Genomic DNA, 115,343 nt, shown 5'->3' with positions numbered 1-115,343 from the left:
CGCGGATCTCGGTGGTGATGGCGCCGAGCCCGGCCTTGTCCAGCTCGGCCTGGAAGCGCGCCTGACTGGCGCGGGCGGCGGCCAGTTGCGCCGCGTCCTGGCAATAGATGGCCGAGCGATACTGGCTGCCGCGGTCATTGCCCTGGCGCATGCCTTGGGTGGGATCGTGCGCCTCCCAGAACACCTTGAGCAGGGCCTCGAAGCTGGTCTGCCGCGGGTCGAACACCACCAGCACCGCCTCGGTATGCCCGGTCAGCCCGGAGCAGGTTTCCTCGTAGGTCGGGTTCGGCGTATGGCCGCCGGCGTAACCCACTGCCGTGCTGTACACCCCGGGTTGTTGCCAGAAGCGCCGCTCGGCGCCCCAGAAGCAGCCGAGGCCGAATACCGCCTGCTGCAGGCCGGCGGGGAAGGGCGGCTGCAGCGGATGGCCGTTGACATGGTGCGCCGCCGGCACCGGCAGGGCTTCGCTGCGGCCGGGCAGGGCCTGCTCGGCGCTGGGCAGCTCGAGTTTGTGGGCGAGTATCTGGGAACGCAGAACCATGGCGATCTCCTGAGAAGTGGGCAAGCAGTGGACCAGGCGCGGCGTGGCGCGTTACGTCCGTTGGTCGGATGTGGGCGCCGGGCGGCAGGGGTAGCGGCGCAGGCTGTCGATCAGCTCGCGGCCGGGAATCGGCTTGTCGAACAGGTAGCCCTGGCCGACGTCGCACTGCTGGCGGCGGAGGAAGCCGAGTTGGGCGGCGGTCTCGATGCCTTCGGCGACCACCTTGAGCTTGAGGTTATGGGCCATGGCGATCACCGCCGAGGTGATCTCCATGTCGTCCTGGTTGTCGGGAATGTCCTTGATAAAGCTGCGATCGATCTTGATCACGTCGATGGGGAATTTCTTCAGGTAACTGAGCGAGGAGTAGCCGGTGCCGAAGTCGTCCATCGCCAGGGTCAGGCCCAGGCTCTTGAGGCGGCCGAGCTGGTGGCGGGTGTCGTCGGTGGCCTCCAGCAGCAGGCTTTCGGTCAGTTCCAGCTCCAGCCGCCGGGGTTCGAGCTGCTCCTCGTGGAGGATGGCGGCGATGGAGCCGACCAGGTCCGGGTCGGAGAACTGCTTGGGCGACAGGTTGATCGCCACCTGCAGCTCGCCCAGGCCGATGGCGCTGAGCTGCTTGCTCATGCGGCAGGCCTGGCGCACCACCCACTTGCCGATGGGGATGATTAGCCCGGTCTCCTCGGCCACGCTGATGAACTGGTCGGGGCGGATCATGCCCTTTTCCGGATGGTGCCAGCGCAGCAGCGCTTCCATGCCCAGCAGTTGGCCGCTCTTGAGGCACAGCTTGGGCTGGTAGAACACCTCCAGCTCGCTCTGGGTCAGGGCGCGGCGCAGGTTGTTCTCGACGAACAGCTTGTAGTTGGCCTCGGCGTTGAGTGCCTCGGTGAACAGCTGCACCTGGTGCTTGCCGTTGGCCTTGGCCTTGTGCAGGGCGAGGCCGGCGTGCTTCATCAGGGTCTGCGGGTCCTCGCCGTGCTGCGGCGCCAGGGCCAGGCCGACCGAGCCGGTGATGCTGATCAGCTGGTTGTCGACGAACAGCGGCTTGTCCAGGGTCTGCAGCACCTGCTGGGCGACGCGCTGGGCGGCCTCCTGGTCGCCGCCGTCGAGGAGGATGGCGAACTCGTTGCTGGCGAAGCGCGCCAGGCTGCCCTTGGCGCCGAGGCTGTTGCGCAGGCGCCGGGCCAGGGCCGAGAGCAGCTTGTCGCCGGTCTGGTGGCCGAGGCTGTCGTTGATCCGCTTGAAGTTGTCGATGTCCACCAGCAGCAGCCCCAGCGGCGGCTGCGGGCTGCGCGCGAAGCGCTCCTCGAGACTGCGGATGAAGGCCAGGCGGTTGCCCAGGTTGGTCAGGTTGTCGGTGTAGGCCAGGCGCTCGATGCGCTGCTGGGCCAGCTTGGCCTCGGTGATGTCCTCGTAGATGCCGATGTAGTGGGTCAGCTCGCCGTCGTCGCCGTACACCTTGGAGATCGACAACTGGCCCCAGTAGGGCTCCTGGTTCTTGCGCCGGCTTCGGAACTCGCCCTGCCAGCTGTTGTGTTCGGCCAGGCTGGAGCGGGCGTCGAACAGCAGGTCGCTAAGGTTGGCCAGCGCCGGCAGCTCGGACAGGCGCCGGCCGCAGACCTCGTCGCCGCTGTACAGGGTGATGGCGGTGAAGCTGGGGTTGACGTATTCCACCCGGCCGTCGCGGTCGACCAGCAGGAAGGCGCTGGCGCTCTGCTCCACCGCGCGCTGGAACAGGTGCAGGGCGTGGGTGGCGCTGCGCCTCTGCTGGCCGATCAGCACCTGGGCATACTGGTCGGCCAGCTCGCCGGCGAAGGCGATCTCGTCGGCCTGCCAGGTGCGCGGGCCGCCGCTGTGTTCCAGGCACAGCACGCCGACCACCTCGCCGTCGACGCGCACGCCGGCGTCGAGCATGGCGCCGATGCCCAGCGGCTGCAGGTAGCTGGCGCTCAGCTCGGCGGTGCGCGGGTCGTGCAGGGCGTCGTGGGCGTCGATGGCGCGGCCGCTGTGCAGTGCCTCCAGATAGCGCGGGAAGGCGCGCGCGTCGATATCGGCCAGGCGTTCGTGGCGATCCAGGTCGCGGCGGTACAGGGTCACCGACTCCAGGCTATGGCTGCCGAGCTTCCATAGGCCGGCGCGGGCTACGCCGTAGACCTCGCAGGCGGCCTGGGTGATCAGCTCGGCAGCCTCCAGCAGCGGGTCGCTGGAGACGTAGCGCTGGCGCGCCAGGCGCACGATCAGGCTCTGCTGGGTGCGCGAACGCACCAGGTGTTGCAGGTGGTCGTCCTGGGCGCGCTGGTACTGCTGCAGCGAGCTGCGCAGCTGCTGGTTCTGTGCCTGCAGTGCCTGCTCGGGCGGGCTGTACTGGCTCAGGCTCTCGTCCGCCACCAGCAGGTAGCCGCGCAGCAGTTGGCGGTTGCGCTGCTTGAAGGGTTCGCCCACCTCCAGCAGGTTGAGCGCGCCCTGCGGCGTGTGCAGGCGGTAGCGCACCAGATAATGCGGGCCCTGCAGCAGCTGCTGCTGGATGGCGTCGTGCAGGCGGTAGCGCGCCTCGGGCTCCATCAGGCTGGCGTAGGGCGCATCGACCAGGGCGCACAGGTCGCTGGCACTGATGCCGAGCTGGCGTTCGCAGGCGGGATCGAGAAACAGCAGGGCCCAGCTCGGCTCGTTCAAGCGCTCGAAACGCAACATGCCGAGCCGCGAGGGCACTGGCAACTGCGTCACAACCTCGGCTGCCGAGCGGGTGCCGGCATCGGGATGGCTTTTCATTGGGCGGCGGGCTTCCAGTATGCTGACCAGGCGAGGCATCCGTTCTCGGTACGGGGCCGCCGCTGCCCGGGGCAGTGGCGGTACGGACGGAGGCTCGGGCTCAGGCCTACTTCACTATAGCGTTCGGCAAGGGTGCATCATGCAATCGATACTGACAAGAAAACTGATGGCCCTGGCCCTGTTGGGCGCGCTGTTCGCTGCCGCGCCGGCGACTGCCGCCGACGCCGAAGCGGCCGCCGGGTTGCAGGGCGACGAGCAGACCGCCTACCTGGACGGGCTCAAGCGCCTGTACCTGACCGCCGACGAGCGCCAGGCGCTGCTCGCCCACAGCAACGCGCTGCTCGACACCTATGCGCTGCGCGCCGCTTACCAGGTCGGCCAGGCGCAGCGTCAGGATCTGCTCTACCGCATCGGCATCGGCGCGCCCGGCGAACTGATCCTGCGCGAGGAAAGTCGCGGCGCCCAGGGTACCGATATCGCCGTGCGCAACCAGCGCGTGTCGGTGTTCGGCGTCGATCCCTTCATTCGCTACGAATGCCCGGCCGGCGGCATCCGCTGCGTGCTGATCAACCCCGGCGACGGCAGCCCGCTGCTGAGCATCCTGCGCGATCACCAGGGCGCGGCCGAGCTGGCCAAGGCGCTGAGCTTTCTGATTCGCAACGTGCAGAAGGGCTGAACGGCGGCGTTGCCGGGCGCGCGCAGGCCGCGTCGCACGCAACGGGAAGCCGCCTGTGTTGCGCCCCTGGTGGCTGGAACATAGTCAAAAAAAACCCCGCCTGAACGAGCGGGGTTGAGGATACGAGCGTGGCGTGCTCGAAAGGTGGTGCGCGGCCTTACAGCAGCATGGTGCGGATATCCGCCAGCAGCTGCGACAGGCGCTGGGTGAAGCGCGCGGCGGCGGCGCCGTTGATCACCCGGTGGTCGTAGGACAGCGACAGCGGCAGCATCAGGCGCGGCTGGAAGGCCTTGCCGTCCCACACCGGCTGCATGCTCGCCTTGCTCACGCCGAGGATCGCCACCTCGGGTGCGTTGACGATCGGGGTGAAGCCGGTGCCGCCGATATGGCCGAGGCTGGAGATGGTGAAGCAGGCGCCCTGCATGTCGTCGGCCGACAGCTTCTTGTTGCGCGCCTTCTCCGCCAGCGCGGCGGCTTCGCCAGCCAGCTGCAGCAGGCTCTTCTGGTCGACGTTCTTGATCACCGGCACCAGCAGGCCGTCCGGGGTATCGACGGCGAAGCCGATATGCACGTACTTCTTGCGGATGATCGCCTTGCCGCTGGGGGCCAGCGAGCTGTTGAAGTCCGGCAGCTCCTTGAGCAGGTGGGCGCAGGCCTTGAGCAGCAGCGGCAGTACGGTCAGCTTGACCCCGGCCTTCTCGGCCACCGCCTTCTGCGCGACGCGGAAGGCTTCCAGCTCGGTGATGTCGGCCGATTCGAACTGGGTCACGTGCGGCACGTTGAGCCAGCTGCGGTGCAGGTTGGCGGCGCCGACCTGCATCAGGCGGGTCATCGCCACTTCTTCGATTTCGCCGAACTTGCTGAAGTCCACCGCCGGGATCGGCGGAATGCCGGCGCCGCCGGTGGCGGCACCCGCCTCGGGAGCGGCCTTGGCCTTGTTCATCATGGCCTTGACGTAGGCCTGCACGTCTTCCTTGAGGATGCGGCCTTTAGGGCCGGTGCCGGCGATGTCGGCCAGGTCGACGCCGAAGTCGCGCGCGGTCATGCGCACGGCGGGGCCGGCGTGCACCTTGGCAGCGTCGCGCTTGGGCGCGGCGGCGGCTTCGGCGGCGGCGGCCGACAGCGCGGCAATGGCACGCACTTCGGCGGCCACCTCGGGCGCGGCGCCTTCCGGTACGCGGTGCACTTCCTGGCTGGCCGGTGCGGCGGCGGGCGCCGCGGCCGGGGTGGCCGGCGCGCTACCGGCCACCTTGAGCCTGATGATCAGGTCGCCGGTGCCGACTTCGGCGTCCAGCTTGACCAGCACTTCTTCCACCACGCCGGCGGCCGGCGAGGGGATTTCCATGCTGGCCTTGTCGGACTCCAGGGTGATCAGCGACTGGTCGGCCTCGATGCTGTCACCAGCCTTGACCATGACCTCGATGACCTTGACCTTGCCGTCGGTGCCGATGTCCGGCACGTGCACGTCCTGCACGCTGCTGGCGGCAGCGGCGGCCGGCGCCGCAGCAGCGGCCGGAGCCGGGGCGGCGGCAGCCTTTGGGGCCTCGGCGGGGGCGGCTTCGGCCTGGGCCGCAGGCGCTGCCTCGGCGGCACCTTCGACTTCCAGTACCAGCAGCTCGTCGCCCTCTTTCAGGCGGTCGCCGAGCTTGACCTTCAGCTCCTTGACCACGCCGGCCTTGGGCGCCGGGATTTCCATGCTGGCCTTGTCCGACTCGAGGGTCAGCAGGCTCTGGTCGGCTTCGATACGGTCGCCGACCTTGACGAACAACTCGATAACTTCACCCTCACCGCTGCCGATGTCGGGTACGCGAATCAATTCACTCATCGCTACGCTCCTTAGCAGTCCAGGGGGTTTGCTTTATCGGGATCGATGCCGAACTTGGCGATGGCGTCGGCCAGCACCTTGGCTTCGATCTCGCCGCGATCCACCAGGGCTTCCAGGGCGGCCAGGACGACCCAGTGGCGGTCTACCTCGAAGAAGTGGCGCAGTTTCTTGCGGCTGTCGCTGCGGCCGAAGCCGTCGGTGCCCAGTACCTTGTACTCCTTGCTCGGCACCCACTGGCGCACCTGCTCGGCGAACAGCTTCATATAGTCGGTGCTGGCCACCACCGGGCCCTTGCGCCCGGACAGGCACTGCTCGATGTAGGTCTGCTTGGGCTTCTGCCCCGGGTGCAGACGGTTGATGCGCTCCACGGCCAGGCCGTCGCGGCGCAGCTCGTTGAAGCTGGTGACGCTCCACACGTCGGCGCCGATGTTGAACTCCTCGCGCAGGATCTTCGCCGCCTCGCGCACTTCGCGCAGGATGGTGCCGCTGCCCAGCAGCTGCACGTGATGGGCGGCTTCCTTCTTGTCTTCCTCGAGCAGGTACATGCCCTTGATGATGCCGTCCTCGACGCCCTCCGGCATGGCCGGCTGCTGGTAGGACTCGTTCATCACGGTGATGTAGTAGAAGACGTCCTGCTGCTCCTCGATCATCTGCCGGGTACCTTCGCGGATGATCACCGCCAGCTCGTAGCCGTAGGTCGGGTCGTAGGTGCGGCAGTTGGGGATGGTCGCGGCCATCAGGTGGCTGTGGCCGTCCTCGTGCTGCAGGCCCTCGCCGTTGAGCGTGGTACGCCCGGCGGTGCCGCCGATTAGGAAGCCGCGGGTACGGCTGTCGCCGGCCGCCCAGGCCAGGTCGCCGATGCGCTGGAAGCCGAACATCGAGTAGAAGATGTAGAACGGCAGCATCGGCTGGTTGTGGTTGGAGTAGGAGGTACCGGCGGCGATGAAGGAACTCATGGCGCCGGCCTCGTTGATGCCTTCCTCGAGGATCTGGCCCTTCTTGTCCTCGCGGTAGAACATCACCTGGTCTTTATCCACCGGCTCGTACAGCTGGCCGACCGAGGAGTAGATGCCGAGCTGGCGGAACATGCCTTCCATGCCGAAGGTACGCGCCTCGTCCGGGATGATCGGCACGATGCGCTGACCCAGCTCCTTGTCCTTGACCAGCTGCGCGAGGATGCGCACGAAGGCCATGGTGGTGGAGATTTCGCGGTCGCCGGAGCCGTCGAGGATGGCCTTGAGGGTATCCAGCGGCGGGGTCGGGATGCTGAAGCTGTTGGGCCGGCGCTGCGGCACGTAGCCACCGAGGGCGGCGCGGCGCTCGTGCAGGTACTTGTACTCGGGGCTGCCCGGCTCCGGCTTGACGAAGGGCAGGTTCTCCAGCTCCTCGTCCTTGACCGGGATGTCGAAGCGGTCGCGGAACTGGCGCAGGCTGTCGACGTCGACCTTCTTGGTGTTGTGCGCGGTGTTCTTCGCTTCACCGGCGCCGGTACCGTAGCCCTTGATGGTCTTGGCCAGGATCACGGTGGGCTGGCCGCTGTGGTTGACCGCCTGGTGGTAGGCCGCATAGACCTTGTACGGGTCGTGGCCGCCACGGTTGAGCTTCCAGATCTCGTCGTCGGACAGGTCTTTGACCATCTCCTTGAGTTCCGGGGTATTGAAGAAGTTCTCGCGCACGTAGGCGCCGTCTTTGGCCTTGTAGTTCTGGTACTCGCCGTCGACCACCTCGTCCATGCGACGCTGCAGGGCGCCGTCCTTGTCCTTGGCGAATAGCGGGTCCCAGAAGCGGCCCCAGACCACCTTGTTGACGTTCCAGCCGCCACCGCGGAACACGCCTTCGAGTTCCTGGATGATCTTGCCGTTGCCGCGTACCGGGCCGTCGAGGCGCTGCAGGTTGCAGTTGATGACGAAGATCAGGTTGTCCAGCTTCTCGCGGCCGGCCAGGGAGATGGCACCGAGGGATTCCGGCTCGTCGCACTCGCCGTCACCCATGAAGCACCAGACCTTCTGCTTGCCGGCGGGGATGAAACCGCGCGCTTCCAGGTACTTCATGAAACGCGCCTGGTAGATCGCCTGGATCGGGCCTAAGCCCATCGATACGGTGGGGAACTGCCAGAAGTCCGGCATCAGCCAGGGGTGCGGGTAGGAGGACAGGCCCTTGCCGTCCACCTCGCGGCGGAAGTTCTGCATCTGCTCTTCGCTGATGCGCCCTTCCATGAAGGCGCGGGCGTAGACGCCGGGCGAAGCGTGGCCCTGATAGAACACCAGGTCGCCGCCGTGTTCGTCGGTCGGGGCCTGGAAGAAGTAGTTGAAGCCGATGTCGTACAGGGTCGCCGAGGAGGCGAAGCTGGAAATGTGGCCGCCCAGATCCGGATCGTCCAGGTTGGTGCGCATCACCATGGCCAGCGCGTTCCAGCGCACCAGCGAGCGGATACGGCGCTCCATGAACAGGTCGCCCGGCATACGCGCTTCGTGGGTGACCGGGATGGTGTTGCGGTAGGGCGTGGTGATCGCGTAGGGCAGTTGCGCACCGCTGCGGGTGGCCAGCTCGCCCATACGGGTCATCAGGTAATGGGCACGGTCTTCACCCTCACGGTCGAGGACGGATTCAAGGGCGTCCAGCCATTCCTGGGTTTCGATCGGATCGAGGTCTTGCATGGCTTGCTCCAGGGCGGAAAGGCTTCCAGAATCGGAGGCCAGTTGGGTCTCGCCGGCTTTTTGGGCGGGCGAGTTGAATTCTTGGATTTACCGGGGGTAGGACCGGCCGCTTGTAGTTTTACTACATTTCGACGGCGGATTCAGCCCTCTGGATACAATTCTTTAGTAGTAAAACTACAATCCGCGCCACCGCCGGCCGTGCGCGCCCCGCAGGAGCGGGGTTCCGGGCGAACCCGCCAGGCGACCGGCAGTCCGCCAAAAGGATAGACCATGAGCCTGCCGTTGCCGGTCGAGTTGCCCCCCTCCCTGACCCCCCTGGCCGAGCGCGCCGAGCAGTCGCTGCGGGCGGCGCTGGCCGAGCATGAGGGCCTGCCCGCGCAGTTGGCCGCCTGGCCGGCGCCGCGTCGCGAGGCCTGGCGACGAGTGGCGGCGCTCAGCGATTTCGTCGCCGAGCAGGCGCTGCGCGATCCGGCGATGTTCCTCGCCCTGGGCGCGTCCGGCGAACTGGAGCGCAGCCTGGCGCCGGGCGAGCTGCGCGAGCAGCTGGCGGCGCAACTGGCCGATTGCGCCGACGAGGAGGCGCTGGGCCGCTGCCTGCGGCGTTTCCGCAACCGCCAGCAGCTGCGCATCATCTGGCGCGACATCAGCCGCCAGGCGCCGCTGAGCGAAACCTGCCGCGACCTCTCCGACCTGGCCGACGCCAGCATCGACCTGGCCTACCACTGGCTCTACCCGCGCCACAGCGCGCAGTTTGGCACGCCCATCGGCCGACGCAGCGGCCAGGCGCAGCACATGGTGATCCTCGGCATGGGCAAGCTCGGCGCCTTCGAGCTCAACCTGTCCTCGGACATCGACCTGATCTTCGGTTACCCGGAGGGCGGCGAGACCGAGGGGGTCAAGCGGCCGCTGGACAACCAGGAGTTCTTTATCCGTCTCGGGCAAAAACTCATCAAGGCGCTGGATGCCATCACCGTCGACGGCTTCGTCTTTCGCACCGACATGCGCCTGCGCCCCTATGGCTCGAGCGGCGCGCTGGTGTTCAGCTTCAACGCGCTGGAGCAGTACTACCAGGACCAGGGCCGCGACTGGGAGCGCTACGCCATGATCAAGGCGCGCGTGGTCGGCGGCGACCAGGCCGCCGGCGCCGAGCTGCTGGAGATGCTGCGGCCCTTCGTCTACCGGCGCTACCTGGATTTCTCCGCCATCGAGGCGCTGCGCGCGATGAAGCTGCTGATCCAGCAGGAGGTGCGGCGCAAGGGCATGAGCGAGAACATCAAGCTCGGCGCCGGCGGCATCCGCGAGATCGAGTTCATCGCCCAGGCCTTCCAGCTGATCCACGGCGGGCGCGACCTCAGCCTGCAGCAGCGGCCGCTGCTCAAGGTGCTGGCGACCCTGGAGGGCCAGGGCTATCTGCCGCCGGCGGTGGTGGCGGAGATGCGCGAGGGCTACGAGTTCCTGCGCTACACCGAGCACGCCCTGCAGGGCATCGGCGACCGGCAGACGCAGATGCTGCCGGCCGATGCGCGCGACCAGGCGCGGGTGGCGACCATCATGGGCTTCGCCGACTGGGCGAGTTTCCATGAGCGCCTGATGCACTGGCGCGGACGCATCGAATGGCACTTCCAGCAGGTGATCGCCGACCCCGACGAGGACGAGGCGCAGGGCGGCGAGGCCTGCGTCGGCGCCGAATGGCTGCCGCTGTGGGAGGAGGCGCTGGACGAGGAGGGTGCCTGCCGCCAGCTGCAGGAGGCGGGTTTTGCCGAGCCGGCCACCGCGCTCAAGCGCCTCGGCGACCTGCGCAACGGCCCACAGGTGCGCGCCATGCAGCGCCTCGGTCGCGAGCGCCTGGATGCCTTCGTGCCGCGCCTGCTGGCGCAGACCGTGGAGCACGAGGCGCCGGACCTGGTGCTGGAGCGGGTGCTGCCGCTGGTGGAAAAGGTCGCGCGACGCTCGGCCTACCTGGTGCTGCTCTCCGAGAACCCTGGCGCGCTGCAGCGGCTGATCGCCCTGTGCGCGGCCAGCCCGTGGATCGCCGAGCAGATCGCGCGTTTCCCGCTGCTGCTCGACGAGCTGCTCAACGAAGGTCGCCTGTATCACCCGCCGCTGGCGCCGGAGCTGGCGGCCGAGCTGCGCGAGCGGCTGATCCGCATTCCCGAGGACGACCTGGAGCAGCAGATGGAGGCGCTGCGTCACTTCAAGCTGGCCCACAGCCTGCGCGTGGCGGCTTCGGAGATCGCCGGCACGCTGCCGCTGATGAAGGTCTCGGACTACCTGACCTGGCTGGCCGAGGCCATTCTTGACCAGGTGCTGGCGCTGGCCTGGCAGCACACGGTGCAGCGCCACGGCCGGCCGCGGCGCGCCGACGGCAGCTTCTGCGACCCGGACTTCATCATCGTCGGCTACGGCAAGGTCGGCGGCCTGGAGTTTGGCCACGGCTCGGATCTCGACTTGGTGTTTATCCACGATGGCGATCCGCAGGCCGAGACCGATGGCGCCAAGCCCATCGATGGCGCGCAGTTCTTCACCCGCCTGGGCCAGCGCATCATTCACCTGCTGACCACCCAGACCACCTCCGGCGCGCTCTACGAGGTGGACATGCGCCTGCGGCCTTCGGGGGCGGCGGGGCTCTTGGTCAGTTCGCTCGGCGCGTTCCAGCGCTACCAGGAGAGCGAGGCCTGGACCTGGGAGCACCAGGCGCTGGTGCGCGCGCGGGTGCTGGTGGGCTGCCCGCGCCTGGCCGGCGAGTTCGCCCGGGTACGTGGCGAGGTGCTCGGCCGCCGGCGCGATATCGCCGCGCTACGCAGCGAGGTCAGCGAGATGCGGGCGAAGATGCGCGACAACCTCGGCACCCGCGCCACCGCCGCCGGCACCGCGGAGAATGCCTTCGAGGCCACGGCCTCCTTCGATCTGAAGCAGGATGCCGGTGGTATCGTCGATATCGAATTTATGGTGCAATACGCGGCCCTGGCCTGGTCGTGGCAACACCCGCAGCTGCTCGAGTTCACCGACAATATCCGCATTCTGGAAGGGCTGGAGCGGGTCGGTCTGATGTCCCCCGAGGATGCCGGTCTGCTGCGCGAGGTCTACAAGGTTTACCGCTCGGCCGCCCACCGCCAGGCGCTGCAGAAGCAGCCCGGGGTGGTGCCGGGCGATCAGTTCCAGGCCGAACGCCGCGCCGTTATGCGCCTGTGGCGGCAGCTGGAACTGAGCTGAATAACGGGGGCGATGGCCCCGAGCATGATTGAACCGCGAAGCGAATTGAGGAGCAGGCAAGATGTCGATGTCCGACCGTGATGGCGTGATCTGGTACGACGGCGAGCTGGTGCCGTGGCGCGAAGCCAACACCCATGTGCTGACCCACACCCTGCACTACGGCATGGGCGTGTTCGAGGGCGTGCGCGCCTACAACACCCCGGACGGCACCGCGATCTTCCGCCTGCAGGCGCACACCGATCGCCTGTTCGACTCGGCGCACATCTTCAACATGCAGATCCCCTTCTCCAAGGAAGAGATCAACCAGGCGCAGCGCGCCGCGGTGCGCGAGAACGGCCTGGAAAGCGCCTACCTGCGCCCGATGGTGTTCTTCGGCAGCGAAGGCATGGGCCTGCGCGCCTCCGGCCTCAAGGTGCACGTGATAGTCGCCGCCTGGCACTGGGGCGCCTACATGGGCGAAGAGGCGCTGGTCAACGGCATCAAGGTGCGCACCAGCTCCTACACCCGCCACCATGTCAACATCTCCATGACCCGCGCCAAGGCCAACGGCAACTACATCAACTCGATGCTGGCGCTGCAGGAGGCCATCTCCGGCGGCGCCGACGAGGCCATGCTGCTGGATCCGGAAGGCTACGTGGCCGAGGGTTCGGGCGAGAACATCTTCCTGGTCAAGGACGGCGTGGTGTACACCCCGGAAGTCACGTCCTGCCTCAACGGCATCACCCGCAGCACCATCCTGACCCTGGCCGGCGAGCTGGGCATCAAGGTGGTGGAGAAGCGCATCACCCGCGACGAGGTGTACATCGCCGACGAGGCCTTCTTCACCGGCACCGCCGCCGAAGTCACGCCGATCCGCGAAGTCGACGGCCGGCAGATCGGCATCGGCCGCCGCGGCCCGGTCACCGAGAAGCTGCAGAAAGCCTACTTCGACCTGGTCACCGGCAAGACCAGTGCTCACGCCGAGTGGCGCACTCTGGTTAAATAACCGGTCGTCAAGGGTATGACGGGGAGGCGCGAGAGCCTCCCCGGTCGTTTCTGGATAAAGAATGAAAATACTCATCGTTGGCCCCAGTTGGGTCGGTGACATGGTAATGGCGCAGACCCTGTTCCAGTGTCTGAAACGGCGCCATCCCGACTGCGAGATCGACGTGCTGGCGCCCGACTGGAGCCGGCCGATTCTCGAGCGCATGCCCGAGGTGCGCGCCGCCCTGAGCCTGCCGCTCGGCCATGGCGTGCTCGAGCTGGCCACCCGCCGGCGCATCGGCAAGTCGCTGGCCGGTCAGTACGACCAGGCGATCCTGCTGCCCAATTCGCTGAAATCCGCGCTGGTGCCCTGGTTCGCCGGCATCCCCCAGCGCACCGGCTGGAAGGGCGAGCTGCGCTACGGCCTGCTCAACGATATCCGCACGCTGGACAAAGACCGCTATCCGCTGATGATCGAGCGCTTTATGGCGCTGGCCTATGAAGATGGCGCCGAGATTCCTCAGCCTTATCCGCAGCCGCGTCTGCGAATCGATGAGGGCAGTCGTCAGGCGGCGCTGGCCAAGTTCGAGCTGCAGTTGGATCGCCCGGTGCTGGCGCTGTGCTCCGGCGCCGAGTTCGGCGAGGCCAAGCGCTGGCCGGCCGAGCACTACGCCAAGGTGGCCGAGATCAAGATCCGCGCCGGCTGGCAGGTGTGGCTGTTCGGCTCGAAGAACGACCACGCCGGCGGCGAGGACATCCGCATGCGCCTGATTCCCGGGCTGCGCGAGGAGGTGGTCAACCTCTCCGGGCAGACCAGCCTGGCCGAGGCCATCGACCTGATGTCGGCGGCCGGCGCGGTGGTGTCCAACGATTCCGGGCTGATGCACGTGGCGGCGGCGCTCAACCGGCCGCTGGTGGCGGTGTACGGCTCCACCTCGCCGGGCTTCACCCCGGCCCTGGCCGACCAGGTCGAGATCGTCCGCCTGGGTCTGGACTGCAGCCCCTGCTTCGACCGCACCTGCCGCTTCGGCCACTATAACTGCCTGCGCGAACTCAAGCCGCGGCCGGTGATCGAGGCCCTCGATCGCCTGGTGGGCGACCCGGTCGAGGTCGAGTAGTGCGGGTACTGATCGTCAAGACCTCGTCGCTGGGCGACGTGGTGCATACCCTGCCGGCGCTCACCGATGCGGCGCGGGCGATTCCCGGCATCCGCTTCGACTGGGTGGTGGAGGAGGGCTTCGCCGAGATCCCCGCCTGGCACCCGGCCGTGGCCCAGGTGATTCCGGTGGCCATCCGCCGCTGGCGCCAGCATCCGCTGCGCACCTGGCGCAGCGGTGAGTGGAAACGCTTCAAGCAGCGCCTGGGCGAGACCCGCTACGACCTGGTGATCGACGCCCAGGGCCTGCTTAAAAGCGCCTGGCTGACCCGTTACGTCAAGGCGCCGGTGGCCGGGCTGGATCGCGATTCGGCGCGCGAGCCGCTGGCCAGCCGTTTCTACGACCGCCGTTACGCGGTGGCCAAGGATCAGCACGCGCTGGAGCGGGTGCGCCAGCTGTTCGCCCAGGCGCTGGATTACCCGTTGCCGGCCGGCACCGGCGATTACGGGCTGAACCGCGCGGCGATGGCGGACGGCGCCGCGCAGCCCTATCTGCTGTTTCTGCACGGCACCACCTGGGCCAGCAAGCACTGGCCGGAGGCCAACTGGCGCGCCCTGGCCGAGCGCATGGACGCCCTCGGCTGGGCGGTGCGCCTGCCCTGGGGCAACGAGACGGAGAAGGCGCGCGCCGAGCGCATCGCCGCCGGCCTGACCCATGCCGCCGTGCTGCCGAAGTTGAACCTGGCCGGGGTGGCCAAGGTGATCGCCGGCGCCAGCGCCTGCGTGGCGGTGGACACCGGCCTCGGCCACCTGGCCGCGGCGCTGGATGTGCCGAGCATCTCGCTGTACGGCCCGACGCTGCCGGGCAAGGTCGGCGCCTACGGCCGCAGCCAGGTTCACCTGTGCGCCAGCGGCCCCGGCGCCGGCAGCGGCGATCGCCATACACCCTGTTTCGACGGCCTGGACGCCGAGCGCGTGGGCACCGAACTGGAGGCGCTGTTGCTGGCGCCGGAGACCCTCTGATGCCGTCATGCAATCGCAGGTTGCCGAGCGCGGCGACGCCCGAATCGGCCTATCGTTGGACTTCGCACGCTCGGCGCCAACCTACCCTCAGGGAACATCACTGATGCAACTGGCCTTCGTCCTCTACAAGTACTTCCCGTTTGGCGGCTTACAGCGCGACTTCATGCGCATCGCCCTGGAGTGCCAGTCCCGTGGCCACGCCATCCGCGTCTACACGCCGATCTGGGAAGGCGACAACCCGGGCGGCTTCGACGTGCGCGTGGCGCCGGTCAGGGCGCTGTTCAACCACCGCCGCAACGAGAAGTTCAGCGCCTGGCTGCAGGCCGATCTGAAACGCGACCCGGTCGACCGGGTTATCGGCTTCAACAAGATGCCGGGCCTGGACGTCTACTACGCCGCCGACGGCTGCTTCGAGGACAAGGCACAGACCCTGCGCAACCCGCTCTACCGGCGCTGGGGGCGCTACAGGCACTTCGCCGACTACGAGCGTGCGGTGTTCGCGCCGGAGTCCAGGACCGAGATCCTGATGATCTCCGAGGTGCAGCAGCCGCTGTTCGTCAAGCACTACAAGACCCCGCTGCAGCGCTTCCACCTGCTGCCGCCGGGCATTGCCCAGGATCGTCGTGCGCCGGCCAATGCCGCCGAGATCCGCGCCGAGTTCCGCCGCGAGTTCGAGCTGGCCGACGACGAGCTGCTGCTGGTGCAGATCGGCTCCGGCTTCAAGACCAAGGGCCTGGATCGCAGCCTCAAGGCGCTGGCCTCGCTGCCGCGCGAGCTGAGGCAGCGCACCCGTCTGATCGCCATTGGCCAGGACGACCCCAAGCCCTTCCTGCTGCAGATCAAGGCGCTGGGCCTGTCCGATCGGGTGCAGATCCTCAAGGGCCGCAGCGATATCCCGCGCTTTCTGCTCGGCGCCGACCTGCTGATCCACCCGGCGTACAACGAGAACACCGGCACCGTGCTGCTGGAGGCGCTGGTGTCCGGCCTGCCGGTGCTGGTCAGCGACGTCTGCGGCTACGCCCACTACATCGCCGACGCCGACTGCGGCCGCGTGCTACCCAGCCCGTTCCGCCAGGAGCAGCTCAACCAGACCCTCGCCGACATGCTCGCCGACCCCGAGCGCCGCGCGTTCTGGGGGCGCAACGGCCTGGCCTACGCCGACAGCGCCGACCTGTACTCCATGCCGCAGAAGGCCGCCGACGTGATCCTGGCGGAGCGCCGCGCGTGAAGCTGATCCTCGCCGAGCCGTTCAAGCGCCTGTGGGCCGGGCAGGACGCCTTCGCCGCGGTCGAGGCGCTGCAGGGGCAGGTCTACCGCGAGCTGGAAGGGCGCCGCACGCTGCGCACCGAGGTCGAGGGACGCGGCTATTTCGTCAAGATCCACCGCGGCGTCGGCTGGGGCGAGATCGCCAAGAACCTGCTCAGCGCCAAGGCCCCGGTGCTCGGCGCCGGCCAGGAGTGGCGGGCGATCCAGCGTCTGACCGAGGCCGGCGTGGCGACCATGACCGCGGTGGCCTACGGCGAGCGCGGCGCCAACCCGGCCAGGCAGCACTCCTTCATCGTCACCGAGGAGCTGGCGCCGACCGTCGACCTGGAGCAGTTCAGCCTGCACTGGCGCGAGCGGCCGCCGGCGCCGCAGCTGAAATGGGCGCTGATCCGCGAGGTGGCGCAGATGACCGGCACCATGCACCGCGCCGGGGTCAATCACCGCGACTGCTATATCTGCCACTTCCTGCTGCATACCGACCGGCCGCCGACGGCCGACGCCCTGCGCCTGTCGCTGATCGACCTGCACCGTGCCCAGGTGCGCGTCGCCACGCCACGGCGCTGGCGCGACAAGGACCTGGCCGGGCTGTATTTCTCCGCCCTGGACATCGGCCTGACCCGCCGCGACAAGCTGCGTTTCCTGCGCGGCTACTTCCAACGGCCGCTGCGTCAGGTGCTGCAGGAGGAGGCGCGCCTGCTCGCCTGGCTGGAAGGCAAGGCGCAGCGCCTGCGCGGCCGCTATGAGCGCAAGTACGCATCGGGGGCCGGGCAATGAGCGAATGGCGCCTGGCGGACGACCTGCCCGCCGCCCTGGCCGTGGAGTTCGCCAGCCTGCAGGCGGTGTTCGCCCTCGAAGGCGAGCGTCTGACCAGGGATCCGCTGTCCGAGGTGATCCGCCTCGAGCGCGGCGGCGTGCGCTACTACGTCAAGCGCTACTGGGGCGCCGGCAAGGGCTTGCGCCGCTTCGTCGGCCGGCCGCGGGTCAAGGCCGAGTGGCAGAACCTCAAGCACTTCGCCAAGTGGGGCATCCCCACCGCGCCCATCGTCGCCCATGGCCTGGAACGCAAGGCCGGCGCCTTCGTCCGCGGCGCGTTGATCACCCGCGAGCTGGAAGGCACCCTGGACCTGGCGGCGCTGGCCCATGCCCAGGATGCGCGCTTGCGCGACCCGGCCTGGGTCGACGGCATCAGTCGGCAACTGGCCCGCGCCACCCGCCTGATGCACGATCACCACTTCACCCACAACGACCTGAAGTGGCGCAACCTGCTGGTCAATCAGGCCGGCGAGCTGTTCTTCATCGACTGCCCCACCGGCAGTTTCTGGTGGGGGCCGCTGCTGCGCTATCGCATCGTCAAGGACCTGGCCTGCCTGGACAAGGTGGCCAAGTACCAGCTGTCGCGCACCCAGCGACTGCGTTTCTACCTGCAGTATCGTGGCCGCACGCGGCTGACGCCCGGCGACAAGCGGCGTCTGCGGCAGATACTGGCGTTTTTCGAGGGCAGGGAATGAAGGACTTTATCGCCGCGCAGGAACGCGCCTTGTTGGAGCAGCACGGCCTGGCCAGTTTCGAGGCATTGTGGGCGCTCAGGCTGGAGGCGGTGGACGAGCCCAACACCGAGCGCGGCGGCTGGAGCAGCGTCTATCGGCTGGAGCTGGGCGACTCGGCGTTCTACCTCAAGCGGCAGAGCAACCACCTGAGGCGCAGCCTGCGCCAGCCGTTCGGCGAGCCCACCTTCGCCCGCGAGTTCCGCAATATCCGCCGCTATGGCGAACTGGGCATCCCCGCGCTGCAGGCGGTGTTCTTCGCCCAGCGCCGTGCGCCCGGCGAGCAGCGCGCGGTGCTGCTGACCCGCGCCCTGGACGGCTGGCAGGACCTGGAGCAGTGGCTGGCGCGCTGGCCCGAGCTGGCCCGCTGCCTGCACCAGGCCGGCCAGGTGCACGGCTGCTTCTACCCCAAACACATCTTCCTGCGCGAGGGCGCGCAGGGCTTCGCCGCGCAGCTGATCGACCTGGAGAAGACCCGCCCGCTGCTGCTCGGCCGGCGCGACCGGATCAAGGACCTCGAGCCGCTGCTGCGCCGTGCCAGCGCCTGGGGCGAGGCGGAGATGCGCAAGCTGCTGGCCGCCTACCTGGGCGGCGAGGCCGGCCTCGAACGCTGGTTCGCCCGCCTGGGCGCCCGTCGCCTGCACAAGGAATCGCGCTGATGCGGCTCGAGCAACTGGCCGGCAGCGGCCGTGCACCGATCCTGCCGCTGAACCTGACGCTGGCGGGCGACGAGCTGCGTGTCGAGCGCTGGCTGCGGGTGCTGCCGGGGCAGCGTTACGTCGGCCTGGCGCAGTGGCGAGGGCGGGCGGTGCTGGCCAAGTTGCTGGTCGGCGGCAAGGCCGAGCGGCATTTTCGCCGCGAGCTGGATGGCGCCCGGCTGCTGGCCGAGCAGGCCTTGCTCACCCCCGAGCTGCTGGCCGAGGGCTTTGTCCAGGGCCAGGGCGGCTGGCTGCTGTTCGACTACCTCGATGGCGCACGCAGCCTCTGGGATGCCTGGCGCGAGGTGGCCGGCGAGGCGCCGCTGTCCGTCGCCCAGCAGGCGGTGCTGGGCGAGGCCCTGACGGCCATCGCGCAGATGCACGGCAAGGGCCTGTGGCAGGCCGACCTGCACCTGGACAACCTGCTGCGGCATGACGGTCGCCTGTATCTGATCGACGGTGGCGGCGTCCGGGGCGAGACCCCGGGGCAACCGTTGTCGCGAGCCAGGGTGCTGGAGAACCTCGGGGTGTTCTTCGCCCAGCTGCCGGCCGAGCTTGCGCCCTTCACCGAGGAGCTGCTGATCCACTACCTGCTGGCCAACGGCGAGCACGCGCTGCCACTGGAGGCGCTGCTCAAGGAAGTGGAAAAAGTGCGACGCTGGCGCCTGCGCGACTACCTGCGCAAGGTCGGTCGCGACTGCAGCCTGTTCGCCGCGAAGGTCGGTGCCTTCGGCCTGCGCGTGGTGCGCCGCGAGTGCGCCGCCGAGCTGCAGCCCCTGCTCGACGCCCCGGATGCCGTGCTGGCGGACGGCCAGGCGCTCAAGCGCGGCGGCAGCGCCACCGTCGCGCGCATCGAGCTGGGCGGCCGCGCCCTGGTGGTCAAGCGCTACAACCTCAAGGGGCTGGGGCACTGGCTGCGGCGCTTCTGGCGGCCCAGCCGGGCCTGGCACAGCTGGCGCGAAGGCCATCGCCTGGAACTGCTCGGCATCGCCACGCCGCGCCCGCTGGCAGTGCTGGAACGACGCTGGTGCTGGCTGCGCGGGCGCGCCTACCTGATTACCGAATATTGCGGCGGGCAGGATATAATCGCGCGTTTTCAGGCGCATCTGCAGGGATCGCCCCCGGAAAACGAGCTGCTGGCGCTGGATCGCCTGTTCGCCGCCTTGTTGCGCGAGCGCATCAGCCACGGTGATTTCAAGGGGCACAACCTGTTCTGGGACGATGAGCGCGGCGCCTGGTCGCTGATCGACCTGGACGCCATGCAGCAGCACCGCAGTGCGCGCGGTTTCGCCCGGGCCTACGCCCGCGACCGTGCCCGATTTTTGCGCAACTGGCCGGCGGACTGCGCCTTGCACCAGTTGCTCGACCAACGTTTACCGCAGGTGCCCGGCACCTGCCCGAATTAGAGGCTTAAACCTGTGGCACTGACCATTCTCGGCCTGTCCGGCGCCCTCAGTCACGATCCGTCCGCCGCGCTGTACATCGACGGCAAGCTGATCGCGGCGGTGGAAGAGGAGCGCTTCGTGCGCGACAAGCACGCGAAGAACCGCATGCCCTACGAATCGGCCAAGTTCTGCCTGGAACAAGCCGGGATCAAGCCGTCCGACGTTGACGTGGTGGCGATTCCCTTCGCCCCCATCAGCATCTTCGAGAAGGCCCGCTGGCAGTACGCCAAGCGCTACGCCTACGCACCTGATCGCGCCCTCGATGCGATCCTGTTCGGCAACCGTCGTTACCATCGCTACAAGAAGCGCATCGAGTGGTGCCTGGTGCAGCTGGGCTTCGACCTGAAGAAGGTGAAGATCGAACCGGTCGAACACCACCTGGCCCACGCCTCCAGCGCCTACCACTGCTCGGGCTTCAAGGAGAAGACCGCGATCCTTGGCATCGACGGCAAGGGCGAGTACGCCACCACCTTCTTCGGCTGGGGCGAGAACGGCAAGATCCACAAGATCAAGGAGTTCTTTGACCCGGATTCGCTCGGTGGCCTGTACGGCGCGATCACCGAGTTCCTCGGCTTCGAGATGCTCGACGGCGAGTTCAAGGTCATGGGCATGGCGCCCTATGGTGACGCCGCCAAGTACGACTTCTCGCGCCTGGCCAAGTTCGAGAACGGCGAGCTGATCATCAACACCGAGTACGCCAACGTCATCGGTTTCCGTCGCTACAAGGAAAACGGCAAGGGCTACTACTTCTCGCCCAAGCTGATCGAGTGGCTGGGCCCCAAACGCCAGGGCGACATCGCCGACGACCCCTACATCCATTACGCGGCCAGCATGCAGGCGCTGTTCGAGAAGCTGGCGCTGCAGATGATGGAGTACTACCTCGGCGACATCCTCAAGGAAACCGGCAAGATCGCCTTCGCCGGCGGCTGCGCGCTGAACGTCAAGCTGAACCAGAAGATCATCGCCCGCGACGACGTCAAGGAACTGTTCGTCCAGCCGGCCTCCGGCGATGCCGGCACCGCGGTCGGCGCCGCCGCCTACGTTTCGCACCAGCGCGGCGTGCCGGTGGAGAAGATGGAGCACGTCTACCTCGGCCCGGCCTACTCCAACGAGGACGTGATCGCCGCCTGCGCGCGGCATCCGAGCAAGCCGGTATTCAAGCAGATCGACAACGTGCCCGAGCGCATCGCCAGGATCATGGTCGACGGCAACCCGGTGGCCTGGTTCCAGGGCCGTATGGAGTTCGGTCCGCGCGCCCTCGGCGGCCGCTCCATCATCGGCTGCCCGAGCGTGCCGGGGGTGGCCGACCGCATCAACGAACAGATCAAGTTCCGCGAGCGCTGGCGCCCCTTCTGCCCGTCGATGCTCGACACCGTCGCGCCGCAGATGCTCAAGGTCGACCATCCGAGCCCGTTCATGACCTTCACCTTCGAGGTCAACGAGGGCTGGAAGGAGCGCGTCGGCGAAGTGGTGCACGAGGACGGCACCTCGCGCGCCCAGGTGCTCAAGCGCGAGTACAACCCGCGCTGGTACGACCTGATGCTGCAGCTGGAGCAGCTCACCGGCAACGGCGTGTCGCTGAACACCTCGCTCAACCGCCGCGGCGAGCCGATGATCTGCTCGCCGACCGACGCGTTGAACATGTTCTACGGCTCGGACCTGCAGTACCTGATCATGGAAGACGTCTTGGTGGTCAAGGATGGCAAGGACTGGTACGACAATGTCGGCTGAGCCGCTGCTTAGCGTCGTCATCCCCAGTTACAACTATGCCGGCGTGCTGTCGCGCGCCGTCGACTCGGTGCTGTCCCAGGCCACCCCCGAGGTCGAACTCTGGGTGGTGGACGATGGCTCCAGCGACGACACGCCGGCGCTGTTCGCCAGCCTGAGCCAGCGCCATGGCGCCGCCTTTCAGGGCGTGCGCCAGGACAACGCCGGCCCCTCCGCGGCCCGCAACAAGGGCGTGCAACTGGCGCGGGGGCGCCATGTGCTGCTGCTCGACGCCGACGACGAGCTAGCGCCCGGGGTACTGCCTGGCCTCTGCGAACGCCTGCGCGCCCAGCCCGAGGTGGACCTGTGGCTGGCCGGGCATGTGGCGGTGCAGCCCGATGGCCGCGAGCGCGAGCATCCTGCCAGTGCCGTTCCCGCCGATGTCTTGCCGCGCTTGCGGGGCTACCTGCTGGACAAGCGCATCGCCCTCAGTCACGGCGCCTGCCTGTTCCGCCGCGAGTTGCTGCTGCAGCGGCCGTACCCCGAGCACCTGCGGCACAGCGAGGACATCCCGGTGTTCGCCTACTGCCTGAGCCAGCCTCGGGTGGCGGTGCTCGACCTGATGCTGGCGCGCATCCACAAGCATCCCGACAGCCTGCGGCATAACGCCGAGGCGGCACGCCGCGTCGGCCTGGCCCTGGTGGACGAGGTCTTCCGTCAGCTGCCGGCCGACCTGCAAGCGCTCAAGCCCGCCTACCGCGCCCAGCGTTGCCTGTCGCTGTTTCGCACCTGCTTGTTGGCCGGCGACCGCGAGCAGGCGCGCGGCTACTACCGCGAGGCGCTGCGCACGGATTGGCGGGTGGCGTTGAAGTGGTCCTACACCCGCAAGGCCATCCGTCTGTGGTTGAGCCGAACCCCATGAAGGTGCTGGCGCTCAGCAGTGCGGGGCGCGAGCCGGATCTGTCCTGCGTCCATGAACGGCTCGGGCAACTGGTCGACCTCGACTTGCGCATCCTCGGCAAGGACGAGCAACGCGACCTGCGCCGCTATCTGCGCGGCCTCGATCTGGGGCGTTATGACCGCGTGTTGCTGGACCTGCACTTCAAGAACATCCGCCGCCAGACCGCCTTCTTGCGGCAGATCCCCGGGCTGTTGATCTACGAGGAAGACGCCTGCCAGAACTACCTGGCCGCTTCCCGTTGGCGCGGGCGCTTCAGTCGCTTCTACCGCGCCCTGCCCAACGCCCGCATCGTGGTGACCGGCGCCAGCGTCGCCGAACGCCTGCGCGGCGAGGGGTTCAACGTGCATTTTCTCGCCAAGGGCTACGATCCGCGCACCATCTACTGCGAGGGGCGCGCGCGGGATATCGAGCTGGGTTTCGTCGGGCGTACCGCCAGCGCCGCTTACGGCGAGCGCAAGGAACTGCTGGAGCGGCTGGCGGCGCAAGAGCCGCTGCAGCTGCTGCGCACCGCGCCGGGACAGCCCTATCGCGAGATGCTCAACCGCATCCGCTACTTCGTCAGCGCCGATGTCGGGCTCGGCGAGTACATGGCCAAGAACTTCGAGGCGATGGCCTGCGGCTGCGTGCTCCTGGCCTGGCGCCAGGGTAGCGAGGAGGCGGCCATCGGCCTGCAGGATGGCGTCCACCTGCTGTTGTATTCCGACCTCGACGAGTTGCGCGGGCACCTCGCCGAGCTGCGTGGCGATCCGGTGCGGGCCGAGGCGATCGCCGAGCAGGGACGCCGCTTCGTCGAGGCGCATATGAGCCATGTGCACCTGGCCGAGCACCTGTTCGACGTGTTGCAGCAAGCCTGGCCCGAGGCGGGCAAAGTCTCCGCCTGGCAGGCCTTGCGCGCGCGCTTCAATTTCTTTTGAGTAGCCACCATGACGTCCACGAGTGATTCCTCGCAGCCGCTGGTCAGCGTGATCATCGCCTCATACAACCATGCCCCCTATATCCAGGCGAGCATCGAGAGCGTGCTGCAGCAGAGCTACCCGAACATCGAGCTGCTGGTGGTGGACGACGGCTCCCGCGACGACAGCGTGGCGCGCATCGAGGCGCTGCAGAAGGTGCATGGCTTCGACTTTCGCGTGCAGGCCAACAAGGGCCTCTCGCGCACCCTGAACGAGACCATCGAGCGGGCCAGGGGCAGCCTGATCGCCCCCTTCGGCTCTGACGACATCATGTTGCCGCAGCGTATCGCCACCCAGGTGGCCTATATGGCCGACAAGCCCGAAGTGGGCATTTGCGCCGGCGCTATCCAGACCATCGACGCCGATGGCAGGCCCGGCGCCAAGCCGCGCGCGCTGCCGCTGCGGCGGCTGGACTTCGAGGATGTGTTCATGGACCGCAAGCCGGGCGCGCCGGCGCCCACCTTGCTGTTCCGTCGTGAGGCGCTGGAGCGGGTCGGCGGCTTCGAGCCCGAGGTGCGTCTCGAGGACCTGATGATCGAGCTGAAGATCACCCATGCCGGCTACTTCATCGATATTCTCGGCGAGCCCCTGGCGCTCTACCGGGTGCATGACAGCAACACCTACAAGAACTACCGCTTCATGGTCGACAACGTGCTGAAGACCTATGCCCGTTTCAGCGACCACCCGGCCTACCCGGAGGTCTGCGCACGTTTTCGCAACTCGATGCTGCTCAAGTGCGCACGCAGCGACCGCGCCCTGGCCTGGGCCCTGTTGCGCGAGATTCCGCCGCGCTTCTGGCGCTGGAAAACGCTGCGTGGCCTGGCGCGGATGCTCCATGGTCGCGGCTGACGTGGGGTCGGGAGGGGCGCCGAAGGTTTCGGTGGTCATTCCGAGCTACAACTACGCGCGCTTTCTGGGGCAGACGATTGCCAGTCTGCAGGCGCAATCCTGGGCGGACTGGGAAGCCATAATCGTCGACGACGGCTCGACGGACGACACGGAAAAAGTCGCGGCGCAACTGCTGGGTGAGGATTCGAGGATCGTCTACGTCCGCCAGCCGAACGGCGGCACCTCGGCGGCCAAAAATACCGGAATCCGCCATGCCCGCGGCGAGTACCTGCTGTTCCTCGACGCCGACGACCTGCTCACGGCGAACAAGCTGGCAGCTCATGTCGAGCATTTCCAGAACAGCCCGCATGTCGATATTTCTTACTCGCGCTTCCGCTATTTCCTGGATGGCGATGAGAACCGCCTGTTCACCAAGCTCGATCTCTCCTCGGAGCAGGAGTGGGCGGTGGCGATCAATGGCCGATACGATGTCGCGCTCCCGGTGTTCCTCAGGGGCAACAACATGGCCATTCACGCGGCGATGGTGCGCAGGTCTCTGGTTGATCGAGTCGGCGACTTCGACACCGAGATGCGTGCGCTCGAGGATTGGGATTACTGGTTGCGCTGCATCCTGCGCGGCGCCCACCTGGCATTTCTGGACGATCCGCAGGTGCTGGCGCTGACCCGGGTCCATAAAGGCAGCGCCACCCAGACGCTGGATTTTTCCGACTACAAGCGCAGGGTCTACGAAAGGGTTCGCCAGGAGGCGCAGGGGCTGCGCGGAGAAGGCGACGAGCGCTTGCAGGTGCTGCTCGATAAGGAGCTGCAACGCCTGGCACGGCGGGAGCGCAAGCGCCTGCTCAAGGCTCAGCGCAAGGCGCTGCAGGCGCGCATCCGCGGCGCGGGGTTGCTGGATTTTCGTGAGTTGTCGCTTATCGCCGAGCAGTTCGGCCGAATGAATTGCCTCGCGGCGTATCTGCGGGTGTTGCTCAAGTACTTGTCTGTATGGCGGTGATGTTTGTTTTCCATGAGTAGAGAGCGTCTGGGCATCTGGCTTGCCTGGTTGACCACCCTCGGTCTGGCTTGCTTCCTGTGCGGGCCGTGGCTGTTGCCCAGCAATTCCTATTACCACCGGCTGATCATCCTGTTGCTCTGGGTGCCGGCGTTCGTTCATTTTCTGGTCCTGAGAAAGCAGTACCCGCCAGTCCCTGGCACGTTCGTCTGGCTGTATCTGGCGCTGTCCGTCTGGTACTGGCTCGTCGTGGCGCTGACGCTCGAAGGGCAGGATGACCTTCGCGAACTCAAGTTGCCCTTCTATATAGCTTTCAGCCTGCTGGGCGTCGTGCTCTGTGCCCTGCACCTGAAGGCGCGCTTTGCCGACTTCCTGCTGCTGTGCGGCCTGCTCGGAGGGTTGGGGGCTGGCTGGTCGTGGATCGACTTCTACTGGATCGACGGCCACCGCTATGGCGAGCGGGTGGTGTCGATGGGGCTTTGGCGGGTGGTGATTCCGGCCGCGCAAGCCTGCGGCGCGCTGGTGATCCTGACCGCCATGCTGGGGCTGGCGGGCAGGCGCACGCCGTGGAAACTGGGTGCGGTGCTGCTGGCCTTGGCCTGCTATGGCCTGTTCCTGTATTTCAACCAGAGCCGCTGGGTCTGGCTCTGTCTGGCGATGGCCTTCGTCGGCGCCAGTGTCCTCTCGCGCAACCGCACCGTGTATGCGATGGCCCTGGTCTCCATCGTACTGCTCGCCGTCGTGCTATGGCTCAAGCCCACTTTCCTGCTGAGTCGGGGCTTGTCGTACCGGCCCGAGCTCTGGTGGGAGGGTTTCAACCTGCTGCTCTCGAACTGGGAGCATGGCTTGGGTTTCAAGGAGTACTGGGTCAAGGCCGCTACGCTGAAGTTCAGTTCCCGCCACCCGCATAACATGTTCCTCGACGTCGGCATTCGTTTCGGTCTGCTGGGCTTGCTGCTGTGGGCGGGGCTCTGGCTCTGGGCCGGATGGCGGGCGTTCAGGGCGCGTCAAACGGCTCTCGGCAGTGCGCTCGTGACCCTGTGGTTGTACTCGGGACTGGTGGTGCTGACGGACGGTACGGCGCCTTGGGTGAAGCCGGCGCCCATCTGGTTCGTGACCTGGCTGCCCATCGCGCTGGCGCTGGCGATCGACCTGCGGGCCAGGTCGGCCGAGCAGTCACCGGCGCCTTAGCGCCATCAACCTTTGGTGTCGGCTGCGAGCTGTTGCCCGTAGGCCTGCAGCAGGCGCTGCCAGGGGAAGTCTTCGATGTGGTTGCGCCGCAGGTAGCCTCTGAGGTGTTCCAGGTTGCGTCGCGCCAGTCGGCTGCTCAGCGGCCCGCGCTTGAAGCGCATGTCCAGAAAGTCGATCAGGCCGAAGCCGCCATCGGGCAACTGCAGGATGTTGCCCAGATGCAGCGAGCGGAAGTAGATGCCGCGCCGGTGCAGGTCGTGGATGAATTCGGCCAGGGCCGGCAGCAGCGCATCGAACTCCTGGCGTTGCTGGCGGTACAGCTGGTCCAGCGAGCGCCCGGGCAGGGGCGAATAGAGGCAGGCGCTGACGGCCTGGTCGCGGTCGAGCCACAGGCATTCGCTGATCTCGGGGGCCGCGATCTGGCAGCCACTCAGGCGCTCGGCGTTGCTGGCGAAGCGCTGCGCCGCGGGACGTAGGCGGGCAAACCACAGGCGACGGCGCGGCCGGAAGATCTTCAGCAGGCGTCCATCCGGTTGGCGCAGCACCTTGGGCCCGCGGCCGTCCTGCTCCAGCACCGCGCCCTGTTCGAGCCACTGCTGTAATTCGTTCGCTGGTACAATCCGCATCAATTTTCTCTGATTATCTAAAGGGATCGAGAGTGGCCAATTCTAACCGGCAATCGGATCTTCTGGTTTATCTGCGGTTGCTGCGCTATGTCAGGCCCTACTTGGGGTTCTTCCTGCTCAGTATTCTGGGTTTTCTGATCTTCGCCTCGACCCAGCCCATGCTGGGTTACATCCTCAAGTACTTCGTCGACGGTCTGTCGAATCCCGAGGCCAGCTTTTTCGCCAGCGTCCCCTACCTGTCGGAGATTCCCTTCCTCGCCCACTTGAAGCTGCTGCAGACGGTGCCGCTGCTGATCGTGCTGATCGCGCTGTGGCAGGGCATCGGTTCCTACCTGGGCAACTATTTCCTGGCCAAGGTCTCCCTGGGGCTGGTGCATGACCTGCGCGTGGAGCTGTTCGACAAGTTGCTGGTGCTGCCCAACCGCTACTTCGACAACCACAACTCCGGGCATCTGATCTCGCGCATCACCTTCAACGTGACCATGGTCACCGGCGCGGCCACCGACGCGATCAAGGTGGTGATCCGCGAAGGCATGACGGTGGTGTTCCTGTTCACCACCCTGCTGCTGATGAACTGGAAGCTGACCCTGGTGATGCTGGCGATCCTGCCGGTGATCGGCCTGATGGTCAGCAGCGCCAGCAAGAAATTTCGCAAGCAGAGCAAGAAGATCCAGGTGGCCATGGGCGACGTCACTCACGTCGCCTCCGAGACCATCCAGGGTTATCGCGTGGTGCGCAGCTTCGGTGGCGAGCCCTACGAGTCGCAGCGCTTTCGCTTCGCCTCCAGCGACAACACCCGCAAGCAGTTGCGCATGACCAAGACCGGTGCCATCTACACGCCGATGCTGCAACTGGTGATCTACAGCGCCATGGCGGTGCTGATGTTCCTGGTGCTGTTCATGCGCGGCGATGCCTCGGCCGGCGATCTGGTGGCCTACATCACCCTGGCCGGCCTGCTGCCCAAGCCGATCCGTCAGCTTTCGGAGGTCAGCTCGACCATCCAGAAGGGCCTGGCCGGCGCCGAGAGCATCTTTCAGCAGCTCGACGAGGCGCCCGAGGTGGATCGCGGCAGTGTCGAGCGCGAGCGGGTCGGTGGCCGTCTCGAGGTGCGCAACCTGAGCTTCAGCTATCCCGGCAGCGAAAAGGCCGTGCTCGTCGACGTCAGTTTCACGGCCGAGCCGGGACAGATGATCGCCCTGGTCGGGCGCTCCGGCAGCGGCAAGTCGACCCTGGCCAACCTGATTCCGCGCTTCTACCACCATGAGCAGGGGCAGATCCTCCTCGACGGGGTCGATGTCGAGGACTACAGCCTGCGCAACCTGCGCCGGCATATCGCTCTGGTGACCCAGCACGTCACCCTGTTCAACGACACGGTGCGCAACAACATCGCCTATGGCGACCTGGCCGGGGCGCCGCTGGAGGCGGTCAAGCAGGCCGCCGCCGATGCCTACGCCGCCGAGTTCATCGAGAAGATGCCGCAGGGCTACGACACCCTGGTCGGCGAGAACGGCGTGCTGCTTTCCGGCGGCCAGCGCCAGCGCCTGGCCATCGCCCGCGCCTTGCTCAAGGACGCGCCGCTGCTGGTGCTCGACGAGGCCACCTCGGCACTCGACACCGAGTCCGAGCGGCATATCCAGGCCGCGCTGGATAAGGTGATGCAGGGCCGCACCACCCTGGTGATCGCCCACCGCCTGTCCACCATCGAGAAGGCCGACCTGATCCTGGTGATGGACCAGGGGCAGATCGTCGAGCGCGGCAGCCACGCGGAGCTGCTGGCGCGCAATGGCTACTATGCGCGCCTGCACGCCCGTCAGTTCGAGGAGGGGGGCGAGGTCGTCGCCGAACAGGACGCCTGATGCTCAACCATTTGCGCAGCTGGCGCGAGCGCGGTTGGACGCCCATCGATGCGGCCGGCTATGCCGAGACCTGGGCCCGTTTCGGCGGCAGCGTCATCACCCAGCCGCAGGTCGTCGCCCGCCTGGCCGGGCTGGCGGGCGTGCCGGTGCGCTACCTCGGGCATTGCGTTGACGGCGAGCTCAGGGCGGCGATCCCCACCTGGGGGCGGCACCTGGCGTTGTCGCGGCGAGTGTTGAAGCGCCGGGGGCTGCGCAATCTCTTCGACCTGGGCAATGCCGAGGTGATCCTGCCGGTCGCGCCGAACGCGGGGGTGCCGTTGCGGCATGAGGTCGCCTACCTTTCCGAGTTGAACCGGCATGGCTTCAGTGGCCTGCGGCCGCAGCAGGAGCAGCTGGCCATGGCGCGGGCGCCGGAGGAGTGGTCGAAGAAGTTTCGTTACAACCAGCGGCGCGAATTGCGCCTGTTCGAGGAGGCGGGCGGCGTGGTGCGGGCGGTGGCGGAGTTCACCCCCGCCGAGCTGGCGGCCATCTACGGCGAGCTGTTCGAGCGCCGCTGGGGCTTCGAGGTGCCGGGCAAGCCGAGGCTGGCCGAGGTCTTCGGCCTGATGCGGGAATTCCTCCAGGGATCGCTGTTGATGCTGGACGGTTTTCCGGTGGCCGTTCAGGTGCTGTACAGGGCCGAATCGGCAGACTGGATCAGCTACGAGTACATCAATGGCGGTGTCGACCCTCGGGCTCAGCACCTCAGTCCCGGCAGCGTCCTCAGCTTCATCAACACCCAGGCTGCCTGGGCGGACGCGCGGGCGCGGGGCAAGGTATTGCGTTACTCGTTCGGGCGGGCCGATCGGGACTACAAGGATCGTTGGTGCAACAGGGTTGCCACCTTTAGGGTGTGAGTGAATGGATACACGCAAACAACAACTGCTGCGCCGTCACCGGCGCGGCAAGCGCCTGTTCATGGTCGCGGCGCTGCTGGTGCTGGTGGCGCTGGACTGGTTTGCCGGCTGGAACAGCCTGCCGGTGTTTCTGGTGCTGGCCTGGATCGCCCACGAGGCCTGGTTCGCCGACCACCTCTTCTATTCGCCGCGCGAGGACTATCGCTACGCCTTCCCCGACCCGGCGCCGCAGTTGGCCGGCCGCCTGGAAAAGGGGTGGCTGCAGCTGGACGTCGACCAGCTGCCGGCCGAGGCCGACACCCTGATCCTCGCGGTGCAGGTGCGCAGCACCTGGCTGGGGCGCTGGCTGGATCCCCATGTGCTGATTCGCGACGGCCAGCCCTGCGATCGTCAGGACTTCGAGCGCGGCGTGCGAGGCTGCCGCTACCTCAACCTGTCCGGTCTGCTGCCGGCTCTCCGGGAGGGGCGCGTGCAGTTGCGCGGACGCTTCTGCCGACTGGGCGCGGAGGTCAGCCTGTATGCCTTCAGCAATCCGGACTATGCCGCGCGTCGCCTGATGATCATCGCCCCCCCATGCCGACGATGCCGAGCTCGCCGCCTTCGGCCTCTACAGCCGCAGTGCGGAGGTCAGCATCGTCACCCTCACCCAGGGCGAGGTCGAGGCCCAGCATTATCGCCGCATGGGGCTCGACAAGGCGGCTGCCGCTCGCCTCAAGGGCCGTCTGCGCAGCTGGAGCAGCCTCAGCGTGCCGCTCTGGGGCGGCGTGCCGGCGAGCCGCTGCGTGCAGCTGGGGTATTACTGCCTGCAACTGACGGCCATGCGCGCCGAGCCGCACCGGGCCTTCCCGTCGCTGGAGTCCGGCGAGTCGGACATCCGCAGCGTGCGCCGGTTCAACCCCCTGGCGCTGCCGGGCGATGTCGACGGCATGCCCAGCTGGCACAACCTGGTGGGCGACCTCGCGGCGTTGCTCAAGCGCTTTCGCCCCGAGGTGGTGGTGCTGCCCCACCCGGAACTGGATCCCCATCCCGACCATATCCAGGCCAGCCGGGCGCTGGACGAAGCCGTCGCGCTCGCCGGCTGGTGCCCCGAGGTGCGCCTGCTGTACGCCAATCACCTCTATGACAACGATCGCTGGCCCATGGGCCCGGTCGGCGCCGGCGTGGCGCTGCCGCCGCGTCAGCAACCCCTGCCGGCGGACGGCCTGTGGAGCCCGCTGCTGGATGCGGGGGCACGGCTGGACAAGACCCAGGCCCTGGCCATGCAGCACGACCTGCAGACCCCCCTGCCGCTGAAGAAGCGCCTGCGCCGGCTCATCCAGTGGCTGCTGGTCGGGCGGCGCTGGCCGGAGGTGGGGCAGGACGATTTCTTCCGCAAGGCGGTGCGTCGTCACGAGCTGTTCTGGGTGCGTCGCGCCGGCGTGCGGGAGTCGCGGGCCGACTGAGCGGCTATGTTATGATCCGCGGCGTTTTCGACGCTCCGGAGCCACCATGAAGCTGACCCTGCCCCGTTACGATCAAGCCCCCGTCCTGGTGGTGGGCGACGTCATGCTCGACCGCTACTGGCATGGCGGCACCTCGCGCATCTCGCCGGAGGCGCCGGTGCCGGTGGTGCGCGTGGAGCAGATCGAGGATCGCCCGGGCGGCGCGGCCAACGTCGCGCTGAACATCGCCGCGCTCGGCGCGCCGGCGCTGCTGGTCGGCGTCACCGGCGAGGACGAGGCGGCGGACAGCCTGGCCGACAGCCTGGCCGCCGCCGGCGTCGAGGCGCACTTCCAGCGCCGCGACGAGCAGCCGACCATCGTCAAGCTGCGGGTCATGAGCCGCCACCAGCAGCTGCTGCGCATGGACTTCGAAGAACCCTTCGCCACCGACACCCAGGCCCTGGCGCGCCAGGTCGAGGCACTGCTCGCCGGGGTCAAGGTGCTGGTGCTGTCCGATTACGGCAAGGGCGCGCTGCAGAACCACCAGGTGCTGATCCAGGCCGCGCGCGCCAGGGGCATCCCGGTGTTGGCCGACCCCAAGGGCAAGGACTTCTCCATCTACCGCGGCGCCAGCCTGATCACCCCCAATCTGCACGAGTTCGAGACCATAGTCGGCGGCTGCAAGGACGAGGCCGAGCTGGTCAGCAAGGGCGCCAAGCTGATGCGTGAGCTGGAACTCGGCGCCCTGCTGGTGACCCGCGGCGAGCACGGCATGACCCTGCTGCGCCCGGACCACGCGCCGCTGCACCTGCCGGCGCGGGCGCGCGAGGTGTTCGACGTCACCGGCGCCGGCGACACGGTGATTTCCACCCTGGCCGCCTCCATCGCCGCCGGCGAGGAGCTGCCGCAGGCCGTGGCCCTGGCCAACCTGGCCGCCGGCATCGTGGTCGGCAAGCTCGGCACCGCGGCCATCAGCGCCCCCGAGCTGCGCCGCGCGGTGCAGCGCGAGGAGGGCTCCGAGCGCGGCGTACTGAGCCTCGACCAGTTGCTGGTGGCGATCGAGGACGCCCGCGCCCACGGCGAGAAGATCGTCTTCACCAACGGCTGCTTCGACATCCTGCATGCCGGCCACGTGACCTACCTGGAGCAGGCGCGCGCTCAGGGCGACCGCCTGATCGTGGCGATCAACGACGACGCCTCGGTCAGCCGCCTCAAGGGCCCGGGCCGGCCGATCAACGCGGTGGACCGGCGCATGGCGGTGCTCGCCGGCCTCGGTGCGGTGGACTGGGTGGTGAGCTTCGCCGAGGACACCCCCGAGCGCCTGCTCAAGCAGGTGCAGCCGGACGTGCTGGTCAAGGGCGGTGACTACGGCATCGACCAGGTGGTCGGCGCCGATATCGTCCAGGCCTACGGCGGCGAGGTGCGCGTGCTCGGTCTGGTGGAGAACAGCTCGACCACCGCCATAGTCGAGAAGATCCGCAACAAATAGGCTGACAGGCCTAAGGCCTGTCCACCAATCCACCGCTGGCGGTGGGCAAGGCGGGCGCCATGCTCACCCTACGTTCCTCTGTGTGACGGCTTGACCCGATTGCCGACGGCTCGTGGCTTGAGGGTCATAGGCGCTCGCCAGCCGGCGGCGCATCATCGATGGCATCCCCCATGTGGAGCGAGATGCCATGACCGTCGATGTGCAGGGCCAGGCCCTGAGCGTACTGAGCAAGCTGGCCCAGGCCGACTGGCCGGATCGCCTCAAGCTGCGCAAACCCTTCGAAAGACTCGTCTACAGCGGCAGCCGCGCCAGCTTCCGTCTGGCCGCCGGCAAGAAGCGCACGCCGCGTCCGGCGGCGGCCGACGAGCTGTTCGACCTGTCGCTGTCCGACGAGCAGCAGATGCTGGTGGAGATGCTCCAGGGCTTCGCCCTGGACGTGCTGCGCCCGCTGGCGCACGAGGCCGACGCCCAGGCGCGGGTGCCGGCAGCGCTGCACAGCCAGGCCCATGAGCTGGGCCTGGCCCACTATGGCGTCGGCGAGGCGCAGGGCGGCCTGGCCGGGGCGCGCACCGTGCTGAGCAACGCGCTGATCGGCGAAAGCCTGGCCAGGGGCGACTTCTCCCTGGCCGCCGCGCTGCTGCTGCCGCTGTCGGCGGCCAACTGCATCCGCCGCTGGGGCTCGCCGGCGCAACAGGCGGCCTGGCTGCCGGCCTTCGTCAGCGAGGCGGGGGCGCAACCCTTCGCCCTCGCAGTGGGCGAGCCGGGCGTGCTGAGCGACCCGCGGGGGCCCGCCACGCGCGCGCGCAAACGCGGCAAAGCCTATCTGCTCGACGGCGAGAAGGTCCTGGTGCTGGGCGGGCTGGAGGCCAGCCGGCTGATCGTCAGCGCCCAGGCCGGCGACGGCCCGGCGCTGTTTATCGTCGATGCCGCGAGCAAGGGCATCGGCCGCCGCGCCGAGCCGGCCATGGGCCTCAAGGCCTGTGGCCTGGCGCGTATTCAACTCAAAGGCGTCAAGGTGCCGAGCGAGTGCCGGCTGGCTGGCGCTGGCTTCGATTTTCAGGCCTTTCTCGATCATTCCGCGCTGGCCTTCTGCGCCCTTGCCGTCGGCACGGCGCAGGCGGCGCTGGACTATGTGACCAGCTACTGCAACGAACGCCAGGCCTTCGGCGAGCCGATCAGCCATCGCCAGGGCGTGGCCTTTATGGTCGCCGACATCGCCATCGAACTGGACGCCATGCGCCTGCTGCTGTGGCGTGCCTGCGCCCGCGCCGAGGCCGGCCTGCCGTTCCGGCGCGAGGCCTACCTGGCGCGGCTGCTCTGTGCGGAGAAGGCGATGAAGATCGGCAGCGACGCGGTGCAACTGCTCGGCGGCCATGGTTTCACCCAGGAGCACCCGGTCGAGCGCTGGTATCGCGATCTGCGCAGCGTGGCCGTTCTGGCCGGCGGCCTTCATCTCTAGCAGGCAGGCAACCATGAATCTGGAAACCCCGAAGAAATTCCGTGGCCTGCAGCAGCAGGCGCAGCAGGTGGCCAAGCACTATTTCCGGCCGATCTCACGCAAGTACGACCAGGCCGAGCACGCCTATCCCAAGGAGCTGGACCTGCTCGCCGCGCTGCTCGACGGCATGAACGAGGGCTCGCCCGACGCCGTCGGCGCCGGTTCGGCGAGCAAGCGCGGCGCCGCCCGCGAACAGCAGGAGGGCGTCAAGAACGGCGGCAACCTGGCTGCGCTGCTCGGCGTGATGGAGCTGTGCTGGGGCGACGTCGGCCTGCTCCTGGCCATGCCGCGCCAGGGCCTGGGCAACGCGGCCATCGCCGCGGTGGCCAACGACGAGCAGCTGGCGCGCTTCGGTAGGACCTGGGCGGCCATGGCCATCACCGAACCGGGCTGCGGCTCGGACTCGGCGGCGATCCGCACCACGGCGGTGAAGGACGGCGAGCACTACGTGCTCAACGGCGAGAAGATCTTCGTCACCTCCGGCGAGCGCGCCGACGCCGTGGTGGTCTGGGCCAGCCTCGACCGCAGCCTGGGGCGCGCGGCGATCAAGTCCTTCGTGGTCGAGAAGGGCACGCCGGGCATGAGCGTGACGCGCCTGGAGAAGAAACTCGGGATCAAGGCCTCGGACACCGCCTCGATCAGCTTCAGCGACTGCCGGGTGCCGGCGGCCAACCTGCTGGGCAACGCCGAGATCGACGTGCAGAAGGGCTTCGCCGGGGTCATGGAAACCTTCGACAATACCCGTCCGCTGGTCGCCGGCATGGCAGTCGGGGTGGCTCGGGCGGCGCTGGAGCGCACCCGCGAGCTGCTGGTCAAGGCCGGCTGCCGCTTCGACTATGCCAAGCCCTTGCTGGCCGTGAGCCATGCCGAGGCCACGCTGTATCGGCTGGAGGCCGAGTGGGAAGCGGCGCGCCTGCTCACGCTCAAGGCCGCCTGGATGGCCGACAACAAGCTGCCCAACTCCAAGGAGGCCTCCATCGCCAAGGCCAAGGCCGGGCGGGTGGCCAGCGAGGTGACGCTCAAATGCGTCGAGCTGGCCGGCGCCCTGGGTTACGGCGAGGACGAACTGCTGGAGAAGTGGGCGCGCGACTCGAAGATTCTCGACATCTTCGAAGGCACCCAGCAGATCCAGCTGCTGATCGTCGCCCGGCGCCTGCTGGGCAAGAGTTCCAGCGAACTCAAATAGGGCATCACTGGGTAGCGCCGCAGGTTGGCGCCGAGCGCAGCGACGCCCAACGGTCCGCGACATGGCCCGCTGGGTTTCGCTGCTACGCGCCTCACCCAACCTGCTGGCTGGCAGTGCGGCGGCAGGTCACAAAAAAGCCCGCATCTGCGGGCTTTTTGCTTAGAAACGGAAGACTTCGGTATCGATCTTGATGGGTTCGGCCACCGGAATCTTCGGCCCGGGTTCCTGCGGTTTGGCCTTGGCCACCGGGGCCTTCTTGCGCGGTGGCTCGGCGGGGGCCTCCTCGGCCACGGCAATCGGCTGGATGGCCACCGCCAGCTCGGCGGCCAGGCGTTGCAGCAGCAGGCTCTGCGCCTTGACCTGCTCGGCCACGGCGCCGTTGTGGCCCTCCTCCAGGCGCACCAGGCGGCTGTCGCGCAGCTGGCCGCGGCGATCCAGCAGGCGCCACTGCGCTTCCAGCACCGCCGGCACCAGCGGGCCGGAGTCGAGGCGGGTGATGGTCAGCATCACCTGGGCGTCGGCGCTGAAGCCGGGGGCGGCCGGCGCCAGGGCCAGGCGCTGGCTGTCCAGGCGCCAGGCCAGTTGGCGCAGCAACTGCTGGTCGATGTCGTTGGCCAGGCCGCTGGCCCAGCGGGCATCGCGGGCGGCCACCAGGCTGCCGTCGGCCTGACGCTGCAGCAGGTGTTCCTGGCGCAGGTAGTCGGCGATGCTGACCGGGCCGACCAGCACCGCCATGCCGCTGTCCTTGGCCGGGGCGACGGCACTGCCGCTGTCGAGTTGGTAGAGTGGCACCGGCTTCTGCTGCAGCAGGCTGCAACCGCTCAGGCTGAGCAGGGTGGTCAGAAGCAGGGCCAGGGGGCGTACTACAGTCATCATTCGTTCCCGGCAGCCGCTGCGGGCGGCTGCGCATCAATCCCATGTCATGCCGGCGGGTCGTCATCCTGACGCCCCGGGTCGCGTATCATCCGTCAAACCGCGCCGCGACTCCAGCCTTGCCCGCCTGTCGGTAGGGGCGGCGCTTATTCCACCAGCAACTGGTCGACGCGCTGGAAGCCGCGCGGCAGCTTGTTGCCGCGGCGGCCGCGCTCGCCCTTGTAGTGCTCCAGATCGTCGGCCTTGAGGGTCAGGGTACGCTTGCCGGCCTGCAGCACCAGCGAGCTGCCGGTGGGCAGCACGGCCAGATCGGTGAGGTATTCCTCGCGGCTGGCCACCCGTTCACCGGGGATGCCGATGATCTTGTTGCCCTTGCCTTTGCCCAGTTGCGGCAGGTCGGCGACCTTGAACAGCAGCAGGCGGCCTTCGGTGGTCACCGCCGCCAGCCAGTCGTTCTCGACGCTGGCTACCGGCTTGGGCGCCACCACCCGGGCGCCGTTGGGCAGGCTGAGCAGGGCCTTGCCGGCCTTGTTCTTGGCCTGCAGGTCCTCGCCCTTGACCACGAAGCCGTAGCCGGCGTCCGAGGCGATCACGTACAGGGCGCTGTCCTCCGGCAGCAGCACGCAGTCGAAGGTCGCCCCCGGCGGCGGGGTCAGACGACCGGTCAGTGGCTCGCCCTGGCCGCGCGCGGACGGCAGGCTGTGGGCGGCCAGCGAATAGCTGCGTCCGGTGGAGTCGATAAAGACCGCGTACTGGTTGGATCGGCCCGGCGCGGCGGCCTTGAAGCCGTCGCCGGCCTTGTAGGACAGGCCGGTGGCGTCGATATCGTGGCCCTTGGCGCAGCGCACCCAGCCCTTTTCCGAGAGCACCACTGTGACCGGTTCGGTCGGCATCAGCTCGGTTTCCGACAGGGCGCGGGCCTCGGCGCGGGCGACGATCGGCGAGCGACGGTCGTCGCCGTACTTCTCGGCGTCCTCGAGAATTTCCTTGCGCACCAGCTTCTTCAGCTTGGCTTCGCTGCCGAGCAGGGCCAGCAGCTTCTCGCGTTCCTTGGCCAGCTCGTCCTGCTCGCCGCGGATCTTCATCTCTTCCAGGCGGGCCAGCTGGCGCAGGCGGGTGTCGAGGATGTAGTCGGCCTGCACCTCGGTCAGGCCGAAGGCCTCCATCAGTACCGGTTTCGGCTGGTCTTCGGTGCGGATGATGCGAATCACTTCGTCGAGGTTGAGGAAGGCGATCAGCAGGCCTTCCAACAGGTGCAGGCGCTTTTCCACCTTGTCCAGGCGGAACTGCAGGCGGCGGCGTACGGTGCCGACGCGGTACACCAGCCACTCGCTCAGCAGGGTGCGCAGGTCCTTGACCTGCGGCTTGCCGTCGAGGCCGATGACGTTGGTGTTGACCCGGTAGCTCGATTCCAGCTCGGTGGTGGCGAACAGATGGGTCATCAGCTCGTCGGCATCGACGCGGTTGGAGCGCGGGATGATGACGATCCGGGTCGGGTGCTCGTGGTCGGATTCGTCGCGCAGGTCGGCGACCATCGGCAGCTTCTTGGCCTGCATCTGCGCGGCGATCTGCTCCAGCACCTTGGCCCCGGAGACCTGATGCGGCAGGGCGGTGACCACGATGTCGCCGTCCTCGACGCGGTAGACGGCGCGCATGCGCACCGAGCCGCGACCCGTTTCGTAGATCTTCAGCAGATCGGCCTTGGGCGTGATGACCTCGGCCTCGGTGGGGAAATCCGGGCCCTGGATATGCTCGCAGAGCTGCTCGACCGTGGCACCCGGTTCGTCCAGCAGACGCACGCAGGCGGCGGCGACTTCGCGCAGGTTGTGCGGCGGCACATCGGTGGCCATGCCGACCGCAATACCCGTCGTGCCGTTAAGCAGCAGGTTGGGCAGGCGTGCCGGCAGGGTCGCCGGCTCGTTCATTGTGCCGTCGAAGTTCGGCACCCAGTCGACGGTGCCCTGGCCCAGCTCGCTCAGCAGCACCTCGGAATAGCGCGACAGGCGCGCCTCGGTGTAGCGCATGGCGGCGAAGGACTTGGGATCGTCCGGCGCGCCCCAGTTGCCCTGGCCGTCGACCAGGGTGTAGCGGTAGCTGAACGGCTGCGCCATCAGCACCATGGCCTCGTAGCAGGCGCTGTCGCCGTGCGGGTGGAACTTGCCGAGCACGTCGCCGACGGTGCGCGCCGACTTCTTGTGCTTGGAGTCCGCGTCCAGGCCCAGCTCGCTCATGGCGTAGACGATGCGCCGCTGCACGGGCTTGAGGCCGTCGCCGATATGCGGCAGGGCGCGGTCCATGATCACGTACATGGAGTAGTTGAGATAGGCCTGCTCGGTGAAGTCGGCCAGCGACCGACGTTCCACGCCTTCCAGGCTCAAATCGAGGGATTCGCTCATGCGGGCCTCATTGCAAGGTTGATTGGCGCAGCACCAGGGTGCCGCCCTTTTGACTGAATTCGAGTTGTTGCAGCGCGCTCATGCCCAGCAGCACCTCGTCGCCGTCCATGCCCGGGGCGATCAGCGCGGCGACGTCGCGCAGTTCGATATCGCCCAGGCGCAGGCTGGCCAGGCGCGTGCGATGCCCGGTGGCACGGCCGTTGGCGGTGCTGATGACGATCGGCGCGCCGCGCGCCAGGCCGAGGCGCTCGGCCACGGCGCTGGGCACCGCCACCTGGGTGGCGCCGGTGTCGAGCAGGAAGGTCACGTCCTGGCCGTCGATCTGCCCGTTGACCAGGTAATGGCCCTGGCGGCTGCTGGCCAGGCGCACCTCGACGAACCCCTCGCCCTGCACCGATTGCGGCACCTGGTTGGGGTTGCGCTGCTTGTCTTCCCAGTTGCCGAAGAAATGCGTGGCCAGCAGCAGGCCGGCGCCCCAGGCGAGCACCCACATCACCCGTCCGGCGCGGCGGCCGGGCGTCTGCTCGCTCACGGACGACGGCTCCAGCCGCCCTTGGGCGCATTGAAGCGCCAGACCAGGGGGCGTTGCTCGCCGTCGGCGCGGGTCTGGCTGCCGTTGTCGACGCCGATCCAGGCGCCGTCCTGGTCGATCCACAGCGCTTCGGCCATGCCGTATTTCGGCGGGTAGCGACGCGCCTCGGCGAGCGCCTCGCCGGCGAACGACCAGCACAGCTCGGCCTCGCCGTTGCTCAGGGTGCGGCGGCAGATGCGATGAGCCTGGCGTTCGAGGGTGAACAGCTTCTCGCCGAAGTAGGCCAGGCCGGCGAAGTCGCGCGGTGCGGCGCGGCCGCCGAGCGCTGCGGGCGAGGGCTCTTCGCCGCTCTCGCTGATCAGCACGCAGCCGCCGGTGCAGCGCCAGGTGCTGTTCTGCCGGTGCAGCACGGTGAGGCCGCGGCGGCGCTGTTCGGCGGCCAGCCACAGGCGCTCGCCGCTGGGGTCGACGGCGATGCCCTCGAAGCCCTGGTTGAAGTGCAGCAGCATGCCGCTGGCACGCGCCTGGCGCACCAGGCCGCTGGGCAAGTTGAGCCACTGCGCGCTGCCGCTGGGCGCCACCTGCAGCACCGCGGCGCGCGTCTCGCTGACCAGGTAGCGGTTGCCCTGGGCATCGCAGGACAGCCCTTCGAAATCCAGCTTGCCGCCGCGTACCAGGCTGGCGGCCCAGTTGCGCATGCGCAGGCCCCAGGGCAGGGCGCTGTCGGGCGGCTCGGGGGCGACGAAGGGTTCGCCCTCGGCGCGCAGCAGGCCGTCTTCCCGGTGCAGCTGGTAGAGGGTCGCGTCGTCGCGGTCGGACACCGCCCACAGCGCCTCGCCGCACTGGGCCAGGCCGGACAGGTTGCCGGCGGTCATCTCGCTCACCGGGTATTCGGCCTGCAGCTGCAGTTCTTCCAGCGCCGCGGGCTCGGCGTGGGCGCCGCCGGCCAGCAGGCCGAGTGCCAGCAACAGCCTGCGCATCAGGCCAGTACCTCGGCCAGGTTGCCCTTGGTTTCCAGCCAGCTCTTGCGGTCGCCGGCGCGTTTCTTCGCCAGCAGCATGTCCATCACCTCGCGGGTGCCCTCGAAATCGTCCAGGGTCAGCTGCACCAGGCGGCGGGTGTTGGGGTCCATGGTGGTTTCGCGCAGCTGCGGCGGGTTCATCTCGCCGAGGCCCTTGAAACGGGTCACCTGCGGCTTGCCGCGGCGCTTCTCGGCCACCAGGCGGTCGAGGATGCCGTCGCGCTCGGCGTCGTCGAGGGCGTAGAAGATCTCCTTGCCCAGGTCGATGCGGTACAGCGGCGGCATGGCCACGTAGACGTGGCCGGCGTCGACCAGGGCGCGGAAGTGGCGGACGAACAGGGCGCAGAGCAGGGTGGCGATGTGCAGGCCGTCGGAGTCGGCGTCGGCGAGGATGCAGATCTTGCCGTAGCGCAGCCCGGAGAGATCGCTGGAGCCGGGGTCGATGCCGATGGCCACGGCGATGTCGTGCACCTCCTGCGAGGCCAGCACCTCGCTGCCGTCGACTTCCCAGGTGTTCAGGATCTTGCCGCGCAGCGGCATGATGGCCTGGAACTCCTTGTCGCGCGCCTGCTTGGCGCTGCCGCCGGCGGAATCGCCCTCGACCAGGAACAGCTCGCAGCGCAGCGGGTTCTGCCCAGCGCAGTCGGCCAGTTTGCCGGGTAGCGCCGGGCCCTGGGTGATCTTCTTGCGCTCGACCTTCTTGCCCGCCTTGAGGCGACGGCCGGCGTTGCTGATGGCCAGCTCGGCCAGGGCCAGGCCGGTTTCCGGGTGGGCGTTGAGCCACAGGCTGAAGGCGTCTTTGACCACGCCGGAGACGAAGGCGGCGGCCTCGCGCGAGGACAGGCGCTCCTTGGTCTGCCCGGAGAACTGGGCGTCCTGCATCTTCATCGAGAGGACGAAGGCGATGCGTTCCCAGACGTCTTCCGGCGCCAGTTTCACCCCGCGCGGCAGCAGGTTGCGGAACTCGCAGAACTCGCGCATGGCGTCCAGCAGGCCCTGGCGCAGGCCGTTGACGTGGGTGCCGCCCTGGGCGGTGGGGATCAGGTTGACGTAGCTTTCCTGCACCGCGTCGCCACCCTCGGGCAGCCACAGCAGGGCCCAGTCCACCGCCTCCTTGTTGCCGGCCAGGCTGCCGACGAAGGGCTCGGCGGGCAGGCGCTCGAACTCGCTGACGGCGTCGACCAGGTAGGAGCGCAGGCCGTCTTCATACAGCCACTCGACCTTCTCGCCTGAGGCCTTGTCTTCGAAGCTGACGTTTAGGCCCGGGCAGAGTACGGCCTTGGCCTTGAGCACGTGCTTGAGGCGGCTGACCGAGAACTTGAAGGAGTCGAAATACTTGGCGTCGGGCCAGAAGTGCACGCTGGTGCCGGTGTTGCGTTTGCCCACCGTGCCGACCACTTCCAGCTCGCTGGCCTTGAAGCCGTCGGCGAAGCTCATCTGGTACTCGTTGCCGTCGCGCTTGACGGTCACCACCACGCGGGTCGACAGGGCGTTGACCACACTGATGCCGACGCCGTGCAGGCCGCCGGAGAACTGGTAGTTCTTGTTGGAAAACTTGCCGCCGGCATGCAGCTTGGTGAGGATCAGTTCGACGCCTGGCACGCCTTCTTCCGGGTGGATGTCCACCGGCATGCCGCGGCCGTCGTCGAGCACTTCCAGCGAGTTGTCCTCGTGGAGGATCACCTGGATCGACTTGGCATGCCCGGCCAGCGCCTCGTCGACGCTGTTGTCGATGACTTCCTGGGCCAGGTGGTTGGGCCGCGTGGTGTCGGTGTACATGCCCGGGCGCTTGCGCACCGGGTCGAGGCCGGAAAGGACTTCGATGGCGTCGGCGTTATAGGCGTTCTGCTGGGCCATGGGCTCTCTTGTTCGTCAAATGAGTGCGGAAAAGTCGGTATCGCGCCAGAGTGTGGCGTCGATCCCGGCGAAAGCGAAGAGCATCGGCAGGTCGGCGGCGAAGCCCTGGAAACCGTGGTCGCCGCCGGCCTGGATGCGCAGGGCGCAGGCCCGGTAGTAGCGTTCGGCGTCGCGGTAGTCGAGGGTCTCGTCGCCGGTTTGCAGCCATACCCGGTAGCGCACCGGGTCGCTGGGGGGCGCCACCTCCAGCTCGGCCAGGGCCTCGATGTGATCTTCGGTCAGTTCCCAGGTCTCGTCGCTGTAGTAATTCTGCTGCGGGCCGAGGTAGCCGTCGAAACGCAGGTGCGGGCGTACCGCGGGATTGATCAGCAGCGCCTTGAGGCCATGGCGCTCGGCCAGATAGGTGGCGTAGTAGCCGCCCAGCGAGCTGCCCACCAGCACGGGTTGGCCGAGTTCCGCCACCAGGGCTTCGAGCTGCACCATGGCCTGGCGCGGATGATGGTGCAGCGCCGGCACCCGCAACCGGGCGTCGAGGCCCAGGCTGCGCATGGCGCGGCTCAGCTGGCTGGCCTTGTGCGAGGCCGGCGAGCTGTTGAGGCCGTGGATATAGAGGATGGATGCGGTCATGGGGCGGGAGGCTACTAGTCCGAGGCCGCAAGCTGCAAGCCTCAAGCTGATTGGGGGTGTTTCAGTAGCCCTTGACGCTGTAATCCACCTCGAAATGAATACCGGTGACGCGCGATACGCCGGTGTCCAGGCGGCCGTCGGCATGCAGGCGCAGCCAGCGGTAGCCGGGCGCCTCGCTGCCGACCTGGAATTCCTCGCTGCCGGGGGCGAACTGCACGCAGGTGGAGGGCGAGGCGAGCAGGCGCAGGCCGCCGCGCTGCTGGTCGAATTCCTGGTGGATATGACCCCAGAGCAGGGCCTTTGCCTGCCGGTGGCGGGCCAGCACGGCGAACAGGGCGTCCGGGTTGCGCAGGCCGATGGGTTCCATCCATTTGCAGCCGATGGACACCGGGTGGTGGTGCAGGCAGATCAGGTGGTGACGCTGCGGCGCCTCGCTCAGCGCCCGCTCCAGCAGCTCGAGCTGGCTGTCCGCGAGAAAGCCGGGCACCGCGCCGGGGATCGAGGAATCGAGCATGACGATGCGCCAGGCACCGAGGTCGATCACCGGCTCCAGCAGCGCGCTGCCGTTGCAGGCGGCCTGCATCGGCGGCACTTCGTCGTGGTTGCCGGCCAGCCAGCGCGCCGGCGCGCCGATGGCGGCGGTGAGCTGGCGGAAACGCTGGTAGGAGGCCTGACTGCCGTCCTGCGACAGGTCGCCGGTGGCTAGGATCAGGTCGATCTGCGCCTGCTCCTGCTGCACCCGTTCGATCACCCGCTGCAGGCTGTCGCAGGTGTCCATGCCCAGCAGCTTGCCATCCGCTTCGGCGAACAGGTGGCTGTCGGACAGCTGCACCAGCAGGACCGAGGAATCAGCGGAAGGTGTGGGCAGGCTCGGCAAGACCGTCTCCTAGGGCACAATCGGGTGAATTATGGTGGTTGCCGCGCTAAAGGGAAAACCCGCGAAGCGGACGCAGATCACAGAAAAAACGCCAGGAGCGGTTTTTGACGTCGCCTGCGACGGCCCGCAGGCTGGCTGCCAGGGATGGCAGGCCACAAAAGCCGCGCCGCACTATCGGCCGGGCGGTGCGAAGCTTGACGGTTCAGATGACCGGCTGGGGTTCGTGGCCACAGGCCAGGCAATGGCTGAGCCATTCGCCGAGAAACAGGTTGAGCTGGCTCTTCTCGTCCGGCTGGTGCATGGCGGCATTGGGATAAGGGTAGCGGCTGTGCAGGCGGCGGGCATTCTCGGCACCGACCACTTCGGCCATGCGCGCGTCATGATAGACCCGCACCTCCAGCTGCGGCACCGGCAGCCAGGGCAGGCTGTGCTCCTGGCGGGCGCGCAGGGTGGTGGTGTAGGGGCAGGCTTCGACCACTTCCAGGCTGAGCACGCCGAGCAGGCGGTCGCCCTGGCTCAGGGCCACGCGCCGCGCCTGGGGCTTGCTGCGCATGTCCGGCAGCAGGCGCATCAGGCGAGCGTAGTTGGCCTCGCAGGCGGCCTGCAGTTCGACCAGGTCGACCCGGTAGCGCTCGCGCACCAGGTTCACGACCACATCCCCCGCACTTCGTCGCGATTGAGCGCCAGCCATTGCAGGGCGATGATGCTGGCGGCGTTGTCGATGCGGCCGTCCTTCACCGCCTGCAGGGCATCGGCCAGCGGCCAGACGTGCACGCGGATGTCCTCGCCTTCCTCGGCCAGGCCATGCACGCCGCCGGCGCCCTCGCTGCTGCAGCGCCCGACGAACAGGTGCACGCGCTCGTCGGAGCCGCCGGGCGAGGGGTAGTACTGGGTGATCGGCCACAGCGCAGTCAGCTGCAGGTTGGCTTCCTCGACCGCCTCGCGGCGGGCGACCTCCTCGGGTTCTTCGTCCTTGTCGATCAGGCCGGCCACCAGCTCCAGCAGCCAGGGGTTGGCGCTCTTGTCCATGGCGCCGACGCGGAACTGCTCGATCAGCACCACTTCGTCGCGTTGCGCGTCGTAGGGCAGCACGCACACGGCGTCGTGGCGCACGAACAGCTCGCGACTGAGCTGCGGGCCCATGCCGCCGGCGAACTGGCGATGGCGCAGGCGCACCCGGTCGAGCTGGTAGAAGCCGCGGAAGCAGGCCTCGCGCTCGATGATGTCGATGTCGTCTTTGCCCATAGGCATCCCCCAACTGGCAGTAACGGGCCAGTTGGCCCGTTACCGATCACACTAGCGAGCTTAGCGCTGCCAGATCAAGCTTCCGTGACCAGAGGGCTACACCTTCTGGTAGAGCTGGCTGCCCTGGGCCTTGAACTCCTCGGCCTTGGCCTGCATGCCCTGTTCGGCGTCCAGGTCGAGGGTGTCGATGCGCTGCTCCTTAGCATAGTCGCGCACTTCCTGAGTGATCTTCATCGAGCAGAACTTTGGCCCGCACATGGAGCAGAAATGCGCCACCTTGGCCGAATCCTTGGGCAGCGTCTCGTCGTGGAAGGCGCGCGCGGTGTCCGGATCCAGGCCCAGGTTGAACTGGTCTTCCCAGCGGAACTCGAAGCGCGCCTTGGACAGGGCGTTGTCGCGGATCTGCGCGCCCGGGTGGCCCTTGGCCAGGTCGGCGGCGTGGGCGGCGATCTTGTAGGTGATGATGCCGGTCTTGACGTCATCCTTGTTCGGCAGGCCCAGGTGTTCCTTGGGCGTGACGTAGCAGAGCATGGCGCAGCCGAACCAGCCGATCATCGCCGCGCCGATGCCGCTGGTGATGTGGTCGTAGCCGGGGGCGATGTCGGTGGTCAGCGGGCCGAGGGTGTAGAAGGGCGCCTCGTCGCAGCATTCCAGCTGCTTGTCCATGTTCTCCTTGATCAGCTGCATCGGCACGTGGCCGGGGCCCTCGATCATGCACTGCACGTCGTGCTTCCAGGCGATCTTGGTCAGCTCGCCGAGGGTCTCCAGCTCGCCGAACTGCGCGGCGTCGTTGGCGTCGGCGATCGAGCCGGGACGCAGGCCGTCGCCCAGCGAGAAGGACACGTCGTAGGCCTTCATGATTTCGCAGATGTCGTCGAAGTGGGTGTAGAGGAAGTTTTCCTTGTGGTGCGCCAGGCACCACTTGGCCATGATCGAGCCGCCGCGGGAAACGATACCGGTCACGCGTTTCGCCGTGAGCGGCACATAGCGCAGCAACACGCCGGCGTGGATGGTGAAGTAGTCCACGCCCTGCTCGGCCTGCTCGATCAGGGTGTCGCGGAACAGCTCCCAGGTCAGGTCCTCGGCGACGCCGCCGACCTTCTCCAGCGCCTGGTAGATGGGCACGGTGCCGATCGGGACGGGGCTGTTGCGGATGATCCACTCGCGGGTCTCGTGGATATGCTTGCCGGTGGACAGGTCCATCACAGTGTCCGAACCCCAGCGGATGCCCCAGGTCAGCTTGGCCACTTCTTCCTCGATGGAGGAGCCCAGGGCGCTGTTGCCGATATTGCCGTTGATCTTCACCAGGAAGTTGCGGCCGATGATCATCGGCTCCAGCTCCACGTGGTTGATGTTGGCCGGGATGATGGCGCGGCCGCGGGCCACTTCGCTGCGCACGAACTCGGGGGTGATTTCCTTCGGAATCGAGGCGCCGAAGCTATGGCCGGCGTGCTGCTCGTTGAGCAGCCCCGCCTCGCGGGCCTCGGCCAGCTTCATGTTTTCGCGGATGGCGACGTATTCCATCTCCGGGGTGATGATGCCCTGCTTGGCGTAGTGCATCTGGCTGACGTTCTTGCCGGCCTTGGCCCGGCGCGGGTTGCGCACGTGGGCGAAGCGCATGGCGGCCAGCTCGGCGTCGCCCAGGCGGCGCTGGCCGAACTCGGAGGACAGTCCCGGCAGCTTTTCGGTGTCGCCGCGATCCTCGATCCAGGCGCTGCGCACGTCGGCCAGGCCCTTGCGCACGTCGATGGTCACGTTCGGATCGGTATAGGGGCCGGAGGTGTCGTAGACGGTGACCGGCGCGTTGATCTCGCCACCGAAGTCGGTGGGCGTCACGTCCAGGCTGATCTCGCGCATCGGTACGCGGATATCCGGGCGCGAACCCTCTACATAGACTTTCTGCGAACGGGGGAAGGGCTGTACGGACTGCTGGTCGACCTGAGCCGATTCACTCAGATTCTTTTGTTGTTGTGCACTCATCAAGGCTCTCTCCGGGGATGGTTGTCGGAGCAGAACCTGAGAGAGGAGGGGCGAAGGCGCACCATGGGGCGGTGCCGAGAGGGACTCGCCGGTACGCTGGCGAGGACATCTTGTTCCCTACGCAGGCCTTAACCTGATCAGGTTCAACGGGATCCGGCAGCTGCCAATCTCAGCCCCGCATATGGGGCACCCCGACAAGAACCCAGGCAGTCTAATCAAGCTTGAGCGATAAAACCAACCCGAGGGTCAGAAAAGGTCGACCCGTGCGTCGGAAAACGACCGTTAGTGCCACCTGCCGGGCATTGTTCCCGGCGAGCAACATAGCTTGCCGCCAGCTAGACTGATGCCGTCCAAGGTGCGCTTGACCCTCGCCCGCGGCGCCCCGTAGCCTTGCCCATCACCGCCCATTCAAGGATCGACCTTCATGTTGCGCAGACTTTCCCTGGCCGTCGCCATTGCCGCCGTCGCCGCGGGCCTGGCCCAGGCCGAAGAGGCCCCGCTGTCGAGCAAGACCGACCTGGTGACCGTGTACCAGGAAGCGGCGAAGAACAATGCCGATATCGCCGCCGCGCGCGCCGATTACCAGGCGCGCCGGGAAGTGGTGCCGCAGGCCCGCGCCGGGCTGCTACCCAACCTGTCGGCGGGCGCCACCTACGGCGACACCCGCACCGAGATCGACTCGCCGAGCAACAGCGCCTCGCGCAGCGGCACCACCTACCAGGCCAACCTCAGCCAGCCGCTGTTCCGCGCCGACCGCTGGTTCCAGCTGCAGGCCGCCGAGGCCACCAGCGAGCAGGCCGCGCTGGAGCTGTCGGCCACCGAGCAGAACCTGATCCTGCAGAGCGCCGAGACCTACTTCGCCGTGCTCCGCGCGCAGGACACCCTGGCCTCGACCAAGGCCGAGGAAGCGGCGTTCAAGCGCCAGCTGGACCAGGCCAACGAGCGCTTCGACGTCGGCCTGTCGGACAAGACCGACGTGCTCGAGGCGCAGGCCGGCTTCGACACCGCCCGTGCCAACCGCATCCTCGCCGAACGCGCGGTGGAGGACGCCTTCGAGGCCCTGGTGACCCTGACCAACCGCGACTACGCGGCGGTCGAAGGCATCGTGCATACCCTGCCGGTGCTGGCGCCGACGCCGAACGACGCCAAGTCCTGGGTCGACACCGCCGCCGCGCAGAACCTCAACCTGCAGGCCAGCTACTATGCGGTGGACGCCGCCGAGGAAACCCTGCGCCAGCGCAAGTCCGGCCATGCGCCGACCCTGGATGCGGTGGCCAGCTACCAGAAGGGCGATAACGACAGCCTGGGCTTCAGCAACAGCGGCACCTTCGGCAGCCCGACCTACAGCGGCGACGTCTCCCAGCGCTCCATCGGCCTGCAGCTGAACATCCCGCTGTACAGCGGCGGCCTGACCAGTTCGCAGGTGCGTGAGGCTTACCAGCGCCTGGGCCAGACCGAGCAGCTGCGCGAGAGCCTGCGTCGCCAGGTGGTGCAGAACACCCGCAACCTGTTCCGTGCGGTGAATACCGACGTGGAAACCGTGCAGGCGCGCAAACAGTCGATCATCTCCAACCAGAGCGCGCTGGAGGCCACCGAGATCGGCTACCAGGTAGGCACCCGCAACATCGTCGACGTGCTCGACGCCCAGCGTCAGCTGTACAGCTCGGTGCGCAACTACAACGACGCGCGCTACGACTACATCCTCAACAACCTGCGCCTGAAGCAGGCCGCCGGCACCCTCAGCCCGGCCGACCTGGAAGCGCTGGGCAGCTTCCTCAAGCCGGACTACAACCCGGACCAGGACTTCCTGCCGCCGGATCTGGCCTCGGCCGCCGAGGCGCGCCTGCAGGGCGATCCGGATTTCTGAACCGCCGGCGTCAAGAAAAAGCCCGACACGAAGTCGGGCTTTTTCTTGACGCGGGTCGGCAGGGGCTAGGGGCGACGCCCTTCCAGCAGCCTTTGCAGCCCCGCCAGCAAGCGTTGCAGCGCGCCCTGGTTGGCCTTGAGCACGTTCAGGCCGGCCTGGCGCATGCGCTCGCTGCGAGCCGGCTCGCGCCATAGTGCGGCGACCTCGGCGGCCAGGTCGTCAGCGCCTTGCACCTCGCCCAGTGCGCCGGCTTCGCGCAACTGCGCGGCGATCTCGAGGAAGTTGAACAGGTGCGGGCCGCTCAGCACCGGTTTGCCCAGGGCCGCCGGCTCCAGCAGGTTGTGCCCGCCGTTGGCCACCAGGCTGCCGCCGACGAACGCCACGTCGGCCAGGGCGTAGAGAAACAGCAGCTCGCCCATGCTGTCGCCGAGCAGCACCTGGTCGCCGGCCTGCACGGCCTCGCCGGTGGAGCGGCGGCGCGTCGTCAGGCCCTGGTGCAGGCACAGCTGATGGACCGAGTTGAAGCGCTCGGGGTGGCGCGGCACCAGAATCAGCAGGGCATCCGGCCTGGAGACCAGGAGCTGCCGATGGGCGGCAAGGACGATCTCGTCCTCGCCGGCATGGGTGCTGGCGGCGATCCACAGCGGGCGCTGCTCGGCCTGCCAGGCGCGGCGCAGTTCGGCGGCGCGTTGCACCAGGCCGGCATCGATCTGCAGGTCGAACTTGATCGAGCCGGTCACCTCGACGCAGTCGCGGCGCGCGCCGAGGGCGAGAAAGCGCTCGGCCTCGGCCTGGGTCTGCACGGCGATCAGCGACAGCTCGGCGAGCATCGGCGCGGTGAGTCGCCTGAAGCGCCCGTAGCCGCGTGCCGAGCGTTCCGACAGCCGCGCGTTGGCCAGCGCCACCGGGATGCCGCGCCTGGCGCACTGGTGGATATGGTTGGGCCACAGCTCGGTTTCCATTACCACGGCCAGGCGCGGCTGCACTCGACGCAGAAAACGCGCGGCGGCCCAGGGCAGGTCGTAGGGCAGGTAGCAATGCTGCACGCCATCGCCGAACAGCGCCTGGATACGTTCGGAGCCGGTCGGGGTCATGCAGGTCACGGTGATCGGCAGGTCGGGATAACGCGCCTGCAGCGCGCGGATCAGCGGTGCGGCGGCGATGCTCTCGCCCACCGACACCGCGTGCACCCAGACGCCGCCCGGTTTCAGCGCTGGCAGGGCGAAGGCAAAACGCTCCTTGATCCGTCGCGCGTAAGCCGGCGCCTTGCGCGCGCGCAGGGCCAGGCGCAGGGCGATCAGGGGCAGGGCCAGGTGCAGCAGCAGGGTATAGAGGTGTCTGTTCATGGGCGCGCAGCTTAGCGGTCGAGGCCCGCTCCTGGAAGTGGACTTAGAGCCCGTTCAAAGTCTCGCGAGCTAGAGCAATGCAAGGCAAAAACAGGCGAGGAAGCGGAGTGTGCTTTTGTACATGAGCATTCCGAGCCTGTTTTTAACGCAGCAGTGCCGACGCGCAGCAGAGTTTGGAGGGGCTCTCAGGCCTGCGGGCGCAGTAGCTCGCGCGCCAGGCAGTCGGCCAGCCAGTTGGCCGCCGGGCCGAGCGCGCCGTCGCGGCGGCATACCAGCTCCACCACCAGCGGCAGCGGCGCCCAGTCGCTGCGCAGTTCCTGCAGGTGGCCCTGATAGGTCGGGTACTGCGCCACGTGGCGCGGCAGCCAGGCCCAGCCCAGGCCGCGAATCACCAGCTCGGCCATCACGTAGAAGCTGTCGGCGCGCCACACCAGCGGGCTGATCTGCTCGCCGCCGGGGTAGTGACTGTCCTGCGGCGTCATCAGCAACTGGCGGTGTTCGGCCAGATCGCGGCGCTCCACGCTGGCGCGTCCGGCTAGCGGATGCTGCGGGCTGCATACCGTGACCATCTCGATGGTGCCCAGGCGCTGGCTTTCCAGCTCCCTGGGCATCTGTTCGTGATGAAACAGCAGGCCCAGGTCGGCCTGGCGCTGCAGCAGTTTGCGCGCCACATCGCCCTGGGCACCGCTGGACAGCTGTACCTCGAGCCGGGGAAAGGCCTCGGCCAGCGCCCCCAGGCTGGCCAGTACCGGCTGGTAGGGCATGGCTTCGTCCTGCGCCAGACGCAGGCGCGCCTCCTCGCCGCGCGCCAGACCGAAGGCGCGGCCGTCCAGGCGCTCGCACTGCTGCAGCACGCTGCGGGCTTCCTCCAGCAGGGCCGCACCGGCTTCGGTCAGCTGTGGCTGGCGCCCGCTGCTGCGCTCGAACAGCTGCACGCCGAGGTCGGCTTCGAGCAGGGCGATGGCGGTGCTCACCGCCGACTGCGCGCGCCCCACCTCCCGCGCCACGGCGGAGAAGGAGCGGCATTCGGCCGTGCGGACGAACAGGTGCAGCTGATCGAGGTTCCAGTTCATGGGGTCAACCTATCTGTAAGTCAGATGGGTAATGACTTTATCCCATCGCTGACGAGCTTAGAATCGCGCCATCGCTCAGGAGTCGCCGCCATGCCCGGATACCTCTACCTCGCCATCGCCATCGCCGCCGAAGTGGTCGCCACCACCTCGATGAAGGCCATCGACGGCTTCAACAAGCCGCTGCCGCTGCTGCTGGTGGTGGGCGGCTACGCCATCGCCTTCTGGATGCTGACCCTGGTGGTGCGCACCATTCCGGTGGGTATCGCCTACGCCATCTGGGCCGGCCTGGGTATCGTCCTGGTCAGCGTCGCCGCACTGTTCCTCTACCAGCAGAAGCTCGATCTGCCGGCGGTGCTGGGCATGGGCCTGATCGTCAGCGGGGTGCTGGTGATTCAGCTGTTCTCGCAGTCCACCGGCCACTGACGGCGGCCTCGGGCAGGCCGGCCCGGGCGGGTTATACTTGCGCCCCTGTTTTCCGGCGAGGCCCGTTCATGTCCCAGTCCCTCAGCACCGATGTCCTGATCGTCGGCGGCGGCATCGCCGGCCTCTGGCTCAACGCGCGCCTGCGTCGCCAGGGTTTCGCCACCCTGCTGCTGGAGAGTGGCAGCCTCGGCGGCGGGCAGAGCGTGAAGTCCCAGGGCATCATCCACGGCGGTGCCAAGTACGCCCTGCATGGCGCCCTGAGCGGCGCCTCCGAGGCCATCGCCGACATGCCGCGGCGCTGGCGCGAGGCCCTGGCCGGCGGCGGCGAGCTGGATCTCTCCGGCGTGCGCGTGCTGTCCGAGGCGCACTACCTGTGGTCGCCGGGCACCCTGGCCGGCAACCTCACCAGCTTCTTCGCCAGCAAGGCGGTGCGCGGACGGGTCGACCAGGTCAGGGGCGAGCAGTTGCCGCCGGCGCTGCAGCACCCGAAATTCAAGGGCAAGGTCTACCGCCTGGCCGAACTGGTGCTCGACGTGCCCAGCCTGATCGCCCGTCTGGCCGAGCTGGCCGGCGACGGCCTGCTGGCGGCCCGGCAGATCGAGCCGCTGCGCGAGGACGGCGAGCTGCGCGGCCTGCGGGTCGACGGCCGCGAGATTCGCGCCCAGCGCGTGGTGCTCAGCGCCGGCGCCGGCAATGCCGAGCTGCTCGCCGCGCTGGGTATCGAGCAGCCCAGACAGCAACTGCGCCCGCTGCACATGGTGCTGGCCAAGGGGCCGGCGCTGCAGCCGCTGTACGCCCACTGCCTGGGCGGCGGGCCGAAGCCGCGGGTCACCGTCACCACTCATCCGGCGGCCGACGGCCAGTGGGTCTGGTACCTCGGCGGCGACCTGGCCGAGGCCGACGGCGTGGCCCGCGACGAGGCCGCGCAGATCCGCGCCGCGCAGCAGGAAATGGCCGAGTTGCTGCCCTGGGTCGACCAGGCGCAGACCCGTTGGGCGACCCTGCGCGTCGACCGCGCCGAGCCGGCGCAGAGCGGCCTGGTGCGCCCGGACAACGCCTTCCTCGCCGAACAGCCGCACCTGCTGGTGGGCTGGCCGACCAAGCTGGCGCTGGCCCCGGACTTCGCCGACCGCGTGCTGGCCGCGCTGGATCGCGACGGCGTGCAGCCCGGCTGCCACGCCCCCTTGCCGGCGCTGCCGCGCCCGGACGTGGCGCAGCCGGTATGGGAGGCGCTGTTGCCATGAAGAGCACCCTGCACGATCTGCATCGCCCGCTGGGGTCCACCGGCCTGCTGGTTTCGCCGCTGGGCCTGGGCACGGTCAAGCTCGGCCGCGACCAGGGGGTGAAGTACCCCAACGGCTTCCGCATCCCCGACGATGCCCAGGCCGCCGCGCTGATCCGCCAGGCCCACGAGCTGGGCATCAACCTGATCGACACCGCGCCGGCCTACGGCCTCAGCGAGCAGCGCCTCGGCCCGCTGCTGCGCGGCCAGCGCGACGCCTGGGTGATCGTCAGCAAGACCGGCGAGGAGTTCGAGCACGGCCAGTCGCGCTTCGACTTCTCCCCGGCGCACACCCGCCTGTCGGTGGAGCGCAGCCTCAAGCGCCTGGAGACCGACCGCATCGACCTGCTGCTGGTGCACTCCGACGGCAACGACCTGGCGGTGCTGCGCGATAGCGGCGTGTACGAGACCCTGGCCGCGCTCAAGCGCGAGGGCAAGATCCTCGCCTACGGCCTGTCCGGCAAGACCGTCGAGGGCGGCCTGCTGGCGCTGCAGCAGGGCGACTGTGCGATGGTCACCTACAACCTCAACGAACAGGGCGAAAAGCCGGTCCTGGACTACGCTGCCAGTCACGCCAAGGGCATCCTGATCAAGAAGGCCCTGGCCAGCGGGCATGCCTGCCTGGGCGCCGGCGTCGATCCGCTGCGCGCCAGCTTCGAACTGATCTTCGATCACCCCGGCGTCAGCAGCGCCATCGTCGGCACCATCAACCCCGCGCACCTGGCGGCCAACGTGGCCACGGCGGCGGCGGTGATCCAGGACATCTGCTGAAGCCTGCGCTTACCGGCGGTGGCTTGTCGTTCGGGGTTGGCTTGGGGCAGCCTTGAGCCATTGTTGCGCTTCACCCTGACCACCCTGCGTCCGCCGGGCAGGCTGCCTGCCGCGCCGGCTGCACGCCCAGCAGGAACGAGGAGTCGAGATGCCGCGTACGCTGATCCGTAAGGACCCGAGCACCTTCAAGACCCTGCCGCTGTTCGTCGAGGCCGGGCCCGAGGGCCTGAGTTACCAGAGTCTGGGCCAGCCGCTGAACTTCCGTCAGATGCTCGAGCGGCGCCGGCCGCTGCAGGTGGCGGACAGCTGGCGCTTCGCCGCGGAGCTGGCCAACCTTGGTGTCTCGGTGCGCCTGACCCTGCGCCTGCACGGCCGCGACTACTGGTTGCTGGTGCGCCAGCGTCGTCCGGATCGCGGCGACACCGTACTCAAGCTGATTTCCGGCTATGTGCCGGCCCATGAACTGAACCTGCCGCTGCTTACCGCCATCCAGGAAGTGGCCGAGGAATGCCTGTTGGAAACGGCCGACGGCTGGCTGGCCGGGCGCTTCGGCGATACCTGGCTGCCGACGCCCTACCAGGGCGCCCTGCGTTACCGCGAGGCCAGCCACTTCCGCCTCAGCCCGCTGTCCGGCGCGGCGCGCCCGGTGCAGTGCGGCAACCTGACCCTGCTGGAGCGCCCGCGTGCCTACGTGCACCTGCCCACCGCCTCGCTGCAGCTGGTCTACGACCTGAGCCTGGAGCTGCCGCGCGACGTGCGCCAATTGAGTCTGTTTCACGTCGACGAATGCCTGGAGGATGGACGCCTGGTGGCGCGCCTGGAGCGGCGCCGGCCGGACCTCTATCTGCTGGCCTTGCAGCAGGGCCTGCCCAGCGGCGAGCTGTTCACCCTGAGCAAGGGCGAACTGCGGCCGGCCAGCACCCGCGGCCTGTGGCTGTCGGAGAGTTTCGCCGAGCAGGACGGCTGGCTGGTGCGTGACGAGCGGATTCGCTGGAAGGATTGGCTGCAGCGCTGTGGTGCGCCAACGCCGCCGCGGCGTGCGCTGCTCGGCGTGTCCTAGGCGGGCGCCGTACGCACCAGGCCTGAGCCGTGACCGGGCGTCAGTGCGCCCGGCTTTCGTGCATGCGCGTCAGCTGGCGCTCCAGCAGCGCCGGGTAGGGGTCGAGTAGGCGCTCGACACAGCTGGCGCCCTCCGGGCTGGCGATCGGGCGGATGCGTGCGCGCTGACGCGCCAGGCCATCCTGCGCCACCCGCTGTTCCACCAGCAGCAGATTGCGGCTGTGCTGCGACAGCGCCAGGGCGTCCAGGGCGCTGTCGCTAAGCAGCAGCTCGGCCTGGCCGAGGCCGTCCAGGTCGCTGCCCAGGGTCAGGCCCAGCTGCAGTTGCAGGGTGATGCCGCTGTCGGCCACCTCGATCTGCAGGGCGTGGCCGAGGGCGCGCATCAGCTCGCCGCAGCAGATGGCGTGGGTCAGGTAGTCCTCGCCGCATTCCTGTTCGTGGAACAGCATCAGGCTGCTGCCGTCCTTGAGCGTGTGCAGCTGGCCCTGATAGAGCGCGGCGGCCTGTTCCAGGCAGCCGCGATAGCGTTCCAGCAGGTCCAGCAGGCGCGTGCGCGGCAGGCGCCGCAGCTGCTCCTGGGCGCCGAGCTGGATGGCCAGCACCGCGCTGGCCTGGGCCTGGCGCGGCGCCGGTGCTGCCGCAGCGGGCGCCTCGGGCTCGTCGCTCAGTTCGGCGAAGGGATCGTCCGGCGCTATCGACTCGGGCCAGGGCTTGAGCGGCTGGTCGCGGTCATCGCCAGGCTCGTGCTCGGCGAAGACGCGCTCGTCGACGACCGGCACCTCGTCGTCCAGCTCGGCGAAGGCGCTGTCGTCCTGTTCGTCCGGGTAGGCGTCGCTGTCGGCGAAGGCGGGTTCGTCGTCGAACTCCGGCTCGGGCTCCGGTTTTTCCGGCACCAGACGGGACTGCAGCTGGCGCGCCAGGTCGCCGATCTCGTCGTTGCGCCCGGCGCCGGGGGCTGGGTCGTCCGGGTCGCGCAGCCACAGGCGCAGCTGCAGCAGCGGGGTGGAGATATGCCGGCCCAGGCGCATGCTCAGCGACAGGGTCAGGGCCAGCAGGATCAGGCTGAGGATGCCCATGCTCTGCAGGCTGATGGTCATCGGCTGCTGGAACTGGCGCATGTCCAGGCTGATGCGCAGCTGCCCGGCGATCACCTCCTGGAAGGTGATGGGCGTGGAGTACAGCCCTTCGCTCTCGCCCAGCACGCTGCGCGTCGGCCGTGCGCCGGCCTCGGCGAGGATGCGGTTGTCCACGCTGTAGATGGCGGCGTGGGCCACCAGCGGGTTCTTCGCCAGGTTGTTCAGCAGCACGTTGAGGCTGAGGATGTCGTTGGACACCAGCAGTTCGGTGGCCGAGGTGGCGGTCTGGGTGATCAGGCTCTGGCCGAGGGCATCGGCCTGCTGCTGCATGGCCTGCTTGAACTGCATGCCCATGACCCAGGCGTAGATCAGCATGGCCAGAGCCACCAGCAGCAGGCTGTGGCTGGCGATGCGCAGGACCAGGGGCACGCGCCGCTGGCGCAGGGCGTGGAAGATCAGCAGGAAGAAATTATCGGGTTTGACGGGCGCGGGCCGGTTCACAGAGCACGGCTCTTGTCGACTGAAGTTGCCGCGCAGTATAGCGGTCGCCCTGTGGCGGGCAAAGCGGCGAGCGTGCCCGTCTGGCGCGGAACTGGGTAGAATGTGCGCCTTTTCCTCGGCCTGGCGGTCGTTCGCCGCCTCATGCCTCTCAATCGTCTGCCCCGGAGGGTGCGCCTTGCGCGAAATCGTCCTGATCAACATCACCGGCGAAGACCGCCCCGGTCTTACCGCCGCCATCACCGGCGTGCTGGCCCAGGGCGGGGTGAATATCCTCGACATCGGCCAGGCGGTGATCCACGACACCCTGTCGTTCGGCATCCTCATCGAGATACCCGACAACGCCCGCGCCCAGTCGGTGCTCAAGGAAGTGTTGTTCACCGGCTACGAGCTGGACCAGCAGGTGCGCTTCACCCCGGTCTCGGAGGAGGATTACCGGCAGTGGGTGGGCGGCCAGGGCAAGGCCCGGCATATCGTCACCCTGCTGACGCGCAAGGTCAGCGCCGAGCAGCTGCAGCGGGTCAGCGCCATCACCGCCAAGTACGGTCTGAATATCGACCATATCGACCGTCTGTCCGGGCGCATGCCGCTGGACATGCCGGCCGAGCAGGGCAAGGGCTGCATCGAGTTCTCGGTGCGCGGCGAGCCGGCCGACCCGGCGGCGCTGCGTGCCGAGTTCCTCAGCGTGGCGCAGGAACTCAACGTCGACATCGCCTTCCAGCGCGACTCGGTGTTCCGCCGCAACCGCCGCCTGGCGGTCTTCGACATGGATTCGACGCTGATCGAGGCCGAGGTGATCGACGAGCTGGCTAAGGCCGCCGGCGTCGGCGAGCAGGTGGCCGAGATCACCGAGCGCGCCATGCGCGGCGAGCTGGATTTCGCCGCCAGCTTCAGGGAGCGCCTGGGCCTGCTCAAGGGCCTGTCCGAGGACGTGCTGGAGGAAATCGGCGCCTCGCTGCGCCTGACCGAGGGCGCCGAGACGCTGTTCGCCGAACTCAAGCGCCTGGGCTACAAGACCGCCATCCTCTCCGGCGGCTTCACGTACTTCGCCAAGCAGCTGCAGGCCAAGCTGGGCATCGACTACGTGTTCGCCAACGAGCTGCAGATCGAAGACGGCAAGGTCACCGGCGTGGCGGTGGAGCCCATAGTCGACGCCCAGCGCAAGGCCGACCTGCTGCGTCAGCTGGCCGAGCGCGAAGGCCTGCAGCTGGAGCAGACCATCGCCGTCGGCGACGGCGCCAACGACCTGCCGATGCTCGGCCTGGCCGGTCTCGGCGTGGCCTTCCGTGCCAAGCCGCTGGTCAAGCAGTCGGCCAAGCAGGCGATCTCCACCCTGGGCCTGGACGGCATCCTCTACCTGCTCGGCTTTCGCGACCGCGAAGGCCAGGAGTAACGGCATCGCCCAGAAAAAAGCCGCCCTTCGAGGCGGCTTTTTCGTGGCGGCGCGGGTTACTCATCGCCGGCGGAGAAGTCGTAGTCCATCGACTGGCTCGGCCCCTGCAGGTAGTAGCCCTGGATGAAGTTGACCCCGGCCTGCCAGAGGGTCGCCAGCACGCTGGCGCTCTCGACGAAGGGCACTATGGTCAGCTTGGCCTGGGCGTGCAGGCTGCTGAGCAGGGTCTTCAGCGCCTCCTGGTTGTCGGCGTTGCCCAGCTCCTGGGAGAAGGAACCGTCGATCTTGACGAAGTCTACCTGCAGGTGCTTGAGCGTGTTGAAGGGGTTGAGCGCGCAGCCGAACTGGCTCAGCGCCACCTTGCAGTGCAGCTCGGCCAGACCCTGGGTCAGCGCCTTGGCCTGTTTCAGGTAGGCGATGGCATCCGGTTCGCTGAACTGGAACACCAGCGCGTCGGACGGCAGGCGCGCCGCCTTGAGCGCCACGCTGAGCCAAGGCAGCAGGGTCTGGTCCTGCAGGCTGGCGCTGGACAGGTGGACGAACAGGCGGGTGTTGTGGCCCTTGGCGCGGTGGTCGGCGAGTAGCTTGATCGAGCTGAGGATCACCCAGCGGTCGATCTTCTCGCCCAGGCCGGCATCCTTGGCGGCGGCGAGGAACTCGGCAGGCGGCACTTCCTCGCCCTGCGGACTGAGCAGGCGCAGCAGCACTTCGTAGTGTTCGTGGGCGTCGCCGCGCAGGCTGATGATCGGCTGGAACAGCAGGCGGAAGCTGTTGTTCTCCAGCGCCTGCTGCACCATCGCCAGCAGGTTGCCGCGGTTGGCCGCGGCAGCCAGTTCGTCGGCCGGGTTGAACAGCTTCAGCGCATTGCCCTCGGCCAGCTCGTCGGCACAGCGGTGGGCGCGGTCGATGACTGCCTGGGCCTTGGCGGTCTTCTCGCTGAGGCCGGCGACGCCGATCGACAGGCTGGTCTGCACCGTGCGGCCGTTGACGTCGAACATGTGCCCTTCGACCTTCTTCAGCAGCGCGGCGAGGCTGTCTTCGCACTGTTCGGGCATCTGCCCCGGCAGCAGCGCGGCGAACACGTCGTCGCCGAAGCGCGCCAGCTGGGTGTCGGGCGCAAAGTGCGCGCGCAGCAGGGCGGTCAGGTCGGTGAGCAGCAGGTCGATGCCGGCCAGGCCGATCTCGCCCTGCAGGCCGGCGTAGCGGTCGACGCGGATATAGGCCAGGGCGGACGGCTGCCCGGCGTTGACCGCGCGCTCGGCGGCGGCGTCCATCAGCTCGAGGAAGTGGTTGCGGTTGAACAGGCCGGTGACCAGGTCCTGGCTGCTGATCTCGCGCAGTTTCTCCTCCAGCTCGGCGTTGGAGGTCTCGGCGCGGATCACCACCTGGATGCACGGCTCGCCGTCGTAGGTGGCCGGGGAAAAGCTCATCTGCGCGGCGAAGCTGCTGCCGTCGGCGCGCACGCCCTGGCAGGCCAGCTCGGCGTTGCCCTCGGCGCTCTGGTAGTTCTTCAGGAAGTCCTTGAACGCGCCCTGGTCGGCACTGGCGATCAGGTCGATCATCGGCATGCCTTCCAGCTCCTCGCCATCCTCGTACCTGAACAGCTCCAGGTAGGCGCGGTTGGCGTAGATGTGCATGCCGTCGTGGACGTAGGTGATGGCGTCCACCGAGCTTTCCAGCAGCAGCTGGCAGCGCTTTTCCGCCTCGCGCAGGGCCACTTCGGCGGCGCGGCGGGCGCGGCGTTCCTCGAGGTTGGCCAGCTCGCGCTTGGCCACCAGCACCAGGCGCTCGTCCTCGCCCTGCGGCAGGGCGTCCTGCGCGCCGAACAGCAGCGCCTCGGTGATGAGTTCGGAATCGTTGCCCTCGACCAGCTGCAGCACCGGGATGTCCTTGGCCTGGCGGCGAATGGCGCCGATCGCCTCGCCGGGGTCGAGCTGCTCGCTGCTCGGTGCGCAGATCAGCAGATCCCAGGTCTGTTGCAGGGTCTCGGCGAGGTCATCGCTGGAGCTGAGGCGGTGCACGCGGGTGGCGTGTCCGGCATTGCGGAACAGACTGACCAGGCGCTCGGCTTCGTTCTGCGAATCCTCGAGAATCAGCAGGCGGATGGTTTTCTTTTCGATGGCCATAGGGTGGGGTCAATACCGCGCCGAACGGGCGCGAAAAGGCGACAAATGGTGAGTTGGCCGCAGCCTACAGCGACTTCCAGAGTGAGTCAAAATCTTCCTCCCCGGCCGGTTTCTGGCTTTGCGAGGCTGTGACCGGCTTCCCGGCGGCGCCTTCTTTGGCACCGACGCGGTGATACTCGAACTGGTTGAAGCTGCCGGTACTGGCCTGTTTGCGGGTCAGCACCGCGCGGTGTTCCTCGCCGTGGTCATTGATCAACACCTTGCTGCCTTCCTGGAACGGCAGGCGCGGCGTGATCAGGCTGGCCGGGCGCGAGATGGCGCTGATCTCCGGCAGCAGCAGGGCGCGCAGGTACTGGCTGTTCTGCTCGGCCTTGCGCACCAGTTGCAGGCCACAGGAGCGGGCATGCGGAGCGATCAGCTCGATGCCCATCTGCGTGCCGCCGCCGCGCACCTGGCGGATCCAACGCACGATGGCCACGCTCCAGCCCTGGCTGGGGCTGTCCTGCACGCCGAGCAGTTCGCCGGCCTGCAACTGGGCGGGCACTTCCTTGGCCCAGGACAGGCAGTAGCCGCCGGGGCTATGGTTGACGATGGCCAGCGCGTAAGTGGGATAGCTTTCATTGCTGCTTTCCGGCTCGGCGGGCTGCTCGCCGGTACTGACCTTGCTGTACTGGATCTCTTCGAAGTGGAAGTCGCTGCCGATGCGCTGCGCGTCGAAGGCGTTGGCCCAGACGTCCGGGGCGCCGGTCGCGGGCTTGAACACCGCGGCGCCGGCCTCGCTGGGGCGCTTGAGCACCTCGCCGAAGGACTGTTCGCCGGCGAGGAAGAAATGCAGCGCACTCATGCCGATGCACAGGGTCAGGTTGCCGCGGCCGCTGGTGCGCTGGAAGGTGCGCTCGGCGATATCGCCCCAGGCGGCACCGACGTGTTGCAGCAGGTCCAGGCTCATGCCTTCGGGCACCGGCAGGCGCGATCTGGGCCGGTCCTCCTCTGGCAGCAGCAGGTATTCCCTGATCGCGTCCACCAGCGGCTGCGGGTCGATGCCCAGCAGGTTGTGCAGTTCGTTGTCGGGGTACAGCGACTTGTAGCGCGGCGGGCCGTCCACTTGCGGGGCAAGGACGAACAGGCTGCTCGGCAGGTCGCCGGCCTGCAGGCTGACCAGCGCGCTCCAGGGCTCCAGCGCTTCGGCCAGGCGGGCGATGCCGTGCTGGCGCATCTGGTTGGTGCGCGCGCAGCCGAGCAGCAGGGCGATCAGGTAGCACTGCTCGGTGCTCAGGGCGGGCGAATGGCGCGCCAGCGGGTCGCGGATCGCCTGGCGCTGCAGGCGCTGCTCACTGGCGATCTGATACAGCTGGTGCAGTTCCAGCCACAGGCCTTCGGGCACCGGGCAGTACAGCTGGCTGGCGCGGATCAGCGGGTTGCACAGGCTGTGGCTGGCGCGCTGCAGGGCAACGGCGAGCAGCTGGTCGCGCTCCTTGCCGCTGCGCGCCATGGCCCGCGAGATGATCAGCTTGTAGCCGACGGCCAGGTGGTTCTGCAGCGCCTGGCACAGGTTGGCGACCTTGCGTGGGCGCTCGTCGAGGACGATGGCCTGGTTGAGGAAGTGGCGTTCCAGGTGCTGGCAGACGAAGTGCACTTCCGGGCGCAGCAGCTCCAGCAGTCGCAGGCGGTTTTCCGAGGGGGTGAGGAATTGGTTGAGTTCCACCAGGCTCTGGTACAGCTGGCGCGCGGTCTCACCGATGTTGGCCTTGGGCAGGGCGGCGAGCCAGCGCTTGAGGTCGCGGGGGCTGCCGTCGCAGAAGCTCAGGCTTGGCTTGCTCGGGGTGGGGACACGCAACAGCAGTAGGTGGGGACTCTGTTTATCCATCAAACTCGGATACTCCGGCCACGCAAAGGCTAGCGGCTCTCGTAATAGTCTCGCGAACTCTAGCAGCATCTCGCCGCGGTCGCAGCCCATCCCGGGGACGGGCGGTCGTGCCAGAGTACGCAACTATGACCAGGCGGTCTGCGACCGGGTTCAGTGCCGCGGCGTTGCTCAGGCCCCGGCGTGGCCCAGCAACTGGCCCATGCGCACGGCGCTGCCGGCGCCCAGTTCGGCGGCCCACTGCACCTGCTGCGGGCCGAACAGCACGATGGCGGTGGAGCCCAGCTTGAAACGACCGAGTTCGGCGCCCTTGGCCAGTTCGATCGGCGCGCGCGCGGCGGCGTCGTAACGGGTGCTCTTCAGCTCGCGCTTGGGCGGGGTGACCAGGCCGGCCCAGACCGTCTCGACGCTGGCGACTATCATCGCGCCGACCAGCACCACGGCCATCGGCCCGCGCTCGGTGTCGAACAGGCAGACCACCCGCTCGTTGCGGGCGAACAGCTCGGGCACGTTCTCCGCGGTGGTCTGGTTGACCGAGAACAGCCGCCCCGGCACATAGACCATCTCGCGCAGGGTCCCCGCCAGCGGCATATGCACGCGGTGGTAGTCCTTGGGTGACAGGTACACGGTGGCGAACTGGCCGCCCATGAAGGGCGCGGCGCGCTCGGCGTCGCCGCCGAGCAGTTCGACGGCGCTGAAGCTGTGGCCCTTGGCCTGGAACAGGCGGCCGTGCTCGATGGCGCCGAGCTGGCTGATGGCGCCGTCGGCCGGGCAGAGGATGGCGCCGGGGGTCTCGTCCAGCGGGCGGGCGCCGTCCTTCAGGGCGCGGGTGAAGAAGGCGTTGAAGTGCTCGTAGGTGCGCAGGTCCTCGACCCGGGCTTCGCTCATGTTCACCTGGTAGCGCTTGGCGAACCAGGTGATCAGCGGGTTCTTCAGCCAGCCGATGCGGCATTCGGCGACGCAGCCGATCAGCCGCGACAGCAGGTGGTGGGGCAGCAGGTACTGGCTGAGGATAAACAGGCGTTGTTTCATCGTGTGTCCTTGAGGGTTCGGAGCCGGTGCTGAGGCAGCCGGCGCGTGCAGCTGATTGGCGTCCGGGTTCAGCGCTCGATCGGGGTATCGGGCAGGTTGCCCCACTCGGCCCAGGAGCCGGCGTAGGCCTTGACCCGCGGATAACCCAGCGCCTTGGCCACCACGTAGGTGAAGCCGGAACGGCGGTGGGTCTGGCAGTGGGTGATCACTTCCTTGTCGGGGGTGATGCCCAGATCCTGCAGCACTTCGGCGATGTCGTCGCGGATGCGCAGGCCGCGCTGCGGATCCATGCCGGCGGTCCACTCGAAATTGACCGCACCGGGGATATGGCCGCCGCGCGCCGAGCTGAGTTTCTCGCCGCGGTATTCGTCCGCGCCGCGGGCGTCCCAGATCGCCAGGTCGGCGGCGCCCAGGCGCGCCTGCACATAGTCGCGGCTGGCCGTCGGCTCGTCGTGCAGGGTCAGCGCCACCGGCGTGTGCTGCGCCGACGGGCTGTCCTGGCTCAGTGCGCGGCCCTCGCCGATCCAGGCCTGCAGGCCGCCATTGAGGAAGTGGTAGCGGCTGTGGCCGATCACGTCGAGCAGCCAGATGAAGCGCCCGGCCCAGGGGCCGCCCTCGTCGTCGTAGACCACGTAGGTGGCGTCCGGACGATGGCCCAGTTCGGCGAACAGCGCTTCGAGCTGCGCCTGTGGCGGGACCAGGCCGGGGGCGGGCGGCTGGCCCAACTGGGTGCGCTTGCTGTCGACCCAGCGCGCGCCGGGGATGTGCCCGGCGGTATAGCGCGCCGCTCCGCTGAGGTCGACCAGGATCAGCTCGGCGGCGTCCAGGCGGCTGGCCAGCTCGGCGGGCTCGATCACCAGGGGCAGGTTGGCGAAGGCGGACATGGAGGCCTCCTCGAATGAAAAGAGGCCGATTGTAGCGGAAAGGGCTAGCGCCCGCGCCTGGCGAAGCTGGCCAGGGCGCGCTCGATGCATTGCACGGTTTTACCGAAGGCCTGCAGGCCGAGCTCGTTGAACGGCTGGCCGCCCTGGTCGGCGACCAGCAGCATGACCACCCGGCCATTGCTGGCCAGCGAGCGCAGCAGCAGGTGGTCGCCGGGGAACAGCGCCTTCAGGCTGCCCGGCAGCAGGGCGGAGAACTGGGCGATATTGGCCGGGCTCAGGCGCAGCTGGCCGGGTTCGGCGAGCAGCCGGCGCAGCACCTGGCTGTGCGCCGGGTCCAGGTTCAGGGCGCTGGCGCCCGGCTCCAGCCCCGCCTGCTGCTGGGCCTGCAGGCGGCTGTGCTGACGATCCGCGAGTAGCAACAGCACCCGGTTCAGGCCGCAGGCCTGCACGGCGTCGCGGGCGCAGGCGGTCAGCTGCAGGACGTTGGCGAAGGCGCTGGGCTCGGCCAGCAGGCGGGCGCAGTGCTGGCGCCAGGCGTCGAGGGCGTCGCTTCTGGGCGCCGGCGCCGGGCTGCGTGGCGGGTTCAGGCGACGGGCGTCCCAGGGCCAGAGCAGGGCCTGGGCCGGGTGCCAGAGCTGGGCGTCGTGGTTCAGGCGGGCGCTGCTTACCGCGTGTCGGTGCACTTCCTGCTGCACCTCGGCCAGCGGCAGCTGCAGGTAGAGCCCGGTCAGGCACTGCCAGCGCAGGCTGTGCGGGGCGTTCCAGGCCTGGTGCGCCGACAGCGCCAGGCCGTTGGCCAGCAGCACGCAGTTGCTCGGCTGGGTCAGCCAGCGGCGCAAGGGGATGTCGGCATCGAGCAACTGTTGCTGGTGCAGCGGGTGCTGGTTGTCGCGGGCGATATGCAGCGCCTTGACCAGCAGGCGGCGGTCGCGCTCCAGCAGGCGGTAGCCCTGCACTATCCACTCCGGCAGGCGCCAGCGTTCGGCCAGTTGCAGGCACAGCTGCAGCAGCGGCACGCCGAGCAGCTCCTGCTCCACCTTGGCCGGCCGCTCGCCCTTGACCAGGATGCGCTGCTCCCAGGCCTCGAACAGCTGCGGATGGGCGCATAGCAGCGGCCAGAGCGGGGCGAGAAACAGCAGGCTGCAGCCATGCAGCTCGTTCCACAGGCGCGCCAGACGTGCGCCGAACAGGCCGCGCGCCTGCTGGCTGGCATGCTGGCTGATCAGCAGGAGTTGGCGCAGGGCCAGCGGGATTTCCCCTGCCGGCAGGGCGGGGGCCTGGTTGAGCAGGGTTTCGCAGCGCTTCAGACCGAGGCGGGCCAGCGCCGTCTCCAGGCTGTCGGCCGGGTCGCTGAGGGTGCCGCCGGCCTGGTTGGCCTCGCGCAGCACCTGCAGGGCAAAGGTCGGGCTGAGTTCGATCGCCTCAGCGATCTCGCCCCAGGTGCGGCGGCCGTCGCCGAGGGTGCGCCGCAGGCGTGCATGCTGCTCCTGCTCGATCGGCAGGGGCAGCTTGGCCAGCTGTTGCAGCCAGGCGTCGAGGGTGCGTGGCAGGGGCTTTGGCGTCGACATGTGAGTTGAGCCGAACTGGCTTTTGACCTTAACTGGCTATAGTCTGGCGTATAAGTTCCGATAATTAGAAGGGTTGTTTTTAATAACCCTCTCTCTTGGCTCTGCAAGCACTCTTCTATGGCAAAAATCATCGGCATCATCGTGGTTCTGGGCTGCGTCTTCGGCGGCTTCGTCCTGTCCGGCGGGCAGTTCATGGCGCTCGTTCATCCCTACGAAGTGCTGATCATCGGTGGTGCGGCGCTGGGCGGCTTCCTCCAGGCCAACCCGGGCAGCATGTTCATGACGGTATTCAAGAAGTCGGTGAGCATGTTCGGCACCCGCTTCACCCACACCTATTACCTGGAAGTGCTCAAGCTGCTATACGAGATCCTCAACAAGAGCCGCCGCGAAGGCATGATGGCCATCGAGGCGGACATCGAGGACCCCAACGCCAGCCCGATCTTCAGCAAGTACCCAGGGGTGCTCAAGGACGCGCGGATGACCGCCTTCATCTGCGACTATCTGCGCATCATGTCCTCCGGCAACATGGCCCCGCATGAGCTGGAGGGCCTGTTCGACATGGAACTGGCCAGCCTCAAGGAGGATGTGGAGCACCCCGCCCATGCGGTGGCCAAGGTCGCCGACGGCCTGCCGGCCATGGGTATCGTCGCCGCGGTGCTGGGCATCGTCATCACCATGTCGATCCTCGCCGAGGCGGACAACGCGCAGATTGGCGAGAAGGTCGCCACCGCGCTGGTCGGCACCTTCCTCGGCATCCTCGCCTCCTATGGCTTTTTCGGTCCGCTGTCGGTGGCGCTGGAGCACGACGCCAAGGAGGAGGTCAACCTTTACGAGGCGATCAAGGCGACCCTGGTTGCTTCGGCCTCGGGCATGCCGCCGAGCCTGGCGGTGGAGTTCGGCCGCAAGGTGCTGTTCCCGGCGCACCGGCCGAGCTTCACCGAGCTCGAACAGGCCATGCGCGGCAACTAAGCCATGGAAAACAACCAGCCGATCATCGTCAAACGCGGCAAGAAGCGCGCCGGCGGGCACCACGGCGGCGCCTGGAAGATCGCCTTCGCCGACTTCGCCACGGCCATGATGGCGTTCTTCCTGGTGATGTGGTTGATGTCCTCGGCCACCCCGGAGCAGAAGAAGGCCATTTCCGGTTACTTCCAGGACCCCATCGGCTTCACCGAGAGCGCCAGCCCGCACGCCATCGACCTCGGCGGTACGCCGACGCCGGCGCCGGAGCGAACCCTCAATCCGGAAATCCAGGACCTGACCGACAGCCAGGACGTGGAGATCGACGCCGACCAGGTCGAGACCCTGGCCGACAAGCTGGAGCGCGAGCGCCTGGAGCTGCTGCTGCAGGAACTGCAGAACAAGGTAGACGAGAACCCCGAGCTGCAGCGCTTCAAGGACCAGATCCTGTTCGAGATCACCCAGGACGGCCTGCGCATCCAGATCATGGACGCCGAGAACCGGCCGATGTTCGCCCTCGGCAGCGCCGAGCTGCAGCCCTATTTCGAGGACATCCTACTGGCCATGGCCGACACCATTCGCACGGTGCCGAACAAGATCAGCGTCAGCGGCCACACCGACGCCAAACCCTTCGTCGGTCGCGGCGATTTCGGCAACTGGGAGCTGTCGGCCAATCGCGCCAACGCTGCGCGGCGCACCCTGATCGCCGGCGGCTATGCCGACGAGCAGGTGGCGCGGGTGGTCGGTTACGCCTCTTCGGCCCTGTTCGACCGCGACGACCCCTTCAATCCGGTCAACCGGCGCATCGACATCATCGTGCTGACCAAGAAGGCGCAGCGCGCCATCGAGGGTGAGCAGGGCAGCGACGAAGCGCCGCCGGCACCTGCCGAGGCCGCACCGGCGGCGCCCGGCGCGACCGACGAGCCGCTGCCGGGCGAGCAGGTGCGCGAGCGCTTGAACATCTTCGAGGACGGCGCGCTGCAGTTCGATCGGCCGGTCGACCAGTAGGCCTCGGCCTCCCGCTTACTGGCGCGCGTCGGCGCCGCTCAATACTCGTCTTCGGGCAGGCTGGCGAGAATATGCCGGTAGCTGGCCATGCGCTGCGGCTGGATGCGTCCTTCCTCCAGGGCCAGGAGCAGCGCGCAACCCGGCTCGCGGTCGTGCTTGCAGTCGCGGAAGCGGCAGCGCCCGAGCAAGTCGTGGAATTCGATAAAGCCGGCTTCCACGTCATCCCTGCTGACGTGGCCGAGGCCGAACTCGCGGATGCCGGGCGAGTCGATCAGCTGGCCGCCGCCGGGAAAGTGGAACAGCCGCGCGGTGGTGGTGGTGTGGGTGCCCTTGCCGGTCAGTTCCGACAGCGCGCCGACGCGGGTATCGACCCCGGGCAGCAGGCTGTTGACCAGCGACGACTTGCCCACCCCGGACTGGCCGACGAACACGCTGACGTGGCCGTCCAGGCGCTTCTTCAGCTGCTCCATGCCGTCGCCCTGATGAGCCGAGACCTCCAGCAGCGGGTAGCCGAGCTGGCGGTAGACGTCGAGCAGGGCGTTTAGCGCGACCTGGTTCTGCGCATCGATCAGGTCGGCCTTGTTCAACAGCAGCAGCGGGCGGATGCCGGCATGCTCGGCGGCCACCAGGTAGCGGTCGATCAGGTTGGCGTGCGGCTCGGGCAGCGGGGCGAAGACGATGACGATCTGGTCGACGTTGGCCGCCACCGGCTTGAGCGCGCCGCGCATGTCCGGCCGGCACAGCTCGCTGCGCCGCGGCAGCTGGGCGACTATCACGCCGTCGCCCTGGTTACCGGCGCGCCACACCACCTGATCGCCGGTGACCAGCGCCGGCAGGTTGGCGCGCAGGTGGCAGCGGAAGGTCTGGCCAGCCAGCTCGCCCTGCAGCGCCTCGATCTCCACCTGTACGCCGAAGTGGGCGATCACCAGGCCGGTCTGCTCCGGGCCCAGGTCGCCGCCTTCCAGGGCCTCGACGGCGCGCGATTCGCGCTTGGCGGCGCGGGCCGCGCGTTCGCCCTGGATCTTTTCGATGCGCCAGCTCTGGCGGCGGTTGAGTTGGCGTTTGGCCATGGGGATTCCGAGTGGGTAGAGTTGCCGGGAAACAAGCCGCGCGAGTTTAGCATGGGCGCCGCGGCCTCGATTTGACCTTCAGGGGGTGGGATGGACGAGCGTGAAGGGGCGCTGCAGCGACCTTGGCGCCGGGTAATGCTGGCCCAGGGGCTGGCCGTCGTCCTGCTGCTGGCGGCGGTCTACGGGCTGGCGCTGCTGTCGCCGCTGCGCCTTCCGCTATGGCTGGCGGCGCTGGCGCAGGGGGCGCTGGCGGCGGCTATCGGCTGGCGCCTGGGGCTGTCGCGCTGGTGGCTGGGGATCAACCTGGCCTTCCTGCCGGCGCTGTGGTTGCTGCAGCAGGCGGCGCTGCCGGGCTGGCTCTACCTGCTGGGCTTTGCCCTGCTGCTGCTGGTCAACTGGAACAGCCTGCACGAGCGCGTGCCGCTGTACCTCAGCGGCACGCGCGCGCGCCAGCAACTGGGCGATTGGCTGGCGGCGCGCGAGGCGCCGCCGCGTTTCGTCGATCTTGGTTGCGGCACTGCCGGCACCCTGCTGCACCTGGCGCGGCGCTTCCCGCGCGGGCGCTTCGTCGGCGTCGAGAGCGCGCCGCTGCTGTTTCTCCTGGCCTGGCTGCGCTGCCTGGGGCAGGGCAACTGCAGCATCCGCTACGGGAGCCTGTGGCGTACCGAGTTGGCACCGTTCGACGTCGTCTACTGTTTCCTCTCGCCGGTGCCGATGGCGCGCCTGTGGGCCAAGGCGCGGGAGGAGATGGCGCCCGGCAGCTGGTTGATCAGCAACAGCTTCGCCATCCCCGGGGTGGCCCCAAATGCCGTGCGCGAACTGAACCAGGGGCGGCAGACGCAGTTGCTGCTGTGGCAGAACGGCGGCGCCGATATCCGCTAGACTTGCCGCCTGAGCCAAGGAGCCGCACACCATGCAGAACCCCAACAACCTGATCTGGATCGACCTGGAGATGACCGGCCTGGAGCCGGAGCGGGACGTGATCATCGAGATGGCCACCATCGTCACCGACAGCGAACTGAACGTGCTGGCCGAGGGCCCGGTGATCGCCATTCACCAGAGCGACGCGGCGCTGGCCGCGATGGACGAGTGGAACACCCGCACCCACGGCCAGAGCGGCCTGACCCAGCGCGTGCGCGAGAGCCGCATCGACACCGCGGCGGCCGAGGCGCAGACCCTCGCCTTCCTCGAGCAGTGGGTGCCCAAGGGCAAGTCGCCGATCTGCGGCAACAGCATCGGTCAGGATCGGCGCTTCCTCTACAAGTACATGCCCAATCTGGAAGCCTACTTCCACTACCGCTATCTGGACGTCTCGACCCTGAAGATTCTCGCCGGCATGTGGGCGCCGCAGGTCAGGGACAGCTTCCAGAAGACCGCCACCCACCAGGCGCTGGACGATATCCGCGAGTCCATCGCCGAGCTGCGTCATTACCGCGAGCATTTCCTCAAGGTCTGAGCCGGGTGCAGGGGGGGGGCGCCGGCAGGCTGGTGCTGAGCCCAGTTGCGGGGATGGCGCGTTGGGCTGCGGCGCTGCGCGCCTCAACCCAACCCACGCTCCTGGTGCCGCGCCAGCGCCCACTCGACATGCTCGCGTACCAGTTCCGACGGATGCTCGCGCCTCGCCTGCAATGCCTCCAGCACCGGGATGGTCGAGGGCGCATTGCCCAGGCCGACCGCCAGGTTGCGCAGCCAGCGCTCGTAGCCGGCGCGGCGCAGCGGCGAGCCTTCGGTACGGGCCAGAAACTCCTCTTCGGTCCACAGGAACAGCTCGGCCAGGCCGGCGTTGTCCAGGCCGTGGCGCGGCTGGAAGTCGCCCTGCACGGTGGGGCGGGCGAAGCGGTTCCACGGACAGACGATCTGGCAGTCGTCGCAGCCGAACACCCGGTTGCCGATGGGCTCACGCAGTTCGACCGGAATCGGCCCCTTCAGCTCGATGGTGAGATAGGAGATGCAGCGCCGCGCATCCAGCACATAGGGGCCGACGAAGGCGGCGGTCGGGCAGATGTCCAGGCAGGCGCTGCAGCGTCCGCAGTGCTCGCTGCCGTGCGGCGCATCGACCGGCAGCGGCAGGTCGACGAACAGTTCGCCGAGGAAGAAATAGCTACCGGCCTTGCGATTGAGCACCAGGGTGTTCTTGCCGATCCAGCCGAGGCCGGCCTGTTCGGCGATGGCCTTTTCCAGCACCGGCGCGCTGTCGACGAAGGCGCGGTAGCCGAACGGCCCTATCGCCGTCTGGATGCGTTCGGCCAGTTGCTGCAGGCGCTTGCGGATCAGCTTGTGGTAGTCGCGGCCCAGGGCGTAGCGCGACACGTAGGCTTTTTCAGGCTCGGCCAGGCGCCGGGCCATCTGCGTATCGCCGGGCAGGTAGTCCATGCGCAGCGACACGACCCGCAGGGTGCCCGGCACCAGCTGCTCCGGGTGCGAGCGTTTGCTGCCGTGGGCGGCCATGTAGTCCATCTCGCCCTGGTAGCCGGCGGCCAGCCAGCGTTTGAGGTGCGCTTCGTGCTCGCCCAGTTCGACACCGGCGATGCCCACCTGCTGGAAGCCCAGCTCGCGGCCCCAGTCCTTGATCGACTGGGCGAGGGCGGGGAGATCGAGGGAAGAAACTGACATTGCAGGGCAACCGCAGGGGAGGTGGGTATAATTCTGCCAGACATCCGCCACGAGCGAGCCATGCGTCCGACACCTACCCCCTTGCCCTTGACTCTGCACAGTGCCGAACAGGTGCGCGCGCTGGACGCCCGGCTGATCGCCGCCGGCATCCCCGGCTTCGAGCTGATGCAGCGCGCCGCCCATGCCGCCTGGCGTGCGCTGCGTCGGCGCTGGCCGGGGGCCGGCGAGATCACCGTGCTGGCCGGGCGCGGCAACAACGCCGGCGACGGTTACCTGATCGCCGCGCTGGCCCGGCGCGCCGGCTGGCGCGTGCGCGTGCTGGCGCTGGGCGAGCCGGCGGCGCTGGGCGGCGATGCCGCGCAGGCCCATGCCGAGGCGCAGGCCGCCGGCGTGGAGATCCGCCCCTGGAGCGAATGCGCGCCGCTGGCCGGCGTACTGGTCGATGCCCTGCTCGGCACCGGGCTGTCCGGCGCGGTGCGCGAGCCTTACGCCCAGGCCATCCGCCTGATCGGTGCCAGCGGCCTGCCGGTGCTGGCGGTGGACATTCCCTCCGGGTTGCACGCCGACAGCGGCGCGCCATTGGGCGTGGCGGTGCGCGCCGAGCTGACGGTGACTTTTATCGGCCTCAAGCTGGGCCTGCTGACCGGCGCCGGCCCGGAGCTGTGCGGCGAGCTGCAGTTCGACGACCTGCAGGGCGATGCCGAGCTGCTGGCGCAGGCGCCGAGCGTGGCGCAGCGCCTGGATGTAGCCAACCTGCCGCGCCTGGCGCCGCGCGTGCCGACGGCGCACAAGGGCCAGTTCGGTCACCTGCTGGTGGTCGGCGGCGACCTGGGCATGGGCGGCGCCGCGCTGCTCGGCGCCGACGCTGCGCTGCGCGCCGGCGCCGGGCTGGTGTCGCTGGCCACCCGCGAGGAGCATGTGGCCGCCGCGCTGGTGCGCCGCCCGGAGGTGATGTGTGCCGGCGTGCTGTCGGCCAACCAGCTGCTGCCGCTGCTCGAGCGCGCCGATGTCTGCGTGGTCGGCCCGGGGCTGGGCCAGGGGGCCTGGGGGCGTGGCCTGCTGTCGGCTGTCGCCGCCGTCGGGCGGCCGCAGGTGTGGGACGCCGATGCGCTAAACCTGCTGGCCGCCGGTCGGGTCGCCGCGCCGCGCCTGGGTGTGCTCACCCCCCACCCGGGCGAGGCGGCGCGCCTGCTGGGGATGAGCACGGCCGAGGTGCAGGCGGATCGGCCGGCGGCGGCGCGGGCGCTGGCGCAGCTTTTGGGGCTGGTGGTGGTGCTCAAGGGCGCCGGCAGCCTGATCGCGGCGCCGGACGGGCGTCTGGCGCTGTGCGACCGCGGTCACCCGGCGATGGCCGGCGCCGGTCTCGGCGACGTCCTGGCCGGTCTGCTCGGTGCCCTGCTGACGCAGGGCCTGGCGCCGTTCGAGGCGGCCTGCCTGGCGGTCTGGCTGCATGCCCGGGCGGGCGAACGGCTCGCCGAACAGGGGCGCGGGCTGGCTGCCGGCGATCTGCCCCCTGCCATTCGTCAGTTACTGGAGGAGTTGTGTCCTTGTCTGAATTGAGACTCGAGGCCGCCGACGAGGCGGCGATGCTGGCCCTCGGCGCGCGGCTCGCCGAGGTCAGCGGCGGTGCCGGCATCATCTACCTGCACGGCGATCTGGGCGCCGGCAAGACCACCCTGTCGCGCGGCATGCTGCGCGGCCTGGGCCATGCCGGGGCGGTCAAGAGCCCGACCTTCACCCTGGTCGAACCCTACGAGATCGGCGCCGTGCGCGCCTTCCATTTCGACCTGTATCGCCTGGTCGACCCGGAGGAGCTGGAGTTTCTCGGCATCCGCGATTACTTCGAAGGCGATGCGCTGTGCCTGATCGAATGGCCCGAGCGCGGCGCCGGCGTTTTGCCAAAGCCCGACCTGGACATTACCATTAGCCCGCAAGCGAGCGGCCGTTCGCTGCTGTTGCAGGCACATGGGGCGCGCGGGCAAGCCTGGTGTGCACTGTTGGCAGGCCAAGCATAAATAGATTGATGGGGTTGGGTATGCGCATAGGCGCGCTGGTTACCGCTGTGGGGGTGTTGTGGGCGGCCCTGGCTGCCGAGGTGCTGGCCGCCTCCGATGTGCGCAGCGTGCGATTGTGGCGCGCGCCGGACAATACCCGGCTGGTCTTCGATTTGTCCGGCCCGGTGCAGCACAGCGTGTTCACCCTGGCCGCGCCCAACCGCATCGTCATTGACGTCAGCGGCGCGAAGCTGGCGACCAACCTCGGCCAGCTGTCGCTGGCCAATACCCCGATCACCGGCGTGCGCTCGGCCCAGCGTAGCGCCGAAGAGCTGCGCGTGGTCATCGACCTGTCGGCGCCGGTGACGCCGAAGAGCTTCGCCCTGGCGCCCAACCAGCAGTACGGCCATCGCCTGGTGGTCGACCTGTTCGACCAGAACGGCAGTGCGCCGGCGCCGACCCAGGCGCCCAGCGTGGCCGCCACGACGCCGCCGGTGCCGGTCACCCCGACCCAGCCGCCACCCAAGCTGACGCCAGTACCCAATGGCAAGCGCGACATCGTCATCGCCATCGACGCCGGCCACGGCGGCGAGGACCCGGGCGCGCTGGCGCCGGTCAAGGGCCAGTACGAGAAGCACGTGACCCTGGCCATCGCCAAGGAGCTGCAACGGCAGATCAACGCCGAGAAGGGGTTCCGCGGCGAGTTGGTGCGCACCGGCGACTACTTCATTCCGCTGCGCAAGCGCACCGAGATCGCCCGCAAGAAGGGCGCCGACCTGTTCGTCTCCATCCACGCCGACGCTGCGCCCCGCGCCGCCGCCTTCGGCGCCTCGGTGTACGCGCTGTCCGAGCGCGGCGCCACCTCGGAGACCGCGCGCTGGCTGGCCGATGCGGAAAACCAGTCCGACCTGATCGGCGGTGCCGGCAACGTCAGCCTGGACGACAAGGACAAGATGCTCGCCGGCGTGCTGCTCGATCTGTCGATGACCGCCTCGCTGAGCTCCAGCCTCAACGTCGGGCAGAAGGTGCTGTCGAACATGGGCAGCATCACCTCGCTGCACAAGCGCCGGGTCGAGCAGGCCGGCTTCATGGTGCTCAAATCCCCGGACATTCCGTCGATCCTGGTCGAGACCGGCTTCATCTCCAACCCCAATGAGGCGCGCAAGCTGCATACCGCCAGCCACCAGCAGGCGCTGGCGCGTTCGATCCAGACCGGCATCCGCCAATTCTTCCGCGAGAATCCGCCGCCGGGCACCTACATCGCCTGGCTGCGCGACGAGGGCAAGATCGCCCCGGCCCCGCGCGAACACGTGGTGGCGCGCGGCGAGAGCCTGGCGCTGATCGCCCAGCGCTACCAGATCAGCCTGGCGTTGCTGCGCAGCACCAACAACCTCAATGGCGACGTGATCAAGGTCGGCCAGACCCTGCAGATTCCCGCCACGGCACTGGCGGCCCAGTAGTGAGCGTTATGTCCCGTATACACCTGCTCAGCCCGCGCCTGGCCAACCAGATCGCCGCCGGCGAAGTGGTCGAGCGTCCCGCCTCGGTGGCCAAGGAACTGCTGGAAAACAGCCTGGACTCCGGGGCACGGCGCATCGACGTGGAAGTCGAGCAGGGCGGCGTCAAACTGCTCAAGGTGCGCGACGACGGCGGCGGCATCGCCCCCGACGACCTGCCGCTGGCTCTGGCGCGCCACGCCACCAGCAAGATCCGCGAACTGGAAGACCTCGAAGCCGTGCTCAGCATGGGCTTTCGCGGCGAGGCGCTGGCCTCGATCAGCTCGGTGTCGCGCCTGACCCTGACCTCGCGCACGGCGGACGCCGAGCAGGCCTGGCAGGTGGAGACCGAGGGTCGCGACATGCAGCCGCGGGTGCAGCCGGCGGCGCACCCGGTGGGCACCTCGGTGGAGGTGCGCGACCTGTTCTTCAACACCCCGGCGCGGCGCAAGTTCCTGCGCGCCGAGAAGACCGAGTTCGACCACCTGCAGGAAGTGATCAAGCGCCTGGCGCTGGCCCGTTTCGACGTGGGCTTCCACCTGCGTCACAACGGCAAGAGCGTGCTCAGCCTGCATGAGGCGGGCGACGAGATCAGTCGCGCGCGGCGCGTCGCCGCGGTGTGCGGGCCGGCCTTCCTCGAACAGGCGTTGCCGATCGAGATCGAGCGCGGCGGCCTGCGCCTGTGGGGCTGGGTCGGCCTGCCGACCTTCTCCCGTAGCCAGGCCGACCTGCAGTACTTCTACGTCAACGGCCGCATGGTGCGCGACAAGCTGGTCGCCCATGCGGTGCGCCAGGCCTATCGCGACGTGCTGTTCAACGGCCGTCATCCGACTTTCGTGCTGTTCCTGGAAATCGACCCGAGCACGGTGGACGTCAACGTGCACCCGACCAAGCACGAGGTACGTTTCCGCGACAGCCGCATGGTGCATGACTTCCTCTACGGCACCCTGCACCGCGCCCTGGCCGACGTGCGCCCGGAAGATCAGGTCGCCGCGCCCGCCGCCGTGATGCCCATGGTGCGGCCCAGCGGCCTGGCCGCCGGCGAGTTCGGCCCGCAGGGCGAGATGGGCCTGGCCGCCAGTGTGCTGGAAACCCCGCTTGCCAGTCCGCAGCCGGCCTGGCGCGGCGCCGGCGCGGGTTATCAGCAGCCGGCCGGCAACCCCGGGGTTCCGGCCGCCGAGGCCCAGGCGGCCTACCGCGACTACTTCGCGCCGCTGCCCGGCGCCCAGGCACCGGCGCTGCCGCAGGAGCAGGGCGACGTGCCGCCGCTGGGCTATGCGCTGGCCCAGCTCAAGGGCGTCTACATCCTCGCCGAGAACGCTCAGGGCATGGTGCTGGTGGACATGCACGCGGCGCACGAGCGCATCACCTACGAACGGCTCAAGCAGGCCATGGCCAGCGAGGGGCTGCGCGGCCAGCCGCTGCTGGTGCCGGAGTCCATCGCCCTCAGCCAGCGCGAGGCCGACTGCGCCGAGGAGCACGCCGAGTGGTTCCAGCGCCTCGGTTTCGAGCTGCAGCGCCTGGGCGAGGAGAGTCTGGCGATTCGCCAGATTCCGGCGCTGCTCAAGCAGGCCGAGGCCACCCAGCTGGTGCGCGACGTGCTCGCCGACCTGCTGGAGTACGGCACCAGCGACCGCATCCAGGCCCATCTCAACGAGCTGCTGGCGACCATGGCCTGCCACGGCGCGGTGCGCGCCAACCGCCGCCTGACCCTGCCGGAGATGAACGCCCTGCTGCGCGACATGGAGCAGACCGAGCGCAGCGGCCAGTGCAACCACGGCCGGCCGACCTGGACCCAGCTGGGCATGGACGACCTCGACAAGCTGTTCCTGCGGGGGCGCTGAGTGGCCAAGCCGTTACCGCCGGCCATCTTCCTGATGGGGCCGACTGCCGCCGGCAAGACCGACCTGGCCCTGGAGCTGGCCCGCGTGCTGCCGTGCGACCTGATCAGCGTCGACTCGGCGCTGGTCTATCGCGGCATGGACATCGGCACCGCCAAGCCGGACAAGGCCGTTTTGGCGGAATTTCCCCACGCCCTGATCGACATTCGCGACCCGGCCGAGAGCTATTCGGCGGCAGAATTTCGCGTCGATGCCCTGGCGGCCATGGCCGAGAGCGCTGCGCGCGGACGCATCCCGCTGCTGGTGGGCGGCACCATGCTGTATTACAAGGCGTTGCTGGAGGGGTTGGCCGACATGCCCAGCGCCGATCCCGCCGTGCGCGCCGAGCTGGAGGCGCGCGCCGCGGTCGAAGGTTGGGAGGCGCTGCACCGCGAGCTGGCCGCGGTCGATCCTGAATCGGCGGCGCGCATCCATCCCAACGATCCGCAGCGCCTGACCCGGGCGCTGGAGGTCTACCGCGTCAGCGGTCTGAGCATGAGCGAGCACCGCCTGCGCCAGGCGGCGGGAAATCCCGACGCAGGGGCGCCGGGCGCCGGGCAATTGCCCTATACTGTTGCGCAGCTTGCTATCGCTCCGGCGCAGCGTCAGGTCTTGCATGCGCGCATCGCCAGGCGATTTCAGGCGATGCTGGAACAGGGGTTCGTCGAAGAGGTCGAAGCCCTGCGCCGCCGAAGTGACTTGCACGCGGGATTGCCGTCTATACGAGCGGTAGGCTATCGCCAGGTGTGGGAATACCTCGATGGCGGGTTGTCGCGGGCGGAGATGGTCGAGCGCGGCGTGATCGCCACGCGGCAGTTGGCCAAGCGGCAGTTCACCTGGCTGCGCGGCTGGGACGACCTGCACTGGCTGGACAGCCTGGCCTGCGACAATCTGTCTCGCGCCTTGAAATACCTGCAAAGCGTCTCCATATTGAACTGAGACCTTGCCGCTGGCCGTCTATCCTTGGGGGTGGGGCGGCCTGAAGCCATTGTTTACCTACTAAAATTATTGAAATTGATCCTCGAAAGGAGTGCGGCACATGTCAAAAGGGCATTCGCTACAAGACCCTTACCTGAATACCCTGCGTAAGGAACGCGTCCCTGTTTCCATCTATCTGGTCAACGGCATCAAATTGCAGGGCCAGATCGAATCGTTCGACCAGTTCGTCATCCTGCTGAAGAACACCGTCAGCCAGATGGTCTACAAACATGCCATTTCCACCGTCGTGCCCAGCCGTCCGGTGCGCCTGCCCAGTGCCGGCGACTCCGAACAGGCCGAAGCCGAGCCGGGTAACGCCTGACTAGGGGGCTGCATTGTTCTTCGAGCGTCATGAGGGCGGTGAGCGGGCCATCCTGGTTCATCTGGACGGCCAAGACTCCGAGGCGAGCGAAGACCCCCAGGAGTTCCAGGAGCTGGCCATGTCGGCAGGTGCCGACATGGTCGCCTTTTTCAGCGTGCCGAGCAGCCGCCTGACCGCCAAGTACCTGATCGGCAGCGGCAAGGTCGAGGAGCTGCGCGACCAGGTCAAGGCTGAAGAGGCCGATCTGGTCATCTTCAACCACACTCTGACCCCCAGCCAGGAGCGCAACCTCGAGCGCGCCTTCGAATGCCGCGTGCTCGATCGCACCGGCCTGATCCTCGATATCTTCGCCCAGCGCGCGCGTACCCACGAAGGTAAGCTGCAGGTCGAGCTGGCGCAGCTCGACCACATGAGCACGCGCCTGGTACGCGGCTGGACCCACCTGGAACGGCAGAAGGGTGGTATCGGTCTGCGTGGGCCGGGGGAAACCCAGCTGGAAACCGACCGCCGCCTGCTGCGGGTGCGCATCCGCCAGATCAAACAGAAGCTGGAGAAGGTGCGCAGCCAGCGCGAGCAGGCGCGGCGCGGGCGTCGGCGCGCGGATATCCCCTCGGTATCGCTGGTCGGCTACACCAACGCCGGCAAGTCCACCCTGTTCAACGCGCTGACCGCCTCCGCGGTCTATGCCGCCGATCAGCTGTTCGCCACCCTCGACCCGACCCTGCGTCGGCTCGAACTGGACGACCTCGGGCCCATAGTGCTGGCCGATACCGTGGGCTTCATTCGCCATCTGCCGCACAAGCTGGTCGAGGCCTTCCGCGCTACGCTCGAGGAATCGAGCAACTCCGACCTGCTGCTGCACGTGATCGACGCCCACGAGCCCGAGCGCATGGCGCAGATCGAGCAGGTGCAGGCGGTGCTCAAGGAGATCGGCGCAGACGAGTTGCCGATGCTCGAGGTGTACAACAAGCTGGATTTGTTGGAAGGTGTCGAGCCGCAGATTCAGCGCGATGCCGACGGCAAGCCGCTGCGGGTGTGGTTGTCGGCGCGCGAGGGGCGTGGTCTGGAGTTGTTGCGCCAGGCCGTGGCCGAGTTGCTCGGCGAGGATCTGTTCGTCGGTACTCTGCAGTTGCCGCAGTGCCTGGGGCGTCTGCGCGCGCAGTTCTTCGCCCTCGGGGCGGTGCAGAGCGAGGGGCACGACGAGCAGGGGCAGAGTCTGTTGTCGGTGCGTCTGCCGCGGGTCGAGCTCAATCGCCTGGTCAGTCGCGAAGGGCTGGAGCCGCAGGCCTTCATCGAGCAACACACTTTGCAATAAAGCCCGGGGCAGTGGCTTTGCCGCCGCCATCGGGCATTGGGTAGCATTGGCGGGCGCGCCGTGGGCGCGCCTTCGCTTTATCAGTACGGAGAACGCTATGGCTTGGAATGAGCCGGGTGGCAACTCGAACAATCAAGACCCTTGGGGCGGCCGCAAAGGCGGTGGCCGGCAGGGCCCGCCGGATCTCGACGAAGCGTTCCGCAAGCTGCAAGAAAGCCTCAACGGGCTGTTCGGCGGCGGCAAGAAACGGGGTGACGACGATTCCGGCCGCAGCGGTGGTGGCTTCGGGCTGCTGTTCGTCGGTCTCGGCCTGCTGGCCGTGATCTGGCTGTACAGCGCCATCTACGTGGTCGACGAGCAGGAGCAGGCGGTGGTGCTGCGCTTCGGCAAGTACCACGAAACCGTCGGCCCCGGCCTGAACCTCTATTTCCCGCCAATCGACCGCAAGTTCCAGGAGAACGTCACCCGCGAGCGTGCCTACAGCAAGCAGGGGGCGATGCTCACCGAGGACGAGAACATCATCGAAGTGCCGCTGACCGTGCAGTACCGCATCAGCAACCTGCAGGACTTCGTGCTCAACGTCGACCAGCCGGAAGTCAGCCTGCAGCACGCCACCGACAGCGCCGTGCGCCACGTGGTGGGCTCCACCGAGATGGACCAGGTGCTGACCGAGGGTCGTGAGCTGATGGCCAGCGAGGTGCGCGAGCGCCTGCAGCGCTTCCTCGACAACTACCGCACCGGCATCACCATCACCCAGGTGAACATCCAGAGCGCGGCGGCACCGCGCGAAGTGCAGGAAGCCTTCGACGACGTGATCCGTGCCCGCGAAGACGAGCAGCGCGAGAAGAACCAGGCCGAATCCTACGCCAACGGGGTGATTCCGGAAGCGCGCGGTCAGGCCCAGCGCATGCTCGAAGAAGCCAACGGTTACCGCGACGAAGTGATCGCTCGCGCCCAGGGTGAGGCGGACCGCTTCAGCAAGCTGGTCGCCGAGTACCGCAAGGCGCCCGAGGTCACCCGCGAGCGTCTGTACCTGGACACCATGCAGGAGCTGATGAGCAACACCAGCAAGGTGCTGGTGACCGGCGACAAGGGACAGAACAACCTGCTCTATCTGCCGCTGGACAAGATGATCGACAGCCGCAGCGGCGCTGCGCCAAGCAATATCAGTGGCGCCGGCAGCGTCGGCGGTTCGACCGGCGCGTCGAACATTCAGGTCTCGCCGCGCAATGATCGTTCTAGGGAGAGTCGTTGATGAGCAACAAGTCCCTGATCGGCCTGATTGCGGCCGTGGTTCTGGCCCTGGTGGCGTGGAACAGCTTCTACATCGTGGCGCAGACCGAGCGTGCGGTGCTGTTGCAGTTCGGTCGCGTGGTGCAGCCGGACGTGCAGCCCGGCCTGCATGTGAAAATCCCCTATGTGAACCAGGTGCGCATCTTTGATGGTCGTCTGCTGACCCTGGATTCGACTTCCTCGCGCTTCCTGACCCTGGAGAAGAAGGCGCTGATGGTCGATGCCTACGCCAAGTGGCGGGTGAAGGACGCCGAGCGCTTCTATCAGTCCACCTCGGGTATCAAACAGGTGGCCGACGAGCGTCTGGCGCGTCGTCTGGAAGCTTCGCTGCGTGACCAGTTCGGTAAGCGCACCCTGCACGAATCGGTATCCGGCGAGCGCGATGCGCTGATGGCTGACGTCACCGCGACCCTCAACCGCGCCGCCGAGCGCGAACTGGGCATCGAGGTGGTGGACGTGCGGGTCAAGGCCATCGACCTGCCGCGCGAGGTCAACCGCAGCGTGTTCGAGCGGATGAGCACCGAGCGTGAGCGCGAGGCGCGCGAACACCGCGCCAAGGGTCGCGAGTTGGCCGAGGGCATCCGTGCCGACGCCGACCGTCAGCGCCGCGTGCTGCTGGCCGAAGCCTACCGCGAGGCCGAAGAGCTGCGCGGTGACGGCGACGCCGAGGCCGCCTCCATCTACGCCCGCGCCTATGGCCAGGATCAGGAGTTCTACTCCTTCTACCGCAGCCTGCGCGCCTACCGCGAGAGCTTCGCCGATAAGCGCGACGTGCTGGTGCTCGACCCGGGCAGCGACTTCTTCCGCTATCTGGAGAAGGCCAAGCCCTGAAAGAGCGGCTTCGAGCTGCAGGCGGACGACTTGCAGCTCGAAGCTTGTGGCTTGAAGCTTTTAGCGTGGTATCATGCGGCAGCCGGGAAAATCCCGGCTTTTTTGCGTCTGTGGGAATCATGTGGCAGGAACTCGGCATTGCTCTGTGTCTGATGCTGGTGCTGGAAGGCATCCTGCCCTTCCTCTATCCGCGCCAGTGGCGCGGAGCGGTACTGCAGGCAGCCCGGCTGCCCGACCGCCGACTGCGCCTTATGGGGCTGGCCAGCATGCTGCTGGGTACGGCCCTTCTATATCTGCTTCACTGAAGGCTTGTGCCGCCCGGATCGAGAGGGGAATGGCGAAATGGCAACGGTAGACCGCTGGCTGCTGCCAGATGGCATCGAAGAAGTACTGCCGCCGGAAGCGGCGCGCATCGAAGCAGCCCGCCGTCAGGTGCTGGATCTGTTTCAACGCTGGGGTTACGAGTTCGTCGTCACCCCCCATATCGAGTACCTGGAATCCCTGCTGACCGGCGCCGGTCAGGACCTCGACCTGCGCACCTTCAAGGTCACCGACCCGCTGTCCGGTCGGCAGATGGGCTTTCGTGCCGACATCACCCCGCAGGTGGCGCGCATCGATGCGCACACCCTGCGCCGTGAAGGGCCGAACCGGCTGTGCTACGCCGGCAGCGTGGTCCATGCCCAGCCGCGTGCGCTGACCACCTCGCGCAGCCCGATCCAGCTCGGCGCCGAACTCTATGGCGACGCCAGCCCGGCCAGCGATATCGAGGTGATCAGCCTGCTGGTCGAGATGCTCGAACTGGCGGCGGTGCCCGATGTGCACATGGACCTCGGTCACGTCGGCATCTACCGCGGCCTGGCGCGTGCCGCTGAATTGTCCGCCGAGGTCGAGCAGCAGCTGTTCGACGCCTTGCAGCGCAAGGCCATGGACGAGATCGCCGAGCTGACCGCCGGGCTGCCGGCGGGCCTGGGTAGCATGCTGCGTGCCCTGGCCGAGCTGTGCGGCGGGCGCGAGGTGCTGGACCTGGCCCAGGCTGCGCTGGTCGAGGCGCCTGAGGCGGTGCACGCGGCGCTGGACGAGCTGATGGCCATCGCCGACGCCCTGGAACTGCGTTATCCGGAGTTGCCGCTGTACTTCGACCTCGGCGAGTTGCGCGGCTACAACTACCACACCGGTGTGGTGTTCGCCGCCTTCGTTCCGGGTGTCGGCCAGTCCATCGCCCAGGGCGGGCGCTACGACGACATCGGCGCCGATTTCGGCCGGGCGCGCCCGGCCACCGGCTTTTCCACCGACCTCAAGACCCTGGTCAGTCTCGGCGATATGCGCCTGGACGAGCCGGCCGCCGGCGTCTGGGCGCCGGACAGTCACGATCTCTACCTGTGGCAGGCCGTGCGTCGCCTGCGCAGCGAAGGCCAGCGCGTGGTCCAGGCGCTGCCCGGGCAGAGCGAGGCGGATGCGCGCGAGGCGGGCTGCGATCGCCTGCTGGCGCTGCGTGACGGACGTTGGCAGGTGGCGCCCCTGGCGTCCTGAATTCATTTTCGCCGGCCCGCGGCCGGTATCGAAGCTTGCGCGAAGAGGACAAGTTTATGGGTAAGAATGTCGTCGTCCTGGGCACCCAGTGGGGTGATGAGGGCAAGGGCAAGATCGTCGATCTGCTCACCGAGCAGGCCGCCGCAGTGGTGCGTTATCAGGGCGGTCACAACGCCGGTCACACCCTGGTGATCGACGGCGAGAAGACCGTGCTGCACCTGATTCCGTCCGGCATCCTGCGCGACGGCGTCGAGTGTCTGATCGGCAACGGCGTGGTGGTGGCGCCCGATGCGCTGCTGCGCGAGATCACCAAGCTGGAAGAGAAGGGCGTACCGGTGCGTCAGCGCCTGCGCATCAGCCCGGCCTGCCCGCTGATCCTGTCCTATCACGTGGCGCTGGATCAGGCGCGCGAGAAGGCCCGCGGCGATGCCAAGATCGGCACCACCGGCCGTGGCATCGGCCCGGCCTACGAAGACAAGGTGGCCCGTCGCGGCCTGCGCGTCGGCGACCTGTTCCACCGCGAGCGCTTCGCCGCCAAGCTGGGCGAGCTGCTGGATTACCACAACTTCCAGCTGGTCAATTTCTACAAAGAGCCGGCCATCGACTTCCAGAAGACCCTGGACGAGTGCATGGAGTACGCCGAGCTGCTCAAGCCGATGATGGCCGACGTCACCGCCGTGCTGCATGACCTGCGCCGCGAAGGCAAGGACATCATGTTCGAAGGCGCTCAGGGCTCGCTGCTGGACATCGACCACGGCACCTATCCCTACGTGACCAGTTCCAACACCACCGCCGGCGGTATCGCCACCGGTTCCGGTTTCGGCCCGCTGTACCTGGATTACATCCTCGGTATCACCAAGGCCTACACCACCCGTGTCGGCTCCGGCCCGTTCCCGACCGAGCTGTTCGACGACATCGGCGCCTTCCTCGCCAAGCGTGGCCACGAGTTCGGCGCCACCACCGGCCGTGCCCGTCGTTGCGGCTGGTTCGACGCGGTGATCCTGCGTCGCGCCATCGAGATCAACAGCATCTCCGGGCTGTGCCTGACCAAGCTGGACGTGCTCGACGGTCTGGAAACCATCCGTATCTGCACCGGCTACAAGGATGCGGGCGGCCAGGTGCTGGTCGATGCGCCGACCGACGCCGACAGCTACCTCGGCCTGCAGCCGGTCTACGAGGAAATGCCGGGCTGGAGCGAATCCACCCTGGGCGCCAAGACCCTGGAAGACCTGCCGGCCGCTGCTCGTGCCTATATCAAACGTGTGGAAGAGCTGGTCGGTGCGCCGATCGACATCATCTCCACCGGCCCGGATCGCAACGAGACCATCGTCCTGCGTCATCCGTTCGCCTGACCGGGGCGCTGTCGAGTTGAAAGAGCCGCCTTCGGGCGGCTTTTTTGTGCCCTGCCCGGCGGGTGGAAGGCCCTTTGCGTCTGGCGCGCGGGCATGCGCCTTGCTTGCGCTCAATAAATCGCGGAAGTCGCCGCTATAGCGGTAATGGTCGTTGAGGAGTCCCGCCAGTGTTCGCCATTGTTTCGATGTTGCGCAGCCGCCTGCTGCGCCCGGTGTTCGTCGCCCTCGGCCTGGCCATGTTGGTGCAGGTGGGGCTGGCGGTGTGGCTGATGCGCGCCTCGGTCGACGGCATGGTCGAGGATCTGGCGCAGCGCCTGGGTGGCGAGAGCCGACGCCTGGGTGAGGAGCTGAATGCGGCCGAGCGCGAGATGACCCAGGGTCTCGCCGCGCTGGCGGGCAATACCCGCAGCCGTCTCGGCGAAGGCCTCTCGGCGCAGCTCAAGAGCGAGCAGGCGCAACTGCGCCGGGTGCTCGAAGACAGCCTCAAGCAGTCCGGCACGGCGCTGGCGCAGTTGCTGGCCGGCGTGGCGCCGAAGGCCATCTGGGACGACGACGTGCCGGCCTTGACCGCGCTGACCCGCATCGCCCAGCAGGACCCGGCGGTGCTCTTCGCGGTGTTCTACGACGCCGACGGCAAGCGTCTGACGCGCAATTTCAACCGCAGCAACACGCTGGTGCGCGAGCTGGTCGCCGCCGGCCAGGGCGACACGCCGCTGGACAAGCTGGTCGACGCCGCCTCGCGCGATCCGCGGGTGTACCTGCTCGAGGTGGACATCAACCCCATGGGCGCGCGCATCGGCAAGGTGCAGATGGGCATGTCGCTGGCCTTGGTCGAGACCGAGCTGGCGGCCCTGGATGGGCGCTTCCAGGCTCTGGTCGGTGGTGCCGGCGAGCTGGTCGACAGCAGCCTGGCGGGCGCCGCCGAGGACAGCACGCGGGCGTTGCAGGCACGCCTGCAGGCTGCCGAAGGCTACACCGCGGAGATGGCGCGCAACGGCGGCGAGTCGGTGCGCCTGGCTGCCGATGGCCTGCGCTGGAGTATCGCCCTGGGGCTGCTGGCGGTCGGTGCGCTGACCTTGCTGGCGGTGGCGCTGGTGCTCGGCTGGCGCGTGCTCAGCCGCCTGCGTCTACTCAGTGCGGCGCTGAACGACCTGGCGGCGGGTGAGGGCGACCTGACTCGGCGGGTGAGCATCGACAGTCGTGACGAGGTGGGTGAGATGGCCGCTGCGGTCAATCGCTTCATCGCCAAGCTGCAGCCCATCGTGCGCGAATCCGGCGAGGTGGCGCTGCGCACCGGCGAGCAGATTCGCAGCCTGACCCAGCGTGGCGTGGCCGCCGAAGCTGCCGCCGGGCGTCAGCGCGACGAGGTCGCCGGCAGCCTGCAGGCGCTGGAGCGGATGGCCGACGAGGCGCAGGCCGAGAGCCAGGCCATGCAGGAGGCGTTGCAGCGGGTGGCCAGTATTCGCCAGGCGGCGCACGACAATGCGGCCATCGCCCAGCGTCTGTCGGTCCTGATCGAAGGCCTGGTGGCGCGGGTGGCCGATGGCTCGGCGGTGATCGAGCGGCTGGCCAAGCAGAGCGAGCAGATCGAGGTGGTGCTGACGGTGATCCAGTCCATCGCCGAGCAAACCAACCTGCTCGCGCTGAATGCCGCCATCGAGGCGGCGCGTGCCGGCGAGAGCGGGCGCGGTTTCGCCGTTGTGGCCGACGAGGTGCGCGCGCTGGCGAGCAAGACCCAGCAGTCCACCGGCGATATCCAGGCGCATATCGCCGCCCTGCAGCGCGGTGCGCAGGAGGCGGTGGCGAGCATCGCCCAGGCCGGCGAGCAGGGGCGTCAGGGGTTGCAGGTGCTGCGCGACAGCGCGCGCCTGCAGCAGTCGGTGCAGGACTCGGTGGACGAGGTGCATGGTGCGATCAATGCGGCGACTCAGGCGGCGGCGCATCAGGCCGCAGGGGCGGGCGCGGTGCGCGGGCGGGTCGAGACCATCCATGCCGAGGCACAGCGGGCGGCCGAAGCGGTGGCGGCCATCGCCGGCAACGCGCGGGCGCTGGACGAGCTGGCGGCGCAGCTCAAGACCAGCCTGGGGCAGTTCAGGGTGTAGGGTGCGCCGTGCGCACCTCGCTCCCCTGGGGCTGGGGCTGCGCACGGCACAACCTACTTTTTGACGGGCAATAAAAAACCGAGCCATTGGCTCGGTTTTTTGAAATTTGGTGCCCAGGAGAAGACTCGAACTTCCACGGTGTTGCCACCACTGATACCTGAAACCAGCGCGTCTACCAATTCCGCCACCTGGGCACTGCAGCAATGTTCGTCGTTGCCGACACGGAGCGTTGCATCCGTTTATCTGCAAAGTGGGTTATCAAGCCACTTCACGAAATTTGGTGCCCAGGAGAAGACTCGAACTTCCACGGTGTTGCCACCACTGATACCTGAAACCAGCGCGTCTACCAATTCCGCCACCTGGGCACTGCAGCAATGTTCGTCGTTGCCGACACGGAGCGTTGCATCCGTTTATCTGCAAAGTGGGTTATCAAGCCACTTCACGAAATTTGGTGCCCAGGAGAAGACTCGAACTTCCACGGTGTTGCCACCACTGATACCTGAAACCAGCGCGTCTACCAATTCCGCCACCTGGGCACTGCAGCAATGTTCGTCGTTGCCGACACGGAGCGTTGCATCCGTTTATCTGCAAAGTGGGTTATCAAGCCACTTCACGAAATTTGGTGCCCAGGAGAAGACTCGAACTTCCACGGTGTTGCCACCACTGATACCTGAAACCAGCGCGTCTACCAATTCCGCCACCTGGGCACTGAAACCGATGATTCCTCATCTGCTTCGTGTTACAACGTCTGCTCGACGCTGTGGGCGCGAACTATACGGGCGAGCATTTACCTTGTAAACCCCTGACCCCGAAAAAATTATTGTCGCTGGAAAAGCTGACCCCGAAGGCTTTTTCGCGCTTCAATAGGCATATGGCCCACACATATATACATACGCACAGGTAGCCCCTACTCAATGGCCGATTGGCAATCCCTCGACCCCGAGGCCGCCCGCGAGGCGGAAAAATACGAAAACCCCATCCCCAGTCGTGAACTGATTCTTTCGCATCTGGCCGAGCGCGGTTCGCCGGCCAGCCGCGAGCAGTTGGTCGAGGAATTCGGTTTGCATACCGAAGACCAGCTCGAGGCCCTGCGCCGCCGTCTGCGCGCCATGGAGCGCGACGGCCAGCTGATCTATACCCGCCGCGGCACCTATGCGCCGGTGGACAAGCTCGACCTGATACGCGGTCGTATCAGCGGTCACCGCGACGGTTTCGGTTTCCTGGTGCCGGACGACGGTAGCGACGACCTGTTCCTCAGCCCGGCGCAGATGCGCCTGGTGTTCGACGGCGACCGCGCCCTGGTGCGGGTGGCCGGCTTCGACCGCCGTGGCCGCCGCGAGGGTGGCATAGTCGAAGTGATCAGTCGCGCCCACGAGAGCATCGTCGGGCGTTACTACGAAGAGAGCGGCATCGGTTTCGTGGTCGCCGACAACCCGAAGATCCAGCAGGAGGTGCTGGTCACCCCGGGGCGCACCGCCGGCGCGCGCATCGGCCAGTTCGTCGAGATCAAGATCACCCATTGGCCGACGCCGCGCTTCCAGCCGCAGGGCGATATCGTCGAGGTGATCGGCAACTACATGGCGCCGGGCATGGAGATCGACGTCGCCCTGCGCAGCTACGATATCCCGCACGTCTGGCCCGAGGCGGTGATCAAGGAAGCGCGCAAGCTCAAGCCCGAGGTGGAGGAGAAGGACAAGGAGAAGCGCATCGACCTGCGCCACCTGCCCTTCGTCACCATCGATGGCGAGGACGCCCGCGACTTCGACGACGCGGTCTTTTGCGAGAAGAACAGCAGCCGCTGGAAGCTGTTCTCCGGCGGTTGGAAGCTCTATGTGGCGATCGCCGACGTGTCGCACTACGTCAAGGTCGGCTCGGCACTGGATGTCGAGGCCACCGAGCGCGGCAACTCGGTGTACTTCCCCGAGCGGGTGGTGCCGATGCTGCCGGAGGAGCTGTCCAACGGACTGTGCTCGCTCAACCCGCACGTCGACCGGTTGGCCATGGTCTGCGAGATGAGCATGTCCAAGAGCGGCCAGTTGGTGGACTACCAGTTCTACGAGGCGGTGATCCACTCCCATGCGCGGCTGACCTACAACAAGGTCAGCCTGATGCTGGAAGATCCCAAGGGCAGCGAGGGCAAGGCCCTGCGCGGCGAGTACAAGGAGGTCCTGCCGCACCTCAAGCAGCTCTACGCGCTGTACCAGGTGCTGCTGGCCGCCCGCCACGAGCGCGGCGCCATCGATTTCGAAACCCAGGAAACCCGCATCATCTTTGGCGAAGGGCGCAAGATCGCGGAGATTCGTCCGACCCAGCGCAACGATGCGCACAAGCTGATCGAGGAATGCATGCTGGCGGCCAACGTCGCCACCGCGCAGTTCATGCAGAAGCACGAGATTCCCTCGTTGTACCGGGTGCACGACCGTCCGCCGGAAGAGCGCCTGGAGAAGCTCAAGGCCTTCCTCGGCGAGCTGGGGCTGTCGCTGCAGCGTGGCAAGTCCAAGGAGGGGCCGTCGCCCAAGGACTACCAGAAGCTGCTGGAGAGCATTCGCGAGCGGCCGGACTTCCACCTGATCCAGACCGTGATGCTGCGCTCGCTGAGTCAGGCGGTGTACAGCGCCGACAATCACGGCCACTTCGGTCTGAACTACGAGGCCTACACCCACTTCACCTCGCCGATTCGCCGCTATCCGGACCTGCTGGTGCACCGCGCCATCCGCAGCGTGATCCGCTCGAAGGTGGACACTCCGCACGTCAAGCGTGCCGGCGCGGTACCGATGCCGCGGGCGCGCATCTACCCTTACGATGAGGCGGCGCTGGAGCAGTTGGGCGAGCAGTGCTCGATGACCGAGCGGCGTGCCGACGAGGCCACCCGCGACGTGGTCAACTGGCTCAAGTGCGAGTTCATGAAGGACCGCGTCGGCGAGACCTTCGCCGGGGTGATCACCGCGGTGACCGGTTTCGGCATCTTCGTCGAGCTGCGCGACATCTATGTCGAAGGCCTGGTGCACGTCACCGCGCTGCCGGCCGATTACTACCATTTCGACCCGGTGCACCATCGCCTGTCCGGCGAGCGCAGCGGGCGCAGCTTCCGCCTCGGCGACAGTGTCGAGGTCAAGGTCATGCGCGTCGATCTCGACGAACGCAAGATCGACTTCGAACTGTCCCAGGTCGCCGAACGCGAGGCGGTGGGGCGTGCCGGGCGCACGGCCAAGACGCCGGGCATGGGCAACACCGATGTGCAGAAGAGCCGCGAGGTGAAGAAGGCGCTGCTGGCCGGGGCCAAGGGTGGCAAGTCGGGCAAGGGTGCTGCCGCCAAGCCCGGCGGCAAGCCGCCTGCCGCGGCGCGCAAGGGCGCGGGGCGCAGCGACAGTGTGCCGAGCTCGGCCGGCAAGCCGCGCAAGCGTAAGGCCAAACCATGAACCAGCTGGAAAAGGTCTACGGCGTGCATGCCGTCGAGGCGCTGCTGCGTCACCATCCCAAGCGGGTCAAGCAGCTGTGGCTCGCCGAGGGCCGCGGCGAGCCGCGCGTGCAGGCGCTGGTGGCCCTGGCCGAGCAGGCGCGGGTGAGCATCGGTCAGTGCGAACGGCGCGAGATGGATGCCTGGGTCGAAGGCGTGCACCAGGGCGTGGTGGCCGATGTCAGCCCCAGCCAGGTATGGGGCGAGGCCATGCTCGAGGAGCTGCTCGACCGTGCCGAGGGCCCGCCGCTGCTGTTGGTGCTCGACGGCGTCACCGATCCGCACAACCTCGGTGCCTGCCTGCGCACCGCCGATGCCGCCGGCGCGCTGGCGGTGATAGTGCCCAAGGACAAGTCGGCCACCCTCAACGCCACGGTGCGCAAGGTGGCCTGCGGCGCCGCCGAGGTGATCCCGCTGGTGGCGGTGACCAACCTTGCGCGCAGCCTGGAGAAGCTCCAGCAGCGCGGCCTGTGGCTGGTCGGCACCGCCGGCGAGGCCGAGCAGGAGCTGTACCAGCACGACCTGACCGGGCCGACCGTGCTGGTCATGGGCGCCGAAGGCAGGGGCATGCGCCGCCTGACCCGCGAGCACTGCGATTACCTGGTCAGGCTGCCCATGGCCGGCAGCGTCAGCAGTCTCAACGTCTCGGTGGCCGCCGGGGTGTGCCTGTTCGAGGCGGTGCGCCAGCGGCGCGGCGGCAAGCGCTAAGCCATAAGCGGCGCGGCGTAGGTTGGGCTGAGCTCCGCGAAGCCCAACGCTGACGCAATGACCGTCGGGCGGAGCGCTATGCGCTCCCTGTTGGGCTTTGGCGCTGCGCGCCTCAGGCTGCGCGCCCCGCCCCAACCTACCGCTGTTCAAATAATCGCCAGTCCGCCTTGCGCGTGGCAGGGGGCTTCTCTAGAATGGCGCCCCTTGCCGTGACGGCAGGCCTTTTCGCGCCTACCGCCCGGCAAGCTCATCACGAGAAAAACCCACTCCTTGCCTGACCACCTTAGTTGGCAGGCTACAACCCGTAAGGAGCATTTATGCGTCATTACGAAATCATCTTTCTGGTTCACCCGGACCAGAGCGAGCAAGTCGGCGGCATGGTCGAGCGTTACACCAAGCTGATCGAAGAAGACGGCGGCAAGATTCACCGCCTGGAAGACTGGGGCCGTCGTCAGCTGGCTTACGCCATCAACAACGTCCACAAGGCCCACTACGTGATGCTCAACGTAGAGTGCACCGGCAAGGCCCTGGCCGAGCTGGAAGACAACTTCCGCTACAACGACGCCGTGATCCGTAACCTGGTCATCCGCCGCGACGAAGCCGTTACTGGTCAGTCCGAGATGCTCAAGGCCGAAGAAAACCGCAGTGAGCGCCGTGAGCGTCGTGAACGTCCTGAAAACGCCGAGTCCAACGACGGCGATGACAGCGACAGCAACGACAGCGACAACGCTGACGAGTAATCCACGGATCTATTGAGGAGCCAATCACATGGCACGTTTCTTCCGTCGTCGTAAATTCTGCCGCTTCACCGCTGAAGACGTGAAAGAGATCGATTTCAAAGATCTCAACACCCTGAAGGCCTACATCTCGGAAACCGGCAAGATCGTTCCCAGCCGTATCACCGGTACCAAGGCCCGTTATCAGCGTCAGCTGGCCACCGCTATCAAGCGCGCCCGCTTCCTGGCCCTGCTGCCCTACACCGACAGCCACGGCCGCTGAGATCGGATAGTCGACAAAAGTTAAGGAATAGATCGCATGCGCGCCCTGGCTGAATTCATCATGCGCGGCCGTATGCAGGCCACCCTGGTGGTGGTGGGATCGGCAGCGATGCCGCTGTTGTTCTGGTTGAGTGCCGCCGCTGGCAGCCTGGTGCTGCTGCGGCGCGGAGCCAACGATGCCCTGGGCATCCTGGCCTGGGCCATGCTGCCGGCGATTGCCTGGTGGTATTTCGGCGAACCGCGCACCGCTCTGGTGCTGGTCGGTGCGCTGGGGCTGGCGTTGTTGTTGCGCGCCGGCTGGGCCTGGAACCGCATACTGCTGTGCAGTGTGGCGCTGGGCCTGGTGTATGGCCTGGTTCTCGGGGCGGTGTTCCGCGAACCCATAGAGGCCATGGCCGGCGAGCTGCACAAGCTCTTGCCGACCATGCTCGATGGGGTTCACCAGCAGATGTCGGTGGACGAACGCGCGCGTCTCGAGGCCTTGATCGCACCGGTGCTGACCGGATTGCTGGCGGCCTTGCTGCAGATCCTCAGCTTGCTGAGCCTGATCCTTGGGCGTTACTGGCAGGCGCTGTTGTACAACCCCGGTGGTTTCGGCCGCGAGTTTCGCGCGCTGAGGCTGCCACTGCCGCAGGCGTTGCTGCTGCTGGCGGGCATGCTGCTCGGTCCCAACCTGGGTCCGCAGCTGGCCATGCTCACGCCGCTGTGCAGCGTGCCGCTGCTGTTCGCCGGGATCGCCCTGGTGCACGGCCTGGTGGAAAAGGGTGGGCTCGGCCGCTTCTGGCTGGTCGGGCTGTACATCACGCTGTTGCTGTTCATGCAGCTGATCTATCCGTTACTGGTGGTCTTGGCCATCGTCGACAGTCTGTTTGATTTTCGCGGTCGCCTGGTGCGCAAGAACGGCCCGGGCTCCGCGAACGGTGAAGGTTAAAAGTTAAGAGGTAAGACCCAAATGGAAGTCATCCTGCTGGAAAAAATCGCCAACCTGGGCAACCTGGGCGACAAAGTGAACGTCAAGGCCGGTTACGGCCGTAACTTCCTGCTGCCGCAGGGCAAAGCCACCGCCGCTACCGCTGCAAACGTGGCTGCGTTCGAAGCCCGCCGCGCCGAGCTGGAAAAAGCCGCTGCCGAGAAGAAGGCTGCTGCCGAAGCTCGCGCCGCTCAGCTGGCCGAGCTGGAAGTCACCATCACCGCCACCGCGGGCGATGAAGGCAAGCTGTTCGGTTCCATCGGCACCCACGACATCGCCGACGCCCTGACCGCCTCCGGCGTGGAAGTGGCCAAGGCCGAAGTACGTCTGCCCAACGGCACCATTCGTCAGGTTGGCGAGTACGACGTTGCGCTGCATCTGCACACCGACGTCGAAGCCACCGTCAAGGTGGTCGTGGTCGCCGCCTAATCGGCAGCTGCCAGGCGGGCTTGCACTCCGGTGCGGGTCTGCTGACAATCGGGCACGGTATCGCCTCGGCGATCCGTGCCCTTTGTTTTTCTATCGCCGTATTTTTTCCCCGAGCCTATGAACGACATCAGCATCCCCGAACAATACGACCTGCAGACCGCCGCGCTGAAAGTGCCGCCGCACTCGATCGAGGCCGAACAGGCGGTGCTGGGCGGCCTGATGCTGGACAACAACGCCTGGGAGCGGGTGCTCGATGGGGTGTCCGACGGTGACTTCTACCGGCATGACCACCGGCTGATTTTCCGCGCCATCTTCAAGCTGGCCGAGCGCAACCAGCCCTTCGACGTGGTCACCCTGTCCGAGCAGCTGGACAAGGAAGGCCAGCTGTCGCAGGTTGGCGGCCTGGCTTACCTGGGTGAGCTGGCGAAGAACACCCCCTCGGTGGCCAACATCAAGGCCTACGCGCAGATCATTCGCGAGCGCGCCACGCTGCGCAAACTGATCGGCATCAGCAACGAGATCGCCGACAGCGCCTATGCCCCGGAAGGTCGTACCGGCGAGGAAATCCTCGACGAGGCCGAGCGCAAGATCTTCGAGATCGCCGAAGACCGCCCGAAGACCGGCGGCCCGGTGGGCATCAACGACATCCTGGTCAAGGCCATCGACCGCATCGACACGCTGTTCAACAACGGCGATGCGATCACCGGCCTGTCCACCGGCTTCGACGATCTGGACAACCTCACCAGCGGCCTGCAGCCGGCCGACATGATCATCGTCGCCGGTCGTCCGTCGATGGGTAAGACCACCTTCGCCATGAACCTGGTGGAAAACGCGCTGATGCGCAGCGACAAGGCGATTCTGGTCTACTCGCTGGAAATGCCTTCGGAATCCATCGTCATTCGTATGCTCGCCTCGCTGGGGCGCATCGACCAGACCAAGGTGCGTGCCGGTCAGCTCGACGACGACGACTGGCCGCGGCTGACCAGCGCGGTCAACCTGCTCAACGACCGCAAGCTGTTCATCGACGATACCGCCGGTATTTCGCCGAGCGAGATGCGCGCGCGTACGCGCCGCCTGGCCCGCGAGCACGGCGAGATCGGCCTGATCATGGTCGACTACCTGCAGCTGATGCAGATTCCCGGCTCCAGCGGCGACAGCCGGGTCAACGAGATTTCCGAGATCTCGCGCTCGCTCAAGGGCCTGGCCAAGGAATTCAACTGCCCGGTGATCGCCCTGTCGCAGCTCAACCGTGGCCTGGAACAGCGCCCCAACAAGCGCCCGATCAACTCCGACCTGCGCGAATCCGGCGCGATCGAGCAGGACGCCGACATCATCCTGTTCGTTTACCGTGACGAGGTCTACCACCCGGAGACCGAGTACAAGGGCGTGGCCGAGATCATCATCGGCAAGCAGCGTAACGGTCCGCTGGGCACCGCCCGCCTGGCCTTCCTCGGCAAGTACTCGCGCTTCGAGAACCTGGCGCCGGGCAGCTACCAGTTCGACGACGAATAAGCCGGAGCTCTCGGGCCGATTTCCCGGATTGCATCCGGGCTACCTCGCGCGGCCAAGGCCTGGATCAATAAAAACGGGCGCCCAGCGGTTAAGATGGGCGCCCGTTTTCCGTTCAGGCCCTGCCATGCGTCCGCTTGCCGCCATCGTCGATCTCGCCGCCATCGTCCACAACTACCGCCAGGCCAAGCGCTGCGCGCCGGGGCGCCAGGCCTTCGCGGTGGTCAAGGCCAACGCCTACGGGCATGGCGTGCGCGAGGTGGTCACCGCGCTGCACGAGGTCGCCGACGGCTTCGCCGTGGCCAGCCTGGAGGAGGCCGCCGAGGTGCGCGCCATGCACGGCGAGGCGCGCATCCTGTTGCTGGAGGGCTGCTTCGAGGCCAGCGAGTACCCCATCGCCGCCCAGCTCGGCCTGGATCTGGTGGTGCAGAGCGCGGCGCAGGCCGGCGCGCTGCTCGCCAGCGAGCCGTCGCGGCCGCTGAATGTCTGGCTCAAGCTGGACTCCGGCATGCATCGCCTGGGCTTCGCCGCCGCCGAGTTGCGCGGCTGGCATGGGCGTCTGCGCGCGGCGCCGCAGGTGGCCGAGCTCAACCTGCTCAGCCACTTCGCCTGCGCCGACGAGCGCGGCCACCCGCTCACCGAGCTGCAGGTCGAGCGCTTCCTCGAGTTGCTCGATCTGGACTTCGAGCAGCGCTCGCTGGCCAACTCGGCGGCGGTGCTGACCATTCCCGCCGCCCATATGGACTGGCTGCGCCCCGGCATCATGCTCTATGGCGCCAGCCCCTTCGCCGAGCTCGGCGCCGCTGAGCTGGGCCTGCAACCGGCCATGACCCTGGCCGCGCGGGTGATCGCCGTGCGCGAGGTGGCGGTGGGCGAGAGCGTCGGTTACGGCGCGACCTGGGTGGCCGAGCGGCCCTCGCGCATCGCCACGGTCAGCTGCGGTTACGCCGACGGCTATCCGCGCCATGCCCCCAGCGGCACGCCGCTGCTGGTCGAAGGCCGGCGTGCGGCGCTGGCCGGCCGGGTGTCGATGGACATGCTGACGGTGGATATCACCGACCTGCCCGAGGCCGGTATCGACTCGCCGGTGGAGCTGTGGGGGACAAACCTGCCGGTGGACGAGGTGGCGGCGGCCTGCGGCACCATCGGTTACGAGCTGCTGACCAAGGTCACCGCACGCGTGCCGCGGCGCTATATCGGCTGAGGGTCAGGCCAGGCCGCTGGGGATCTTGAGCACATCCAGCTGCAGGCAGGCCTGCTCGCTCAGCTCGCCGCCTTCGCCGTGCACCTGCGAGCCGGAGCGGCCCAGTTCCTTGGCCCGATACAGCGCCTGGTCGGCGGCCTTGTACAGCCCGGCGAAGTGGCGGGCGTGCAGCGGGTAGAGCGCCACGCCGATGCTGATGGTCACCCGCAGGCGCTCGGCGCCGTAGTGCACCGGCTCGGAGAGGTCGGCCAGCAGGCGCGCGGCAATGTCGCGGGCCTGGTTTTCCGCGTCCTGACCGCAGATCAGCACGGCGAACTCGTCGCCGCCCAGGCGCGCCACGGCATCGCCGGCGCGCACGTGTTCGCGCAGACGCTTGGCGATCACCTGCAGCATCAGGTCGCCGGCGGCATGGCCGAAGCGGTCGTTGATCGGCTTGAAGTGATCCAGGTCGATCAGCAGCAGCGCCACGCTTTCGCCGTGCCGCTCGGCATGGGCCAGCGCCGATTCGCAGCGCTCGACCAGGTAGCGGCGGTTGGGTAGCTCGGTCAGCGGATCGTGGAAGGCGGCGTGTTCCAGTTCGCGTTCGCGCAGGCACAGGCGCGCGTTGGCCGCGGCCAGTTCGGCAGTGCGCGCGGCTACTGCGGCCTGCAGCTCGTCGGCGCTGGCCTGCACCTGGGCCAGGCGCGCGGTCTTCTCGCGGTCGGCCTGCTGCAGCGCCTCGGCCTTTTCCTGCTTGAGCATCTGGATGCGGTAGGCCAGGGCGAAGGAGAACAGGATGGTCTCGGCCGCCACCGAAATGGGGAACAGGTAGGCGGTGAAGTTGCCCGGCTCGATCAGCCCGGCGGCGCGCATCACCAGCACCAGGGTGCTGGCCAGCACGGCGCCGTAGCCGAGCAGATAGAAGCGTGCCGGAAAGAAGCCCTGGTAGACGCGCATGGCGGCGCTGAACAGCGCGGCGGGCACGGTGACGATGGGAGTCAGGGCGATGATCAGCGCGCCTTCGGCGCGGTAGCCGAAGGCATTGACGAGGATGGCGACGACGTACAGCGCGCAGCCGGCATTCAGCAACTGGTGCGGCCAGCGCAGGCCGCGCCTGGTGTAGAGCAGCTCCTGGGTGAAGCGCATGACGAAGATGCCCCAGAGCGAGGGCAGGGTGATGCGATCCAGCCAGAACGGCACCGCGCTGCCGGGCCAGAGGTACTGGAAGCCGTGGCCGGTCATGCTGAGGATGAACACCAGCACGCAGGCGGTGGCCAGCACGTACCAGAGGTAGGCCTTGTCGTGCAGGGCGATGAGGATGAACAGGTTGTACAGCAGCAGGGCGAGTATCACCCCGTAGATCAGGCCGAAGCCGAGGTTCTCGCGGCTGGCCTGCTGCTCAAGGTCGGACAGCTGCCAGACCTTGAGTGGAAAGGAGTTGCCGCCGGGGTCGAGGCTGCGAAAGTACAGGGTCAGGGGTTGTTCGCCGAGCTCCGGCAGCTTGAACAGCATGCGCCGGTAGGGGTAGTCGCGGCCCTCGGCGTAGGGCACGGCGTCGCCGGTCTGGCGCTCGTGCCAGCCGCCCTGGCCGTCCGGCAGGTACAGCTGCAGGCGGTAGATGGTGATGCCGGCGTTTTCCAGCCACCATTGGCGCGGGGCGTCGGCGCTGCGCTGCAGGCTGACCTTGATCCACCAGGGGTTGCGGCTCTGGCCGACGGTGGCGCGGCCCTCGGCGGGCGCGAAGCGCGCCTGCACGGCGGGATCGGCCATGTCGGCTATGCTCAGCTGGCCGCCGACGTCTTCCAGCAGTTCGATCCGGTCGTTGAGCCACAGGCCGCTGCTGCCGGCGTCCAGGGTAATGGGCGCGGCAGTGGCGAGGCCGCAGCAACAGGCCAGGATCAGGATCATCAGTCCCGGAGAGAGAAAACGCCCCACCCGCTTACCCCTTGTGCCGGGCCGTCTGGCGGCCGCCGGATTTGGTCTCTGGCTCCGAGTATAGCCATTGGCCAGGGTCGTGATCACAAAAGATTTGGCGCCGCCGGGGTGGGTGGGTTGATCACTTTTTATGCTATGATCCGCGCCCCTTCGAGAGCCCGATCGATCAAAAAACATGCAAGCCGCCAAGCCGCTGTTCGACTATCCCAAGTACTGGGCCGAGTGTTTCGGGCCCGCACCCTTCCTGCCGATGAGCCGGGAAGAGATGGATCAGCTCGGCTGGGACAGCTGCGACATCATCATCGTCACCGGTGATGCCTACGTCGACCATCCCTCGTTCGGCATGGCCATCATCGGCCGCCTGCTCGAGGCCCAGGGCTTTCGCGTCGGCATCATCGCGCAGCCGGACTGGCGCAGCAAAGACGACTTCATGAAGCTCGGCGAGCCGAACCTGTTCTTCGGCGTGGCGGCGGGCAATATGGACTCGATGATCAACCGCTACACCGCCGACAAGAAGGTCCGCAGCGACGACGCCTACACCCCCGGTGGCCTGGCCGGCAAGCGCCCGGATCGCGCCAGCCTGGTCTACAGCCAGCGCTGCAAGGAGGCCTTCAGCCATGTGCCGGTGGTGCTCGGCGGCATCGAGGCATCCTTGCGCCGCATCGCCCACTACGACTACTGGCAGGACAAGGTGCGTCGTTCGATCCTGATGGACGCCACCGCCGACATCCTGCTCTACGGCAACGCCGAGCGCGCGGTGGTCGAGGTGGCCCAGCGCCTGTCGCGCGGCGAGTCGATCGAGACCATCACCGATATCCGCGGCACTGCCTTCGTCCGTCGCGACACCCCCGCGGGTTGGTTCGAGGTCGACTCCACCCGCATCGACCGCCCGGGGCGCATCGACAAGATCATCAACCCCTACGTCAACACCCAGGACACCGCCGCCTGCGCCATCGAGCAGGAGAAGGGGCCTGTTGAAGACCCCAACGAAGCCAAGGTCGTGCAGATACTCGAAAGCCCGCGCATGACCCGCGACAAGACGGTGATTCGCCTGCCGTCCTTCGAGAAGGTGCGCAACGACCCGGTGCTCTATGCTCACGCCAACCGCGTGCTGCACCTGGAAACCAACCCGGGCAACGCCCGCGCCCTGGTGCAGAAGCATGGCGAGGTGGACGTCTGGTTCAACCCGCCGCCCATCCCCATGACCACCGAGGAAATGGACTACGTGTTCGGCATGCCCTATGCGCGCGTGCCGCACCCGGCCTATGGCAAGGAGAAGATCCCGGCCTACGAGATGATCCGCTTCTCGGTGAACATCATGCGCGGCTGCTTCGGTGGCTGCACCTTCTGCTCGATCACCGAGCACGAGGGCCGCATCATCCAGAACCGTTCGCACGACTCGATCATCCGCGAGATCGAGGAAATGCGCGACAAGGTGCCGGGCTTCACCGGCGTGGTCTCCGACCTCGGCGGGCCGACCGCCAACATGTACCGCATCGCCTGCAAGGACCCGGAGATCGAGAAGCACTGCCGCAAGCCGTCGTGCGTGTTCCCTGGCATCTGCGAGAACCTCAATACTGATCACTCATCCTTGATCGAGTTGTACCGCAAGGCGCGCGCGCTGCCCGGGGTGAAGAAGATCCTGATCGCCTCGGGCCTGCGCTACGACCTGGCGGTGGAGTCACCCGAGTACGTCAAGGAGCTGGTCACTCACCACGTCGGTGGCTATCTGAAGATCGCGCCGGAGCACACCGAGCGTGGCCCGCTGGACAAGATGATGAAGCCGGGGATCGGCAGCTACGACCGCTTCAAGCAGATGTTCGAGAAGTACTCGAAGGAGGCGGGCAAGGAGCAGTACCTGATCCCCTACTTTATCGCCGCGCACCCGGGCACCACCGACGAGGACATGCTCAACCTCGCCCTGTGGCTCAAGCGCAACGGTTTTCGCGCCGACCAGGTGCAGGCCTTCTATCCCTCGCCGATGGCCACCGCCACCGCCATGTACCACTCGGGCAAGAACCCGCTGCGCAAGGTCACCTACAAGAGCGACGGCGTGACCATCGTCAAGAGCGAGCAGCAGCGCCGCCTGCACAAGGCCTTCCTGCGCTATCACGATCCCAAGGGCTGGCCGCTGCTGCGCGAGGCGCTGACCAGCATGGGGCGCAGCGACCTGATCGGGCCCGGCAAGCACCAGCTGATCCCGGCGCACCAGCCGCAGGTCGACGAGTACCACAGCGCGCGGCGCAAGAACTCGACGCCGGCCGGCAGCAAGAAGGCGGGGGCTGGCGGCAAGATGCTCACCCAGCACAACGGCCTGCCGCCGCGCGCCAGCGACGGCAGCAAGCCCTGGGACAAGCGCGAGCAGGCCAAGGCGGCGGCCTTCGCCAAGCTGCAGGAGCAGAAGAAGGGCGGCAAGGCCGGGGGCGGCGGAAAGAAGAAGCCGCGCCCGGTAGCGCCGCGCTAGCATCGCAACGCCAGCCTCGTGCTGGCGTTGTCCTATCTGCTGCCTGGGGTCTGGATTCGCGGCTAAAGCCGCTCCTGCCCAGCGACCGGCTTGGTTTGCGCTCTATTTGGAACTATAGTTCCAAAATATAAGAACAACGCCGGAGTCCGTCATGCGTAGTGCCGCGCCATCCCTGCTCGCCCTGTCCCTGTTGCTCGCCGCTTGCAGCGAGTCGCCGCCGCCCGCGGCCGATCTGGACTTCCAGAAGCAGCTGCAGACCCGGCTGATCAAGGCCAAGCCGGGCGAGGTGATCGAGATTCCCGCCGGTACCTTTCAGCTCGATCGCGGCTTGAGCCTCAAGGTCAGCGGCGTGACCCTCAGGGGCGCCGGCATGGATCGCACCATCCTCAACTTCAAGGGGCAGAAGTCCGGCGCCGAGGGGCTGCTGGTGAACGCCTCGGACTTCACCATCGAGGACCTGGCCCTGGAGGACAGCAAGGGCGACGCGCTCAAGGTGGTCGGCGGCAGGAACATCATCATCCGCCGCGTACGCACCGAGTGGACCAACGGCCCGGCCACCGAAAACGGCGCCTACGGCATCTACCCGGTGCAGACCGAGAACGTGCTGGTCGACGGCGTGGTGGCCATCGGCGCCTCGGACGCCGGTATCTACGTCGGCCAGTCGCGCAACGTGGTGGTGCGCAACAGCCGCGCCGAGCGCAACGTCGCCGGCATCGAGATCGAGAACACCATCGGTGCCGACGTCCATGACAACCTCGCCACCGGCAATACCGGCGGCATCCTGGTATTCAACATGCCCAACCTGCCGCAGCCGGGGCATACCACGCGGGTCTACCGCAACAGGGTCGAGGGCAACAACCACAAGAACTTCGGGCACAAGGGCACGCCGGTGGCGAGCATTCCGGCCGGCTCGGGGGTGGTGATCAACTCCAACGACCAGGTGGAGATCTTCGACAACGACATCGGCGAGCACCGCACCGCCAACGTCATCGTCAGCAGCTACTTCAGCACCGGCTACAGCGACCTCTCCACCGAGGAGGATTTCGACCCCTATCCGGAAGCCATCCATATCCACGGCAACCGCTTCGGCCCGGGCGGCGACAGCCCGGACAACCTCGAGCTGAAGGCGCTGAAGCTGGCCAAGTTCGGGCTCAACGGCCGTCTGCCGGACATTCTCTGGGACGGCTACGTCAACCCGGACAAGCTGGTGGACGGCAAGCTGCCGGCCCAGCTGGCGATCTGCATCGACAACGGCGACGCCGGCATCGTCAACGTCGACGGCCCCGGCGGCTACAGCAACATCAGCACCGACATGGCGCCGCACCGCTGCGAACTGCCGCGCCTGCCGGCGGTGGAGCTGCAGGCGGCGCTGGCCGAGGCGGGCGAGGACGCATGATGCGTGGCTGGCTGGTGATCGCCGCACTGCTGCTCGGCGCCTGCGAGCAGCAGCGGGCTCCGCTGCATCTGCCCAGCGGCGAGGACTATCCCGAGCTACTCAGCGCCTGGGGCGTACTGGAGCAACGCGACGGCCGGCTGCAGCCGGCCGCCGGCGTGCTGCCCTACGACCTCAATACGCCGCTGTTCACCGACTACGCGCACAAGCTGCGCACCCTCTGGATGCCCGCGGGCAGCCAGGCGCAGTACGCCGAGGCGCGCTTCGACTATCCCGTCGGCACCGTGCTGAGCAAGACCTTCTACTACCCGCGCGATGCCCAGGGCCGCCTGCTGCGCAGCGAGCAGCAGGGCGCCGAGGCGGTCGAGCTGAAGCGGGTGCGGCTGATCGAGACGCGTATCCTGCTGCGCCAGGAGCAGGGCTGGGTGACGCTGCCCTATGTGTGGGACGCCGCCCAGCGCGAGGCGACCCTGGACTGGGCCGGCGCCAGCTTCGATCTGCGACTGCATGACGAGCGCGGCGAGGTGCTGGCGGTCGACTACCAGGTGCCGGATGCCAATCAGTGCGCCGGCTGCCACGAGGAGCAGGCAGGCAAGGGCGTGGCGCCGCTGGGGCCGAAGGCGCGCCAGTTGAACAAGGATTTCGCCTACGCCGAGGGGCTGGCCAACCAGTTGCAGCGCTGGCAGGCCGCGGGCCTGTTGCAGGGGCTGCCGCGCGACCTGGCCGAGGTGCCGCAAAACGCCCTGTGGGGCAAGCCGCGTGCGGGGGAGGGGGTGCAGGCGCAGGCGCGCAGCTACCTGGACGCCAACTGCGCGCACTGCCACAACCGCGAGGGGCCGGGGCGCACCTCCGGGCTCTATCTCGACCCGGATACACCGCTGGGCATCGCCTATGGCCTGTGCAAGCAACCGGTGGCGGCGGGCAAGGGCTCCGGCGACCGCCTGGTGGATATCCACCCCGGTGCGCCGGAGAAATCGGTGCTGAGTTTTCGCCTGCACAGCACCGACCCCAGCATCATGATGCCCGAGCTGGGCCGCTCCAGTGTCCATCGCGAGGGGCTGGAGCTGATCGACCGCTGGATCGCCAGCCTGGACGGCGAATGCTGAACCGTTACAGCTGGCCGGCCTGCCACTGCGCCTCGCGGTTGGCCAGGGCCGCGGCGATATCCTCGATGCGGTCGGAGGCGATGCTCTCCGGCAGCGGGTCGAGGCCGACGCTGGCGAACAGCTGACCATAGCTGTTGCGCAATTCGGCATAGGCCAGGTCGCGGCGCAGGTCGGCCTGCAGGGTGTTGAGCTCGCCCTGGATCAGCTCCAGCTCGCCGATGCCCTGAGCCTGGTAGCGGTTGCGCAACTGCTCGACGATCTGCCCGTCGAGGCCGGCCAACTGCTGGCTGGTCTGGAACTGGCGCTGGGCCTCGCGGAAATTGGCGTTGGCCACATGCAGTTGCGCCAGGATGGCCATCGACATCGCCTGGCGGCGGGCATCGGCCACGTCCTGACCTGCCTTGGCCACGTCGATGGCAGCCGGCGCGGAGAGCACGTTGAACAGGTTCCAGGTGACCTTGACGCCATAGTCGGCCCAGCTCTGGTTGACCAGGAAGGAGTTGCTGTCGTAGTGGCCGCCGGCGGAGAACTCCAGGCCCGGCAGCAGGCGCAGCATGGCCTTGCGCGTTTCCGCGGCGCTGATACGTGCCTGGTAGTCCTGTTCGCGCAGCTCGGGGCGGCTGGCCAGGGCCTCCTGCTCGAGCAGGTCGAACTCGACCTTGAGTTCCGGCACCTGATAGCCGGCATCGGGGGCCAGTTCGACCTCGGTGCCCAGGGGCAGGTTGATTAGGGTGGCCAGTTCGGTCTTGGCCAGCGACAGCGCGCGGCGCTGCTCCTCCAGCTGGCGGGTGGCCTCGATCAGGGCGCGCTGGTAGCTCAGTGCCTGGATCGGATCGCCGATACGCTGCTCGCTCAGGCGCTGGCTGTTGTCGCGGGCCTGGGCCACGCGGGTCATGAGGCTGTCGATCTGACTCAGCAGGCGGTCGGCGGCCACGGCGCGCCAGTAGGCGGAGCGCACGTCCTGGATGATGGTGTGCACCACCTTGCGCCGGCGCTCCTGCACGATCAGGCGCTGGTCGCCCTGCTGCTTGGCGCTGACGTAGCTGACGCCGAAGTCCAGCACGTTCCACACCATGGTCAGATCGGCGACGCCGCGGTCGCGATCCTGCGAGGTGGAGGGTTCCAGCGACTGGGTACCGGTCTCGACGCTCTGGCTGCTGGAGGCGCTGACGTTGCTGCGCCCGGCATAACCGGCCGACAGCGCCATGCGCGGCAGCATGTCGAAGCTGGCCAGGTCGACCTGGCGCTGGGCCATGGCTTCTTCCATCAGCTTCAGGCGCGCCTCGAGGTTGTACTTCACCGCGCGGGCCATGGCTTCGTGCAGGGTCAGCGGGCCGCTGAGCGGCTCCTGATCGGCGAACATGGCCTGCAGGTCGCTCTGCGCCCGCTGCTCGCTGGCACTGCGTTCGATGGGCTGGCTGGTCACTGCGCAACCGCTGATGGCCAGGCTCAGTAGGCTGACCGCGAATAGTGTGTGGCTCTTCTTCATCCTTGGGCCGCCCCCTTGTTACGGCACCGACTCACTGGTTTGTCGTTGTTATGCGTTGTGGATCAGGCCGGCGGCTGGGCCGCCGCGACCTCTTGCAGGGCATGGGCCAGTTCGCGCAGCTGACGCTGTTCGCCCTCGCGCAGGTCGTGCAGTTGCTGGCCCAGCGTCGGTGCGCCGAAGATGGCACCAGCGCTGCCGCCGCCCCATTTCTTGCCGTCGAAGACTTCCAGCGGCTCGCTCTCCTGCAAGGCGTCGCTGCCGAAGATGCTGGACAGGCTGCTGGAACCGAACACGCCGCCATCACCGCCGCCGAAGCCGAGGAAGCCTCTGCCCGAGCCGTCGCCGCCAGCATCGCTGGAACTGGCGAAGACCTGTGCGATGTAGCTGGGTGCCAGGACGTTCTGGTTGATGAAGATATTGCCCAGGGTCGGAATGCCGCTGCCCAGGGTCGGTACCTCGAACAACGGCGGCGGCAGCAGCGGCGAGGTGCTCAGCGCCGGCGGCAGGCTCGGCAGGACGGGCTGCGGCGACGCGCTCGGGATATCGACGACGTTGCTCGGCGGATTGACGCGGAACTCCGGATCGCCTTCGCTTTGCGCCAGGCTGTAGGCCTGCCCGACCAGGCCGGTGACGAGCAGGTTGCCGGCGGCATCGGTGATGGCGCTGCCGTTGGCGTTCAAGGCCAGCGCCAGGGTGCCGCTGCCGGCCACGTTGGTGACGGTGATCTGGAAGGTACGGCTGTCGATCTGCACCAGGCTGCCCAGGGTACCGCTGGCGTTGCCGCTGGTGACCAGGCTGAAGTCGCCGAGATCCACGCCGCTTACGGCCTCGTTGAAGATGACAGTGTAGCGCAGGCTACCGGCATTGGTCTGCGCATGGGCGACCGCGATGATGGCGCTGGCGCTGGGCGCGGTGGTGTCGACGATCACGCCGCTGCTGTCGCCGACATTGTTCAGCGCCAGGGTCAAGGCATTGCCGCTGGCGTCGCGCAGGGTCGCACCATTGCTGAGCAGGCCGCTGACGGCGATACCGTCGGCGTCGTTGTCCCCGGGCCGGACGCTGTACTGGAACACCAGGGTTGCGCTGCCTGAGCCGGCCACGTAATCGGCGAACACCGTGCTGCCGCCTATGTCGATGGCCAGGCGCGGGGTGCCGTTGACGATGACGGTTTCGCTGACGTTGACCACGAAGGTCAAGGTGTCGCCGGCGTTGTACTGCACCCCCACCGGCACGCTGACGCTGGCGACAGTGGGGACCACGCCGTCGACGACGATGTCGTGTTGCCCGGCGATGGAGTCGACACTGCCGGTGGCCGGCAGGCTGAGGATCGCGTCGCTGTTGCCGGCGTTGCGAATGCTGCCGCCGTTTAGCGTCAGGGCCGCGCTGGACTGATAGTTCAGGTCGGCGCTGAGATCGCCGGCTTGCACGGTGTAGCGGAAGGTCAGGGTGTTGCTGCCGGAGCCGGAGACGAATACCGCGGTGCGGTCGATCAGACCGGTTTCCAGTAGCAGCGTGGGCACGCCCCCGGCAGTGTCGACGATCACCGCCTGGTCAAAGGTGACGGTCAGGTTGATGACATCGCCTAGCTTGTAGCTGCCGTTCGGGTTGAGCACGGCGATATCGGTGATCACCGGATTGATCGGGGTGACGGTGATGGCCAGGGTGTCGGTATCCGTCTGGGCGCCACCTGCTCCACTATTGCCCAGGTCGCTGGTGCTGATCTGGATGCTGGCCGGACCGCTGAAGGCGGCGGTGGGGGTGAAGAGCAGGCCGTTCAGCGCATTGTTGATCGCCGTCAGGGTACCGGTGAACGTCAAGGTGGCATCGGCCGTACCGTCGCCAGCGGTGAAGCTGAGTCCGGCGAGGTTACCCAGGGTGAGCAGGCCATTGCTGGCGGTCAGGGTGACTTGCAGGTTGCTGCTGCCAGCGTCAACATCGGCGATGCTGATGAGGTTGCCGTTGCCAGCGTTGAAGACCAGGCTGCCGCCCTGAGCGAGGCTCTGCGGAGCGGGCAGGTTGTTCACCGGCGCGTCGTTGCTCGCGGTTACCGCCAGGGTCAGCGTGGCGCTGTCGGTTTGCCCAGCGCCGCTGCCGCTGTTGCCGCCGTCGTCGATAGTGACGGTCAGGGTAACGTCGGCGGTGGCGTTGCCGGCCGTGGTGAAGCTGACGCCGGCGGCGGCGATGAAGGCATTGATATTGGCAATGCTGCCGGTCAGGGTCATGGCGCTGGCGGTACCGCCGACGCTGACGCCGCTGCCACTGGTGGCGCTCAGGCTGCCGCTGGGGACCGATAGGGTGACCGTTACCGGCGAGGTGCCGGCATCGACGTCGCTCAAGCTGATGCCGATCAGTGCGCTGGGTACGTCTTCGCTGATGGCGATGGAACCGGAAGCTGTGATCGTCGGTGCATCGTTTACCGCCACGACGGAGACGCTGGCCGCGATGTTGCTGGCGCTGGTGTCTACGCCGCCATTGGCGGTGCCGCCGCTATCGGTGATGCTGGTCAGGGTGACCACGCGGTTGCCGCCGCTGGGTGCCTCGCTGCTGTTGCGGTAGCTCATGCCATCGATCAGCGCCTGGGCGTTGGCCGCGCTCAGGCCGCCTGCCTGGATGAGGGTGAGGGTGGCGGTGCCACCGCTCAGACTGACGCTGTAAGTGATCGAGTTGCCGCCGCTGGTGATGCCGCTGTTGCCATTGCTCAGGCTGATCGCGGTGCCGTCGATAATCAGGATCTCGCTGGCACCGTTGACCAGGTTGGCGACGGTCAGGGTCAGACCGGTGATGCTCTGGCCGGCCTCGATAGTGTCGATGATCACGCCGCTGAACAGGTCGACGGCGCTGCCGTTCTCGGTATAGGTGGGCGTACCACCGGTAGCGACGAGGCTGGGCGCGTCGTTGATCGCGGTGATATTGAGGCTGGCGGTCTGGGTGGCATTGGCGCCGGCGCCATCGTTGAAGCGGATGTCGAGGTCGACGCTACTGGTCGGGGCTTCGCTGGTCGAGCGGTAGGTCAGCTGGCGCAGTACTGCATTCACGTCGGCCCGGGTCGGAGTTTCGCCGTTGGCGTTGGTGAAGGCGATGGTCAACTGGCCGGCCGTGGCGGTATTGAAGCTGGCGATGATCTGGCCATTTTTCACCAGGTTGTTGCCGGAGAGGCTGATGCCGTTGCCAGCGTTGAAGCCGAAGCTGTCGCTGGCCAGGGCGCCGCCATTGCGCACGATCACCAGCGAGGCGCCGTGGTAATCGCCGTTGCCGCCATTGAGCAGGTCGAGGTCGTCATCGCTCATGCTGGCATCGCTATCGATCACGATGGCGCTACCGTTCTCGACAAAGGTGCCGCCGCCATTGACGCCCGTCAGCACCGGTACGGCATTACCTTCTACCGCGCCGATATCCACGGTAGCGCTGACGCGCTGATCGCCATTGGCATCGACTGGCAGTGCCTCGGTGGTATTGCCGTCGCCGTCTAGGTCGAAGGCATCGGCGGGCAAATTGGCATTGCTACCGGCTTCGAGCAGCGCACTGCCGGTTTGCGGACGGTGGGTTTGTATGGCACTGCCGTTGTAGTTGGCCAGGTTGCCCAGTAACAGGTTGCTGGTGCCCTGGTTGTTCAGGCTGCTGTTATTGGTAGCGATAGCAACGTTGCTACCAAAATAACTGTTGGTGGCAGTTTCGATAGTGCCGCCGACATCGTCTGCCGTGCCGCCAGTCGCCAGGGGTGAACCACTGACACCTGCTGTCGCACCGGCACCGGAGGTATTGCCCGCAACCACGGTATTCACAAAGGTATCGTTGCCATTGGCGTGGACACCGCCACCTGCGTCGGTTGATGCGTTTCCTACAATGGTGCTGTTGTAGATGAAGGCTGTGCCGGAGGTGATCCTGAGGCCGCCGCCGAGGGATGTTGCTCCTGTAGCGGCATTGCCGCTGATGGTGCTGTTGATAATAGTCAGGCTGCCAGTAGCGCCATACTGGATACCGCCGCCATGCGCGCTAGCACCGGTGGTGGTATTGCCACTGACAGTGCTATTGATGAGGTTAAGTGTGCCGCCGGAGCCCACAATGCGTATGCCGCCGCCGAAGGTGCTACTGGTGTTGCCGCTCACGGTACTGTTGATCATGGTGAGGGTTGCACTGGCACCATAAACACCGCCACCGCCCAGACCCGCATCGGTACTGTTGGTGAGGTTCGAGTCGCGCACGGTGACGCTGGAGCTGAAACCTATCTGGAGCGCTCCGCCACCGCCTGCGGTTGAACCCTGGGTCAGGGTCAGGCCCGTTATCTCAACACCACTCAGGCTGTTACTAATAGCCATCACCCGACTGGCGTTGTTGGCGGAGATGGTTACATCGGCCACGCCGTCATCATTCAGGTCGCCATCAAGCTTGATATTGGAATAGTTGATCTGGAGTTGGGTGCCATTGAGGGTGATGCTTCCACCCTGGTTACCGGCTGTGCTTGCGTCCAGGTCAAAGGTAATAGTGTCGCCTGCGCGTGCCCAATGCAGTGCCTCGCGCAGGCTCAGGCCGCCGCCGTCTGCCTGGTCGGCGGCAAAGCTGCCGCCTGCGCTTGCGTCGTCGCCGGTATCCAGGTTGGAGGTGACGAGCAAGGTGGCGTTGTTGACGGTGATCGCCAGGTTATCGCTATCCACATTGCCGACAGTGTCGGTGGTCTGGATGCTGAGGGTCTGGACGCCCGCGCCGTTGGGGGTGTAGGTCAGCCCTTGCAGAGCGGCATTCACTTCAGCCGCCGTGCCGGTGATGGTCACGGTGCCTGTGCCGTTGTTAATGATTCCCGCCGTGCCGCCGGAGGTGGCGGTCAAGGTGCCGCTGCCGACGGAGATGACGACCGTCAGGTTGCTGCCATCGCTCACCGTGATCGCATTGCCGTTGCCGCTACTGAATACCAGCGGGGTAACGGTATCGGTGATTTGCCCGACGGGCAGGCTGTTGACGGGGGCCAGGTTATCAATGGCGTAGTTGTTGGAATCGCTGGTGCCGCTGCCGGCGTTACCTGCCGCATCCACCACGCCGGTTTTATTCAGGGTGATCAGGTTGCTGGCATTTTCCACACTGGCATTGGGGGTGAGGGTTGCAGTCCAGGTGATGCCGCCGTCGGCGCTGGTGAGGTTGCTCAGCACAGCGCTGGCGACGGTGAAATCATTCGCCGCAAGGCCGGTCACCGCTTCGCTGAAGGTGATGGTCACCGTAGCGGTTTCGCCCGCTGCCAGTGCGCTGTCGCTGACGACGATGCTGAGCGCATCGGGGCGCAGGGTATCGATCTGGTAGTTGTTGGAATCGCTGGAGCCGGTTCCGGCGTTGCCTGCCGCATCCTGCACGCCTGTGTTGTCCAGGGTGATCAGGTTGCTGGGGTCTTCCACAGCGGCATCGGGCGTCAGGGTGGCGGTATAGGTGATGTTGTCCGAAGTGAACAGATTGCTGAGGCTGCCGTTGGCGACGATGAAGTCGGCCGTGGTCAGCCCGGTCACCGCTTCGCTGAAGACGATGGTCACCGTGGCGGTTTCACCGATGGAGAGCGCGGTGTCGCTGACCACGATGGTCGCCGTCGGGCGTTGGCTATCGATGGCGTAGTTGTTGGAGTCGGTGGTGCCGCTGCCGGTGTTGCCTGCCAGGTCGATTACCCCGGTGTTGTCTAGGGTGATCAGGTTGCTGGAGTCGGTGACGTTGGCGCTCGGCGTCAGGGTAGCGGTGTAGGTGATGTTGTCCGAGGTGAACAGATTGCTGAGGCTGCCGTTGGCGACGATGAAGTCGGCCGTGGTCAGCCCGGTCACCGCTTCGCTGAAGGTGATGGTCACCGTGGCGGTTTCGCCGACAGCCAGGGCAGTATCGTCGACCAGGATGCTGGCTGTCGGGCGTACGCCGTCTACCACCAGTGCCTTGTTGGCACTCAGGGAGCCAGCGGTGCCCTGGGTCGGCAGGGTCAGAACGGCATTGTCGGCGGTAGCGTTCTGGATGGTCGCGCCGTTGAGTGCCAGGGCTGCCGTGGACTGGTAATCCAGGTCGGCGCTGAGGTCGCCGGCCTGTACCGTGTAGCTGAAGGTCAGGGTGTTGCTGCCGGAGCCGGACACATAGGTCGCGATGCGGTCGGTCAGACCTGTCTCCAGCAGCAATGTGGGCGTGCCGCCAGTGGTATCGACCGTCACCGCTTGGTTGAAGGTGGTGGTGATGGTGATGGTATCGCCCGCTTTGTAGCTGCCATCCGGCGTGGAGGCGCTGACATCGGTTATCCGCGGGTTGAGGCTGTTGACCGTGATAACGAGCGTGTCGCTGTCGCTCTGTGCACCGCCGCTGCCGCTCCAACCCTGGTCGTCAGTGGTGATCTGGAGACTGGCGGCACCGTTGTAGCCTGCGGTGGGGCTGAAGGTCAGGCCGTTCAGGGCGTTGTTGATGTCGCTGATGCTGCCGCTAAAGGTCATGCTGGCGTCAGCAGTACCATCGCCCGTAGTGAATGTCAGGCCCGTGGTGCCGCTGAGTGTCAGCAGACCATTGCTGGCGCTCAGCGTCACTTCGACGGTGTTGGAACCGGCATCCACGTCGCCGATGCTGATCAGGTTGCCGTTGCCGCTGCTGAAGACCAGGCTGGCATCCTGATCGACGTTCTGCGCGCCGGGCAGCGAGTTGACCGGGGCATCGTTCACCGCGCTGACATCCAGGGTCACCGTGGTGCTGTCGGTTTGTGCACCACCGCTGCCGGTGTTGCCGCCATCGTCGATCTCGATGGTCAGCGTGACGTCCGAGGTGGCGTTGCTGGCGGTGGTAAATACAACACCAGCAGCGGAGATAAACGTGTTGATATCGCTAATGCTGCCGGTCAGGGTCATGGCGCTGCTGGTGCCGCCGACGGTGACGCCTGCGGCGCTGGTAGCGCTCAGGCTGCCGCTGGGGACCGACAGGGTGACTGTCACCGGGGAGGTGCCGGCATCGACGTCGCTGAAGCTGATACCGGTCAACGCGGTTGGCATGTCTTCGCTGACGATTATGGAGGCTGGGGCCGTAACGGTCGGTGCATCGTTGACGGCGCTGACCACGATGTCGAAGGTATCGCTAACGCTGCCGCCATTGCCGTCGCTGGCGATCACCTCAATGCTCAGCGTGCCGGCATCGGCGTTGCCTGGCGTGCCGCTGAATGTCCGGGTGAGTGCATCGAAGCTGAGCCAGGCGGGCAGGGCGCCGCCGCCGACCAGTTGTACGCTGTAGCTCAGGGTGTCGCCGGCATCCATGTCGTTGAAGGTGTTGGCGGCAAACTGGAAATTGAAGGCCGTGTCTTCGCTGGCATTCTGGTTGGCAATGGCATTGGCCAGCGTGGGGGCGTCGTTGGTGTTGGCCACCAGGATATTGAAGGTGTCGGTAACGCTGCCGCCATTGCTGTCACTGGCGATGACATCGATGCTCAGCGTGCCGACATCGCCGTTGCCCGGCGTGCCGCTGAAGGTACGGGTGACTGGGTCGAAGCTGAGCCAGGCGGGCAGGGCGCCGCCACCGGCCAGTTGCGCGCTGTAGCTGAGGGTGTCGCCGGCATCCACGTCGTTGAAGGTGTTGGCGGCGAACTGGAAGCTGAAGGCCGCTTCCTCGGTGGCATTCTGATTGGGGATCGCGTTGGCCACGGTGGGGGCATCGTTGGTATTGGCCACGACGATGTCGAAGGTATCGGTAACGCTGCCGCCGTTGCCGTCGTTGGCGATGACATCGATGCTCAGCGTGCCGACATCGGCATTGCCCGGCGTGCCGCTGAAGGTGCGGGTGGCGGCATCGAAACTGAGCCAGGCGGGCAGAGCGCCGCCGCCAGCCAGTTGCGCGGTATAAGTCAGGGCACCGCTGACATCCACGTCGTTGAAGGTGTTGGCGGCGAACTGGAAATTGAAGGCCGCATCCTCGCTGGCATTCTGGTTGGGAATCGCATTGGCCACAGTTGGGAGATCGTTGACCGGGGTGACATTGACCGTGACATCGGCATTGTTGCTGGTACCACCATCGCCGTCGCTGACGGTGATCCGCACGGTACGTGCTGCGCTACTGGGGTTATCGTTATTGCTGTTGGAGTAGGTCAGGTTGCGTACCAGCGCCTGAACGGCTGCGGGGGTGGCATCGCCGTCGAGTGTGATGACCAGGCTGTTGCCGGCAGTGCCACCTGCGTAGGTACCGATCTGCGTACCACCAAAGGTGATGGCCGAGCCGGATACGCCGATCTGGCCGGCGCCGGTACCCTGATTGCGGATGGACAGCACGTCCTCCGCTGCGACGCCGTTGCTGATGATCGAGACGGTGACATTACCCGTATCGAAGTTGGCCGAGTCGCTGTCGGTCACCGTGGCATCTGCGTTTTCGTCCAGCAGCACGGGGCTGCCACCTTCGACAAAGGTGGCGGAGTTGCCATTGAGGTTGTTGATGATTGGAGCGGAGTTTGGCGGATTGGTATCGCCAGTAAAATCGTCAATTGCCAAACCAAAGAAATCTGTAGAGGTAAGCCGTACCTCATCGACCCTGATACCTCCAAAGTTCAGGGTTGTAGTGCCCGTTGTGAATACCTGAGCAGATCCTACAAGTACCCCATTTAGATAGCCGCCTACGGTGACACTCTCGTTACCGCCCGGATTATCAATGTAGATACTGGTAAAGGTGAAATCTGCAAGGTCTGTGCGCGTAACGGTCACGCGCTCGGTAGTGCTGGTATTAAAGGCTGATGATAAAAGCGTCATGGCAGCAGAGCCGCCTGAGCCGAAATTATCAAATGCCAGTCCGCCCCCAGCAGCGCCACCGTCACCATCGGCAGTGAATGTATAGGTGTAAGACACACCGCCAAGCGTGCGGTCAAAGCTATTGCTAGTAGTGCCTGGGTTAGTAGTGAAATTATCACTGAAGGCTGCAAGTAAGCCCGAATATGAACCAATGTTCAGCGAGACAGTTTCCACACTTCCCCGAGTCGCTTCGAGTACCCAATCACCGCCTTTATCGGCGGCGCCAGTTGGGTCGGTCGAAGCGGCTATGTCGGCGCCGGTCGCCGCAGCCAGTGACTGGATGAAATTCACGCCACTGCCATCGGCCCCGACATGGCAGCCATACAACAAAATATCGCCGGAAGAGTTCAGGGCACTGCCAATATCTGCCAGCAGGGCGTTGTTGGCGGCGACGTAGGCATCGTCGATCCAGACGTTACCCAACTGCACTTTGCCGGCATCGCCATGACTGAACACGTGTATGGCATCGATGTCGCGACGTCCGTCCAGGTAGTCGGCGATTTGTCGTAAACCATCCTGGCTGCCATCCAGTACCACGACCTCGGTACCGGGTTTCAAGGCGGACACCAATTGCTGGTAATCCTTGACGCTGCTGTCGACGAATACCACCTCCTGGCGGTTGTCCGTCGTGCCGGCCGGAGTGGTGGCGAGGTTTTCGCTGCCGGTGTAGGTGTCCTGGCCGGAGGCCGGGGCGTGGGCCGCATCGGCGGAGGGCACGACAGTAGCCGTTTCTGCCACCGTGGCGGCGACTGCGCCGTCGAACAGCATGCGCGGTTCCAGCGCCATGGCCAGTGCGCTTCTGGCCGGCAGTTCGGCTGGTCGAGCGGTCGCAGTCTTTCTCCACCACATAGTGAACCTCCTACAGCATGCAAAATCGGGGAAAGCCGGGCTTTCACCTTGTTCCTGTTACCGATCCACAGAAGGGATCAGTTGCGCGATGGGAAGATGCCTTCCAGTGCAATGACGAAGTTGGTGCCGAGAAACGGGTTCAGTACCGAGATTGGCTGGCTACCACCCGAGGCATTGACCGTGACGGTCGGCGCCGGAACGTTCACGGCGGTGTTGAACGGAGCCAGCGTGGTATCGGCTGCTCCGGTGCAATACAGCGTCCCGGCTCGGCCGCCCGCTGCGATCGGTCCCAGCACGGTGGTCGTCCCCGGGGTGGATTGGGTGGTACCGGTGGTGGCGGCAGGGATAGCGACCTGCGCCGTAGCCGAACTCGCCGAGGCCGTCGCGACATGGTTGTGCATCGGCATCTGGTTGAGGGTCAGGGTGACGTTCTCGGTGCCCGCCATCTCTCCCTGGACGACCGTGCTCAGGCCCGGCCCCTGTCCCATGCCTACCGGGCTACGGCCGCGGTAGTCCGGCAGGCCGAAGGTGGTCTGGCCGTCGCCGCCGTAGAGGGTGCCCAGCAGTGCGAACAGCGCGTTGTTCTGCGCAATGCTCAGCAGCTGTCCTTGGCACATCGCCCAGCCCCTCGGCGCGAAGTTGAAACCGACCATGCGAATCTCGCCCAGAAATGGATCGCTCATTGCTGTATCTCTCCTTGATGAAGCCGCACTCGCGGCAGTGTTGTCGTGCTAGAGCTGGGTAGCGACGGTGCCATCGCGCTTCACATGAAAAATGGCCTGCAGCAGGTGGCGGTCGCCGTCCTCGTCCGGGCCGATGGGCGTCAGCATGACCTGCCACTCGGCGCCCTCAGGGCTGCAGAGCCGGTAACCGTGCTGGGGCAACTGGACGCCCGCGGGCTGGGCGAAGACGGCGTTGTAGCAGTGGTAGCGAGCGTTCATCGCGGCGCCTTCGGCCACTTCCAGCAAGGTGATGGCGAGCCCCTGACCCTCGTCCCAGCGCAGCCGCCAGTCCCGCTGGAGATGGCGCTCGAGCTCCGCGAAGCTCGGTACCAGGCTCATGCCGACACCGCCAGGGCAGGCGCTGGCGTGCGCTGCATCTGCAAGTAGATGTGATTGGAGCCGGTGACCCCGAATCCGCAACGCTCATACAGGCGTCTGGCTGGATTGGTCGGCTCGACGAAAAGACGGATGGTCTTCCCGGTGGCGTCCGCCTCGTCGGTCAAGGCGCGCAAGAAATGGCTGCCGATACCCTGGCCGCACCATTCGGGCAGCAGGGAGATGTCGATGAGATTGAGCGTGGTCGGGCCACGGAAGATATACAGCCGACCGATGGCGCATTCGCCCATGCAGATCAGCGAGAGAGCCGCGCCCTGATAATGCGCCTTGTAGTACTGGTGCTGGGCGGTGAACTGCTGGGCGAGGAAGGCGTCTTTGCTGGCCTTGTCCCAGGGTAGCTGCGCCACTTCATCGGCGCGGGTGCTGGCATACAGCGCCTGCAAGAACGCCAGGTCGGCGTCGGCGATGGGGCGGAGGTTCAACTCGAAAGTCGGCATGAGGTGAGCGTCCCTGCGGGTTGCCCCGCGTCGGGGCGGCCATTTGTTATTCATTTATACGGCGCTAGTCCGGCCGAGGTTAGCGAAGCTGCAGGCGGATCGCCAGTATTTACTGCCCCGGGCCGGTACTTTTGCCAAACGCTTGTATGGCCCGCGCGCGTTACAAGTCTATGCATCGCGCAAGCGCAGGCGCTCCAGCCTTGCGTAGGGCTCGTCCGCCCAGCGCTCGATCGCCGCGCGCAATGCCGCGTCCGCCGACTCGCGCTTGCCTTGACTGTCGGCGCTGAAGGACAGGCTCGGCTGCTTGGCATCGAAGGCGGCGACTTCCTGCAGGCGCGGCAGATCCGCGGCGTTCACGCCGACCAGCGGCGCCAGGCGTCCCCAGAGGGCATCGGGCAGTTCGCTGTAGTTGACCGGCACGCCGCCCAGTTGCAGGCACAGCTGCAGTCCGCCCTGGAGAATCCGGCCGATCATCCGGCAGGTGTGTTCCTGTGGCGACAACGGCGGGTCGTCCGGCCGCTCCAGTCCCGAGGGTCCGAGCAGGCCGGGAACGCGCTGCAGGCCGGGTTGGCGTAGCTGGGACACGGCGATTTCCAATGGGTCGCGATAGAGGAACAGGCGCGGCACCTGTGGATAGAGTGCCTGCAGGAACTGGGCCTCGAACAGATTCCAGGCATCCAGCTTGATCAGCAGGCGCTGCTCGTCGCCGCGCCGGCGCTGTCCGTAGGCCGACAGCAGGGCCGCGACCCAGCGTGGCTGATGCGCCGCCGCTTCGGGGGCGAGGTAATGGGCGC

General features: G+C 67.3%; 87 protein-coding genes, 4 tRNA genes, 2 pseudogenes and 1 riboswitch (2 of these 94 running past the window's edge). Of the genes and pseudogenes, 57 read left to right on the top strand and 36 right to left on the bottom strand.

The genetic code is table 11. The features are described from left to right. Both msrA and EA796_RS15210 read right to left on the bottom strand, forming a co-directional pair. Positions 1–541 carry the 5' portion of a peptide-methionine (S)-S-oxide reductase MsrA gene (gene msrA, locus EA796_RS15215; RefSeq protein WP_021442717.1) on the bottom strand. 119 nt of this gene lie to the left of the window's left edge, so only the first 541 of its 660 coding nucleotides appear in the window; it begins with the start codon at positions 539–541; the stop codon falls past the left edge of the window. A 51-nt stretch (positions 542–592) separates the two neighbouring features. Beyond that, positions 593–3,304, bottom strand: coding sequence for an EAL domain-containing protein (locus EA796_RS15210; protein WP_122109208.1), 2,712 nt, complete (start codon positions 3,302–3,304; stop codon positions 593–595). Between the two features lie 166 nt (positions 3,305–3,470). Between EA796_RS15210 and EA796_RS15205 the strand changes: the two genes are divergently transcribed. Continuing rightward, positions 3,471–3,980, top strand: a complete 510-nt coding sequence (locus tag EA796_RS15205; RefSeq protein WP_371921473.1) for a hypothetical protein — start codon at positions 3,471–3,473, stop codon at positions 3,978–3,980. 157 nt (positions 3,981–4,137) lie between these two features. Here the strand turns inward: EA796_RS15205 and aceF are convergent, their stop codons facing one another. After that, positions 4,138–5,805, bottom strand: a complete 1,668-nt coding sequence (gene aceF, locus EA796_RS15200; protein ID WP_122109206.1) for a dihydrolipoyllysine-residue acetyltransferase — start codon at positions 5,803–5,805, stop codon at positions 4,138–4,140. An 11-nt stretch (positions 5,806–5,816) separates the two neighbouring features. Further along, on the bottom strand, positions 5,817–8,462 hold the full coding sequence (gene aceE / locus EA796_RS15195; protein ID WP_122109205.1) for a pyruvate dehydrogenase (acetyl-transferring), homodimeric type: 2,646 nt from the start codon (positions 8,460–8,462) through the stop codon (positions 5,817–5,819). A 270-nt stretch (positions 8,463–8,732) separates the two neighbouring features. On the opposite strand from aceE, the gene glnE reads away from it, so the two are divergent. The 15 genes from glnE to EA796_RS15120 all read left to right on the top strand — a co-directional run bounded on the left by glnE (position 8,733) and on the right by EA796_RS15120 (position 26,362). Continuing rightward, positions 8,733–11,675, top strand: a complete 2,943-nt coding sequence (gene glnE / locus EA796_RS15190) for a bifunctional [glutamate--ammonia ligase]-adenylyl-L-tyrosine phosphorylase/[glutamate--ammonia-ligase] adenylyltransferase (RefSeq protein ID WP_122109204.1) — start codon at positions 8,733–8,735, stop codon at positions 11,673–11,675. A 61-nt stretch (positions 11,676–11,736) separates the two neighbouring features. Next, positions 11,737–12,660 carry a branched-chain amino acid transaminase gene (locus EA796_RS15185; protein WP_021443208.1) on the top strand — a complete coding sequence of 308 codons (924 nt, stop codon included), beginning with the start codon at positions 11,737–11,739 and terminating at the stop codon, positions 12,658–12,660. Positions 12,661–12,721: 61 nt separating this feature from the next. Beyond that, the gene (waaF, locus tag EA796_RS15180) at positions 12,722–13,756 is read left to right on the top strand and encodes a lipopolysaccharide heptosyltransferase II (RefSeq protein WP_122109203.1); all 1,035 of its coding nucleotides are present in this window, start codon (positions 12,722–12,724) and stop codon (positions 13,754–13,756) included. Continuing rightward, a complete protein-coding gene (gene waaC / locus EA796_RS15175; RefSeq protein ID WP_122109202.1) occupies positions 13,756–14,757 on the top strand; it encodes a lipopolysaccharide heptosyltransferase I in 1,002 nt (333 codons plus the stop codon). The genes waaF and waaC overlap by 1 nt, the downstream gene beginning before the upstream one ends. 103 nt (positions 14,758–14,860) lie before the next feature. After that, complete coding sequence (locus tag EA796_RS15170) at positions 14,861–15,985, top strand: glycosyltransferase family 4 protein (protein ID WP_122109201.1); 1,125 nt, start codon at positions 14,861–14,863, stop codon at positions 15,983–15,985. After that, complete coding sequence (gene rfaP, locus EA796_RS15165; protein ID WP_122109200.1) at positions 15,982–16,797, top strand: lipopolysaccharide core heptose(I) kinase RfaP; 816 nt, start codon at positions 15,982–15,984, stop codon at positions 16,795–16,797. The genes EA796_RS15170 and rfaP overlap by 4 nt, the downstream gene beginning before the upstream one ends. Continuing rightward, positions 16,794–17,531 (top strand): lipopolysaccharide kinase InaA family protein, encoded by a 738-nt coding sequence (locus EA796_RS15160; protein WP_122109199.1) that lies wholly within the window; start codon positions 16,794–16,796, stop codon positions 17,529–17,531. Before rfaP ends, EA796_RS15160 begins: the two co-directional genes overlap by 4 nt. Continuing rightward, positions 17,528–18,226 (top strand): lipopolysaccharide kinase InaA family protein, encoded by a 699-nt coding sequence (locus EA796_RS15155; RefSeq protein WP_122109198.1) that lies wholly within the window; start codon positions 17,528–17,530, stop codon positions 18,224–18,226. Before EA796_RS15160 ends, EA796_RS15155 begins: the two co-directional genes overlap by 4 nt. After that, positions 18,226–19,671: a lipopolysaccharide kinase InaA family protein gene (locus tag EA796_RS15150; RefSeq protein WP_122109197.1), complete on the top strand. Its 1,446-nt coding sequence runs from the start codon at positions 18,226–18,228 to the stop codon at positions 19,669–19,671. The genes EA796_RS15155 and EA796_RS15150 overlap by 1 nt, the downstream gene beginning before the upstream one ends. Positions 19,672–19,683: 12 nt before the next feature. Next, complete coding sequence (locus EA796_RS15145; RefSeq protein ID WP_122109196.1) at positions 19,684–21,441, top strand: carbamoyltransferase; 1,758 nt, start codon at positions 19,684–19,686, stop codon at positions 21,439–21,441. Further along, positions 21,431–22,339, top strand: a complete 909-nt coding sequence (locus tag EA796_RS15140) for a glycosyltransferase family 2 protein (protein WP_122109195.1) — start codon at positions 21,431–21,433, stop codon at positions 22,337–22,339. Before EA796_RS15145 ends, EA796_RS15140 begins: the two co-directional genes overlap by 11 nt. Then, positions 22,336–23,292 carry a glycosyltransferase gene (locus EA796_RS15135; protein ID WP_122109194.1) on the top strand — a complete coding sequence of 319 codons (957 nt, stop codon included), beginning with the start codon at positions 22,336–22,338 and terminating at the stop codon, positions 23,290–23,292. The genes EA796_RS15140 and EA796_RS15135 overlap by 4 nt, the downstream gene beginning before the upstream one ends. A 9-nt stretch (positions 23,293–23,301) precedes the next feature. Beyond that, positions 23,302–24,180 (top strand): glycosyltransferase family A protein, encoded by an 879-nt coding sequence (locus EA796_RS15130; protein WP_021441872.1) that lies wholly within the window; start codon positions 23,302–23,304, stop codon positions 24,178–24,180. Further along, positions 24,167–25,174 carry a glycosyltransferase gene (locus tag EA796_RS15125; protein ID WP_122109193.1) on the top strand — a complete coding sequence of 336 codons (1,008 nt, stop codon included), beginning with the start codon at positions 24,167–24,169 and terminating at the stop codon, positions 25,172–25,174. The genes EA796_RS15130 and EA796_RS15125 overlap by 14 nt, the downstream gene beginning before the upstream one ends. 12 nt (positions 25,175–25,186) lie before the next feature. After that, positions 25,187–26,362: an O-antigen ligase family protein gene (locus EA796_RS15120; protein ID WP_256679217.1), complete on the top strand. Its 1,176-nt coding sequence runs from the start codon at positions 25,187–25,189 to the stop codon at positions 26,360–26,362. A 5-nt stretch (positions 26,363–26,367) separates the two neighbouring features. Here EA796_RS15120 and EA796_RS15115 read toward each other — a convergent pair whose 3' ends face one another. Continuing rightward, positions 26,368–26,988: a lipopolysaccharide kinase InaA family protein gene (locus EA796_RS15115; RefSeq protein WP_122109192.1), complete on the bottom strand. Its 621-nt coding sequence runs from the start codon at positions 26,986–26,988 to the stop codon at positions 26,368–26,370. A 32-nt stretch (positions 26,989–27,020) separates the two neighbouring features. Here EA796_RS15115 and msbA point away from each other — a divergent pair, with 32 nt between their 5' ends. From msbA to EA796_RS15085, 6 genes and pseudogenes are all read left to right on the top strand, one after another. Then, positions 27,021–28,844, top strand: a complete 1,824-nt coding sequence (gene msbA, locus EA796_RS15110; protein ID WP_122109191.1) for a lipid A export permease/ATP-binding protein MsbA — start codon at positions 27,021–27,023, stop codon at positions 28,842–28,844. Continuing rightward, on the top strand, positions 28,844–29,740 hold the full coding sequence (locus EA796_RS15105; RefSeq protein ID WP_122109190.1) for a GNAT family N-acetyltransferase: 897 nt from the start codon (positions 28,844–28,846) through the stop codon (positions 29,738–29,740). The genes msbA and EA796_RS15105 overlap by 1 nt, the downstream gene beginning before the upstream one ends. Before the next feature lie 4 nt (positions 29,741–29,744). Further along, positions 29,745–31,182: pseudogene (locus EA796_RS15100) on the top strand (PIG-L deacetylase family protein). Between the two features lie 46 nt (positions 31,183–31,228). After that, positions 31,229–32,650, top strand: a complete 1,422-nt coding sequence (gene hldE / locus EA796_RS15095) for a bifunctional D-glycero-beta-D-manno-heptose-7-phosphate kinase/D-glycero-beta-D-manno-heptose 1-phosphate adenylyltransferase HldE (protein ID WP_122109189.1) — start codon at positions 31,229–31,231, stop codon at positions 32,648–32,650. A gap of 187 nt (positions 32,651–32,837) precedes the next feature. Further along, complete coding sequence (locus tag EA796_RS15090) at positions 32,838–34,109, top strand: acyl-CoA dehydrogenase family protein (protein ID WP_122109188.1); 1,272 nt, start codon at positions 32,838–32,840, stop codon at positions 34,107–34,109. Between the two features lie 13 nt (positions 34,110–34,122). After that, entirely contained in the window at positions 34,123–35,334 is a 1,212-nt protein-coding gene (locus EA796_RS15085; protein WP_021443814.1) for an acyl-CoA dehydrogenase family protein, read from the top strand. 159 nt (positions 35,335–35,493) lie between these two features. On the opposite strand, the gene EA796_RS15080 is transcribed toward EA796_RS15085, so the two are convergent. From EA796_RS15080 to thiC, 10 genes are all read right to left on the bottom strand, one after another. Beyond that, positions 35,494–36,210: a membrane integrity-associated transporter subunit PqiC gene (locus tag EA796_RS15080; protein WP_122109187.1), complete on the bottom strand. Its 717-nt coding sequence runs from the start codon at positions 36,208–36,210 to the stop codon at positions 35,494–35,496. A gap of 143 nt (positions 36,211–36,353) precedes the next feature. After that, on the bottom strand, positions 36,354–38,603 hold the full coding sequence (gene parC / locus EA796_RS15075) for a DNA topoisomerase IV subunit A (protein WP_122109186.1): 2,250 nt from the start codon (positions 38,601–38,603) through the stop codon (positions 36,354–36,356). 7 nt (positions 38,604–38,610) lie between these two features. Continuing rightward, a complete protein-coding gene (locus tag EA796_RS15070; protein ID WP_371921475.1) occupies positions 38,611–39,096 on the bottom strand; it encodes a TIGR02281 family clan AA aspartic protease in 486 nt (161 codons plus the stop codon). Positions 39,097–39,131: 35 nt separating this feature from the next. After that, positions 39,132–40,115, bottom strand: a complete 984-nt coding sequence (locus EA796_RS15065; RefSeq protein ID WP_122109184.1) for an esterase-like activity of phytase family protein — start codon at positions 40,113–40,115, stop codon at positions 39,132–39,134. Beyond that, positions 40,115–42,013: a DNA topoisomerase IV subunit B gene (gene parE, locus EA796_RS15060; RefSeq protein WP_021441930.1), complete on the bottom strand. Its 1,899-nt coding sequence runs from the start codon at positions 42,011–42,013 to the stop codon at positions 40,115–40,117. The genes EA796_RS15065 and parE overlap by 1 nt, the downstream gene beginning before the upstream one ends. Before the next feature lie 15 nt (positions 42,014–42,028). Next, complete coding sequence (locus EA796_RS15055; protein WP_122109183.1) at positions 42,029–42,640, bottom strand: YqiA/YcfP family alpha/beta fold hydrolase; 612 nt, start codon at positions 42,638–42,640, stop codon at positions 42,029–42,031. A gap of 61 nt (positions 42,641–42,701) precedes the next feature. Further along, positions 42,702–43,517, bottom strand: coding sequence for a 3',5'-cyclic-AMP phosphodiesterase (cpdA, locus tag EA796_RS15050; protein WP_122109182.1), 816 nt, complete (start codon positions 43,515–43,517; stop codon positions 42,702–42,704). A 202-nt stretch (positions 43,518–43,719) separates the two neighbouring features. Beyond that, the gene (locus EA796_RS15045) at positions 43,720–44,172 is read right to left on the bottom strand and encodes a DUF1249 domain-containing protein (protein WP_122109181.1); all 453 of its coding nucleotides are present in this window, start codon (positions 44,170–44,172) and stop codon (positions 43,720–43,722) included. Then, positions 44,163–44,762, bottom strand: a complete 600-nt coding sequence (locus EA796_RS15040) for an NUDIX domain-containing protein (RefSeq protein WP_021441926.1) — start codon at positions 44,760–44,762, stop codon at positions 44,163–44,165. The genes EA796_RS15045 and EA796_RS15040 overlap by 10 nt, the downstream gene beginning before the upstream one ends. 96 nt (positions 44,763–44,858) lie before the next feature. Further along, positions 44,859–46,742: a phosphomethylpyrimidine synthase ThiC gene (gene thiC / locus EA796_RS15035; protein WP_031302564.1), complete on the bottom strand. Its 1,884-nt coding sequence runs from the start codon at positions 46,740–46,742 to the stop codon at positions 44,859–44,861. Positions 46,743–46,839: 97 nt separating this feature from the next. Continuing rightward, positions 46,840–46,946, bottom strand: a riboswitch (TPP riboswitch). Positions 46,947–47,166: 220 nt separating this feature from the next. Between thiC and EA796_RS15030 the strand changes: the two genes are divergently transcribed. Continuing rightward, positions 47,167–48,609, top strand: coding sequence for a TolC family outer membrane protein (locus EA796_RS15030; RefSeq protein WP_122109180.1), 1,443 nt, complete (start codon positions 47,167–47,169; stop codon positions 48,607–48,609). Between the two features lie 65 nt (positions 48,610–48,674). Here the strand turns inward: EA796_RS15030 and waaA are convergent, their stop codons facing one another. Both waaA and EA796_RS15020 read right to left on the bottom strand, forming a co-directional pair. Then, a complete protein-coding gene (gene waaA / locus EA796_RS15025) occupies positions 48,675–49,955 on the bottom strand; it encodes a lipid IV(A) 3-deoxy-D-manno-octulosonic acid transferase (protein ID WP_122109179.1) in 1,281 nt (426 codons plus the stop codon). Between the two features lie 185 nt (positions 49,956–50,140). Then, complete coding sequence (locus EA796_RS15020) at positions 50,141–51,028, bottom strand: LysR family transcriptional regulator (RefSeq protein WP_021441922.1); 888 nt, start codon at positions 51,026–51,028, stop codon at positions 50,141–50,143. Between the two features lie 90 nt (positions 51,029–51,118). Between EA796_RS15020 and EA796_RS15015 the strand changes: the two genes are divergently transcribed. The 4 genes from EA796_RS15015 to EA796_RS15000 all read left to right on the top strand — a co-directional run bounded on the left by EA796_RS15015 (position 51,119) and on the right by EA796_RS15000 (position 54,564). Further along, on the top strand, positions 51,119–51,451 hold the full coding sequence (locus tag EA796_RS15015; RefSeq protein ID WP_021441921.1) for a multidrug efflux SMR transporter: 333 nt from the start codon (positions 51,119–51,121) through the stop codon (positions 51,449–51,451). A gap of 68 nt (positions 51,452–51,519) precedes the next feature. Further along, on the top strand, positions 51,520–52,695 hold the full coding sequence (locus EA796_RS15010; protein WP_122109178.1) for an FAD-binding oxidoreductase: 1,176 nt from the start codon (positions 51,520–51,522) through the stop codon (positions 52,693–52,695). Further along, on the top strand, positions 52,692–53,504 hold the full coding sequence (locus tag EA796_RS15005) for an aldo/keto reductase (RefSeq protein ID WP_122109177.1): 813 nt from the start codon (positions 52,692–52,694) through the stop codon (positions 53,502–53,504). The genes EA796_RS15010 and EA796_RS15005 overlap by 4 nt, the downstream gene beginning before the upstream one ends. A 148-nt stretch (positions 53,505–53,652) precedes the next feature. After that, on the top strand, positions 53,653–54,564 hold the full coding sequence (locus tag EA796_RS15000; RefSeq protein WP_021444906.1) for a hypothetical protein: 912 nt from the start codon (positions 53,653–53,655) through the stop codon (positions 54,562–54,564). Between the two features lie 40 nt (positions 54,565–54,604). Here the strand turns inward: EA796_RS15000 and EA796_RS14995 are convergent, their stop codons facing one another. Then, the gene (locus EA796_RS14995; protein WP_122109176.1) at positions 54,605–56,140 is read right to left on the bottom strand and encodes an AhpA/YtjB family protein; all 1,536 of its coding nucleotides are present in this window, start codon (positions 56,138–56,140) and stop codon (positions 54,605–54,607) included. A 175-nt stretch (positions 56,141–56,315) separates the two neighbouring features. On the opposite strand from EA796_RS14995, the gene serB reads away from it, so the two are divergent. Next, on the top strand, positions 56,316–57,530 hold the full coding sequence (gene serB / locus EA796_RS14990) for a phosphoserine phosphatase SerB (RefSeq protein WP_122109175.1): 1,215 nt from the start codon (positions 56,316–56,318) through the stop codon (positions 57,528–57,530). A 56-nt stretch (positions 57,531–57,586) separates the two neighbouring features. Here serB and EA796_RS14985 read toward each other — a convergent pair whose 3' ends face one another. The 5 genes from EA796_RS14985 to EA796_RS14965 form a co-directional block, all read right to left on the bottom strand. Further along, positions 57,587–59,656: an EAL domain-containing protein gene (locus EA796_RS14985; RefSeq protein ID WP_122109174.1), complete on the bottom strand. Its 2,070-nt coding sequence runs from the start codon at positions 59,654–59,656 to the stop codon at positions 57,587–57,589. 64 nt (positions 59,657–59,720) lie between these two features. After that, the gene (locus tag EA796_RS14980; protein WP_122109173.1) at positions 59,721–61,523 is read right to left on the bottom strand and encodes a molecular chaperone; all 1,803 of its coding nucleotides are present in this window, start codon (positions 61,521–61,523) and stop codon (positions 59,721–59,723) included. A gap of 168 nt (positions 61,524–61,691) precedes the next feature. After that, on the bottom strand, positions 61,692–62,552 hold the full coding sequence (asd, locus tag EA796_RS14975; protein ID WP_122109172.1) for an archaetidylserine decarboxylase: 861 nt from the start codon (positions 62,550–62,552) through the stop codon (positions 61,692–61,694). A gap of 68 nt (positions 62,553–62,620) precedes the next feature. Then, complete coding sequence (locus EA796_RS14970) at positions 62,621–63,436, bottom strand: rhodanese-like domain-containing protein (RefSeq protein WP_122109171.1); 816 nt, start codon at positions 63,434–63,436, stop codon at positions 62,621–62,623. Positions 63,437–63,480: 44 nt separating this feature from the next. Further along, on the bottom strand, positions 63,481–65,004 hold the full coding sequence (locus EA796_RS14965; protein ID WP_122109170.1) for an HDOD domain-containing protein: 1,524 nt from the start codon (positions 65,002–65,004) through the stop codon (positions 63,481–63,483). A gap of 117 nt (positions 65,005–65,121) precedes the next feature. Here EA796_RS14965 and motA point away from each other — a divergent pair, with 117 nt between their 5' ends. Together motA and motB are read left to right on the top strand one after the other, a co-directional pair. Continuing rightward, on the top strand, positions 65,122–65,973 hold the full coding sequence (motA, locus tag EA796_RS14960) for a flagellar motor stator protein MotA (protein WP_122109169.1): 852 nt from the start codon (positions 65,122–65,124) through the stop codon (positions 65,971–65,973). Between the two features lie 3 nt (positions 65,974–65,976). Beyond that, positions 65,977–66,972, top strand: coding sequence for a flagellar motor protein MotB (motB, locus tag EA796_RS14955; RefSeq protein ID WP_122109168.1), 996 nt, complete (start codon positions 65,977–65,979; stop codon positions 66,970–66,972). A 38-nt stretch (positions 66,973–67,010) separates the two neighbouring features. Here the strand turns inward: motB and rsgA are convergent, their stop codons facing one another. After that, positions 67,011–68,042, bottom strand: coding sequence for a small ribosomal subunit biogenesis GTPase RsgA (rsgA, locus tag EA796_RS14950; RefSeq protein ID WP_122109167.1), 1,032 nt, complete (start codon positions 68,040–68,042; stop codon positions 67,011–67,013). A gap of 90 nt (positions 68,043–68,132) precedes the next feature. Here rsgA and EA796_RS14945 point away from each other — a divergent pair, with 90 nt between their 5' ends. Together EA796_RS14945 and orn are read left to right on the top strand one after the other, a co-directional pair. Continuing rightward, positions 68,133–68,924, top strand: coding sequence for a trans-aconitate 2-methyltransferase (locus EA796_RS14945; RefSeq protein ID WP_122109166.1), 792 nt, complete (start codon positions 68,133–68,135; stop codon positions 68,922–68,924). 31 nt (positions 68,925–68,955) lie between these two features. Beyond that, entirely contained in the window at positions 68,956–69,498 is a 543-nt protein-coding gene (gene orn / locus EA796_RS14940) for an oligoribonuclease (protein ID WP_021444983.1), read from the top strand. Positions 69,499–69,581: 83 nt separating this feature from the next. Here orn and queG read toward each other — a convergent pair whose 3' ends face one another. Further along, complete coding sequence (gene queG, locus EA796_RS14935) at positions 69,582–70,655, bottom strand: tRNA epoxyqueuosine(34) reductase QueG (protein WP_122109165.1); 1,074 nt, start codon at positions 70,653–70,655, stop codon at positions 69,582–69,584. A gap of 60 nt (positions 70,656–70,715) precedes the next feature. On the opposite strand from queG, the gene EA796_RS14930 reads away from it, so the two are divergent. The 14 genes and pseudogenes from EA796_RS14930 to EA796_RS23740 all read left to right on the top strand — a co-directional run bounded on the left by EA796_RS14930 (position 70,716) and on the right by EA796_RS23740 (position 85,748). Next, positions 70,716–72,215 carry an NAD(P)H-hydrate dehydratase gene (locus EA796_RS14930; RefSeq protein WP_122109164.1) on the top strand — a complete coding sequence of 500 codons (1,500 nt, stop codon included), beginning with the start codon at positions 70,716–70,718 and terminating at the stop codon, positions 72,213–72,215. Next, positions 72,203–72,670: a tRNA (adenosine(37)-N6)-threonylcarbamoyltransferase complex ATPase subunit type 1 TsaE gene (tsaE, locus tag EA796_RS14925; protein WP_031303737.1), complete on the top strand. Its 468-nt coding sequence runs from the start codon at positions 72,203–72,205 to the stop codon at positions 72,668–72,670. The genes EA796_RS14930 and tsaE overlap by 13 nt, the downstream gene beginning before the upstream one ends. An 8-nt stretch (positions 72,671–72,678) precedes the next feature. Then, positions 72,679–74,109, top strand: a complete 1,431-nt coding sequence (locus EA796_RS14920; protein WP_218567634.1) for an N-acetylmuramoyl-L-alanine amidase — start codon at positions 72,679–72,681, stop codon at positions 74,107–74,109. Then, a complete protein-coding gene (mutL, locus tag EA796_RS14915; RefSeq protein WP_178082567.1) occupies positions 74,109–75,989 on the top strand; it encodes a DNA mismatch repair endonuclease MutL in 1,881 nt (626 codons plus the stop codon). Before EA796_RS14920 ends, mutL begins: the two co-directional genes overlap by 1 nt. Before the next feature lie 33 nt (positions 75,990–76,022). Continuing rightward, a complete protein-coding gene (gene miaA, locus EA796_RS14910) occupies positions 76,023–76,964 on the top strand; it encodes a tRNA (adenosine(37)-N6)-dimethylallyltransferase MiaA (protein ID WP_218567637.1) in 942 nt (313 codons plus the stop codon). Between the two features lie 100 nt (positions 76,965–77,064). After that, positions 77,065–77,325, top strand: a complete 261-nt coding sequence (gene hfq / locus EA796_RS14905) for an RNA chaperone Hfq (protein ID WP_021442389.1) — start codon at positions 77,065–77,067, stop codon at positions 77,323–77,325. Between the two features lie 13 nt (positions 77,326–77,338). Then, the gene (hflX, locus tag EA796_RS14900; RefSeq protein ID WP_122109160.1) at positions 77,339–78,640 is read left to right on the top strand and encodes a ribosome rescue GTPase HflX; all 1,302 of its coding nucleotides are present in this window, start codon (positions 77,339–77,341) and stop codon (positions 78,638–78,640) included. A 97-nt stretch (positions 78,641–78,737) separates the two neighbouring features. Beyond that, positions 78,738–79,895 (top strand): FtsH protease activity modulator HflK, encoded by a 1,158-nt coding sequence (gene hflK, locus EA796_RS14895; protein ID WP_021442387.1) that lies wholly within the window; start codon positions 78,738–78,740, stop codon positions 79,893–79,895. Further along, a complete protein-coding gene (hflC, locus tag EA796_RS14890; protein ID WP_021442386.1) occupies positions 79,895–80,764 on the top strand; it encodes a protease modulator HflC in 870 nt (289 codons plus the stop codon). Before hflK ends, hflC begins: the two co-directional genes overlap by 1 nt. Before the next feature lie 119 nt (positions 80,765–80,883). Further along, on the top strand, positions 80,884–81,069 hold the full coding sequence (locus tag EA796_RS14885) for a DUF2065 family protein (RefSeq protein ID WP_021442385.1): 186 nt from the start codon (positions 80,884–80,886) through the stop codon (positions 81,067–81,069). Between the two features lie 37 nt (positions 81,070–81,106). Beyond that, positions 81,107–82,294 carry an ATP phosphoribosyltransferase regulatory subunit gene (locus tag EA796_RS14880; RefSeq protein ID WP_021442384.1) on the top strand — a complete coding sequence of 396 codons (1,188 nt, stop codon included), beginning with the start codon at positions 81,107–81,109 and terminating at the stop codon, positions 82,292–82,294. A 56-nt stretch (positions 82,295–82,350) separates the two neighbouring features. Next, on the top strand, positions 82,351–83,646 hold the full coding sequence (locus tag EA796_RS14875; protein ID WP_122109159.1) for an adenylosuccinate synthase: 1,296 nt from the start codon (positions 82,351–82,353) through the stop codon (positions 83,644–83,646). Positions 83,647–83,831: 185 nt separating this feature from the next. Beyond that, positions 83,832–84,890 (top strand): annotated as a pseudogene (locus EA796_RS23745) (HAMP domain-containing protein); the annotation flags it as partial. Continuing rightward, positions 84,864–85,748 (top strand): methyl-accepting chemotaxis protein, encoded by an 885-nt coding sequence (locus tag EA796_RS23740; RefSeq protein WP_371921474.1) that lies wholly within the window; start codon positions 84,864–84,866, stop codon positions 85,746–85,748. The pseudogene EA796_RS23745 and the gene EA796_RS23740, both read left to right, overlap by 27 nt. A 107-nt stretch (positions 85,749–85,855) precedes the next feature. Here EA796_RS23740 and EA796_RS14865 read toward each other — a convergent pair. The 4 genes from EA796_RS14865 to EA796_RS14850 form a co-directional block, all read right to left on the bottom strand. Further along, a tRNA-Leu gene (locus tag EA796_RS14865) sits at positions 85,856–85,942 on the bottom strand. An 84-nt stretch (positions 85,943–86,026) separates the two neighbouring features. Next, positions 86,027–86,113, bottom strand: a tRNA-Leu gene (locus EA796_RS14860). An 84-nt stretch (positions 86,114–86,197) separates the two neighbouring features. Next, positions 86,198–86,284, bottom strand: a tRNA-Leu gene (locus tag EA796_RS14855). Positions 86,285–86,368: 84 nt separating this feature from the next. After that, a tRNA-Leu gene (locus EA796_RS14850) sits at positions 86,369–86,455 on the bottom strand. A gap of 207 nt (positions 86,456–86,662) precedes the next feature. On the opposite strand from EA796_RS14850, the gene rnr reads away from it, so the two are divergent. From rnr to alr, 8 genes are all read left to right on the top strand, one after another. After that, positions 86,663–89,167, top strand: coding sequence for a ribonuclease R (gene rnr / locus EA796_RS14845; RefSeq protein ID WP_122109157.1), 2,505 nt, complete (start codon positions 86,663–86,665; stop codon positions 89,165–89,167). After that, positions 89,164–89,913 (top strand): 23S rRNA (guanosine(2251)-2'-O)-methyltransferase RlmB, encoded by a 750-nt coding sequence (rlmB, locus tag EA796_RS14840; RefSeq protein ID WP_122109156.1) that lies wholly within the window; start codon positions 89,164–89,166, stop codon positions 89,911–89,913. Before rnr ends, rlmB begins: the two co-directional genes overlap by 4 nt. A 317-nt stretch (positions 89,914–90,230) precedes the next feature. Next, positions 90,231–90,653 carry a 30S ribosomal protein S6 gene (gene rpsF, locus EA796_RS14835; RefSeq protein ID WP_003246846.1) on the top strand — a complete coding sequence of 141 codons (423 nt, stop codon included), beginning with the start codon at positions 90,231–90,233 and terminating at the stop codon, positions 90,651–90,653. Positions 90,654–90,681: 28 nt separating this feature from the next. Further along, positions 90,682–90,912, top strand: coding sequence for a 30S ribosomal protein S18 (gene rpsR / locus EA796_RS14830; RefSeq protein ID WP_003246847.1), 231 nt, complete (start codon positions 90,682–90,684; stop codon positions 90,910–90,912). A 36-nt stretch (positions 90,913–90,948) separates the two neighbouring features. Beyond that, positions 90,949–91,842 carry a hypothetical protein gene (locus EA796_RS14825; RefSeq protein WP_122109155.1) on the top strand — a complete coding sequence of 298 codons (894 nt, stop codon included), beginning with the start codon at positions 90,949–90,951 and terminating at the stop codon, positions 91,840–91,842. A gap of 21 nt (positions 91,843–91,863) precedes the next feature. Next, the gene (gene rplI / locus EA796_RS14820) at positions 91,864–92,310 is read left to right on the top strand and encodes a 50S ribosomal protein L9 (protein WP_021442793.1); all 447 of its coding nucleotides are present in this window, start codon (positions 91,864–91,866) and stop codon (positions 92,308–92,310) included. 117 nt (positions 92,311–92,427) lie between these two features. Further along, positions 92,428–93,822 carry a replicative DNA helicase gene (dnaB, locus tag EA796_RS14815; protein ID WP_021442794.1) on the top strand — a complete coding sequence of 465 codons (1,395 nt, stop codon included), beginning with the start codon at positions 92,428–92,430 and terminating at the stop codon, positions 93,820–93,822. 124 nt (positions 93,823–93,946) lie between these two features. Continuing rightward, entirely contained in the window at positions 93,947–95,023 is a 1,077-nt protein-coding gene (gene alr / locus EA796_RS14810) for an alanine racemase (RefSeq protein ID WP_122109154.1), read from the top strand. Positions 95,024–95,026: 3 nt separating this feature from the next. On the opposite strand, the gene EA796_RS14805 is transcribed toward alr, so the two are convergent. Continuing rightward, positions 95,027–96,910, bottom strand: coding sequence for a diguanylate cyclase (locus EA796_RS14805; RefSeq protein WP_122109153.1), 1,884 nt, complete (start codon positions 96,908–96,910; stop codon positions 95,027–95,029). Positions 96,911–97,112: 202 nt separating this feature from the next. Between EA796_RS14805 and EA796_RS14800 the strand changes: the two genes are divergently transcribed. From EA796_RS14800 to EA796_RS14790, 3 genes are all read left to right on the top strand, one after another. Further along, the gene (locus EA796_RS14800) at positions 97,113–99,401 is read left to right on the top strand and encodes a YgiQ family radical SAM protein (RefSeq protein ID WP_122109152.1); all 2,289 of its coding nucleotides are present in this window, start codon (positions 97,113–97,115) and stop codon (positions 99,399–99,401) included. A gap of 151 nt (positions 99,402–99,552) precedes the next feature. Further along, positions 99,553–100,797 (top strand): parallel beta-helix domain-containing protein, encoded by a 1,245-nt coding sequence (locus EA796_RS14795; RefSeq protein WP_122109151.1) that lies wholly within the window; start codon positions 99,553–99,555, stop codon positions 100,795–100,797. Further along, positions 100,794–101,900, top strand: a complete 1,107-nt coding sequence (locus tag EA796_RS14790; protein WP_122109150.1) for an SO2930 family diheme c-type cytochrome — start codon at positions 100,794–100,796, stop codon at positions 101,898–101,900. The genes EA796_RS14795 and EA796_RS14790 overlap by 4 nt, the downstream gene beginning before the upstream one ends. A 4-nt stretch (positions 101,901–101,904) precedes the next feature. Here the strand turns inward: EA796_RS14790 and EA796_RS14785 are convergent, their stop codons facing one another. From EA796_RS14785 to EA796_RS14760, 6 genes are all read right to left on the bottom strand, one after another. After that, complete coding sequence (locus tag EA796_RS14785) at positions 101,905–103,389, bottom strand: TolC family protein (protein WP_122109149.1); 1,485 nt, start codon at positions 103,387–103,389, stop codon at positions 101,905–101,907. Positions 103,390–103,451: 62 nt separating this feature from the next. Next, positions 103,452–112,913, bottom strand: coding sequence for an Ig-like domain-containing protein (locus EA796_RS14780; protein WP_158603100.1), 9,462 nt, complete (start codon positions 112,911–112,913; stop codon positions 103,452–103,454). A 158-nt stretch (positions 112,914–113,071) separates the two neighbouring features. Next, entirely contained in the window at positions 113,072–113,677 is a 606-nt protein-coding gene (locus EA796_RS14775) for a phage tail protein (protein ID WP_122109147.1), read from the bottom strand. A 48-nt stretch (positions 113,678–113,725) separates the two neighbouring features. After that, entirely contained in the window at positions 113,726–114,055 is a 330-nt protein-coding gene (locus EA796_RS14770; RefSeq protein WP_122109146.1) for a hypothetical protein, read from the bottom strand. Next, positions 114,052–114,549 (bottom strand): GNAT family N-acetyltransferase, encoded by a 498-nt coding sequence (locus EA796_RS14765; protein ID WP_122109145.1) that lies wholly within the window; start codon positions 114,547–114,549, stop codon positions 114,052–114,054. The genes EA796_RS14770 and EA796_RS14765 overlap by 4 nt, the downstream gene beginning before the upstream one ends. A 168-nt stretch (positions 114,550–114,717) precedes the next feature. After that, on the bottom strand, positions 114,718–115,343 hold the 3' portion of the coding sequence (locus EA796_RS14760; RefSeq protein ID WP_122109144.1) for a sulfotransferase family protein. Its footprint extends 352 nt past the window's final position; 626 of the gene's 978 nt are visible here — the last part of the coding sequence; the start codon falls outside the window, past its right edge; its stop codon occupies positions 114,718–114,720.

The organism is Pseudomonas sp. AOB-7 (assembly GCF_003696305.1).
GTDB lineage: Bacteria > Pseudomonadota > Gammaproteobacteria > Pseudomonadales > Pseudomonadaceae > Aquipseudomonas.
The sequence above is the reverse complement of the archived record's forward strand: the minus strand, read 5'-3'. Positions and strand labels throughout refer to the sequence as shown.

Coding starts and splice junctions, on each gene's coding strand:
- EA796_RS15130 (WP_021441872.1), top strand. CDS start 23,302: ATGACGTCCACGAGTGATTCCTCGCAGCCGCTGGTCAGCGTGATCATC.
- EA796_RS14775 (WP_122109147.1), bottom strand. CDS start 113,677: ATGAGCGATCCATTTCTGGGCGAGATTCGCATGGTCGGTTTCAACTTC.
- EA796_RS14785 (WP_122109149.1), bottom strand. CDS start 103,389: ATGAAGAAGAGCCACACACTATTCGCGGTCAGCCTACTGAGCCTGGCC.
- hfq (WP_021442389.1), top strand. CDS start 77,065: ATGTCAAAAGGGCATTCGCTACAAGACCCTTACCTGAATACCCTGCGT.
- motA (WP_122109169.1), top strand. CDS start 65,122: ATGGCAAAAATCATCGGCATCATCGTGGTTCTGGGCTGCGTCTTCGGC.
- EA796_RS15080 (WP_122109187.1), bottom strand. CDS start 36,210: ATGATGACTGTAGTACGCCCCCTGGCCCTGCTTCTGACCACCCTGCTC.
- thiC (WP_031302564.1), bottom strand. CDS start 46,742: ATGAGTGCACAACAACAAAAGAATCTGAGTGAATCGGCTCAGGTCGAC.
- waaA (WP_122109179.1), bottom strand. CDS start 49,955: ATGAACAGACACCTCTATACCCTGCTGCTGCACCTGGCCCTGCCCCTG.
- EA796_RS15000 (WP_021444906.1), top strand. CDS start 53,653: ATGCCGCGTACGCTGATCCGTAAGGACCCGAGCACCTTCAAGACCCTG.
- hldE (WP_122109189.1), top strand. CDS start 31,229: ATGAAGCTGACCCTGCCCCGTTACGATCAAGCCCCCGTCCTGGTGGTG.
- EA796_RS15150 (WP_122109197.1), top strand. CDS start 18,226: ATGCGGCTCGAGCAACTGGCCGGCAGCGGCCGTGCACCGATCCTGCCG.
- aceF (WP_122109206.1), bottom strand. CDS start 5,805: ATGAGTGAATTGATTCGCGTACCCGACATCGGCAGCGGTGAGGGTGAA.
- glnE (WP_122109204.1), top strand. CDS start 8,733: ATGAGCCTGCCGTTGCCGGTCGAGTTGCCCCCCTCCCTGACCCCCCTG.
- EA796_RS14795 (WP_122109151.1), top strand. CDS start 99,553: ATGCGTAGTGCCGCGCCATCCCTGCTCGCCCTGTCCCTGTTGCTCGCC.
- EA796_RS14930 (WP_122109164.1), top strand. CDS start 70,716: ATGCGTCCGACACCTACCCCCTTGCCCTTGACTCTGCACAGTGCCGAA.
- EA796_RS14805 (WP_122109153.1), bottom strand. CDS start 96,910: ATGATCCTGATCCTGGCCTGTTGCTGCGGCCTCGCCACTGCCGCGCCC.
- EA796_RS14945 (WP_122109166.1), top strand. CDS start 68,133: ATGGACGAGCGTGAAGGGGCGCTGCAGCGACCTTGGCGCCGGGTAATG.
- EA796_RS15020 (WP_021441922.1), bottom strand. CDS start 51,028: ATGAACTGGAACCTCGATCAGCTGCACCTGTTCGTCCGCACGGCCGAA.
- rsgA (WP_122109167.1), bottom strand. CDS start 68,042: ATGGCCAAACGCCAACTCAACCGCCGCCAGAGCTGGCGCATCGAAAAG.
- EA796_RS23740 (WP_371921474.1), top strand. CDS start 84,864: ATGGCCGCTGCGGTCAATCGCTTCATCGCCAAGCTGCAGCCCATCGTG.
- rplI (WP_021442793.1), top strand. CDS start 91,864: ATGGAAGTCATCCTGCTGGAAAAAATCGCCAACCTGGGCAACCTGGGC.
- parC (WP_122109186.1), bottom strand. CDS start 38,603: ATGAGCGAATCCCTCGATTTGAGCCTGGAAGGCGTGGAACGTCGGTCG.
- asd (WP_122109172.1), bottom strand. CDS start 62,552: ATGAAACAACGCCTGTTTATCCTCAGCCAGTACCTGCTGCCCCACCAC.
- dnaB (WP_021442794.1), top strand. CDS start 92,428: ATGAACGACATCAGCATCCCCGAACAATACGACCTGCAGACCGCCGCG.
- parE (WP_021441930.1), bottom strand. CDS start 42,013: ATGGCCCAGCAGAACGCCTATAACGCCGACGCCATCGAAGTCCTTTCC.
- EA796_RS15055 (WP_122109183.1), bottom strand. CDS start 42,640: ATGACCGCATCCATCCTCTATATCCACGGCCTCAACAGCTCGCCGGCC.
- miaA (WP_218567637.1), top strand. CDS start 76,023: ATGGGGCCGACTGCCGCCGGCAAGACCGACCTGGCCCTGGAGCTGGCC.
- EA796_RS15090 (WP_122109188.1), top strand. CDS start 32,838: ATGACCGTCGATGTGCAGGGCCAGGCCCTGAGCGTACTGAGCAAGCTG.
- motB (WP_122109168.1), top strand. CDS start 65,977: ATGGAAAACAACCAGCCGATCATCGTCAAACGCGGCAAGAAGCGCGCC.
- EA796_RS14885 (WP_021442385.1), top strand. CDS start 80,884: ATGTGGCAGGAACTCGGCATTGCTCTGTGTCTGATGCTGGTGCTGGAA.
- EA796_RS15170 (WP_122109201.1), top strand. CDS start 14,861: ATGCAACTGGCCTTCGTCCTCTACAAGTACTTCCCGTTTGGCGGCTTA.
- EA796_RS14780 (WP_158603100.1), bottom strand. CDS start 112,913: ATGCTGTTCGACGGCGCAGTCGCCGCCACGGTGGCAGAAACGGCTACT.
- EA796_RS14770 (WP_122109146.1), bottom strand. CDS start 114,055: ATGAGCCTGGTACCGAGCTTCGCGGAGCTCGAGCGCCATCTCCAGCGG.
- EA796_RS15010 (WP_122109178.1), top strand. CDS start 51,520: ATGTCCCAGTCCCTCAGCACCGATGTCCTGATCGTCGGCGGCGGCATC.
- EA796_RS15115 (WP_122109192.1), bottom strand. CDS start 26,988: ATGCGGATTGTACCAGCGAACGAATTACAGCAGTGGCTCGAACAGGGC.
- EA796_RS15040 (WP_021441926.1), bottom strand. CDS start 44,762: ATGGGCAAAGACGACATCGACATCATCGAGCGCGAGGCCTGCTTCCGC.
- EA796_RS15015 (WP_021441921.1), top strand. CDS start 51,119: ATGCCCGGATACCTCTACCTCGCCATCGCCATCGCCGCCGAAGTGGTC.
- EA796_RS15070 (WP_371921475.1), bottom strand. CDS start 39,096: ATGTGGGTGCTCGCCTGGGGCGCCGGCCTGCTGCTGGCCACGCATTTC.
- EA796_RS14920 (WP_218567634.1), top strand. CDS start 72,679: ATGGGGTTGGGTATGCGCATAGGCGCGCTGGTTACCGCTGTGGGGGTG.
- EA796_RS14825 (WP_122109155.1), top strand. CDS start 90,949: ATGCGCGCCCTGGCTGAATTCATCATGCGCGGCCGTATGCAGGCCACC.
- EA796_RS15205 (WP_371921473.1), top strand. CDS start 3,471: ATGGCCCTGGCCCTGTTGGGCGCGCTGTTCGCTGCCGCGCCGGCGACT.
- EA796_RS15125 (WP_122109193.1), top strand. CDS start 24,167: ATGGTCGCGGCTGACGTGGGGTCGGGAGGGGCGCCGAAGGTTTCGGTG.
- EA796_RS15155 (WP_122109198.1), top strand. CDS start 17,528: ATGAAGGACTTTATCGCCGCGCAGGAACGCGCCTTGTTGGAGCAGCAC.
- EA796_RS15140 (WP_122109195.1), top strand. CDS start 21,431: ATGTCGGCTGAGCCGCTGCTTAGCGTCGTCATCCCCAGTTACAACTAT.
- EA796_RS14765 (WP_122109145.1), bottom strand. CDS start 114,549: ATGCCGACTTTCGAGTTGAACCTCCGCCCCATCGCCGACGCCGACCTG.
- EA796_RS14970 (WP_122109171.1), bottom strand. CDS start 63,436: ATGTCCGCCTTCGCCAACCTGCCCCTGGTGATCGAGCCCGCCGAGCTG.
- EA796_RS15065 (WP_122109184.1), bottom strand. CDS start 40,115: ATGCGCAGGCTGTTGCTGGCACTCGGCCTGCTGGCCGGCGGCGCCCAC.
- EA796_RS15085 (WP_021443814.1), top strand. CDS start 34,123: ATGAATCTGGAAACCCCGAAGAAATTCCGTGGCCTGCAGCAGCAGGCG.
- EA796_RS14965 (WP_122109170.1), bottom strand. CDS start 65,004: ATGTCGACGCCAAAGCCCCTGCCACGCACCCTCGACGCCTGGCTGCAA.
- EA796_RS15210 (WP_122109208.1), bottom strand. CDS start 3,304: ATGAAAAGCCATCCCGATGCCGGCACCCGCTCGGCAGCCGAGGTTGTG.
- rlmB (WP_122109156.1), top strand. CDS start 89,164: ATGAACCAGCTGGAAAAGGTCTACGGCGTGCATGCCGTCGAGGCGCTG.
- waaF (WP_122109203.1), top strand. CDS start 12,722: ATGAAAATACTCATCGTTGGCCCCAGTTGGGTCGGTGACATGGTAATG.
- aceE (WP_122109205.1), bottom strand. CDS start 8,462: ATGCAAGACCTCGATCCGATCGAAACCCAGGAATGGCTGGACGCCCTT.
- queG (WP_122109165.1), bottom strand. CDS start 70,655: ATGTCAGTTTCTTCCCTCGATCTCCCCGCCCTCGCCCAGTCGATCAAG.
- EA796_RS15105 (WP_122109190.1), top strand. CDS start 28,844: ATGCTCAACCATTTGCGCAGCTGGCGCGAGCGCGGTTGGACGCCCATC.
- orn (WP_021444983.1), top strand. CDS start 68,956: ATGCAGAACCCCAACAACCTGATCTGGATCGACCTGGAGATGACCGGC.
- EA796_RS14875 (WP_122109159.1), top strand. CDS start 82,351: ATGGGTAAGAATGTCGTCGTCCTGGGCACCCAGTGGGGTGATGAGGGC.
- EA796_RS15120 (WP_256679217.1), top strand. CDS start 25,187: ATGAGTAGAGAGCGTCTGGGCATCTGGCTTGCCTGGTTGACCACCCTC.
- rnr (WP_122109157.1), top strand. CDS start 86,663: ATGGCCGATTGGCAATCCCTCGACCCCGAGGCCGCCCGCGAGGCGGAA.
- EA796_RS14800 (WP_122109152.1), top strand. CDS start 97,113: ATGCAAGCCGCCAAGCCGCTGTTCGACTATCCCAAGTACTGGGCCGAG.
- alr (WP_122109154.1), top strand. CDS start 93,947: ATGCGTCCGCTTGCCGCCATCGTCGATCTCGCCGCCATCGTCCACAAC.
- hflK (WP_021442387.1), top strand. CDS start 78,738: ATGGCTTGGAATGAGCCGGGTGGCAACTCGAACAATCAAGACCCTTGG.
- rpsR (WP_003246847.1), top strand. CDS start 90,682: ATGGCACGTTTCTTCCGTCGTCGTAAATTCTGCCGCTTCACCGCTGAA.
- EA796_RS14985 (WP_122109174.1), bottom strand. CDS start 59,656: ATGGCCATCGAAAAGAAAACCATCCGCCTGCTGATTCTCGAGGATTCG.
- EA796_RS15030 (WP_122109180.1), top strand. CDS start 47,167: ATGTTGCGCAGACTTTCCCTGGCCGTCGCCATTGCCGCCGTCGCCGCG.
- EA796_RS14880 (WP_021442384.1), top strand. CDS start 81,107: ATGGCAACGGTAGACCGCTGGCTGCTGCCAGATGGCATCGAAGAAGTA.
- EA796_RS15135 (WP_122109194.1), top strand. CDS start 22,336: ATGAAGGTGCTGGCGCTCAGCAGTGCGGGGCGCGAGCCGGATCTGTCC.
- EA796_RS15160 (WP_122109199.1), top strand. CDS start 16,794: ATGAGCGAATGGCGCCTGGCGGACGACCTGCCCGCCGCCCTGGCCGTG.
- hflC (WP_021442386.1), top strand. CDS start 79,895: ATGAGCAACAAGTCCCTGATCGGCCTGATTGCGGCCGTGGTTCTGGCC.
- EA796_RS15005 (WP_122109177.1), top strand. CDS start 52,692: ATGAAGAGCACCCTGCACGATCTGCATCGCCCGCTGGGGTCCACCGGC.
- EA796_RS15185 (WP_021443208.1), top strand. CDS start 11,737: ATGTCGATGTCCGACCGTGATGGCGTGATCTGGTACGACGGCGAGCTG.
- rpsF (WP_003246846.1), top strand. CDS start 90,231: ATGCGTCATTACGAAATCATCTTTCTGGTTCACCCGGACCAGAGCGAG.
- EA796_RS14790 (WP_122109150.1), top strand. CDS start 100,794: ATGATGCGTGGCTGGCTGGTGATCGCCGCACTGCTGCTCGGCGCCTGC.
- EA796_RS14980 (WP_122109173.1), bottom strand. CDS start 61,523: ATGGATAAACAGAGTCCCCACCTACTGCTGTTGCGTGTCCCCACCCCG.